The organism is Pseudomonadota bacterium (assembly GCA_041395565.1).
Taxonomy (GTDB): Bacteria; Pseudomonadota; Gammaproteobacteria; order UBA9214; family UBA9214; genus UBA9214.
In genome coordinates this window covers 227481-336608 of record JAWLAI010000004.1, presented here as the reverse complement: position 1 = coordinate 336608, position 109128 = coordinate 227481, and the positions used below count along the sequence as shown (strand labels likewise).

Sequence of the window (109128 nt, the reverse complement as noted above, 5' to 3'; positions counted from 1 at the left end):
GCAGGCCGCGGTAGATCATCCACTTCGACACGAAGCCGTTGATCGGGGGCAGACCCGCCAGTCCGATGATGCCCATCAGCAGCACCAGGAAGGACAGCGGCATGCGCGTGACCAGGCCGCCCAGCTTGTTCAGGTCGGCGGTGCCGGTGCGGTGCATGACGGCGAACACCGTCAGGAACAGCCCGGCCTCGTAGGTGGCGTAGCTGAACAGGTGACTGAGCCCGCCGGCTACCGCCAGCGGCGCACCGCTGAACAGCCCCAGCATCATGTAGCCGCCCTGGCTGATCCCGCTCCAGGCCAGCAGCAGCCGCGCATCGTCCTGGCGCAGCGCCACGTAGGCGCCGACGAGGATGGTGGCCGCAGAGATGAACAACATCACGTCCTGCGGCGTGATCCAGGCAGACGGACCGCCCACCCCGGCCAGGCGCTCGAAGCCGATCAGCCTGACCAGCACCAGCGCCATCGCGAACAGCCCCATGCGCGAGGAGATCGAACCGAGGAAGGCGGCGCCCGCGCCGGGCGCCTCACTGTAGGCCTGCGGCTGCCAGAGATGGAAGGGCACCGCGGCCATCTTCACCCCGAAACCGGCGAACAGCAGCAACAGCAACGTCCACTGCGCGAGCGTGCCCATATCGGCCAGGCGCGCGCCCAGGCCGTCCAGTGCGAGCGTGCCACCGTGCACGTACAGCAGCGCGATCGCCCCGAGCAGCGCCATGGCGCCGGCCATGGCATACGGCAGATAGCGCATGGCCGCGCGCACCGCGGCCGGCCCGTTCTGGATCATCAGCAACAGGCTGGCCCAGCTCATCAGTTCCCAGCCGATGAACAGGCCGAGCAGGTCGGCGCTCGTGACCAGCAGCAGCATGCTGGCGACATTCAGTGCGAGAGTCGTCTGCAGCAGGCGCAGCGAACGCTGCTCGCCATAGCGCGCGCCCCATTCGCCCGCGGCGTACCAGCTGCACAGCAGCCCGGCACCCACGGTCAGCAGCGCGAAGAACCAGGACAGCGGCGTCATTTCCCAGTGCAGCACGAAACCCGGCACCTTCACTGCCAGCGTGGATGCCAGCGTGACGCCGTCGTAGCCGACCGCCGCCATGACGAACAGCAGCGCCAGCATGCCGGCGTAGAGCAGCGTCGCAAGCCAGCCGCTCCAGCGCTGCCCACCGGTGAGCAGAGTCACCAGCACAGTGCCGGCGGCGAGCAGCAGCAACTGGTCGAAGGCATTCACAGCGGTACCCCCGCGGGATAGACCGTTTCGATATAAGCGTCCCTGTCGGCGGCGCGGTCGGCGATGCCCTGCAGGGTGTCGCCCAGCGGCGCCAGCCAGAACACGGCGGCGACCAGCGCCAGGCCCAGACCGGCACTGACGGTCAGCGTCGCGCCGGCATGTCCGGCACCGGCCGTGGCCTCCGGCACGTGCCGGTACAACTGCACGACCACGCGGAACAGGTAACTGGCTTCCACCACCGCGGCCAGCAGGATGACACACACGGCCAGGAGGTAAGCGGGCCCGGGCTGGGCGAGTGCCGTCGTCACCACCAGGAACTTGGCCCAGAACCCCGGCAGTGGCGGGATGCCGATGAGTGACAGCGCCAGCAGCACGAACAGCGCGCAGGCCAGCGGCGCTGCCTGGTAGGAACCGGCCAGCCGGTGCAGCGCCCCGCCCTGGCGCTCGGCCAGCAGAAACAGCGCCGGCTTGACCACCATGTGGTGCAGGGCCACGGCCAGGCCGGCGTACAGACCGGCCGCCCCCGGGATGGAGAAGGCGATGAACATCACGCCCAGTTGCCCGATCGAGGAATAGGCCAGCATGCGGGCGAGGTCACGCGCGTACCAGGCGGCGAGTTCGCCGGTAACCACACCGAGCACGCCCAGCAGCAACATGATCTGCTGCGCCTCGGGCTGGCGGAACACCAGCACCAGGAGACGCACCAGGATCAGCAATGCCAGTTTGGAAACGATCCCGGCCAGCAGGCCGGCGACGCGCCGGGAGGCCGCCGCGTAGACCTCGGGCACCCAGGTGTTGACCGGGAACAGCTCCGCCTTGACGCCGGCACCGATCAGGATGAACACGAACGCGGCCAGGCCGAGCGGCCCGTCCAGCGCGCCGGGCGCGAGCTGCGCCAGCTGCGCGAGGTTGAGCGTACCCGTGGACATGTAGACCAGTGCGATGCCGATCAGCATCAGCGCTGCGCCGAAGCTGCTGATCACGACGTAGCGGATCGCCGCCGCGTAGGCGGGACCGCTGCGGCGTGCCGCGGCCAGGCCGTATGACGCCACCGCGGTCAGTTCGTAGAAGACGTAGATGTTGAACAGGTCGCCGGACAGCGCCAGCCCGGTCGCGGCCGCGGCCAGCACCAGCGTCAGGGTGCGTTCGCGCTGGCCGTCCGCATCCGCGCCGCCGCTCGGCCACAGCAGCAGCACGCCGAGCGACACCGCGATGGCGAACAGCAGCGCCAACCGGTCGACATAGAAGACGACACCGAACGGCGGCGCGAACCCGCCGAGGGCGAAGACCTGGGTCTGTGCGCTCACCGCCTCCCAGGCCTGCAGACCGATCACGCAGTTCACCGCCAGCACCAGCGGCCCGAACAGGCGTCCGGCCGCGCCCGAGGCGCGCGCCACGAGCGGCAGCAGGAAGGCGGCCAGCAGCGGCAGGACGAACATCAGTACCGGCGACATCAGGCATCACCTCCGTGCGGCTGCGCGGTGCCCACGCCCGGCGTCTCCGGCAGGTCGTCGCTGGTGGGCCGGGTGATGCCGGCCTCTGCGGCCAGGTCGCGTTCCAGGCGGCTGCGCAGAACGCGGATGTCGAGCGTCCCGTAGACGTGTCGCAGGCGCAGTACCAGCGTCATCATGAAGGCCTGCACCGCGACGCCGATGACGATCGCGGTCAGCACCAGCGCCTGCGGCACCGGATCGACCATGGCGGCCGGAACCACGCCGTCGATGATGATCGGCGCCGCCGCGCCGGCGCGGTAACCGGACAGCATGAGCAACAGGTTGGCGCCGGTCTCGAGCAGCACGATGGACAGCACGATGCGTACCAGGTGCGCCGAGGTGACGATACCGAGGATGCCGATCAGGACCAGCCCGAAGGCCCCCGTGAACAGAATGCTACCGAGATCCGGAGCCGTCATGGGTCGACCGCCTCGTACTCGGCGATATGCGCCATCAGCCCGGCCAGCTCGGCACCGACCTTGAGGCCGACCGCGGTATACAGCAACGGCAGCGTACCCGCGGACAGCAGGCTGCCCATCTCGCCCAACCCGAGCAGGGGCCGGAGAAAGTCGCCGCCGTAGACCAGGCCGAGCAGGCCGATGACGATGAAGCTCGCACCGGCCAGTCCCTCGACCACGGCGAAGCCCGCGTGCTTGAACTGCGTGCCCGGCCGCGCCAGCAGCGGCACGAAGAAGGCCGCCGCCAGGATCACCCCGCCCTGGAAGCCGCCGCCCGGTGTCAGGTGGCCGTGCAGGATGATGAACAGGCCCACGACCAGCAGCAGCGGAAACAGCAGGTCCGATGCGGTGCGCAGGATGAATCCCGCCTCCGGGTCGTGCGCGGCGCCCGCACGCGGACGCCCCAGCATCAGGCCGCCGGCGGTCGCGGCGGTGAACAGGATCGCCAGTTCGCCGAGGGTGTCGATACCGCGGTAGCCGAGCACCACGGAGGTGACGATGTTGGCGGCGCCCACCGCGGCCGGCGCCGCCTGGTTGATGCCCTGCCCGACCACCATGGGCGCGGTGCCGAAACCGAGCTGGCCGGCGATCACGAACAGCAGGAATGCCAGGCCGGCCACGAACAGCAGCGACACGGTATTGCGCATCACTCACCCTCCTGCACGTCTTCGGGATTGGCCGTATACGGCCGCACATGCCACAGGCCGAGCCGGCGCAGGCACAGTGCCATGATGACGCCGCTCAGGCCGGCGCCGACGGCTGCCTCGGTCAGCGCCACGTCCGGTGCGCGCAGCAGCACGAAGATGACCGCCGCACCGAGCGAGACCACGGAGGTCGCCGCCACGGCCGCCAGCAGATTGCGCAACACCAGTACCGCCACAGCGCCGGCCAGCATCAGCAGCGTGGCCAGCAACGCCACCCAGTTGAGCCAGTCGGCCGTCATTCCCGCTCTCCCTCGCCGGCCGGCAGCCGTTGTGGCGTGCTTACCGGCACATGCCAGGGACGGATCCCGGCGATCAGCGCCGCGCGGGCGATGGAGGCCGATCCGACCGGGTTGGTGAAGAGTACCAGCACGCCGATCATCAGCAGGTTGGACCACCACTGCGGGTGATACAGGCCGATACCGACCAGGATGGCCATGGCACCCAGGGTGACCGACTTGGTGCCGGCCTGCAGGCGGTTGTAGACATCGGGCATGCGGATCAGACCCAGGGCGCCGAGAAACGAGAACGCCGCACCGAGCAGCAGAAACAGGTCGGCGGCCAGGCTCATGAACGGTTGCCCTCGATGGCGCGTGCCAGCGCCACGGTGCCGACAAAGGACAGGGCACCGAACACCAGGGCGATGGAGAGATAGATGCCGCTGTCCAGCAGATGCGCCAGCCACACCAGACTGGCGGTGATCAGGATCGACAGCGTGTCGGCTGCGACGATGCGGTCCGGAGTGGTCGGTCCCAGCACGAAGCGGATGGTACCCAGCACCAGCCCGCCCCCGAGCAGGCACAGCGCGATAATCTGCAGCACGGTCAGGGTCATATGAGAAATCCGGTCAGGTGACGTTCGAAGCCGCTGACGATGGCCGCCGTCTTGCCGTGCAGATCCAGGCCCGGCGGACAATCGACCCAGTGCACGCGCACCAGGTTGCCTTCGACATCGATCGACAGCGTACCCGGCGTCAGTGTTATGGCATTCGTGAGCAGCAGTCGGCCCAGCGGGGACTGCAGCCGCGTCTCGACCTGCACCACGGCCGGACGAATCGGCAGCGCCGGCGAGAGTACACGCCGCGCCATGTCGATGTTCGCGTGCACCAGGGCGCGCAGGAACACGAGCAAAAAGGCAAACAGGTGGATTACGGCGTCCGGGGTGAACCGCACCCCGGCATAGACGGCGAGGTGACGGCCCGACAGCAGGGTGACCAGCAGGGACACCACGGCGCCGGCAATCACCTCTTCGAGTCTGAGGGTACCGGCCAGCAGCAGCCAGGCCAGCCAGCCGAGCAGAAAGACCAGCAGCGTATGTGCCCGCGTGCCGGTGGCGACTGCGTCCGCGCCGCCGCCGCTCATGGACGCTGACCGGACACGTGTTGACCGCTTACGATCATGCTGTGTACGCAGTGCCGCACCAGTGCAACGCAACGCGTCGCTGCTGGCCGTTACTGGCAACCTCCCCCATTGTTACATTTATATGACAACGCCCGTCTGCGGGACGCTGATGCAAGCTCGGCACCGAATTTAGCGCGAAACGCCACAGCGCATTTTGACGTGGATCATTTTCTGCCGCGTCAGCACCGCAGAACCCAACTAATATAGGCCGCGTCGCCGGAGCGACTACAATCACATTTTGTTTGACAACCGTCAATATGGCAGATTGAATGTTATGGCACATACGTCGGATGTATTGCGGGGGGCGCAGTACACCATCCACACCCTACACAAAGAACGAGGTCCACCTCTGATGCAATCCTTTACCTATATCCGCCGGTTCAATGAACTCGGCATCGCTGACGTGCCGCTGGTCGGCGGCAAGAATGCCTCACTGGGTGAAATGTATCGTGCCCTGTCCGGCGAAGGTGTCAAGGTGCCGAACGGTTTTGCGACGACGGCACAGGCCTACCGCGACTACCTCACCCACAACAACCTGGAAGGACGCATCAGCGAGGTGCTGGCGAAGCTCGATGTGGATGATGTGGATGCACTGGCCGCCGCCGGCGCACAGATCCGCGGCTGGCTGGTGGACGGCGAACTGCCGCCGCTGCTGGCCGAGGAAATCCAGGCCGCCTACCAGGAGATGGGTATCGAGTACGGCGACGAACCCGACGTCGCGGTACGCAGTTCCGCCACCGCCGAGGATCTGCCCGATGCGTCCTTCGCCGGCCAGCAGGAAACCTATCTGAACATCCGCGGCATCGAGCACCTGTTGCGCACCTGCAAGCGCGTACTCGCCTCGCTGTTCACCGACCGCGCGATCCACTACCGCGTCGACAAGGGCTTCGACCACATGAGCATCGCGCTGTCGATCGGCGTGCAGAAGATGGTGCGCTCCGACCTGGCCAGCTCGGGCGTGATGTTCACGCTCGATACCGAGAGCGGATTTCGCGACGTGGTCATGATCACGGCGGCCTACGGTCTGGGCGAGAACGTGGTGCAGGGCGCGGTCAACCCGGACGAGTTCCTGGTTTTCAAACCGACGCTCGCGCTCGGCCATCGTCCCGTCATCCGCCGCCATCTCGGTGAAAAGGCCATCAAGATGATCTACACGCGCGACCCGGTCACCGCCGCGGCCACGCGCAACGTCGCGGTGAAAAAAGAGGAACGCGGTCAGTTCGCCATCAGCGACGACGAGGTGCTCACGCTGGCGCGCTATGCCGTCGCCATCGAGAAGCACTACTCGGCCGCGGCCGGCAAGCCGCGCCCCATGGATATCGAATGGGCGAAGGACGGCGAGAGCGGTGAGCTCTACATCGTGCAGGCGCGTCCGGAAACGGTGCATTCCACGCGCAGCGGCGCCGTACAGGACATCTTCACCCTGAAGGCGCGCGGCCCCGTGCTCTCGACCGGCAAGGCGGTCGGCGCCAAGATCGGCACCGGCAAGGCGCGCATCATCCTCGAGGCCGCGCACATGCACGACCTGCAGCCGGGCGAAGTCCTGGTCACCGACATCACCGACCCGGACTGGGAACCGGTCATGAAGATCGCCAGCGCCATCGTCACCAACCGCGGCGGCCGCGTGTGCCACGCCGCCATCGTGGCGCGCGAGCTCGGCATCCCCGCCGTGGTCGGCGCCGGCGACGCGACCCACGAGATCCACGACGGCACCGAGGTCACCGTGTCCTGCGTCGAGGGCGACACCGGCTTCGTGTACGAGGGCATCCTGCCCTACACCAAGGAACAGGTGAACCTCGCCGGCCTGGCACAGCCGAAGACCAAGGTCATGCTGATCGTCGGCAATCCGGTGCAGGCGCTGGAGTTCTCCGCCCTGCCCAACGGCGGCGTGGGACTCGCGCGCCTGGAGTTCATCATCAACAACAGCATCGGCATCCACCCGCGCGCGCTGCTCGAGTACGACACGCTGCCCGACGAGGTGCGCGCCGAGATCGCACCGCGCATCCGCGGCTACGCCAGTCCGCGCGACTACTACGTCGATCGGCTCGCCGAGGGCGTCGGCACCATCGCCGCGGCGTTCTATCCGAAGCCCGTGACGGTGCGCATGAGCGACTTCAAGTCCAACGAATACGCCGCCCTGCTCGGCGGCCGCGCCTTCGAGCCGATCGAGGAGAACCCCATGATCGGCTTCCGCGGCGCCTCGCGTTACCACTCCGAATCGTTCGCGGACTGCTTCGCGCTGGAATGCGCGGCGATGCTGAAGGTGCGCCAGGAGATGGGCCTGGACAACCTCGAGCTGATGATCCCGTTCGCACGCACGGTCGAAGAGGTGCAGCTGGTGCTCGGCCTGATGGCACGTCATGGCCTGCGCCGCGGCGAGAACGGTTTGAAGATCAAGCTGATGTGCGAGATCCCGGCCAACGCCGTACGTGCACGCCAGTTCCTCGAGCATTGCGACGGCTTCTCCATCGGCTCCAACGACCTCACCCAGCTCACCCTGGGCGTGGACCGCGACTCCGGCATCCTGACCGGTTACGACGAGCGCAACCCGGCCGTGCTGGCGCTGATGGAAATGGCCATCCGTGCCTGCCGCGAGACCGGCAAGTACGTCGGCATCTGCGGCCAGGCGCCGTCCGACTTCCCGGAGATCACCCGCTGGCTGGTCGAGCAGGGTATCGAATCGATCTCGCTCAACCCGGACAGCGTGTTGAAGATGACGCAGGTGGTACTGGATATCGAGGGTGAAAAGCAGCGCGAACCGGCCCTGGCGGACTGAGCCATGCAGCCGGTCGAGCACTGCATTCCGCCGCAGGGTGCAGACGGTCAGCTGATCGAGATCCGCATCCACGGCCGAGGCGGCCAGGGCAACGTGGTCGCTGCCTACCTGCTGGCGACAGCGGCCTTCGAGGAAGGCCGCTATGCACAGGCGTTCCCCGCGTTCGGCGCGGAACGCCGCGGCGCGCCGGTCACGGCCTTCGTGCGCATCGCGGATCGTCCGATCCGGCGCCGCTGCCAGGTACGCGAGCCCGCGTTTCTCATCGTCCAGGACGACACCCTGCTGCATCTGCCCGACATCACCGCAGGGCTGCGCGCCGGCGGTGCGGTCCTGGTTAATTCCAACCGCGCCGGTGCCGAGCTGTCCGCACAGCTCGGCTGCGACACAGTGGCGTTGCCGGCCAGCGCCCTGGCCCTGGAGATCCTCGGCCGGCCGGTACCCAACACCGCGCTGCTGTCGGCCTTCCTGGAACTGACCGGCCTGCTGCCGCGCGCAGCCCTGGTCAAGGCGCTCGGCGAACGTTTCCGCGGCGCCGTGCTGGAGCAGAACCAGGCGCTGGTCGAACGCGCCGCCAGCGCGGTCACCGCCGGTGCCTGGCAGGAGGGTCCGCATGCGGTACGCGCTTGAAGGTTCCCAGGCCCTGGCCCGCACGGTCGCGCTGTGCCGGCCGCAGGTGATCGCCGCCTACCCGATCACGCCGCAGACCCATATCGTCGAAAACCTCTCGAAGCTGGTCGCGGACGGCGTGCTCGACTGCGAGCTGGTCAGCGTGGAGAGCGAGTTTTCCGCGGCCTCCGTGGTGCTGGGCGCGGTGGCCGCCGGCGCGCGCGCCTACACCGCCAGTTCCTCGCAGGGTATCCTGCTGATGAACGAGGTGCTCTACAACATCGCCGGCCTGCGTCTGCCGCTGGTCATGACCTGCGCCAACCGCGCGGTGGCCGCGCCGCTGTCGATCTGGAACGACCAGCAGGACTCCATGTCAGTGCGCGATGCCGGCTGGATCCAGCTCTATTGCACCAGCAATCAGGATGCGGTGGACACCACCATCCAGGCCTACCACATCGCCGAGCAGACCGAGCTGCCGGTGATGGTTTGCGTCGACGGCTTCACACTCACCCACACACTGGAAGTGCTGGACATTCCCGACCAGCAGCAGGTCGACCGCTATCTGCCGCCGTTCAACTTCGAGCGCCGGCTCGATCCCGCGCGCCCGATCAGTATCGGCACGCTGGTGTCACCCGATTTCTTCAGCGAGGCGCGCTACGACCATCACCGCGCGCTGATCGATGCCCAGCAGGCCATCGTGGCTGCGGCCGCCGGCTGGGAGGATATGTGCAATCGCCGCCAGAATCCGCTGCTGTGTATCCACGACATGCCTGAGGCACGCATCGGGATCATGGTGCTGGGCTCCATCGCCGGCACCCTGGCAGCCGCACACGATCATTACCGGAACCTCCCGGCGACACGGCTGGTGGCATTGCGCACCTTCCGGCCCTTCCCCGCTGATGCCATCCGCCAGGCCTGCGCGGGACTGACCGATCTCGTGGTGCTGGAACGCGCGCTGTCACCGGGTGCCGGCGGTATCGTCGGCACCGAGGTGCGCGCCGCGCTGACCGAAATGCACGACGCGCCGCGCGTGCACAATTTCAGCCTCGGCCTGGGCGGCCGCGACGTCCCGCTCGACATCTACCCGCGCATTCACGAAGCCGTGCGCGCGGGCAGCGGCATTCCCTACGACATCCTCGACCTGGTGCCGGAGCGGCTGCCGGCAGCAGGCTGAGGGCACGGATACCTGACATGGCAGATGCAAACGATCCCCTGAATCAGCGCGACCTGCGCCAGGGCCAGCCACGCTTCACCGGCCTGGAGCCGGGACACCGCGCCTGCCAGGGCTGCGGCGAGGCCCTGGCCGCGCGCCTGGTGACCGAGGCCGCCGGGCCCGACGTGATCTACGCCAACGCGACCGGCTGCCTCGAGATCTTCACCACCGCCTGGCCGGAATCGGCCTGGCGCGTACCCTGGCTGCACTCCCTGTTCGAGAATGCGCCGGCCGTGGCTGCCGGCATGGAGGCGGCACTGAAAAGCCGCAAGCGCACCACGCGCGTGATCTCCATGGGCGGCGACGGCAGCACCTTCGACATCGGCTTTCAGGCCCTGTCCGGCATGCTGGAGCGCGGTCACAACGTGCTGCACGTGTGTTACGACAACGAGGCCTACATGAACACCGGCATCCAGCGTTCCAGCTCGACGCCGCATGCCGCGGTCACCACCACCTCGCCCTCGGGCAAGGCGCGCATGGGCAAACGCCACCTCAAGAAGGACATCGTGTCGATCGTGGCCGCGCACCACATCCCCTACGCCGCCACCAGCTCGGTGGCCTACCCGTCGGACATCCGCAAGAAGGTACGGCGCGCACTCGCCATCGACGGCCCGACCTTCCTGCACATCCATTCCCCCTGCCCGCTCGGCTGGGGCCACGACGGGGCGCTCAGCATCGAGGTGGCGCGGCTGGCCGTGCAGACCGGGCTGTTCCCGATCATCGAGCTGGAGCGCGGCCGCCTCGCCGGCGCGATGCCGCTGCGCAGCGTGCGCCCGGTCACCGATTACCTGCGGCTGCAGAACCGCTTCCGGCACCTGTTCGCCGACAACGACCGCGCCCGCGAGGAGCTCGAACACCTGCAGGCGCTGGCCGACCACAACATCGAACTGTACAACCTGCGCGGCACGCGGCCGGACGACCGCGACAGCGAGGGTGCCGACACCGTGCGGCGTGGGGGCATGCGATGGGCCTGAAACTGACCCGCGGCGCGTTCGCGCATCCCGCCACGTCGCTGCGCAATCACACCGGCAGCTGGCGCATGGAGCGTCCGGTGCACCTGCATCGCCCGGCGCCCTGTCATGCCGCCTGCCCGGCCGGCGAGGATGGCCAGGCCTGGCTCGCGCTGGTCGCCGAGGAACGCTACCGCGAAGCCTGGGAAACCGTCGTTGCGGTCAATCCGCTGCCCGCAGTGACCGGCCGGGTGTGTCACCACCCCTGCGAACAGGCCTGCAATCGCGGGCACTTCGACGAAGCCATCGCCATCCACCACGTGGAACGCTGGCTGGGCGACCAGGCCAACGCCGGCGGCTGGGATTATCCCGCGCCCGCTAACATGCACCACGAGCAGTCGGTCGCGGTCATCGGCAGCGGGCCGGCCGGCCTGTCCGCAGCCTGGCAGCTGACCCGGCAGGGTTACCAAGTGGACCTGTTCGAGGCCCTGCCGGTGGCCGGCGGGCTGCTGCGCAGCGCCCTGCCGCCCTACCGCCTGCCGCGCAACGTGCTGGACGGCGAGCTCGAACGCCTGCTCGCCTGCGGCATCGCCTTCCGGCCCGGCCAGCGGCTGGGCCGCGATTTCTCGCTCGAGGAACTGCGCGGTAACTATGCCGCGGTCTTCCTGGGCCCGGGTACCCAGCGCGGCCGCGACTGGGATATCGACGGCGCCACACCCCGCGACCTGCACGTCGGTCTCGACCTGCTCAAGCGCTGGGTGGACGTCGGCTCCATCCCCGGCTGGTCGAGCGCCGCCGTCATCGGCGGCGGCAATACCGCCATCGACCTGGCGCGTGTCCTCAAGCACTCGGGGGTGAAGGAAGTACACGTGGTCACGCACCAGTCGCTGCCGCAGGCCGGGACGGAACAGCCGGCCGACGTCATGCCGGCCATCGCGCGCGAGATCGGACAGGCCATGGAGGAAGGCGTGATCTTCCACGAACACCGCGGCGTCCAGCGCCTGGTGCTGCGCGGCGAACAGGTGGTCGGACTGGAGCTGGTGCACCGCAAGGAACTGCGCGAGCGCGACGGCACCCTGCGCTTCGTTTCGTTCGAGGGTACCGAGTCGTTGCTGCACGTGGAGCAGGTCATCCCGGCGATAGGCCAGGTGGTCGCCAGCGACGGCCTGGGCGCCGTACTCGGACAGCATGATTTTCTCAGTGTCAGCGCGGATGGTCGCAGCGCCGGTCATCCGGGGCTGTACGCGGGCGGCGATGCCCGCGGCGGCAGCGGCTCGGTCAGCGCCGCGATCGGGGACGGCCGGCGCGCGGCGCTCGCGATCGCGCGCGACCTGCAGCAGCGGAACGATCCGGACGACCGCAGCGTCGCGCCCATCGACCCCGCCCTGCTTAACCTGAACTATTTCGAACCCCAGGCACGGATACATGCCCCGGTGTTGCCGGTTGCCGAACGCAGCGGCGAGGCCGAGGTCATTGGCGGGCTGGCGCGCCAGCAGGCCACGGGCGAGGCGCACCGCTGCCTGTCCTGCGGCAATTGCCTGGCCTGCGACAACTGCTGGACCCTGTGTCCGGATGTCGCCGTGCTGAAGACACGCACTCCGGTCGAGGACGGTTCGTACTACGTATTCGATTACGATTTCTGCAAGGGCTGCGGCCTGTGCGCGCACGAATGCCCGACGGCTTACATCGTGATGGAAGCCGAACCCTGAAACGCCCCGCCTCCAACTGATCCGACCCGGTGATGCCATGAATAAGAAGACTCGCAAGGGAACCCACTTCAGCGTCGAGATCCAGGCCACCCTGCCCAGGCGTTTCGAGCGGCTTGGCGAGCTGGGTAACGACCTCTACTACAGCTGGAATCGCGGCGTGCGGCGCCTGTTCCGCCACCTCGACCCGGAATGCTGGGATGCCTGCAATCACAACCCGCGGGTGTTCCTGCGCCGGTTGCGCCAGGACCGCATCAACCAGGCCGCGGAAGATCCGATCCTGCTCACCGAGTACCGGCAGACCCTGTCCGGCTACGACACCTACCTGGAGCAGATGCCGAGCACGCGCATCGACCGTTTTCTCGACCCGCAGCACGACCTGGTCGCCTACTTCTCCGCCGAATACGGCTTCCACGAAAGCGTGCCCATCTATGCCGGCGGACTCGGCATCCTGGCCGGCGATTACTGCAAGGCCATGAGCAACCTCTGGGTGCCCTTCATCGGCATCGGCATCCTCTACCGGCAGGGCTATTTCACCCAGCGCCTGGATTGCAACGGCAACCAGATCGCGGACTACAAGCACAGCGATCCCTGCGACCTGCCGGTGGCGCCGGCACGCGACGGCAATGGCGCCGAAGTGCAGGTTCGGATCGACCTGCCGGGACGCAGCCTGGTACTGCGCGTGTGGGAAGCGCGCGTCGGCCATATCCGCCTGCTGCTGCTGGACAGCGATGTCGAGGTTAACACCCCGGCGGACCGCCAGTTGACCGCGCAGCTCTATGGCGGCGACCGCGAAATGCGCATCCAGCAGGAGATCATCCTGGGCATCGGCGGCGTCCGCGCCCTGCGGGCGCTGCAGTACGCGCCGACGGTGTGGCATATCAACGAGGGCCATGCCGCGTTCCAGATCCTCGAGCGCTGCCGCGAACTGATCGTCGGCGGCATGGACTTCGCGGCGGCACTGGAGCAGGTGGCCGCCGCCACGGCCTTCACCACGCACACGCCGGTGCCGGCCGGCCACGACGTCTTCGATCACGGCCAGATGCGCAACTATTTCCGCACCGCCCCGCATGATCTCGGAATCGACGAGGCCCGGTTCCTGGCGCTGGGCGCGAACCCGCGCGACCCGAACGGCTTCAGCACCACCTCGCTGGCCGTGCGCGGCTCGCGTTTCCGCAACGGCGTCAGCCGCATCCACGGCGACGTGGCGGCCGAGATGGAGGCCTATGCCTGGCCCGAGATCGACGTCGCGGAAAATCCCATGGGCTACGTCACCAACGGCGCCGACGTCGACACCTACCTGGCGCGCTCCTGGGTCGCGCTGTTCGAGATGTACATGGGCGGCGGCTGGCGCGCGAAGCTGACCGACATCCAGTTCTGGGACACCTTCATCGACGAGATCCCCGATCACGTCTTCCTGAGCGTGCGCCAGCTGCTCAAGGCCGCCGCCATCGACGACATCCGCACACGCGCACTGCAGCAATACGAGCGCTGCGCGCGCACCCGCTCGCTGGCCAACCGGCTCACCGCGCACCTGAATCCGCGCAACATCAACACGCTGATGATCGGTTTCGCGCGCCGCTTCGCGACCTACAAGCGTGCCGGCCTGATCTTCCGCGACCTGGAACGGCTGGCGCGTCTGGTCAACGATCCGCAACGGCCGGTGACGCTGGTGTTTGCCGGCAAGGCCCACCCCAACGACCAGCCCGGGCAGGCGCTGCTGCGCCGGATCTTCGAGATCAGCCTGCGCCCCGAATTCCTCGGCCGGATCATCCTGCTGGAAAACTACAACCTGTCGATGACACGCGAGCTGCTGCCCGGTGTCGACGTCTGGCTCAACACCCCGGAGTACCCGATGGAGGCCTGCGGCACCTCCGGCATGAAGGCGGCGATCAATGGCGCGATCAACCTCAGCGTCGCCGACGGCTGGTGGGCGGAGGCCTGGAACGGCAACAACGGCTGGACCATCACACCCCACCCCGAATTCGACCGCGAGACCCGCGAGCAGCTCGAGGCGGCCGAACTCATGAACATCCTCGAGTACCAGGTCATCCCCGCCTACTACACCCACAACGGGGAAGGCTATTCCGATGAATGGCTGCGCATCGCACGCGCCTCCATGAAGACCATCCTGCCACGCTTCAACACCATCCGCATGGCCACCGACTACCTGCAACAGTCCTACGCGCCGGCGGCCCGCGAGGGCCGGCGCCTGAGTGCGAACGCGGCAACGGGCGCGCGCGAGCTGGCTGCCTGGAAGCAGACGGTTGCCCGGTCCTGGCCGGCCGTGCACGGACAGCTGGTCACGCCGGTACCGGCATCGATACAGGCCGGTGAGATACTCTCATTCGAAGTGGCGCTGACGCTCGACGGCCTGCAGCCGGAGGATGTGGTGGTCGAATGCGTGCTCGGCCGGAGCGACGAGGACGGAAACTTCGAGATCACCCACCGGCGGCTGTTCTACCTGGCCGGCGACCGTGCCGACGGTACCACGCTGTACCGCTGTGACCTGTTCGATGTCGACAATGGCTGTTCCGCCGGTGGTCTGCAGCAGTTCCGGATACGTTACTACCCCTGCCATCACCTGCTCAGCCACCCGCTCGAATGCGGATTGATGCGCTGGCTCTAGCAACGGTTGCTTCAGCCTGCGCAGGCGTCTGTAATCCGCAAGACTTGGCTCCGGCTGCATCCGCCAGCCGCGGCGCGAGTCGCCTTCGCGCGCGGCGCTGCGCAATGCCGCATCCGCCGCAGGCAGACAGCGCAGCCGGCAGTAATACTGAGTCTGGCAGCCCCCGCTCGCGGGGACGAGTGATTGGCTCTACGCGACGCCGGGGTTATCGGGGAGCCGCGCGATAACCCCTAGTTGCACAGGCGATGGGCGCAGAGATGCGAGTACTCGATCTCCACGGTGCGGGTCAGCGACAGCAACTGACCCAGCGTCTCGATGTGGACGTTGCCATATTCGAGCACCATCAGCTCCAGGCTGTTCCTGGCATTGAGGATGTCATTGGTAGCGACCTGAACGGTCGCGCGCTTCTTGTCGGCCATGGATGCACTCCCCCCCGGTTGGTGCACGCCTGGCTGGCGAGAGTGCCGCCAAGCTACTGCAGTATAGCCTATCCGGTATACCGCAGTCTTGAGATCAGTCAACTTCCGGAGGTCGCCTGCAGCCGGGATTCCGTCACCGCAGGCGTGAACAGCCCGACTCAGACATCCAGGGCAGTCACCTCGAGGCGGGCGATCAGCGGCTCCAGTTCCGCGCTGCTGAACAGTTCGGTCCCGGCATGCGCAGCGGTGGCGCTGCCGCAGGCGACGCCGAGCCTGAGCATGTCCTGGGCATTCGCGCCGCGCGCGGCCGCGCTGACCAGCCCCGCCAGCAGCGCGTCGCCGCAACCCACCGTCGACTGCACGTGCATGCGCGGCGCGGCGCAATGGTAACTGTTGCCGGACTGCACCAGGATGGCGCCGTCGGGACCGAGCGAGATGCAGACCTGCTCGATACCGCGCTGCTGCAGTTCGCGTGCCGCGGCGGCAACCGATTCGATGCTCTCCAGACGCCGCATGGTGGTCATCTCCAGGACGTAGCGGTTCAACCGCAGCAGGTAGGGCTGTGCCTGGAGAACCTCCTGCAGCACCGGGCCATAGGCGTCGACCACCGCCCTGCCGCCCTGCTCCCTGATGCGTTCCGCAAGCCCGCGCCGGTGCGAATCCGGCACCCCGGGCGGATTCGAGCCGGTCAGGACGCCGTAGCCCTGGCCGCAGGCGGCAAGGAAACAGCGGTCGATGTCGTCCAGCACGGCCGCGGGTATCTCGGGCCCGCAGCTGTCCACCTCGTACTGGGTCGGGGGTGACTTCTGCTGGATGGTGGCGTTGACCCGTGTCTCGCCCGCCACCTGGAAAATGGTGTGATGGTCGCCGAGCCGGCCACCGAGCAGGCGCAGCAGCAGGTCGCCGCTCTCGCCGCCGATCACGCTGCAGCAGCTGAACGGGACGGCCAGCTCGGCCAGCGCGCGGGCGACATTGATGCCGTTGCCGCCGGGGTAGTACCGGGTGCGCTCGGCGCGCACCTTGCGATCGGCGACCAGCTGCGCCACCTCGTAGCTGATGTCCAGCGCCGGGTTGTGCGCCAGGACGGCTATGGCGGGGTCGCGGGTGTCGGTCATGACTGCCTCCGGTTCACAACAGTCCGTCTTTCAAAATCAGGCTGCGCCCGGTCATCTCGGGAGGCCGCGGCAGGCCAAGCAGGTCGAGGATGGTGGGTGCGATGTCCGCCAGGCCGCGCCCGGTCCCCAGGCGCACCGGCCCCGCGCCCATGATCAGGAACGGTACGGGATACTCGCTGTGCTGCGTATGGGGCTCGCCGGTATTGGGATTCACCATCTCGTCGCAGTTGCCGTGGTCGGCGGTCAGCAGGATACGCCAGCCGCGCTCGAGTGCGACACGGAAGACGCGGTGGCTCTCGTTGTCGATGGTCTCCACCGCCCTGATCACGGCCTCGCGCCGGGCGGTATGCCCGACCATGTCGGTGTTGGCGAAGTTGGTGACGATAAAATCGTGCTGCCCGCCCGTGATGGCCTCGATGAGCTTGTCCGCGACCTTGGATGCGCTCATTTCCGGCTGCATGTCGTAGGTCGCGACCTTGGGGGACGGCACGATGGTGCGCTCCTCCCCCGGATAGGGCTGCTCCCGGCCGCCGTTGAAGAAATAGGTGACGTGCGGATACTTTTCGGTTTCCGCGCAATGCAGCTGGCGCAGCCCGGCGGCGCTGATCACCTCCGCCAGCACCCATTGCGGCGACTGCGGTTTGAACAGCACGGGGAACGGGTAGCAGGCGTCGTATTCCGTCATGCACACCAGGCGCTGCAGGACGGTGCCGCCGCGCGCGAAGCCATCGAAGTCGGCCAGGCCGAAGGCGGCTGCCAGCTGGCGCATGCGGTCACTGCGGAAATTGAAGCACAGCACCGGTTCATCCGGCGCGATGCCGCGGAAGCCCTGGATGACGGTGGGCTGGATGAACTCGTCGCCCTCGCCGCGGGCGTAGGCCGACTCGATGGCGGCCCGCGGCGAATCGGCGTTCAGCCCGTCGGCCCGCACCAGGCAGCGCCAGGCGCGCTCTGTGCGATCCCAGTGCTTGGCACGGTCCATCGCGCAGTAGCGGCCGCACACGGTGGCGATGCGGCCCTTGCCCAGGCGCATCAGCTTGTCCTCCAGACGTCGCAGATATTCCAGCGCGGCCTGGGGTGCGGTGTCGCGGCCGTCGGTGATCATGTGCAGCACCGGCTCGACACCCCGCTCGTGCAGCAGGTCGAGCAGACCGAACAGGTGCTCGATGTGGGAATGCACGCCGCCGTCGGACACCATGCCGACCAGATGCACGCGCCGGGCATCCCGCAGCAGCTGTTCCCAGACCGGATTGTGCGCCAGCTGGCCGTCGTACAAGGCATTGGCGATACGCACCAGATCCTGTTCCAGGATACGCCCCGAGCCGAGCGTGAGATGACCGACCTCGGAATTGCCGAACTGGCCGTCGGGCAGCCCCACGGCGCGGCCGGATGCCTGCAGCACACTGTGCGGCCAGCTGGCGAAATAGTGGTCGAGATGCGGGGTGCGCGCGAGCGCCCAGGCGTTGTGGGCACGGCTCGGATTGAGGCCGAACCCGTCGAAGATCACCAGTAGTACGGGACCGGGTTTCATCGTCCCGGCGCCGCGGCGGCATGTGTCAGGGTCTGCATGCGCGCATGGTACCGCAGATTCCGGCGTGCGTCCCGTCCCCGTCACGCCCCGCCCCGGGCGGCCGGCAGCGGCGGACCCGACCGGGTGCACGAGCAGTTTCCTGCATGGTGAGGATGAAAAAAATTCATTTTACTGCGGCGGGTGGCGCACCTTAATAATTGCCCTTGCGGGCAGTTGCCCGCATGACGCACAGACCGCATGGTCTGCCAGGAGCAAACATGAAATTCAGCACCATGCTGTTCGCCGCCGCCCTTACCACTGCAGGCGCAAGCCAGGCGGCGGTCGTTCAGGCAACCACCGATCCCCGTGACGTCGACGACAAGGTCGACTGCATCAGCGATTTCATCGCCTCCGAGCTGGATGCCGCGAAACATGATGCCTATATCGAGGAATGCATGCAGGCCAAGGTGGCCAAACGGGCGGGACAGTCCAACAAAAAGGGCTGATCCGGCCGGGGCCGGCAACGCGCCCTACCCTGCCCAGCGGCAGGATGGGACGTTGACCGGCCCACGGGTGTACCCGCCTTCCCACGCAACCCACCCTCGCGCTGCATCCCGGCGCAGCCGCCAACCCCCGCGGGATGCGCTGCCAGACCTCTCTTGAAAACCGCAACGGGATGCGCCGGTTACGCACAGTCGCGTGCGCGAGCCTCGGTACGGAATGACGCCCGGCGGCACAGCCGGGTGAATAAACACACTACGCGCCCCGGGCCCGCACACCGGGCGGATTCCCGGGACCAAGAGCACCACTCCGCAGCGGCCGACCGCGATCCGGAACGCCTCCGGCACGCCTTCTCGAAAGCAATGGGCGCCATTTGCCCGCAACAGGAGCCTGCGGCTCGTTAACCCTGTCGGTGACAGGCCCGGCGCAGTCTACTGCACGCTGCCGAAGCCGCGGTCCACGCTGCCCGCCGGCGGTTGCAGGCCGGCCAGGCGACAGCCCTGTGCCACGGGTCCGCCCGGAAACAGGCGGTAGAGATATTTCATACCGCCCTCACTGTGGAATTTCTCTTCCAGGGCGTCGTGCAGCTCGCGCGGGTTGACCGGTGGTCCTGCATCGTGCCGTGCGAAAAACTCCTGCAGCGCCCGCACCGCCAGCCAGTGGTCATCGTTCAGACGCAGACCTTCGGTGGCTGCCGTCCGCTGCGCCGCCGAAACCGTCCAGTCATGGGGTGCATGCGGAAACCCGGGATTCGCGTCCTTCCGGAAAGTTCTCAGGTCGATCACGTTATGCTCCTTGCGCACGTCCGCGCCGTTTCCGTCAACATACAACATGATTTCACTGTAGTCGGCACTACCGCACCCCGCAAGCCGGATCAGCCGGGCAGGTAACGGCCACCCGCGGCAACCGCCACGACCAGCAGGCCGAGCAGCAGATTGATGCCGACCAGACGGCGTATCTGCGCCAGCTGCCGTCCCCCGGCCGGCCAGTCCGCTGCGGCCACCGCCCGGCGCAGCCGCCGAAACGGCGCGAAGTAGACGTGCAGGAAAATCAGTATCATCGCGTAACCGCTCCAGTGCATCACATGCACATGCAGACCGACGTGGTCAAAGCCGCCGAAGGACAGCAGGATCATGCCGTAACCGGTGGCGAGGAGGACGGCGATCGCGGCGAAGACCCATGGGAAGAAGCGGCGGAAGACCCCCTCCCACAATTGCAGCCGCGCGCGCGCCTCCAGCTGGGCGGCCGCCACCGGCCGCAGCACCATCCACGCGAAAAACATTCCGCCGACCCAGATCACTGCACTCCAGACATGCAGCAACAGCGCGATTCCCGTCATGATTCCACCTCGTGATTGACATTGAAATTCCCAGGCTATCTGTGCATTGTACAGCGCGAGCGCGGCGCAAACCGACAGCCGCCGGACAGCACCATGGCAAACAGCGAGATACCGCAGGTCCTGATCAGCCAGTCCGTCGCCATCCTCGTCGACGGCAACAATATGGAGCGCAGCATCCACGCCGAAACGAACCGGCCGAACACCATGCTCAATTTCGACACGCTGGTCCCCAGGCTGCTGGGCAACCGCGCGCTCAACCGACTGGTGTACTTTCGCGAGGGCAGACAAATCTCGGCCAAGCTGCGCGAGCGCCTGCACGCCAACTACCACGGCTCGGTGCGACCCTGCCACAAGAGCGCGGATATCCCGCTTTCGATCAAGGCCACGCAGCTTGCCAACAAGGTCGACACCATCATCATCATGTCGGGTGACTCGGACTACGTCGAGCTCGTGAGCCACCTGAAATCGGAAGGTGTGCGGGTCGAGATCGCAGCCGTGCCCGCGGCGGCGTCGAAGCTGCTGATCGAGGAAGCCGACTATTTCCACGCCATTACCAGCGACGACTGGTTCACCCTGGAGCCGAAGAAGAAAGTCCTGCGCAGCCGCCCGCCCCATCCCGGCACCGGTGCCGGGGACGCCACCCCGCCGGAGGCGGATCACGGCTGAGCCTTACAGCACGGGCATCCGGCCGGCACCGGCGCTACATGACGCCGCCGCGCGGGTGCGCGGCAGCGCGGCACCTGGCGATCAGCTGCAGCTTGCCGAACCGCGTCAGTTTCTTGATGGCCGCTTCGCGCCGGCTGGCGCTGCGCCGGTCGTGCCCGCTCTCCAGGTAGACGATCCGCAGCGGCCGGCGTCCGCGGAAATATTTCGCGCCGCGCCCGTCGTCATGCTGCCGGAACCGGCGCTGGATATCGTTGGTGATACCGGTATAGAGCGAATCGTCCGTACAAAGAATGATGTAGACCTGCCAGTCCATACCGTCCGTCCCGCCCAATCCCCCGATTTTGATGGCGTTTTCACCCACCTGACAACGGGTTGTGTTAACATGCCGGGATTACGCCGCATTCCCGCCGCAGTCTATTCCTAACAGGAGCCGCACATGCAGATAGCAAACAATCGCGTGGTCAGCATCGCCTACACGCTGAAGGACAACGACGACAACATCATCGACCAGTCGAGCGACGGCAGCTTCTGCTACCTGCACGGTGCCAGCAACATCATACCCGGTCTGGAGGATGCGCTCACGGGCAAGACCGCCGGTGACGAATTCTCCGTGTCCATACCGCCCGAGCAGGGTTACGGCCTGCACGACGCCGAACGGGTCCAGGCCGTCCCGCGCGACATGTTTCCCACCGATACGGATATTCAGCCCGGCATGCAGTTCCATGCCCAGAGCCCCGATGGCAACATGATCGTGGTCTCGATCGCCAAGGTCGAGCAGGACACCATCACGGTGGATGGCAATCATCCGCTCGCCGGCGTGCAGCTCAATTTCGACGTCAAGGTGATGGAGATTCGCGAGGCCACCGCCGAGGAAATGGAGCACGGCCACGTGCATGGCCCGCACGGGCATCACCACGGCTAGGCGCCCGCCCGGTCATGAAGGCGAGCGAGCTGAAGAAAGGCATGGTCATCGACGTCGATGGCCGCAAGATCATCATCAAGGCACTCGACGTGCAGAGTCCGTCGTCGCGCAGCGGCAGCACGCTCTACAAGGCACGCGGTTTCGATATCGTCACCCGGGCCAAGTACGAAAACCGCTTCAAGGGAGACGACATCATCCAGCCGGTCGATTTCAGCCGCCGGCCGGTGCAATACCTGTACCGCGACGCCGACGGCTGCACCTTCATGGATCGCGAGACTTACGATCAGTACACGCTCGCCGCGGACGCCCTCGAGGAAGAGCTGCAATACCTTACCGAGGAGCTCGAAGGTGTGCTCGCCATCATCGCCGATGGACTCATCCTCGGCATCGAGCTGCCGGCCACCGTGGTGCTGCCGATCAGCGAGACCGCGCCGGGCATGAAGGCCGCATCGGCCTCCTCGCGTACCAAGCCCGCCACGCTCAGCACCGGGCTGGTGGTGCAGGTGCCCGAATATCTCACCGCAGGCGAGCTCATCAAGGTCAATACCGGCAGCGGCGAATACATCTCGCGCGCCTGAAGCGCGCACCGTTCAGCCCTCCAGCTCCGCCCAGCGCGCATAACACGCCTCAAGCTCAGCCCCGACGGCCTCCAATCGCGCCAGCGTCGTACCGATCAACGGGCCGTCCTGCCGGTAGAACGCCGGGTCGCTGACCGTCCGCTGCAGCCCGGCCTGCTCGGCCTCCAGCGCCTCGATACGCGCCGGCAAGGCATCGAGCTCACGTTGGTCCTTGAAGGACAGCTTGGCCGGCCGGCCCGGGGCAGCGGGTGTCTCGCGCCGCGGCTGTTCCCGTGCCGGCTGCGCCGCTGGCGTGGCCGGCACCACGGGCTGCGCCTGCCCTGCCGGGGCACGCTGGCGCAGCCAATCCGAATACCCGCCCACGTATTCATTGACCACACCGTCACCCTCGAACACCAGCGTGCTGGTGACTACATTGTCGAGGAAGGCACGGTCGTGGCTGACCAGCAGCAGCGTACCGGGATAGTCCAGCAGCAGTTCCTCGAGCAGTTCCAGCGTCTCCACGTCGAGGTCGTTGGTCGGCTCGTCCATCACCAGCAGGTTGGCGGGCTGCGCGAACAGTCGCGCCAGCAGCAGGCGGTTGCGCTCGCCGCCGGACAGAGAGCGCACCGGTGATTGCAGCCGCTCGGGGGGGAACAGGAAATCACGCAGGTACCCGGCGACGTGCCGGTCACGGCCATTCACCGTGACCCGGCGGCTGCCTTCGGCAACGCTGTCCAGCACCGGCTTGTCCGGATCGAGCTGCGCGCGCTGCTGGTCGAAATAGGCGGCCTGCAGACGCGCGCCGCGCCGCACCCGACCGTGCGTCGGCTGCTGCTCGCCCAGCAACGTGCGGATCAGGGTCGTCTTGCCGGCCCCGTTCGGACCGATGATGCCGACCCGGTCACCGCGCAGGATCGTGGCGGAAAAATCCGCAAGCACGACACGCGCCCCGAAATGCACGCTGACATGCTCCGCCTCGAAGACCAGCCGGCCGGATTTTTCGCCCGCGTCGAGCTGCAGCTCGGCAGTGCCGCCGCGCTCACGCCGCTGCCGGCGCTCCTCGCGCAGCGCGACGAGCGCCCGCACCCGCCCCTCGTTGCGGGTACGGCGCGCCTTGATGCCCTGCCGTATCCAGGCTTCCTCCTGCGCAAGCTTGCGGTCAAACTGGGCGTTATGACGTTCCTCCACCTCCAGCTGCGCGGCCTTCCTGCGCAGGTAGTCGTCGTAGTCGCCGGGCCACGATGCCAGCTGCCCCCGGTCGAGTTCGACGATGCGGGTCGCCAGCCGGCGCACGAACGCGCGGTCATGGCTGATGAACAGCAAGGCGCCGGGAAAATCCACCATGAAATCCTCCAGCCAGGTGATGGCCTCGATGTCGAGGTGGTTGGTCGGCTCGTCCAGCAACAGGATGTCCGGTGCGCATACCAGCGCCCGGGCCAGCAACACGCGCCGCCGCCAGCCGCCGGACAGCGTGTCGAAGGCGGTCTCGCCATCCAGCTGCAGGCGTGACAGCACACTGTTCACACGCTGCTCCAGCAGCCAGCCACCCTGCGCTTCCAGTTCCTGCTGCAGGGCGGCCAGGCGCGTCATGGCGGCCGCATCCCCCTGCTGGCCGAGGGCGTGCGCAGCATGGTGGTAGGCTGAAACCACCCCGGCCAGCGCGCCGAGCCCGGCGGCCACGACGTCGAAGACCGGCGCTTGGCTGTCCAGCGTGACCTCCTGCGCCAGCGCGGCTATCCGCAGCCCCGGGCGCAGCCACACCGTGCCCTCATCGGCGGCCTGCTCGCCGTCGATCACACGCAGCAGCGAGGACTTGCCCTCGCCGTTGCGCCCGACCAGGCACACGCGCTCGCCCCGGCGCAGCTCGAAATCGACCCGGTCGAGCAACGCCCGGTGGCCGAAGGCCAAAGACACCTTGTCGAGTCGCAGTACGGGCATATCGAATCCGTGCACGGGAGGAGCTTTCGGGTTCAGGTGATGCGCTGCCGGACAAGCGCAGCCGGACTGGTGTAGCATAGCGCAATCGAGGCCTGAGAGGCGTGCCGGCACGATGCCGTTCGAATGTTACTCACAGCGCATGCTCAACCCCTTTCGCGGCAGCATGAACTGCGTGCGCTACCGCAGCGCCGATGCCGTCACAGCCGACGGTGAGCACTGGGATATCTATGTCAGCAACGAGGGGCTGCTGGAGGACCAGGCGGGCGATGGCCGGCTGCAGGTCAGCGACATCCGCTTTGGTGCCTGGTCGCAGCAGACCGGCCTGCGGCGCGGACCGATCTACCCGTCCGAGGATTTCCGGCTCATGGAGCAGCTGGGACAGGCGGTCTTCGAACACCTGCTCGAGATCCACGATCAGGTGCCGTTCCCGTTCCGCGATCACTTCGAGCTGTGGCTGCTGGACACACAGGCGCGTCCGCTGGTGCTGCTGGACAGCGCCCTGACGGCGGCCGACCTCGACCGCAGCCAGCCGCTGCGGTGGCTGCCAGGGCAGAACTGCCGGCATACCTTCACCTCCGCGGTCGCCACCCGGCTCGGGCTCGATACCGGGACACCCGGCGCCGTCGCCGATCACCTGGGGAACTACATCAATGCCTGCGCCGGTCCGCAACCGGCCGCCCAGGTGTTCCGGCGCCGGGAGGACGGAAGCGGCAGCGGACTGGATGGCGTCAACCTGCCAGGCGGGCTCGCGCGGCGCGCCCTTGCGGCGGACGCCTTTCCCGTCAACCTGATCGAAACCACCCGTCATGACGCGGCACATCGCCAGCTGCTCGAGGACTTCATCCGCTGGCAGGCCCCGTGGCAGTTGCTGCTGCCGTCACTGGACGCGGATACCCGCGCCGCCTTCGAACAGCATGCGCGTATCCAGCCGCTCAAACTCGCGCAGCAGTTCCGGCTGTATCCGGAAATCATCGACCGCCAGGTCATCGATGCAGCACGCGTGGAGGCCCGCCTGCGCCAGACCCGGCCCGCACGCCGGCAGCAGGAGCAGGTCCTGTCGACGTTCTACATCGAGTTGGAACCGGATCATGCGCAGGACTGATATGCGGCCCGCCGAGCCGGCGCAGCCGTCACGCCCCGCGCGCATGGCACTGGCAACCGCATGAGCGCCGCGTCCGAGCTGGCGGCAGTGGAGCTGCGCATCGACTGGCAGCAGGACGGCATCGCACATCGCAACCGCCAGTACTTCGAGAGAATCAACTTCTGGCGCGACATCCTGCCGGGCACCCTGTCACTGCGACTGCCGGACAGTACCGGCGAATGGGTCGGTGAGGAATTCGCCGGTGGCGAACTCGTGCCGCCGTACTCGGAGCGCAACCTGCACCGTGTCCCCTTGAGTGCACTCAGGCTCGCACGCAGCAGTGGTCCGCAGATCCGTATTCACCGCGGTCGCCACTACCCCCGCTACATCGCGGCCGGCACGGCGGACATCCATGCGGGAAACGTGCAGCCACTGCGCATCGCGGCGCTTGCTGACACTGCGGTCGTACTCGATCTCAACCACCCGCTCGCGGAGTATTCCCTTGCGGTGTCTGCACGTATAGACCGCCGGCTCGGCAGTGCATCCGAACACGGCGGGCGCTGCAACGACCCGCTCATGGACATGCTCGCCGCCGGTGTCGGCCTGGAAACGCTGTACCCGCCCGGCGCGACGGACTGGTTCGCCGGCGCACCGTTCGCGCGCATGGATCCGCGCGACGATGCGCAGTTCTACGCCCGGCCGCGGCTGGTGCACCATCTCGATCGCACCGCGACCGGCATCATCACGGCGCTGTACCAGCGCTTGCTCGCGCCCGGCATGCGGGTGCTCGACCTGATGAGCAGCTGGGTATCGCACCTGCCGGCAGAAATCGGCGACCTGCGGGTCTCGGGACTGGGCATGAACGCGGAGGAACTGGCGCAGAATGCGCAGCTGCGCGAGCGCGTGGTGCACGACCTCAATGCCGCGCCGGTACTGCCATGGCCCGCGCATACCTTCGATGCGGCTGTCTGTACCGCCTCCATCGAATACCTGACCCGGCCGGTGGAGGTGCTGCGCGAGCTGGGACGCGTACTGAAACCGGGGGCGCCGTGCATTTTCACCTTCACCGAACGCTGGTTCCCGACCAAGGCCATTGCCCTGTGGAGCGACCTGCACCCCTTCGAGCGGATGGCCCTGGTACTGGAATTCCTGCGTGCTGCGGACGCCTTCGGCAACCTGGGCACGGAATCGGTGCGTGGCTATCCGCGCCCGGCCGACGACAAATACGCCGACCAGCTCCGGCTGTCGGATCCGGTGTACGCAGTCTGGGGCAGGCGGGGCAAGGATGCCTGAAACCGCATAATTCCCGGTTTCGACGCAGCAGGCACACCCGGTTCAGCGACGGTCTATGCGGACTGCAACGCCGCCTGCACCGTCATCCTGCCGCTGCCAGCCGGAACGACCGCCACCTGACGCCGCATGCGTCCCGCCCCCGTGTGTGCCGTTGCCGGCGGAACGAATAACGGCCACGCCAGGCGCAGCATTTTCACACATCACATGGTGTTGCACTTGCAGGACACGCCGGCCAGACCGCCAGGCGTCACCCGGAAATCCACTTGTGTTCAACAGGGTACAGGCGTCACGGCGCTCGCTTCGGGGCGGACAGCGCCTTGCCCCGACTGCCATGAAACGAGATATATGGCGTCCATGCTATGCTTTCCAGGGTGGTTACCATAATAAGCCTGCAGCAGGACGGTCTGCAGCCGCTGCGGGGGTGTCATATGGGACACGCCCGGCATCCGGACCACGCCTTGCTCCCGGCTCGCGACACAACAAAATGGGAGGAGCCTGACATGAACAAGCTGCAAAATATCGTCACACGCCCCGTCGCGCTGTTGCTTGCAGCACTGAGCACTCCGCTATCAGCTGCGCTACTGGAGTTCCACTTCACCGGACAATACACGCTGCTGGACCCGATCGGCGGCGTAATGGATCAGCAACCGATCGAATCGACACTGACATACGATACCGTTACGGGCCTGGGCGCGTCACCCGATCTCAGCATCAGCAACTTCGATACTTTCGGTTCAACGGCAACGATCTACGACATCACGCTCGCGCATGTCGCCGGCACCAGCTACATCATTGGCAATATGCTTGCGGACTGGAATATCAGTATCGGTGTACCCGTCTCCATGGTGTGGGATGCCAGCGGGCTGATAAACGCAATCGATTTCGGACTGCAGGTCGATGATGTTATCAGCGGTACAGAACTCATACGCAACGGTGGCGTGATCGCGGATGTCAGCAGTGCAATACCGGCTTCGGATGGTCTGCCCTGGAATGCCGCCACCCTTGCCCAGGGACCGGCCCCGCTGGCGGTAACCACCCTCAACGTCACACCGCTCTGCAACCCCGGCATCGACTGCATAGGCAATCCGCTCTCGGGTGGCGCCCCGTTCACCGACGACGGTATCGCCGGTTCGCCGCTGATCGACGGCCCATTCTTAGGCCTGAATGTGAATTTCGACATCGGCAGTGGCAACAGCCTGACCGTTCTGTCCATTACCGCGGTCCCTCTGCCTGCAGCATTCTGGCTGTTCGGTGCCGGCCTGATAGGTCTCGCCGGTTTGTCTGGTTACAACAAAGCCGTCTGACCGAACGACCGGCTGGCAACGCCATAAGAATGCAATGCTAAGGAGGACATCATGCGCAAGAACACCATTGTAGCCGCTGCTGTCGCGGTGGCTTTGGTCGCAACTGCGCCCGCGGCCGGCGCCGCGGTGGTATCCGGCAGCTGGGACGGGTTGTTTACCCTGTACACGGACACGCTGAACGGGGGACAAGTATTCCAGAACACGAGCTATCCCTATTACGGTGATCCAACCTGGGGTTACGGCCTGCGCACCCAGGTGTCCGGCACGCTGAGCTATGACACGACCAGCGGCGTGGGGACCGCCTCGGTGTCGGGATTCGACTGGGGCAACGCCGGATCCTGGCAGATACACGACTTCACCTTGCAGTATGCCGGTGACGGAGCCGGCGGGATCGGCAGCCTGATCGCGGGAACCTTCCTGTACGACTGGAACAACAACATCGACCTGGCGGCCTCGATCGTCTGGGATGCCTCCGGTTTCCTCGCTGCCGTGTCCGGCGCCGGCGGCACCCTCATCAGCGGCACCGGCGCACTCCCGGCGAGCGACAGCCTGGAACTTGTTTCCGGCATCATCCTGCCGATCGGCCCTGCGCCGTTGGCCACCTCTACCATCGACGCCGTGTTCCCGCTCGTCGACGACGGCATCGCCGGCGCGCGCCTGACCTCGGGGCCCTGGACGGGTTTCAGCGTCAACCTGGACATAACCCGTATCGATCCGGCGGTCCCGGTAACCGTCCCACTGCCGGCAGCCGCCTGGTTGTTCGGCGTCGGCCTGCTGGGTCTTGCCATGACAGCCCGCCGCAAACCGGCGCGGTAAACCGCAACGGCGCCGCTGGCGCGCTGCGGTTTACCTCCATCCAACTGATTCAGGTCAGGCGGGCAGCACGGCTCGGTCACGCTTAGCGCCCGCCGCCTGCCGGGGCATGTGCCCACTCTGCGGGTACGTGTTGCACCAGCAACAGCCGCTGCCGCAGCGTTCGGCTGCCTCGAGCGGATGTCCACATGCCTCGGCGCAGCCTCACGCGCAGCCTGCCATGCGGGATGCCGCCGCTGTGCACGGATTTTATTCACACCAGCCGGTCTGCCGGCTGGTGCATTAATTACAGGCGTAGCGGTGCAGCGGATTCATACTTCTATTCAAAAATATAACGTATTTATTTGATTTATTTAAAAAATGTCGAATGGTAAAGAATTTGTCAAATTAATGTAACTTTCTAAAATATCAGGCCTTAGACCGGTATGCGTACATCTTATCCACCGGGTTATCCACAACCTCTGTGGACAAGTTTGTCAGTATATCGCGGTCGCTGTCCGCCCCGTATGTAACAGCGTGGACGACGGTTGTTATCGCACACGATGGCAGTGCGACAGCGGGCTGTCTGGACAGCACGACCCCGTCAAGACAAGAACACCACCGCGATCGCCGTCACCAGCGTCGCCAGCATGCCCGGCAGGAGCGCACGCACCAGCAGCGCTGAGCCCATGCTCAGGACGATGCCGCCCTTGACCAGGGTATTCGAGACCACCGCAAGCACGATGGCGCGCGCCGCCGTCTGCTGCTCGATACTGCCGCCGGCTCGGCTCAACTCGGCCATGGACAGGGTGATGGCATCCACATCGGCCAAGCCGGAGGCGATACTGGACAGGTAGACGCCGGCATCGCCCAGATACAGCCGTGCGGCGTTGGCGGCGAGCAGGATCAACGCGTACAGCAGGCCGAAGCTGAGCGCCGGCCCCAGCTCGAAGGGGTTCGTGAAACTGTCCTCCTCCTCCAGCTTGTCGGCCGACTGGCTGCAGTACAGGTAGACGCAGTAGGCCATGCTCACGACCAGCGCCGCGGTCAGCGGCAGCCACACGCTGTCCAGCAGCGGCCGGTTCAGCGCGGCGACCTCGACCATGACCCGCACGAACATGATGCTCCAGGCCAGCAGGATCGCCAGGGCAAAGGGGCGCGCCATGGCATGCATGCCGCGACTGCGCTGGGCGAAGCTGAGCGTGACCGCGGTGCTCGAGGCCAGGCCGCCGAGCAGACCGGTCAGCCCGACACCGCGGCGCGCGCCGACGATCTTGATCAAGACATAGCCGAGGAAGCTGATGCCCGAGATGAAGATCACCATCAGCCAGATCTTGTAGGGCACCAGCACGTCGAACGGCGCCGGACCGTAGCCCGTGCGCGGCAACACCGGCAGGATCACCAGCGCGATCACCGCAAAGGTCAGCGTGGCATACACGTCTGCCGGGGTGATGTTGCGCACCAGCGTGCGCGTCTGCAGCTTGAGCGCCAGCACCACCGTCGTGGTGACACCCAGCGCCGCCGCCAGCGCCACCTCGCCGTAGCAGCACAGCGCCCCGGCGACGAGCGTGATCACCGCGGCGATCTCCGTGGTCATGCCGATGCTGCCGTGCATGGCCGTCACGGCATAGGAGATCATGACCAGGCCACCGGCGATGCCGATGATCACGAGGAACAGGGGTAGCGAATCCGCACGCGACCCGAGCAAGGCGGCCGTGCACCCGACGAGCGCCAGCAGGGCGAAGGTGCGCACACCGCCGAAGATCTTCTCCGTTTCCTGCTCCGCGAGGTGCGAATACTCGCGCTGCAGGCCGATCAGGAGACCGATCAGCAGTGCCGCGCCGAAGCGGTAGAACAGCTCGCTCTGTGTCAGTTCCCCCGGCATACCCGCACACCGCCCAGCCCTATCCGGCCGTTCAGCGATCCCGCCTGTTCATGCCGGACCAGACCCCGCCTGCTGCAGCACCAGCGCGGCCAATCCCGGCGCCGCCCCCAGGTAGGGCGCAACGGTAATACTGATGCCGGGGTGCTCGGCACGCACGCTGTCGACCGCCTGCGGAATATCCTCCACCACATGCCTGCCGGCCGACAGGAAATACGGGACCACGACCACCTCGCGGGCGCCGGCCGCTATCGCCTGGCGCAAGCCGTCCGGTATGGACGGTTCCGCCAGTTCCAGAAAGGCACAGTTGACGGCATCGAAGCCGTCCTGGACGGCGTCCAGCTGTCGCGCGAGCGAGCGGACCTCGTCATTGGATTGCGCCCGGCGGCTGCCGTGCGCGACCACGAGCAATGTTTTCATGACAATACCCTGATTACCGGCCGGGATTGGCATCCCAGCGCCGGCCGCCTGAACTTTCCGTCCATGATATCCTCAGAACTCATCATGTTCTTCCTGTTTTTTCTCGCAGTCTGGGGCGGCGGCCACGCTTATCTGGCGCACCGTCTGTTGCGCCCCCTGCACGGGCGGCGCTGGTTGCAGCGTGGCGGCCTCGTACTGCTGGGGCTGTCGCTGTGCGTCGTGCCGCTGGTGTTCTTCAGCCGCCGTTTCGGGCTCGATCCGGCATGGACCGACCGCCTGGCCTGGGTGGCTTTCCTCGACATGGGAATCTTCCTGGTGCTGCTCCCGCTGCTGGTTGCGCGCGATCTCGGCTGGTTTACCCTCACCTGCCTGCATGCCCTGCGTCGGCGCTGGCGCGGACAACGCAGCCGTGCCGTCCCGGACGACCCGGCGCGACGGCATTTCCTGGCCAACACCATGAACGCCGGCCTGCTCGGCCTGACCGGCAGTATGGCGATCGCCGGCTACCGCGAGGCGACCCAGCTGGCACGGGTGCGCGAGATCGAGCTGCCTCTCGCCGGCCTGCCCGCCGTCCTGCACGGTTTCCATATCGTGCAACTCAGCGACATACACCTCGGCCCCACCATCAAGGGCGACTACCTCGCGGCCATCGTCGAGCGCAGTAACGCGCTGGCACCGGATCTGGTGGCGATCACCGGCGACCTGGTCGACGGCCTGACCTCGGACCTCATGGCGGACGTGGCCCCGCTGACGCGGCTGCGCGCCCGCCACGGCAGCTGGTTCGTCACCGGCAACCATGAATACTACTGGGGTCCGCGCGAGTGGCTCGCGCTGCTGCCCACGCTGGGTGTCAACGTGCTCGTCAATGCGCACCGCGTCATCGAGCACGACGGGGCGCGGCTGCTGCTGGCGGGCGTGACCGACTACTCGGCCGGTAGGTACCTGCCCGACCACGATTCCGACCCGCGCCGCGCGCGGACCGGCGCAGCCGACGCGGACGTGTCACTGCTGCTGGCGCACCAGCCGCGTAGCGCCTACGCCGGCGCGGCTGCCGGCTTCGACGTACAGCTGAGCGGCCACATCCACGGTGGCCAGTTCTTCCCCTGGAATCTCCTGATCGGACTGGTACAGCCGTTCGGGCTGGGCCTGCACCGGGTGGACGGGCGCATGTGGCTGTACGTCAGTGCCGGCACCGGCTACTGGGGACCACCCTCGCGCCTCGGCGTACCCGCGGAGATCACCTCGCTCAGGCTGGCGCGCGCCTGAACCCACGATACCCGCACACGAAATCCTGTACGCGGACAGGCGGTTCTCCTGTATAATCTGCGCCCTTTAAACCACGCAACCACCCGGTTCCGGGACCGTTCTCCCCCATGATCAGCAAACTCAGGAATATCGCCATCATCGCGCACGTCGATCATGGCAAGACCACGCTCGTGGACCAATTGCTCAGCCAGTCGGGCACACTCGGCGACCGCGCGGCCGTGCCCGAGCGGGTCATGGACTCCAATGCACTCGAGAAGGAACGCGGCATCACCATCCTGTCGAAGAACACCGCCATCCGCTGGGGCGACTACCGCATCAATATCGTCGACACCCCCGGGCATGCCGATTTCGGCGGCGAGGTCGAACGCGTCCTGTCCATGGTCGATTCGGTGCTGCTGCTGGTCGACGCGGTGGACGGCCCCATGCCGCAGACCCGTTTCGTAACCCAGAAGGCGTTCAATCTCGGGCTGCGCCCGATCGTGGTGATCAACAAGATCGACCGCCCCGGTGCGCGCCCGCACTGGGTACTCGACCAGACCTTCGACCTGTTCGACCGCCTCGGCGCCACCGACGAACAACTCGACTTCCCGGTCATCTATGCCTCCGCGCTGCAGGGCTATGCCGGCTACGCCGCCGACGCGCTCGCGGATGACATGACCCCGCTGTTCGAGACCATCGTCGACAAGGTCCCGCCGCCCCAGGTCGACCTCGACGGCCCATTTCAGCTGCAGGTGATCTCGCTCGACTACAGCAGCTACGTGGGCGTGATCGGCATTGGCCGTATCAAGCGCGGCAAGGTGCGCACGAACATGCCGGTCACGATCATCGACCGCAAGGGTAAAACCCGCAACGGGCGCGTCGGCCAGGTGCTCGGCTTCCTCGGCCTGGAACGCATCGAGGTGCCGGAGGCGCAGGCCGGCGACATCATCGCCTTTACCGGCATCGACAAGCTCAACATCTCCGACACGCTGTGCGACCCGGCCGCTGTCGAGGCCCTGCCGCCGCTGACCGTGGACCAACCCACGGTGAGCATGACCTTCCAGGTGAACAACTCGCCGTTCGCCGGCCAGGACGGCAAATACATCACCTCGCGCAACCTGCACGAGCGTTTGCAGCGCGAGCTGCTGCACAACGTTGCGCTGCGCGTGGAGGATACCGGCGACCCGGACAAGTTCCGCGTGTCGGGACGCGGCGAGCTGCATCTGGCGATCCTCATCGAGACCATGCGCCGCGAGGGCTACGAACTGGGCGTCTCGCGCCCGGAGGTCATCCTGCGCGAGGTCGACGGCGCCACGCACGAACCCTTCGAGCAGGTGGCTGTCGACGTGGAGGACGTGCACCAGGGCGCGGTCATGGAAAAACTCGGCGCACGTGGCGGCGAACTCACCGATATGGTGCCGGACGGCAAGGGTCGTGTGCGGCTGGACTATGTCATACCGGCACGCGGGCTGATCGGTTTCCGCACCGAATTCCTGACCGCGACCCAGGGTACCGGCCTGATCTACAGCGTGTTCTCGCACTACGGGCCGATGAAGCCCGGCGAGTACGGCCAGCGCATCAACGGCGTATTGATTTCCAACGGTACCGGCAAGGCACTGGGCTACGCGCTGTTCAACCTGCAGGAACGCGGCCGGTTGTTCATCGGCCCCGGCGAATCGGTCTACGAAGGCGCCATCATCGGCATCCATTCACGCGGCAACGACCTGGTGGTCAATCCGCTCAAGGCCAAGCAGCTGACCAACATCCGCGCCGCCGGCTCGGACGAGAACATCCTGCTCACCCCGCCCATCCGCATGAGCCTGGAACAGGCGCTGGAATTCATCGACGACGATGAACTGGTCGAGGTCACGCCCCGTCACATCCGGCTGCGCAAGAAATTCCTGCTCGAGCACGAGCGCAAGCGCGCCGCGCGCAGCGCCTGATCCCGCATCCAAGGCACGACGCCATCCGGTGGCGGCGCCTGCGGCCGCCGCGGCCGATATTTTTTCACGCTCGAGTCAGCTGCGTGGAGCGGCATGGCGAAAAAGCCGCATAAACAGTAAGGTAAACAATACCCTACATTCCTGGAGGATTAATACATTAATAGCTTATAATACATTAACTTATAAGCTATTTCCATTGACAATGCATGGGTTTTTACTATACCGTGCAACACGCGAACCCAAATGACAGAAACACGCAGCGATGCGGGGCACAACGACAGCACAATTTTATAAATCAACGGAGGAGCACGTCATGCACGTTACTGACATGGTCATGCACATCGACAATACCCTGGGCGAGGACAGCCGGCGGAATATCGAGAAGGCCCTCACGGGCAACCGCGGGGTCATCCATGCACACTTCAACGATAAGCGACCGCACCTGATGCTGGTCTCGTACGATACCGATGCCACGTCCTCGTTCGAGATCCTGGCGCAGATGAGCGGTCAGCAGCTGTGCGCGGAGCGCGTGGGCTGAGGGTTAACTGTTATCTCCAACCGGGGCGGTTGCCGCGGCAGAACAAGCAAGATATCAACGTGTGCTGCAGACCCGTGCCGAGAGGCATGGGTTTTTTTTCGCGGCCGCGGCGCTCACGGCAGCAGCCACTCGAACTCCGCGGGCAGCAGCGGTCTGAGCAGCGCGAGCCGCTGCGCCAGGCCGGCGGGATCGTAGGGACGCGCGGGTACCCTGCCCCACACCGGTGCCGGCCAGGCGGCATCGTCGCGATAACGTGCAATGTGGTGCAGGTGGAGCTGCGGAACGACGTTGCCCAGGGCGGCGATATTCAGCTTGTCCGGCACATAGGCGGCTGTCATGGCGCGGGCGAGCAGCACGGATTCATCCAGCAGCCGGTGCTGGTCGGCGGGCTCGAGCTGGTGGATTTCCTGCACCCCGGCGCGATCCGGCACCAGGATAAACCAGGGGTAGTTCGCATCCTGCAGCAGCAGCAGGTGGCACAGCGGCAAGCGTCCGATGACCAGGCAGTCCGCCCGCAGCTGCGGGTGGATGGCGGCGCGGTTCGGTTCAGGCCGGTTCGGCATCCGCGGTCTCGTGCGCTGGCGCCGTCGCGGCGGCGTCCTGCACACCCTCCGGCAGCGCCTCGCCCCCGAAGGCCGCGATCAGCGCCGGCAGGAATTCCGCCAGTTCCAGCACCAGCAACGAGAAATCGAGATCGAAACGGCTCACCGGATCATCGGCGTCGGTGTCGGCTTCCTGCTCGCGCACGACATCCTCGAACCGCAGCCGCTTGATGGCCAGGTCTTCCTGAATGACGCACGACAGCCGTTCGCGCCACTGGACGGCCAGCCGCACGACCTGCTTGCCGCTGCGGATGTGGTTACGCACCTCGGCCGCGGTCAGGTCCTGGTGCCTGCAGGTCACGATACCGCCGTCGGGATCCGTGTGCTTGAGCACGCACTCGGCACCGGCCACGAAACCGGTCGGCAGCCCCTCGCCGTTGAGCCAGCGTGTCATGACGGCAGCCGGCGCATGCCGGACCTGCAGCGGCGTGGCGGGGAAACGTCCGAGTGTCGAGCGCAGCTGGCTGACCAGCGCTTCCGCGCGCGTCGGCGAGGAACTGTCGACCACCAGCAGTCCGTTGCGGACATCGATGTACGCGAACAGATCGCTGATGCGGGTCAACGCCCGCGGCAGCAGGTCGACGATGATCTCCTCCTTCATGCGCACGCGCTCGCGCCGGTAGATCTCGCGTCCTTCCGCTGCCGCCAGCGCGGCCACCTTGTCCTCCAGCAGCTGCCGCACGACGCCGGCGGGCATGATCTTCTCTTCCCTGCGCAGGCAGACCATGAGGTAACCGTTGGCAGCGTGGACGAGCTGCTGTCCGTCCCGTCCCAGTGGCGGGACCCAGCCGTGCGCGAACAGGTCCATGCGGCCACAGCCGGTGAACGCGGCCTGCTGCATGCGCGTGTCGAGCATGTCGGGCGACAGATCGAATGCCTTGCCCAGTCGATAGACCTGCAGATTCCTGAACCACATAGTGAGATGCCCCGTGAAAAGCGTCACATTATGCGCAATGCACCCGGCGCAGGCCAGCGTTCGCGCATATCAGCGCATGTCAGTTTTTCGACCCGCGCGGTAACTGCCGGGCTGGACAGAAGTATGGTATTCACGACTTGTTATGTTGTATGATCGGGCCGTGATTGGATAAGGGGGGCACGGTTAATTCCTGCCATTTATCGATTCGCAAAACTACAGATATGCACATTCCTCAGGTCATCCCGGAAGTTCCTGCTGCAACTCCAGCTTGTCTGTTTGAAATCTGCATTCTGGAATCTGGTTAATCTTTTTTACAGAGGTGTTATAAATGGCTACAGGTACTGTTAAATGGTTCAACGAATCCAAGGGTTTTGGCTTCATCGCACCCAGCGATGGCGGCGAGGATGTATTCGTGCACTTCTCGGCAATCAAGATGGATGGATTCAAGACACTTGCTGAAGGCCAGACAGTAAACTTCGATATCGAACAGGGACCGAAGGGCCTGCAGGCGGTCAACGTCATGGGATCCTAACGGGATCCATAACCTGACGCAGTATCCGAACCCCGCGCTTGCGCGGGGTTCTTGTTTGAACGCAGCGCAGGATGCCCCGATGGGACGCTATCGCCCGCCGGCACCGAAATCATCCCCCTATATCACCCCGACCGGCCAGCGCCGGCTCACGGCCGAACTGCAGGCCCTCTGGACGCGCCGCGCCGAGGTCACCCGCGCACTGACGGCGGCCGCCGCCGAGGGTGACCGCTCGGAAAACGCCGAATACATCTACCGCAAAAAGGAACTGCGCGAGATCGACCGCCGGATCCGTTACCTGCAGCAGCGTCTGCCTGTGCTCAAGGTCGTACACGATCCGCCGACCGACCGCAGCCGGGTGTTCTTCGGCGTCGAGGTGACATTGGAGAACGATACCGGCGAACAGGTCAGCTACCGCATCGTCGGCGCCGACGAGTTCGATCCCGCATTGGGCTGGATCAGCATCGACTCGCCCATGGCACGCGCCCTGCTCGGCAAGCGCCTGGATGAGGAAGTGCGGGTCGCCGCACCGGGCGGCACGACGAGCTACGTGATCGTGGCGATCGACTATCCCTGAACCCACCTGGGATGCGGGGCGGCGCCGCGCACCGGCCCGGGATGGCACACTGCACCCGCTTCACTCGTCCTGATGCACCCTGCCGCGCAGTTGCTTGGCCTGCCCGCGCCGCGTCTTGGCGTCCAGCCGGCGCAGGCGCGAGGCCGCGGTGGCGCGCGTCGGCAGACGCCGGCGCGGCTCCACGCCCGCGGCACGCACCAACGCCTGCAGGCGCGCGAGGGCATCCTCCCGATTCTGCTCCTGGGTACGGAAGCGCTGCGCCTTGATGATGATCTGGCCATCGGCGGTGATCCGCCGGTCATGCAGCGCGCGCAGGCGCTGCTTGTAGGCAGTCGGTAGCGAGGACGCCTCGATATCGAAGCGCAGGTGAATCGCCGAGGCGACCTTGTTGACGTTCTGCCCGCCCGCGCCCTGGGCACGGATGGCACTCAGCTCGATCTCGTGCTCCGGGATCGCGACCTTGCGCGTGATGACGAGCATCAGCGGCCCGTGGTTTTCACGGCACCGCAGCGCTCACAGCGGTAGCGGGTGACCAACCTGCCCTGCTTGCTGTCGAATGGATTGCCCTGCTCGATGACCCATTTATGGAAACCACGCCGGCACAGCGTCTTGCCCTGCGCCCGCTCGGCGGCAGAGGGCTTCCTGAAGCGCAGGATCTCCGCCATCGTCGCGTGCCCGTCTAGTGGACACGTGCCCGCTTGAAGTGCGATGCAAAGCGTTCCAGCAGGGTCGGCATGCGGTAATTCACCGCATCCGACTGCGATGACTGCATCACGTTGCTGGTGAAGCCGGGCGCTAGTCTGGCCTTACCCAGGTCGACGACACGCTGATCCTGCGAGCAACACGGCGGCCCCAGCGGGTCCGCACCCAGCGTTCCGACCAGTTGCTGCAGGTAGCCCGGATCCTCCATCTCCTGCAGGCGCGAGCGTGCCCGCTGCAGGCGGTCGCGTATTCCGAGGCGTTCCGCTTCATCGGCGAAGATCTCGTCGTCGAGGAATTTCTGCAAGCTGGCGGTATGCCGCCGCCACAGCGCGACGTCACGCCGCTGTTTGATCTCGAGCCGCTCCCGGTACCAGTCCGACGCCAGCAGATGCTCGCGCGTGAACATGGCGCGAAACTCGGGGTGGTGCGCATCAATGCCGGCGTACGTGCCGGTTGCCATCACCAGCAGGAGGGCCTGCAGCGGCGGGCAGGCATCCTCGATACTGCCGTCCTCCAGGTACTGCAACGCCACGCGCTGCTGCGCCTCGGTGATGTTGTTGATACCGTCGACATAAACCTCGAAGTCCTGGATTTCCGGTTTCAGGATCTCGTCGGTGAATACCGCGTCCGGGTTGTCGAAGATCTTGCCGAGAAAGCCGTGCACGAAACGCTGGGTGATGCGGTAGCCGAGCCGGCTTGCCAGCACCGGCTTGCCGGCGTGCTCGAAATCCTCGAGTCGCTCCAGGTAGCCTTTCTCGATCAGCCAGGCCGGCTCACGCTCCTCCGGCGCCAGACGCGACCAGATCTCCGGGATCAGCAGGCTGATGTCGTGGTCGACCCGCACGTACGGTCCGATATAACCGGCCGAGCTGGAAAAACCCGCGTGGCCGGTCAGGATCATCGAAACCAGGGCATTGTTGAGATCCGCGGTCGCCCGCAGCGCATTGAACGGCCCCCTTGGTCAGGGCCCTCGGAACCGGCGCCGGTCGTGGACGGCGACTTGCCGGTCAGGCTGCAGATGAAATCCATGAACAGCTCGGGCAGCTCCTGGTAGTGGATCGGGTTGTACACGGCCAGCGGACGAATGCCCGGCTCCGGCGGATTGTTGCGCCGCCCGGTCAGCACCGCATCCACCGGATGACATACCGGGGCGTGCGCGTCCAGCTTGCGCTGCAGGCGGATGCCCATCTCGGCGATGTACTTGCGTTCCGGCCGCACCAGGTCGGGCCGCACCTGCAGGTAACGCGGATTCTTCGATGGCGCGCCGTCGACCAGGCGCGGGTGCGCGGAGGAAACCGTGAACTCGCCGCCCGATTCGTGCGCCGTGCGCAGCAGCCCCTGCATGGGCGGCGTGAACTTGTAGAAGGTGTGCACATCCTCGACCAGCGCGGCCAGCTGCTCCCGGTTCAGCGGTTCGAAATTGGCCATGAAATTGTCGGGCTGGGACATTTCCAGCTCGGTTTGCCGGTCGAAACCGGGATGAATGGCATCGTCTGGCCGCTGGAACAGGCGATACTCGCAGTTTCGCACCAGCTTGACGCTGTGCCCGCCGGCGTGCTGCCGCGGCCCGCACCCCGCGATGCAGTGGCCCGGCACCACCACGGACGCCGAGATATCATCCTCCATCTGCACCTTCTCGGTGGCGATGTAGTCCTGGCGCAGCTTGAAGGTACGCCACTTGCCGTCCTTGTCGAAGCCGACACGCAGGTAGGAAGCGACGATGTTGCGATCGTCCAGTTTCAGCTCGTGCGCCGGCGCGCCGTCGACCTCGTCCACCGACAGGTGGCTGCGCCAGTCGTCGCCCCACTCCGGACGATAGAAGCGCTTGATGAGATAGACCAGCGCCAGGATGCGCGGCGAGATCGAGGCCAGCCAGGCATTGTATTCGTTGGTGTACATGGAGGTCGGCGTCAGCAGCTTGATGACCGACCCCAGGCTGCGCTCGGAACTCAGCGGCTTGCGCGTGGCATCGCGGTCCTCGGGCTCGAAGCCGGGCCGGAAGCGCGTGGTGTAATCGCGCTCGAAGATCTCCTGGACTTGTGCCAGATCCCGCTCCAGATCGTCGATGAACAGCGGACGATAGATGACGGCATCGTTCAGCGACTTGGATATCTCGGACTTGCCGCCGCCGGAGACCGTGCTCGGCTTGTGACAGAAGGTACCTTCCGCAGCGGTGCCGACCAGGCGCCAGGACGGCGCACCCGGGTGTTTCTCCATCTCGATGCGATAGCCGTTCGGCTGCATGTAGATCTTCTCGGGTTGCAGACGGATGGCATGCACGGCGCCTGCGCGCTCCCAGCTGATGGACTGTGCGTTCAGGTCCATGCGCAGTTTCTGCGGCACGTAGATGATCTGGGGATACCTGCGGTCTATGGCATAGCCTTCCGGCTGCACGTCCATCAGTTCGCCGTAACGGCCAACCATGTCGTCGAAGGAATAGCCGGGTATGGTGTAGGTCCGGCTGTCGACACCGAACTCCTCGCCGTGGTTACGGCGCTGGAACGCCAGCGCGCCGCCCGCGTGCTCCTCTTCGGCAAGGCCGATGAGGTTGGCCGAGTACCCGATCTGTGTCTTGACCTCTTTCTTGCAGTAGCCGAAATAGTTGTCCGCCAGCAGGGTCACCATCACGCCGGACTCGTCGCGCGCGGTCAGCTTGAAGGCCTGGCCGTCGTTGTACAGCTCCGCTTCGTCCTTCCAGCACATGCCGTCACGCTGCTGCCGCGGGGTGGCCTCGCTCCACTTCGGCAGGCCGGCCTCGCGCTTGGTCATGCCGACCAGGTGCGGCGCCAGGAGCACGCAACCCGTCGTCCCGCTCCAGTGATCCGCGTCGAGCGCCGCATCGAATTCGGCCAGCTGCGGGTTGCCGCCGTTGCCGAAGATACTCTCGACGAAATCCAGGTTGCTGACCAGATTTCCCGGCGCGAAGAAGCGTACCTCCATGGTTTTCTCCGGCTGCATGCCGGGGATCTCGGGGCACACCGTCGGCCGCAGCAGCAGCGAAACGAACATGCGCGCGGGTACGGGAAGCTCGGCCGTGAACGGGAGGGTCAGCAGCTCGGGCGGCGGTTGCAGCGCCCGCACCAGCAAGCGGCCGAAGGCGTGCCGGGGGTCGGCCTTCTTGTCCCCGGGAATCTGCAGGCCGCCCTCGGCGATGTTGAACGAACCCTTGGTCGTGCGCCGGTCGCTTGCGGGATTGTGCAACACGCCCTGCGCGACCCGGTAGCTGGACACGATATCGGAATGAAATTCATCGCGGCCCATGGGCAGGGACAGTTCGCGCGCCACGCCGTGCCGGTCGAGTACTAAGGTCTGGGTGGGCAGCAGCGGCACCCGCTCCGGCAGGGTGCCTTCCAGGTAGCGATCGAGAAAATTCTGGATCCGCTTGTCCACCGGGCACTGGTAGCTGGACAGGAGGCGGTTCTTCTCGCGATAGCTGCGCAGCAGGTCGCGCGTGATGCCGAACAGCCGCGCGGATTCCTTCGGGATGCACGTCGGCTGGCCGGAGGACGCCAGCTTGAGATTGATGTACAGCTGAACCTTTTCCCGTTCTGCTGCGGGCGTTTCCGAGACCTTGTTCATCCCGAGTGCCTGGGCAAAATCCATACCGTCCTCCGAATCCTGTGGCACCGGGAGCAGGTGTCCCGATGGTGCGAATGTATAGTAGCCAATCCGCCGTTCAAAATCAGCGCAGCCGGCAACTTTATCTTTTGTGGTTTATGAAAATAGTAATGTTATACATTGTAATTTATTATGTTTTTGAATTTTACCGCGGCATGCCCCTGCCCGCGTACGGCACTCGGTGTCAGTGCAGCGGCTTGAGATCGACAGCGACCTGCCGCCGGTAGGCCTCATCGAACACCAACTCGATGCTGACCTCCCCGGCACTGTCCTCGATGCGTACCTGCTTGAGGTCAGGCAGCCGGATGGCCAGATAGCTGCACATGGCAGCGGCCAGGCTCTCGTCGTCGGTCTGCAGCGCGCGCACCAGATTGGCAGCGGCAAAGTGGGCACGCTGGCCGATGTCGGGGTTGGTGACGGTCTCGTCCCCGATCGGGATCCCGGCATCCATCCTGGCATCCATGCGGTCCAGGTAGGCCAGCTGCTGTTCCGGCAGCAGGCGGTCGCGGTCGTATTCAAGCTGGGCGATCCCGTTGAGCAGCACACCCATGACATTGGCCATAATCCGTACCTCCCCGGCCCGCTCAGTGCCGGCGTCCGCTGCGCCTGGCCAGGATCGCCACCACCAGCAGCAACGGCGCGCCATGCAGGAACAGATCAAAGATATCCAGCGGCCGTACCAGCGCACCGGCGCGCAACATGCGCAGCTTCTCCACCAGGTGCGGTTCGGGCGAAAACGGCGCGAGCGCGAGCAGGACGGCCAGCGGCAACAGCAGGGCCAAGGGCAATTGATCGAGCCATTTCATGTGCGCATTCCCCCGTCTCGCATCAGTATCTGATCAGCAGCGGCTGGTATCCGAACAGGGCGCTCAGATGATGCAGGACGGCGTGCTGTCCCTGCGTGGCCCAGAGATCGCTGATCTCCTGCTCGACGTCGAGGTAACGCTGCTCCAGGTCCGCCTCATCGGCATGCCGGTCGGCCAGCACGCCGACCAGGTCCAGCCACATCCGGCTTGCACCCATGGCGAGCGCGGGCCAGGTCTGCTGCACGACCGGTGGCCAGCCTGCATCGCTGGTGTCCTCGATGTGCGGTCGCAGGAGCCGCACCGGATCGTCGAACTGCACCTTAGTAAGGGTGCCGTCCTGGACCAGCTGCTGCAGCACGGCGTTGCCATCCAGCGCGGTGTAGATGCGCCGGGCACCGGCTGCGGTGCTGTAGAAGATGAAACTGAACACATGCCCGGCCGCATCATGCGCCGCGCGCCGGTGGACGCGCCAGATCATGATATCGGCGTGGTACTGTTCGAACACCGGGGCGACCACTTCCCCGGCAAGCAGGGTGTCGATATGCCACCGGGGCGAGCTGATATCCGGCTCCGCGACGGAGAAGCGGGCATACCACCAGCCGGTTCCGTCCGGCAGGTCGTCATTGGCGTGATCGCCGCCGGACACCGCATCGGCAACCGGCCGCAGCTGGGCACAACCCGCCAGCCCGGACAGCAGCAACACGGCCAGAATGCGCCTGAATGTCAGCAATGAACCACTCCTATCCGTCCTGTTGAGCACACGCCGAACCCTGCGCCGGCAACCGTGGTCTGCGTCCGGCTGAGCACTGCCGCAGCGGTCGTGTTTGCGGCATCCCGGACAGGGTGCAGACCATGCTACATGAGCGGGCCACGACTAGGCCAGCGCGGCGGGTCCGCACTTCCCGGCGATCAGGTCCGCGCAGCAGTTTTCGGAACGGCAACGGTTGCGTCACGGGCCTGCCGCAAGCGCCGCCGCAGGTAATGCAGCACAACGGACAAGCGGCCGTCGTCGACCAGCAGCAGGTGCGGCACACCGCCGAGTTCCGGGTGCGGTATGCGCAACCAGTGGAACATGGCCGCCCGGTCGCCACCGTGCAGTTCGTGCAGCGCCCGGTAGAGACGCAGATAACCCTGCGCCCGCCACCAGGCCATGCTGCCACGCTCCAGGCAGCGCTGCCCGCTCGCAAGCTGTCCGACATCGGCGCATCTGAACCCCAGGATGCGTGCGAGCTCCGCCCGGTAGAGTCCCAGCATGTCGGTCGCCTGCAGCACGGCGCAGCTCAGGCGGCGCGGATCCTCCGGTTCGGCTGCAATTGCCAACGCCTGCTCTCCCATCCTCGCACTTCCTCGCTACGGCAACGGCGGACAAACGCCGGCATGAGCGTCTATACTAGCGCGACATTTCTGAGCCCGCCCGGAGGATATGATGTTTCTGAAGCACAGCAGCAAAGGTGACCTGATCGAAATACTTGCACTCAACGACCTGTTCGACCCCTTCAGCACGACGGTGGTGGGTCGCTATCAGCACGGCGAGGAGGCGCAGGATCCCGAGAAATTCAGTAAGCAAGAACTGGTGTTCCCCTCCGGAGAATCCCTGCCACGCTGCTGGACCAACGCCCACTACCGCGAGAACGCCATCACCCGCTAGCCGCTGCACAGGTTACCGGCAGCCCTGCCGATACAGCATCAGTTGTACGGGGGTTGCCGGTACGCGGCGTTGCCTGGCTGCGGGCAAATACCGCACGTGGCTGAATTGTATAGAAATACTAACAATTCCCTGCAGAAGCCGGCAGCTGTATAATCATTCTCTTATTTTCTAATCTAGCAGGAGAACGCATGATGAAGTCATTCGTCCTTGCCGCAGTTGCTGCTGTATCGGGTCTGGTACTGGCGATCACCGATGCGCAGGCCTGGGGTTTCGGCCCGGGTTACGGGCACAACGGCTATTACGGCGCCGGTCCCTACGATGCCGATGCCGATGGCCACTTCGGGTTCAACGCCTCGTTCAGCGGACGCGGGTATGGAAACGGCGCGCATCGCTATGCCGCCTGGCGCGGTTACCCGGCCTATCCCGCCCTGTTGCCGCCGCAGCCGACCGGTGGCGGCTGGATCCTGCGCGGCGTCAACTTCAAGTACGATTCCGCCGAACTGACGCCGGAATCGAAGCAGATTCTCAATACGGTCGCCGGCACCCTGCGCGCAAACCCGCAACAGGCACTGGAAGTCGGCGGCCACGCCAGCGCGGAGGGTACCGGTCCTTACAATCTCGACCTGTCCACGCGGCGCGCCCGCGCCGTGCGCGATTATCTTGTCGAACAGGGCGTTGCATCGGACCTGCTGACATTCAGGGGGCATGGCGAGAGCCGGCCGCTGGCGCCCAACGCCACCGAGCCCGGCCGCATCCTGAACCGGCGCGTGGAACTCACGCCGATCATGCGTCCGCCGCAGCAGGGACCGGTCCAGCAGGCCGGGGCCTACATCCAGTAACAGGCGCCGCTGTTAAGGCGTGGGATTGGTGCTACTATCTGGCCGGATCTTCCATCCGGCCAGACCGGCATCAACCAACATCAATCGCTGATTGTTTACTGGAGATATGCGCATGACTATCCTGCTTCGTCCCCTTGCCATCCTGTTGTCGCTGTTGCTTGCAATTATGCCCGTCATGTCCGCGCAGGCTGGCATGGTCGGCAATTCAGATCTGCTTGCGAACAGCGCGCACCAGCAGACCCGGGACAGCCTGCAACAGCTGCTTGACCGGCAGGACGCGCAACAGCAGCTGCAGGCACTCGGCGTCAGCCCGGAATGGGCCCGTGATCGCGTAGCGCACCTGTCCGACAGCGAGCTCGCCCGTCTCAACCAGGGCATCGATCAGCTCGAGGCCGGCGGCAGCAGCGTGCTGGGCGTGCTCCTGATCATCTTCATCGTGTTCATCATCACCGACGCCATCGGTGCGACCGACGTCTTCTCGTTCGTTCATCCGGTCAGGTAAACCGGAGTTGCAGCGCATGCCGAACACCCGCCTTGTGGCGGGTGTTTTGCTTTGCGCCCTGCTACTTGGCGGTTGTGCCGGCGCACCGCACAGCGACGCCCTGCGTGCAGCGCCACCACCCGAGCTGCCGGCCGGCAGGAGCTCGAGCAGACGCCGTTCTTCCCGCAGTCCCGTTACCAGTGCGGGCCTGCCGCCCTGGCTACCGTACTGACGGCGCGCGGCGTCGCAGTCACGCCCGCCGCACTGACGGAGCGGGTGTACGTACCGGCGCTGCATGGCAGCCTGCGCGCGGAAATGACGGCCACGGCCCGCCACTTCCACATGCTGGCCTACCCGCTGCGCGCCTCGCTCGCGGACCTGCTCACCGAAATCGCGCACGGCAACCCGGTGCTGGTATTCCAGAATCTGGGCCTGCAGTGGCTGCCGCGCCGGCACTACGCCGTAGCGATCGGCTACGATCTCGAGACAGGTGAAATCATCCTGCGCTCGGGTACGACCCGGCGCTGGCGCACCACGCTGGCCACATTCGAACGCACCTGGGCGCGCGGCGATTACTGGGCGCTCGTCATCCTGCCGGCCGGCGAGATGCCGGCGACGGCGCAGCCGGAGAGTTACCTGCAGGCCGCGCACGATCTCGAAGCGGACGAGCGTAATCTACCGGCGGCACACGCCGCCTATGCCGCCGCCATCCGCCGCTGGCCGCAACTGCCGCTGGCGTGGATGGCATACGGCAACGACCGCTATAGCGCCGGCGACATGGCCGCGGCCGCCCGGTCCTTCCGGCAGGTAACGCAACTTGCTCCGGCGGACGCCAACGGCTGGAACAACCTGGCCTATGCCCTGCAGCAGAGCGGCTGCCCGCAGCAGGCGTTGCGGGCAGCGCGTTGTGCCGTGAGCCTGGCACCGGCGGCAGCCGGCTATCGCGACACGCTGGCCGACATGGTCGCCGGCGCACAGGGCAGCGACGGCGCTCACTGCGCGCCGGTGCGCTGCGACGCGACGACCACCGCGCCCTGAACTGCGGCGGCGGGGCGCTGTCTCAACTTGGCGCAGCCCGGTCAAGCGTCGCCTTGACCGGACGATAGCCGGACATTAGATTGCAACAGCCGTCGCTAGCGGTAACCCGTACCGGGAGAAGGCTCTGATGAAACTGCGGATACCCACTCTGCTGACCGGCCTGCTGTTCCTGACACTGGCCCGGGCAACGGATACGGCGCGTGATCCCGCCGAGTATTTCTTTCAGGAGACCTTCGGCGATTTCCGCGAGGAACTGGAGCTGGCCCGCAGCGAGGGCAAACAGGGTATCCTGCTGTTCTTCGAACAGGAGGAATGTCCATTCTGCCACCGCATGAAGACCACCGTGCTCAACCGCAGCGAGGTGCAGGATTACTTCAGGGAACACTTCCGCATCTTCAGCGTGGACATCGAGGGCGACCTCGAAATCACCGATTTCAGCGGCGCGCACACCACGCAGAAGGATTTTGCCTTCAAGCAGTTCAACGTGCGCGCGACCCCGGTATTCGCCTTCTTCGACCTGGATGGCAAGCTCATCGCGCGGCACACCGGCCCGACCAGCGACGCGCGGGAGTTCCTCTGGCTGGGCGAATACGTCATCGACGGGCACTACCGCACGGAAAGCTTCACCGCTTTCAAGCGCGAGCGCCGCCGCCAAGCCGCAAGCGGATGACCCTGCCACCGGCCAGCATACGCCTGCGGTTTCCGGCAGCGCTGGCACTGCTGACCACGCTGGCGCCGGCACTGGCCGGCGCGGCCCTGCCCGAACCGCTCACGCTCGAGGACGCACTGCTGCTGGCTGGCAAGGAACACCCGGCCCTCGCACTCGCGCACGCACGCCTCGCGCAACGCGTCGCGGCAGCCGACCGGGTCGCTGCCCGCGACGCCATCGACGTCGGCGCCACACTGGAGGCCCGCGTGGTCGACCCGCCGCGCAGCGCGGAAGACCAGGGCCACAACGACTCGCGCGCCACCATTTTCGCCCGCAAGCGGCTGTATGACTTCGGCCATACCCGGGCCCTGGAAGCAGCGGCGGCAACTGCGGTAGCCAGCGGCGAGCTGCGCACCACGGCGGAGACACAGGATCACCGCATCGCCATCATGCAGGCTTTCTTCGATGTGCTGCTGGCCGATCTCGAGTTCGCGCGCGACAACGAGGCCATGGCGGTCGCCTATGTGCAGGCCGACCGCAGTCGCGATCGCAACGAGCTCGGCCAGCTCTCGGATATCGCGCTGCTGGCACAGGAAGCCGAATACCAGGAATACCGCATGCGCCGCAGCCGGGCGCAGGCACGCCAGCGCAGCACCCGCGCCCTGCTCGCCCAGTTGCTCGACCGCCCGGGCGAGCTGCCGTCGACCCTGCAGGAACCGGATCTGACTGCCAACGATCGCCCGCTGCCCGAATTCGACCAGCTGATCGAGCAGCTACAGGCCGCGAACCCCGCCATCCTGGCGCTACGCGCGGACCTGGAAGCCGCCAGGCTGCAGCTAGAGGCGGAACGCACCGGGCGCCGCCCGGTGCTGAGCGGGTCCGTCGCGGCAGCCGCCAACGAACGCGAGGTCGGCTCACGCAACCCGCTGGAAGCCGAACTGCGACTGGAGATCCCGCTCTACGACGGCAGGCGCGTCGACGCCGAGGTGGCGCAGGCCCAGGCCGAGATGTACCGGCTGCGGGCAGAGCTGCGCCAGCTGGAATACGATCTGCGCCAGCGCGCCCTGGAACTCTGGCTGGACATTCAAACCCTGCAGGCGCAGCGCGAGCAGGTCGAGGTCTTTACCCGTTCGCGCGCGCTGAACTTCGATCGTGCCCAGGCGGAGTACGAGCTGGAGCTGAAGACCGATTTCGGGCACGCCCTGGTGGGACAGTCCGAATCGGCCCTGCTGCGCGCGCAGACGGAATACAGCCTGGCGCTGGACTGGGCGCGGCTTGCCGCGCTCACCGGCGAACCCTGGTCACCCTGGATCGATACCACGCCTGCATCAGCTGCCGGAACCACACCCCATGAAACGACATCTCGCTAGCCTTGCCCTCTACACCCTTGCGACTGCCGCCGCTGCCGCGGACCTCCCGGCCGTGCTGGACTGGTCGCAGCGCGCGGTTCTCGGCGTGCCGGTCTCGGGCGTCATCGCGTCCGTGAGCGTCGAGCCCGGCGCGCGCGTCAGCGCGGGCCAGCAGCTGCTGCAGTTGGATCAGCGGCCGTACGAGAGCGCATTGGCAGATGCCAAGGCGCAGCTGCGCAAGCAGGATCTGCTGCACGACGAGGCGCGACGCGAGCTCGAGCGCACCCGCGAACTGTACGACCGCACGGTGATCTCTGCGCACGACCTGCAGCTCGGCGAGATCGCCTACGCCGTTGCCGCGGCCGATCGCGCCAGCGCCCGTGCAGCACTGGCAGGCGCGCAACTGCAGCACGAACACAGCACACTGCAGGCGCCCTTCGCCGGGATCGTGCTGACGGTGAACGTCAGCGCAGGCATGACAGTCATCAACACGCAATCGGCAACCCCGCTCGTCACGCTGGTGCAGGACCGGCCCATGCACGCGCGTGCGCGGCTGCCAGCCGCGGCGCTGACCGGCCTCGCCCCCGGCCAGGCTGCCATGGTCACGGTCGACGGCACGCGCTTCGACGGCAGCATCCGAAACATCGCGGCGGAACCCGACGCCGGCGGGGAATATATCCTGACCGTTGCTTTCGATCCCGGCGACAGGTCGTTGCGCGCGGGAGTGCCCGCCACCATCGCGCTCAGTCGCTGACCCGGCGCAGCGACGCTTCCCAACCCGCAGGATCGCTGCGGCCGAGGTGGATGCAGCGGCCGATCTCGTTCTCGTACCAGCCAGTATCATTGCGCAGTGGCTCGACACTGTAACCCCACCACTGGCCGTTAGCATCCTGAGCGACCCAGGCCACCCAGTCGAGTCGCGGCACGCGCGTAACACCGTCAGCCATCGCGGCGTCCGCGCTCCAGGAAACGCCGCACATACCAGCAGCTCGCCTGCATGGCATACCCCTGCGCGCGCGCCCAGGCTATCCCGGTACGCACCAGCCGTTCTGCAATGCCCTGCCCGCGCAGCTCCTCGGGGACGAACGTCCTGGTGAAATCGACTCCAGTCCCCTGCAGGCGGTATTCCAGCACGGAATCCATGCCCGCCACGCGCACGACAAAGCGCTGCCGCTGTGGTTCGTGTTGTATGTCCATCCGCCCCCCTGCGGGTCAGTTGCTAGTCAGATCCTCGACCAGTTCCAGCATAGGCGCACTGGCAAGGTAATCCACGGGTATGTGCCATTGCGCAGCACCGGAGACGAGCACGAGCGCGGGAAAGCTGTAGATGCGCAGGCGCTCGCACAGTTCCATCTCCGCCTGCAGCTTCGCGCACGTCGCCGCGCTGTCCAGGTCCGCGGCAAAACGCGCCGCATCGAGCCCGAGCTCCCGTGCCAGCTCCACCAGCACGGCGCGGTCGGACGGGTTGCGCGCCTCGAGGTAGTAGGCGTGCTGGACGGCGCTGGTCATGCGCTTGTCATACTCGGCACCCTGGCTACGCGCCGCGATCACCGCGCGGCAGGCGGCCCAGGTCGAACGCCGCGGTACACAGCGGGTCCAGTAGTCGAAATTGAATTGCGTACCCGGGATGGTCTCGGCGATGCGCCGCCAGGTGGACTGGATGCGTGCCTGCATCTGCGGCGCCATGGTCTCCATGGTGTCGGCGGCAAGACCGCCGAGCAGGCGCTGCAGCGAGACGTCCCCCGGCAGTCCCGCCTCGAGCCTGCGCAGGACCGGTGCGAAGCCCCAGCACCAGCTGCACATGGGGTCGTGCGCATAGTACAGAACCGCCTGCAAAACCAGTCACCCTCCCCCGCGTCTGTTGGAAATTTGCTATATTAGCGCCACCTGACACAAGGACCCGGTATGAACCATCCTGTTACCTGCCCCTGCAATTCCGGCCTGGCATACGCGGACTGCTGCGAACCCTATATCAGCGGCGCACGCAAGCCGGTGACGCCGGAAGCGCTGATGCGCTCGCGCTATAGCGCCTATGCGCTCCAGATCATGCCATACCTGGCTGCCACGCTGCATCCCGGACAGCGCCACGACTACGACGAGGCCGGCGCGGCGCGTTGGGCGCGCGAATCGGAGTGGGACAGCCTGGAGATCCTCGATGCCCCCGCGGTCCCCGCGGATGGCGACAACGGCACGGTGGAGTTCAGGGCGACCTACCGGCGCAAGGGCGAGAAGATCGTACACCACGAACGCGCCGAATTTCGCCGGCTCGGCGACACCTGGTATTTCTTCGACGGCAAGATGGTCGGACCGGGCCAGGTACGCCGCGAGACACCCAAGGTCGGCCGCAACGACCCCTGCCCGTGCGGCAGCGGCAGGAAGTTCAAGAAATGCTGCGGTGCCTGATCACCGCGCCATGATCGCGCCCCCCGTGACCCAGGCCGGCGAGGAAATCGGCGCGCGCGGTGCGGAACTGGCCGCCGCGGGACGCGCGCTCTACGCGCGCGGCATGGTGCCGGCCACCAGCGGCAATTTCTCCGCGCGGCTGGCCAACGGTGACATACTGATCACGGTGTCCGGTGCGCACAAGGGCCGGCTCGAACCCGACCAGCTCATGCTGATCGATGCAACCGGCAACTCGCTGGACGGACGCCGCTCCTCGGCCGAAACCGCGTTGCACGTGCAGCTCTACCGGCGCTTCCCCGACTGCCACGCGGTGCTGCATCCGCACTCTCCGGCCGCCACCCTGCTCTCGCGTCTCGACCCCGGGCCGTGCGTACTGCAGGGCTACGAACTGCTCAAGGCACTGCCCGGAATCGACACCCACGACACCACCGTGACGATACCCAACTTCGCCAACGACCAGGATATCGCGCGCCTGGCGCTACTGGTCGACGACTGGATGGATCGTCATGACCCGGTCCCCGCCTACCTGATCGGCGGCCACGGCTTCTATACCTGGGGCGCCAGCGTCGACGCTGCCATGCGCCATGTGGAGGCGTTGGATTTCCTGTTTGAATGCGAACTGCGATTGCTGGGAGTGAAACGGCCATGACGACGCTGACCCTTACGACCGCCGACGGCATGGGCCCGGCGCAAACCTGGACCGACCGCAGCGCCATCGCCGACCAGCTGCGCGCCATCGGCGTCGAGTTCCAGCAGTGGCAGGCCGACCGCGACCTGGCCGACGCTGCCGACCAGGAGACCGTGCTCGAGGCCTACCGCCATTCCATCGCGGCACTGAACGCGCACTACGGTTTCCAGTCAATCGACGTGGTCAGCCTGACGCCGGACCACCCCGACGCGGCCGCGCTGCGCAGCAAGTTTCTCGCCGAACATACGCATGCCGACTTCGAGGTGCGCTTCTTCGTCGACGGCAGCGGCCTGTTCTACCTGCATGTCGGCGACAAGGTCTACATGGTGCTGTGCGAACGCGGCGATCTGATCAGCGTGCCGGCGAACACCACCCACTGGTTCGACATGGGCGCACACCCGCGCTTCAAGTGCATCCGCTTCTTCACCGCGCCGGACGGCTGGGTCGGCGATTTCACCGGCTCCGACATCGCCGGCCGCTTCCCCGACTTCGACAGCTACGTCGCACAGCACACATGATCCGCGCGGTCCTGACCGATATCGAGGGCACCACCTCCTCGCTGCGTTTCGTGCATGACGTACTGTTTCCCTACGCCCGCGCGCGCATCGGGGAATTCGTACGCTGCCATGCCGAGGATGCGCGCGTGGTCCCGCACCTGAACGATGTGCGCCTGCAGACCGATCCTGAGCTGGACCTGGATGGCGTCATCGCGCAGCTCGTCGCCTGGATCGATGCGGATGCGAAGATCACCCCGCTCAAGGCCCTGCAGGGCATGATCTGGGAGGACGGCTATGCCAGGGGCGATTTCACCGGCCATATCTATCCGGACGCGGTCAAGGGCTTGGAGCGCTGGAGCGGCAGCGGCCTGCGCCTGTATGTGTTCTCCTCCGGCTCGGTCCAGGCGCAGCAGCTGTTGTTCCGCCACAGCGATGCCGGCGACCTGACCCCGCTGTTCTCCGGCTACTATGACACCCGCATCGGCAACAAGCGCGAGCCTGCCGCCTACACCGCGATCGCCGCCGATGTCGGCCTGCCGCCGGCCGATTTCCTGTTTCTCTCCGACATACGCGCGGAACTGGACGCCGCAAGCAGCGCCGGCATGCAGACCACCTGGCTGGTCCGCGACGCCCAACCCGACCCCGCCGCAGCGCACCGCCAGGTCAGCAGCTTCGAGGATATCGACCCGACCGCGCTGGACTGAGACAACCGGTCCGGTATAGTGCCTGCGAGGGCCGGCCACTGCCCGGGCCGGACCGGTGCCGAGATCACCATGCGAGACGAACTGAAAGCCGCCATCGTCAGGCAGCGTAGCGCGCTCGAGGAACTGTTGCAGGCCCCGCTGCAGGTACTGGCGGAACAGTGCGCACAGGTCTGGGGCGACCGCGACGAGCTCGACATCGTGCTCACCGACGGCTTCCGCGACGTGCCGCACGCGATGTTCATGTACGTACTGGACAGTGCCGGCATCCAGATCAGCGACAACATCAGCGCCAGCGCCATCATGCCCGAGCATTATGGCCGCGACCGCTCCACCAGGCCCTACATGCGCGAAGGCGTCCCCGGGACCGGCTTCCTGCTGTCCAGCGCCTATCTGAGCCTGCGCGCCAACCGCCCGTCCCTGACCGCGCTACAGGCAGTCACTCGCGGCAACCGGCTGCTCGGCTACCTCGGGGTCGATTTCGACCTGCGCGACCTGCCGGTCACGGCGGCACACTACGATGAATCCGACGCCTGGCGCCAGATCAAGGGCGATCCCGCCATCCGCAGCACGGTGTTCCAGCAGTGCCGCGTGGAAAGCCTCATGGACCGCAACATGGAACCGGCCATGGCCATACTCGAGGAACTGATCACCGAGCGCGGCATGTTCCAGGGCGTCATCCATTTTTCCAGCAGCCGCGCCACGGTCTGGTTCATCGCCGATCCCTTCCGCTATCGCATCCTCGATCACGAGGCGCTCGCCGATCCGGACATCTGCATGCTCTACGAGCGCGTCGTGTACCCGTCGGAGGCGCTGATACCGCAGCACAGGATCGCCGGCATCCTGCGTGGCATGCGCGTACTGCGTACCGCGGACGAGACGCTGTACCTGCGCTCGGCCTCGATCAACATCTTCAACGGCATGATCAGCCTGACCTTCTCCTGCGACGGTTCGCACTACATGTCCTGGCACGAGTTCCTGGACAAGGACATGAGCTTCTGGATCGGCAGCGCGGCGTGATGCGCGGCAACGCCGGGGCAGGTTCGGCGTACGACAACGCAGACCCCGGCACTGCAAACACGGCCAATGACGGACTCATGAGCCTGGACAATGCCATGCTCTGGGCGGATTCGCTGAGCTATTTCGATCCGCTGCGCAGTGTGATCTGGGACGACTGGCGGCTGCCCACCGAATGTCAGACCAGCACGCTGCAGATCGGACCTGCCTGCACCACCGCCGCCGAGCTGAGCCACCTGTTTGACGATTACGGCGTGTCATCCTCCACGCCTGGCCTGTTCACGAATGTCCAGCCCGGCTATTACTGGAGCACTTCGACGATTACATTTTCCATCGGCGTTTTCGATATCCTGTTCAATTTCGAGACCGGCAGCGCATTTTTCGATGACGAGCCCGTTCCCCACCATGCCTGGGCCGTGCGTGACGGTGATGTCGGCGCGGTGCCGATCCCGCCAACCCTGTACACGTTCGGCGCCGGCGTGCTATGGCTGTTCGGCAGCGCCGGGCGCAAGGCCGGCACACGGCGGACACGCACCACGTAACCACGCCCACAACCGCAATACCGGCCGCAGCAGCGGCATCACCGGGCCACAGCCCCACCCCCCGGTACGCTCAGCGCCGCGATCCCGTATAGCGTGACCGCCAGCAGGATCACCGTGGTGAAGCCGCAGTGGATGGCCAGCAGCGTCGCGAGCACGGCGCTGATCACCGAGGCGCAACCGTTCACGCCCCAGGCCCAGGGCAGGTAGCCAGGCGCCGTCGCGGCGAGCCGCGACAACCCGAGCGGGAACGGCATGCCCATGCAGAACGCCAGCGGCGCGATCATGACCAGGACGAGCATGACCTTGGCCGGCAACGGCCAGCCGGTGGCCGCCGCCGGCCAGACCTGCAGCAAGCCGAGATACGCCAGGCTGATCCCGGCGATACCGGCGACCGCGCAGGCGGTACCGCGCGCCTGCCTGCCCTGGCGGGTCCAGCGCTGACTCCAGCGGCTGCCGAGCCCGGCGAACACCAGGAAACCGGTCAGCGTGGTGGCCACGGCGTACAGCGGGTGATGCAGCAGCAGCGTGAAGCGCTGGATGAACGCCATCTCGACGAACAGGAAGGCCAGCCCGATGGCCGTGAAATACACGACCACCCTGCCCCGGCCGGCACGCGTGCGGACATCCGCCGCCGTGGCGTGCCGGCGCAGGGCCAGCAGCGGCACCAGGATCAGCACCACACTCGCCAGCAGTGCCTGCAGCAGCGTCGCGACCAGCACCAGGTAACCCCATTCCAGCAACGGCATGCCGCCCTGCCCGCGCAGTGCCAGCAGCTCCGGCAGCACATGCCACTTGAAGAAGTGGAAGAAGTACGGCCGGTTGTCGGTCGCCGGCGTGAGCGCGTACTTGTAGTCGTCCAGGTAGCGTGCGCGATCGGCGCCGGTCAGCTGCCGCGCCGCGTCGTAGAAATACGGTTCGCGCAGACGGTTGACGCGGTTGGCCTCCGCCGCCGGCATACCGTCATACCACGCCGTATCGAAACCCCGCTGCCGCACGAAGTCACGCAGGCGCGCGAGCTCCGCCGCGGTGAAGGGTTCGTTCTTGATTACCAGGGTCGCGGTCTGCCAGCTCCGTATCAGCACCAGGTGCCGGCCCGCCTGCTTGACGCCGCGATGTTCCAGCGCTGCCAGTGCGGTTACGAACAGTTTGAGCGTGTCGCGCGGCGGCAGGGTCACCCAGCGCGTGATCGACAGGTAACCGCCGGGATTGAGATGGCCGAGATAGTCCTCCAGTGCCTCGACGGTATAGAGATAGCTCTCGTTGAGCGCATACAGACCGGCCGCAGCGGCGCCGAAGGCGTCCAGCAGCGCAATGTTGATCAGGTCGTAACGCGCGCTGCTGCCCGCCACGAAGCCGCGCGCCTCGGCGACGTGCACGGCGACGCGCTGGTACAGGTGACCCGCATAGGCGGCATGCCGGTCCCGCACCAGGGCAACGACCTGGGGATTGAGTTCCACCGCGCTGATCCGCGTGACACCGAGGCTGTCCGCCTGCAGCACGTCAGCGCCGGTACCCGCACCGAGGATCAGGGCCGTGCCGATGTCATGCAGGTGATATGGCAGCGCGGACGTGGTCTGGTCCAGCCAGGTCAGGGCACTGCGGTCGCCGCTGTCCCGCGTGATCGCGGTCATGGCGTCACCGTCCGTGAACACGCCGAGCTGGGGCGGCGGTTCCTGTGTCGCCAGCAGGCTGAGTCCCGGGGCATGGCGCAGCGGCACCTGTGCGCTCTCCACCACGCTCAGCAAGCCGAGCGGACTCGAGTACTGCTCCGTGAGCCGCGTGCCCGGGATCAGCAGGGTCTGGCTCAGACCCTTGTAGGGTGACAGGTGCAGCTCGCTGTTGAGGCCGGCGCCGAGCAGCACCACGGCACCGGCCCCGAGCAGGGCACGCAGCCGGCGGCCGTCGGCAAGTCCGGTTTCACGCACGGCGATGGCGGCGGCCAGCAACCCCAGCAAACCGATCGCGGCCAGCGCCTGCAGCGGCGGGAACAGGAACAGCAGGCCGATAACGACCAGCCCGCCCAGGCCGGCGCCGGCCAGGTCGAAGGCATAGAGCCGGCCGATCTCGTCGCTGTGGCGCATCAGGGCCAGCGCGATCGCCGTTGCGGCAAACAGGAAGGGCGTGGCGAGCAACAGGTAGAGCAGCAGCAGCAGCCATAGTGACTGGCGCGCGTCCCACAGTACCAGCTCGGCATTGAACGGCACCTGTTGCGCCAGCAGAAAGCCGTACACCGCGCTCAAGGCAAAGGCACCGATACAGCCGGTGTACACCGCGGCGAAATGCGCCAGCAGCCGCGCGCGCAGCAGAGTCACCAGCGTGCCGCTGACCCCGTAACCCAGCAGCGCGAGACTGATCACCATGTAGGCGAAATGATGCCACTGGATGATCGAGAACAGCCGCATCAGCAGGATCTCGTAGGCCAGCACGCTGACCGAGAGCAGCGCCACCGACAGCAGCGGAATACGCGCGCCGTGGCGTGCGGCCTGCGCCTGCGTCATTGGCCGAGCGGGTGCGGCACGGGTTCAGTGTCCCCCGGTCAGCGGCACGAAAGCCACGGGCAGCAGCTGCCGGGTCGACACCGCGTCGGCGGCGCTCTTTTCCACCAGCAGCAGCTCCTGCACCAGGAAGCGCGAGCCGACCGGAATGAGCATGCGTCCGCCGGGTTTGAGCTGTCGGATCAGCGGTGGCGGTACGTGACTTGCCGCGGCCGTGACGATGATGGCATCGAATGGCGCATGTGCCTCCCAGCCGTAATACCCGTCGCCGACGCGAACCTCGACATTGTCGTATCCCAGTTGCGCCAGCGTCGCTTGCGCCCGCTCACCCAGCTGCGGCACGATCTCGATGCTGTAGACATGCGCCACCAGCCCGGACAGCACGGCCGCCTGGTAGCCCGAGCCGGTGCCGACCTCCAGCACCGCCGCATCCGGACCGACCCCGAGCAGATCGGTCATGAGCGCGACCATGTAGGGCTGGGAGATGGTCTGGCCGTAACCGATCGACACCGGCCGGTTGTCGTAGGCATGCGCCTGCTCGTCCGCCGGAATGAAGGCGTGTCGCGGCACCGTGCGCATGGCCTCCAGCACCGGCCCGGACAGTCGTTCCTTGCCGAGATACTCCGCCGTCTCCGCCACCATGGTTTCGATCTGCTCCACCATGGCGGCACGCGCCGCCGCCCGTTCCGGCACGGCCGCCGTGGCGGCGCCGGCATACAGCAGCAACAGCAGCAGCATTCGTGTCATCATCTCCCACTCCCCGCGCGCGACGGTGCGGACACCATCCCGGGCGCCGCCGCCGTCATATGATACCCCCCTGCACGCGCATCTCCGCTGACAAGCGTCAGTTAAACCCGCAGCGGGAACGACTATAATCCGCCCCATGTCCCGCATTGACCGGCCACTGCTGGTTTACGATGGCGACTGCGATTTCTGCAGTGGCCAGGTCCGCTACTGGCAACGCCTCACCGGCGCTGCGGTCGATTACGCACCCTACCAGCAGGTCGCGGCGGACCACCCGCAGATTCCGCGCGAGGCATTCGTCCGCAGTATCCAACTGCTGCTGCCGGACGGCACCCGCCACAGCGGCGCCGCGGCCGTCTTCCGGGTGCTGGCTGCGGGCGGGCGGCCGGGCTGGTTGCGCACCTGCCGCCTGGTGCCGGGCTGCGCGGGCCTGGCGGAGATCCTGTACCGTTTCACCGCCCGCCATCGCACGGCTGCCGGGCGCCTGTCACGCCTGCTGTGGGGCCGCGAACGCTATCCGGAGGAGTACGGCGCGGTCAGCTGGCTGTTCCTGCGCCTGCTCGGACTGGTGTATCTGGCGGCCTTCGTCTCGTTCGGGGTTCAGGCACTGGGACTGATCGGCAGCCAGGGCATCCTGCCGCTGGCGGACTACCTGCAGGACACGTCCGCGCAGCAGGGTACCCAGGCCTGGTGGCTGTTCCCCAGCGTGTTCTGGCTCGACGACAGCGATATGGCGATCCGGCTCGCGTGCGGTGCCGGCGTGGCCGGCGCGCTGCTGCTGACCCTCAATATCCTCACCCGCGCGATGCTGCCGCTGCTGTTCCTGCTGTACCTGTCCCTGGTCTACGCCGGCCAGGTGTTCATGAATTTCCAGTGGGATTTCCTGTTACTGGAGACGGGGTTCCTAGCCATCTTCCTGCCCTGGGGATCGTCCATCGTCATCTGGCTGCTGCACTGGGTACTGTTCCGCCTGCGTTTCCTGTCCGGCGCCTACAAGCTGCTGAGCGGCGACGAGTCGTGGTCCGGTTTCACCGCGCTCCGGCATTATTTCGAGACCCAGCCGCTGCCACAGGCAGGTGCCTGGTATGCACACCAGCTGCCGGACGCGGTGCTGCGCGCGGGGGTCGGCTTCACCTTCTTCGCCGAGCTGGTGGTGCCGTTCCTGGTTTTCCTGCCGCGCCGGCCGCGCCTGTTCGCCGCCTGGGTGACCATCCTGATGCAGGTGCTGATCATGCTGACCAGCAACCACAATTTCTTCAACCTGCTCACCATCCTGCTGTGCCTGCTGCTGTTCGACGACCGCGCGCTGCGCGGCCTGCGCCTGCCGCGACTGCAGCTGCGCCCCGGCCGTCTCGCGACGCTGTCCGCAGGCATCCTGGCCACGCTGATCGTGACGTCCACGCTCAGCATGATGTGGTCCACCTTCACGCGGGGTCCACTGCCGGCTTTCAACGAACCGGTGACGCGGCTGCTGGTGCAATGGCACGTGGTCAACAATTACCACGTTTTCCCCAACCTGACGACGAAGCGGCCGGAACTCGTGATCGAGGGTTCGGATGACGGCCGCACCTGGCTGGCCTACGGATTCCGCTACAAACCGGGCGATCTGGCCGCGCGACCGCGCTGCAACATACCGCACCAGCCGCGGCTGGACTGGATGATGTGGTTCGCCGCGATCGGCCGGCCGAACACGCGCACGACCTACTGGCTTCCGGATTTCGTGACACGCCTGCTGGAGGGCTCGCCGGCCGTGCTGGGGCTGCTTGCGCGCAACCCGTTCCCGGACCATCCCCCGCGACTGGTCCGCGCCCGCCTCGAGGACTACCGTTTCACCACACCCGCCGAGCGCGCCGCGACGGGCAACTGGTGGTCCAGCAAGCCGCTCGGCATCTACCTGCCGCCGCTATCGCTGGACATGCTCCGGCCCGCACCGGGATACGGGGATCCGCACTGATAACCGGGCGCGCGCCATGATCAGACACCGCGCTCCTCGATCCGGCGCAGGAATTCGCCCATGATCAGGCGATAGAGCTCGTCACCCAGGTACTTGTCCTCGACCCCGCGATCGACATTGGGATTGTCGTTGACTTCTATGACGTAGCCCTTGCCGTCCTTCTCCTTGACGTCGACACCGTACAGGCTGTCTCCGATAGGCTGCGTCGCAGCAAGCGCCGAGCGCAGCACGTCGCGCGGCACCTCGAAGGTCGGCAGGGTATCGAAACCGCCGCTGGCGGTGCGGTCGGCCCCGTGGCGATAGATTTGCCAGTGCTTCTTCACCATGTAGTAGCGGCAGGCGTACAGCGGCTTGTTGTTCAGGATACCGATGCGCCAGTCGAAGTCGGTATAGAAGAACTCCTGCGCCAGCAGCAGGGCCGACTTCTTGAACAGATCCTTCAGGCTGGCCTTGAGCTCCTCGGCATTCTCGACCTTGACCACCCCGCGCGAGAACGACCCGTCGGGTATCTTCAGCACGATCGGATAGCCGAACTCGGTCTCCAGTTTCTCGACCAGGCCCTCGCTGCCCTTGTGCAGGATACGGCTGCGCGGCGCCGGCACCTTGCGGGTGCGGAACAGGTCGGCGAGATAGACCTTGTTGGTACAACGCAGGATGGACTCGGGATCGTCGATCACCACCAGCCCCTCGGCGGCGGCCTTGCGCGCGAAGCGGTAGCTCGCGTGATCGATCGCGGTGGTCTCGCGGATGAACAGCGCATCGTATTCCGTCAGCCGCGTGTAGTCGCGGTGCTGGATCAGCTCGACGTCTATACCCAGTTCACGCCCGGCGCGGATGAACTGCTTCAGCGCCGGACCGTCGCTGGGAGGCATTTTCTCCTCCGGGTTCACCAGGATCGCCATGTCGTAGCGATAGCGCTTGCGCTTGCGCGTCCCGCGCCAGACCTGGCGGCTGTAATGGTCGAGCGCCTCCGCGAACGCGGTCTGGGCGTCGTCGTCCAGATCGCGCGGCGACACGGCCTTGAGTGAGATCACCTCCCACTGACGCCGGTACTCGAGTTCGGCCTCCAGCACCGGGCAGGGAAACAGGTCGAACAGCTTGCGCGCCAGGTCGCGATAGGCCGGCTCGGGCGTGGTGCCGAAATGACTTCTGAAGCGCAACGGCGCGGTACGGTCGTGGTCGGCGAGGCTGCGATCCAGCGCCGCGCCCAGCTCGCCGAGCTGGAGCTGGTACAGCTCGCGCCTGCCGAGATCGTTGATGACCTGCAGCGACGGGATAACGTGATGGCCACGTGCCTCGGCCAGCAGCGAGCAGTAGTAGCCGTCGCCGAGGTAGCGGTATCCCTTGCACAGGTTGATGATGCGCACCCGCTGCGGGGTATCGAAGCGCCCGCCATCCAGGTAGGCCTTGAAACTCAGGACCTGCTCGCTGGGGTAGAACGGCGCCCAGTCCTCCAGATTATCGACGACGACGAGAGTCTGTGACATCTGCTGCGGCGGGATCTCACTGAAGTTAGCAGGGACTTGCGATTGTGTACGCAGACGGCACACGGCTTCAAGCGCAAATTCGCCCTGCCGCCGCAAATATTTTGCTTGCAACCGCCGTGCCCGGGACTATGCTGCGCGGTGAATTTCCGGTGCAAGCGCATGACCTCGACAACACCTGGCAACGAACTCCCCCTGGCCGTCTTCCCGGACAGCTACCTGCAGGCCTGCCGGTTGTGGGAGGCGCACGTCACCGGCTGCGGACTGCCCGCCAAGCTGCGCACCTGGCCGGTCGCCGGCCATACCCCGGAGGGCACGGCGCTGGCCACGCACAGCGCGTGGCTGGGAACGGCAGACGCGGATCGGGTGCTCGTCCTCATCAGCGGGACCCACGGTATCGAGGGGTTTGCCGGCAGCGCAGTGCTCTGCGACCTGCTGGCCCGCCTGCCCTGGCAATTGCCCGCCGGCCTGGCCATCCTGTGCATACACGCCCTCAATCCCTGGGGCTATGCCTGGCACCGGCGCTGCGACGCCGAGGGCATCGACCTGAACCGCAATTTCATCGACTTCAGCCTGCCGCTGCCGGACAATCCGGGCTACCGCGCGCTGCGCGCGGCATTGTTCGACGACAATCGCGAACGGCGCAGGCGCGCGCTGGATGCCTACCGCGCGGCGCACGGCCAGACCGCGTACGAGATCGCGGTCAGCGGCGGCCAGTACAGTGACCCGCTGGGGCCGTTCTACGGCGGCACACAGCCGGCGCAAGGCCGCCGCACCGTCGAGGCGATCATGGCGGAATACCGCCTGGCGCAGCGCCGGCTCGCCGTGATCGATGTCCATACCGGCCTGGGCGCCTACGGCGTGGGCGAGATCATCTGCGACCACGCGCCCGGCAGCGACGGCGCACGCACCGCTGCCGCCTGGTACGGTCCGGAATGCACCCTGCCCGCACTCGGCACATCCAGCTCGGTACCCAAACTCGGCCTGCTCGACTACGCCTGGCATGCGATAATGCCCCCGGGCAGTTGTTTTATCACGCTGGAATTCGGCACCCAGTCTACCGGCGAGCTGTTCGACGTGCTGCTGGCCGATCACCGCTTCCGTGCCTTGCATGGCAGCGAACCCGCGGCAGACCCGGATTATCTGGCACTGGTGGCCGCACTGCGCGCGCATTTCTGCCCGGAGGATGACGACTGGCGCCGCGCGGTACTTGCGCGCGCCCGTTGGGTGATCGACCGCGCACTGGAGGGATTGCAGTCATGACCGACGACGGAATCACCTTGCGCGAGGCCAAGCCAGACGACCTCGATGCCCTGATTGCACTGGAGACGGCGGCCTTCAGTACCGACCGGCTGAGCCGGCGCAGCTTCCGGCACTGGATCAACAACACCGACAGCCGCGCCTTCCTGGTCGCGTCCGCGGACGGCGCACTGGCCGGCTATATCCTGGTCATCTACCACGCCGGCACCCGTCTCGCGCGGCTGTACTCGATTGCCACCGACCCACGCTTCCGCGGCCGCGGCATCGCGCGCCGCCTGATCGAGGCCGGCGAGCAGGCCGCCAGCGACAACGAGCGTTTCATCATGCGCCTGGAGGTCGGCGCGGAGAACCGCAATGCCATACGGCTGTACGAATCGCTCGGCTATACCCGCTTCGGCGTCTATCACGACTACTATGACGACCACAGCGACGCCCTGCGCATGCAAAAGCGCATCCACCAGTACCGCGTGCGAGAACAGCACATGGAGATGCCGTGGATTCGCCAGAGCACGCCGTTCACCTGCGGCCCGGCGGCGCTGATGATGGCCATGAGCGGCGTCGACGCTGGCTACGTGCCATCGCCGCACGAGGAGTTGCAGATCTGGCGCGAGGCGACCACCATTTTCATGACCTCCGGCCATGGCGGCTGTCATCCGCTGGGACTCGCGCTGGCAGCGCAGCAGCGCGGGTTCAATGCCGAGGTCTGGATCAACACGCGCAAGCCGCTGTTCGTCGACAGTGTGCGCGATCCCAACAAGAAGCACATCATCGAACTGGTGCACAAGGACTACCTGGGGCAGGCGAAGGCCACCGGGCTCCGGATCCACTTCGCCGACATCAAGCAAAACCAGCTGACCGACGCCCTCCATCACAAGGCGATACCGCTGGTCATGATCAGCACCTGGCGCCTGGAAGGCAAGAAGGCGCCGCACTGGGTGACCGTCAGTGGCTACGACAGCGATTGCCTCTATGTGCACGACCCCGATCCGGAGGAAATCAGTCAGAGCGCGCTCGACTGCCAGTACCTGCCGATCGCACGCGAGGATTTCGCACGCATCTCCCTGTTCGGCCAGCAGCGCCTGCGTACCGCTGTCATCATATCGCGCAAGCCCGCCGCCTGATGCCGTAATCTGGTGCACGGCAGCCGGCGCGCTATTCACCCGCGCCAACGCAGCTGCCCGCCAGGTCTTGTCGCCACCCCGCTCCGGGCGGCGCAGCTTCCCTGCCGGCGCGGAAAAGGGTATGGTTTTCGAACCGAATGGCGGGGCCACACCTGCCGCAGGGAACCAGCGGAGAGATACATGTCCAGTGACAAGGCCGAGCTGATCTACGACGGCAAGACGTACGAATTGCCCATCCTCACGGGCACCGAGGGCGAGCGCGCCATCGACATCACCCATCTGCGCAGCAACGCCGGACTGATCGCCTACGACCCGGCCTTCGGCAATACGGCCAGCTGCGCCAGCGATATCACCTATATCGACGGCGACAAGGGCATCCTGCGCTACCGCGGCATCCCGCTGGAAGCCTTCGCGGAACACCCGAACTTCGTCGAGGTCGCCTGGCTGCTGATCTTCGGCCACCTGCCGAACCAGGCCGAGTACGAACGTTTCAGCCGCCAGCTCACCGAGAACGCCAATCTCGACGAGGACATGAAACATCATTTTGCCGGTTTTCCGCGCTCGGCACCGCCGATGGCGATCCTCTCGGCGATGATATCGACCCTGTCCTGCTTCCATCCGCAGCTGCTCGACCTGCACACGCCCGACCAGTTCGAGCAGGCCGCCGCGCGCCTGATCAGCAAGATCCGGACCCTCGCGGCCTACACCTACCGGCGCTCGCACGGCAAGCCGTACATCTACCCCGACCCCAAGCTGCCCTACGTCACCAACTTCCTGCACATGATGTTCTCGGAGATCTACAACCCGTACATGTGCGAGCCGGAGGTGCGCAGCGCGCTCAACCTGGTGCTGATCCTGCACGCCGACCATGAACAGAACTGCAGCACCTCGACCGTGCGCATGGTCGGATCCAGCCGCGCCAACCTGTTCGCCTCCTGCGCCGCCGGCGTGTCCGCGCTGTGGGGCCCGCTGCACGGCGGCGCCAACGTCAAGGTCATCGAGATGCTGGAATCCATCCACCGCGGCAAGCAGACAGCGAAGGAGTACATCGAGGCCGCCAAGGACAAGTCGAGCGATGTCAAGCTGATGGGCTTCGGTCACCGCATCTACAAGAATTTCGATCCGCGCGCCACCATGCTGCGCAAGGTCAGCGAACAGCTGTTCGCCAAGCTCGGCGTGTCCGATCCGCTGCTGGAGATCGCGCGCAACCTGGAAGACATCGCGCTCAACGACGAATACTTCCTGGAACGCAAGCTCTACCCCAACGTCGATTTCTACAGCGGCATCATCCTGCGCGCCATCGGCATCCCGACCAATATGTTCACCGTGCTGTTCGCCATCGGCCGCCTGCCCGGCTGGATCGCGCACTGGCACGAGCAGAACAGCGATCCGAAGATGCGCATCGCGCGGCCGCGCCAGATCTACACCGGCAATACGCTGTTGGACTACGTGCCGATGGAAAACCGCATCTGAGGAAACGCGCCATGAACCAGCAAGATCCCAAACCGGCGAACCTGATGGTCCTGTCCGCGCACGATCCGGAACGCATCCGTCTGGTGCGCGTCCCGGCCGACTACGAACCGCACGAAGCTTACCGTCACGTCACCGCGCTCATTGCCGCCGTCGAGGAGGACGACCCGGATTACGACTGGTCCGATATCGAGGCACTGCTGGAGGACAACGGCTTCAGCAGCGTGGATTTCATACTCGGGCCGGCCCTCGACTGACACGCGCTGCCGGCGCGCCGGCAGCGCAGCTTGCCGCGGCTCACGCCAGGCAGGCAGCCGCATCCCCCAGCAGCGCAGCCGTAGCCGGCTGCCATTGCAGGCACGACACCGAGCGGTACGGCCCCTTGCCGGACAGATATTCCTGCACCGCCTTGCGGGTTCTCCGGTCGACCAGGTGCCAGAGCGGTTGCTCGACCTGCTCCAGCCGGACCAGCGCCGCGATCACCCAGCGATCCCAGACGGGCACCAGTTGCACGGGATCGTCCGGTAGCAGCAGCTTGCGGCACTTGCGGCAACCGCAATCCACCGCCATCGGCGCCTGCAGGTTGAACAAGCCGTAGTCGTCGGTGATTTCCTCGCCCGCCTCGATATCGCGGATGGCGATTTCGAAACCGTAACCCGTGCTGAGGGTGTTGCAATCGCAACGGTGGTTTACGTACTTGGCATGATCCCAGCTGACGATGCGCCGGCCGCGCTGGTCGATATAGGAATACTTGTCGACGATCTGCCGATGCACTGCGTCGAGCCGCTCGAACTGGCGTGGCGTCAACTCGATCTCGAGGTCGTCCTTGACGTAGGTCACCGTGCCGCAGGGTATGAGGCGGGTAGCGAACACGCCATGGCCGATGCCGGCGCTGACCAGACGCAGCTCGGTATGCGGATGGATCACAGCTACTGGCCCGGGCCTGCGCGCCGCCGCAGCACGCTGCGGCAGCTACAGGTCGAACACATCACTCAGCGCCTGTTGCAGTGCGCGGTCCTCGCGCAGCATCTCGATGCGGCGCCGGGCCTCGGACTCGTTGCTGCGGGTTGCCGCGGGCCGACCGAGCAGGCCGTCGATGTCCGGGATCAGGTCGATTTCATCGCCACCCTCCTCCCAGTCGGCCTGATTGCCGTCCTGTTCGGTGTCCTTGCGGGCCTTGTTGTCGGCGCCGGCGGACTCGGCGCCGCGACCGGCGTCGGACTTGGCCCGGCGCCCCGGGGCGGCGGCGCGTGCGGTTGACTTAGTACGTGACATAGGCACCTTCCGACACGGCCCCCGCGGGCTGTTCGAAATCGGTCACGGGATCGTTCAGCTGCGCGTCCGGCAGCAGGCCGCTCTGATCGTCCGGCGGGACGGTTTCCGGCATCGCCTCGACCGGCATCTCCCCGACCGGCATGGCATCCTCAGCGGGAGCGGATTCCAGCGTGCCGCCCCGGGACAGGATGCAGCCGGCGATATACTCCGATGCCTGCTCGGGCGGAATGCCATAATCCTGTACCTCCTGGCGGCATTCTGCCGTAGGATCGGCCAGGGCCACTGCCGCACAGGCCAGCAGCATGCCGGCCAGCAGGCCGCGCGTCGCCCGCAGCGTGCAAACGTCATGATTCATGGGGTGATGTTCTCCAGGCGGCCAGGCGCCCTCCGGTTGTCAAACGGATCACACGGCGCGCGGCAGCGCCGCGCCGGCACCATGCCGGGCCGGTGCGATACGGGTCGGTCGGTTTGCGATTTTCACGCATCATTAGCATTGGCTTATAGAATGCATGGACACACTCAGCAAACGAAAATTTATTGCCATCACGATCAAAATCATTTATCGATAAACCGGTATGGACATCGAACTGCTGCGGACCTTCCTGGAAGTCGCGCGTACCCGCCATTTCGGCAAGGCCGCCGCCGAGCTCTGCGTCACGCAGTCGGCCGTGAGCGCCCGGATCCGGCAACTGGAACACACCATCGGGGTCGCACTGTTCACGCGCAGCCGCAACAACATTCAGCTGACGCCGGAAGGCCGGCAACTGCACAAGCACGCGGAAACCATCGTCCAGGTCTGGGCCCGGGCGCGCCAGGACACCGGCCTCGGCGCGGAATTCAGTCGCGGGCTGGCCGTCGGCGCCTTGCTCGACCTGTGGGAGACACTGCTCGACGGCTGGCTGCAGCGGCTGCGCCTGCACATGCCGGACACGGCCCTGCTGGTGGAGTCGGGTAGCACGGACCTGCTGCTGCGCAAGCTGCTGGACGGGGTGATCGACCTTGCCGTGCTGTTCGAGCCGCCGCAGGCGCCGGAACTGGAAATCCGTGAACTGGGGGTTATCAACCTGGTGCTGGTGGCGACGCGGCGCGGTCTGCGGGTCGATGAAGCCTGCCGTTCCGGCTATATCCTGGTCGACTGGGGTACGGCGTTCGCACGCAACCACGCCCGCCTGTTTCCCGACCTGCCGGCGCCCGCCCTGCACATGAGCCTGGGGATGCTGGCCCGGCGCTTTCTCGACCACAACGAGGGTGCTGCCTACCTTCCCGACCGGATGCTCTCGCCCGCGCATGGCAGCCGGCGGCTGTACCGTGTCAAATCGGCCCCGCAGATCGAGCGCCCGGTGTTCGCCGTCTACCGGACCGCTTCGGACCGCAAGGACACGATCCGCGAGGCGCTGGCGCAGCTATAGGTAGCTGCACTCGGGCCGCGTCCGGATCCCGGCGCGTACAGGGAAGAGAATCGCGGCTCTAGCTGCGCCGGAACAGGATGAAGGCGAGGTCGTCCGGCTTGTGCGGACGCTCGCTGCCGGCGCGCTGCATGCGCTCACGCGCGCTGGCCAGCAGCCGTTGCGCTGCCTGCACGAGCGGGCCGGCGCGGACCAGCTCGATGATCTCGCTGACGAAGAGGTTGTCGAATAGACCGTCGCTGCCGACCACGACGGTATCGTAGCGGGCCAGCTGTACCAATGGCCCGATCTCCAGCCGCATGTCGGTCATGCCCACCATGTTGGATACCAGATGGCGCTCGGCATGGAACATGGCGGCATCCGCGTCCAGCATGCCGGATGCCTCGGCATAGCCAACCGGCGAATGCGGCACCGACTGGTATTTCAGCTTGCCGCGCTGGCCGCAGACCATGATCATGGAATCCCCTGCGTGATAGGCACGCACCGTGTCGTTGGCGATACTCACCACGGCAAGCGTCGTCCCGCCACCCTGCGCCTGCGCGAGCACGGCGGCATTGGCAGCCTCGATGCCGGTCAGCACCGCCTCGCGCTGGGCATCGCCGGACTGGCCGGCAACGCTGTCGGTCAGCTGCTGCAATGCGACGGCCGCCGCCAGGTCGCCCGCGGGCAGACCGCCCAGGCCGTCGGCGACCGCGACGACCGCGCTGTTGGCATCGCCCGGGATCAGGGCCACGCCATCCTCGTTCTCGGTGTCGCGCCCCGGGCGCCGTTCGGTGAACACGCAGACCTGGCCGTCCGCGAGCGGCATCAGCAGTGGCTCGGCCATGTCCTGGCCGAGGAACAGCCTGGGTGCCGTCATGTGCGGCTCCACTGCATGTTTTCCAGGTATTCGCGCAACTGGCCAGCGCTGCGGAATTTCTTCAGGATCAGGCTGCGCTTGAGGCCGCAGCAGATCGCCTTGATCTCGGTCGGCTGCTTGCTGTAGTGCCGCTGCCCGCCGATGGCCTCGTACAGCAGCTTGACCAGGTCCACCACGTCGTCGTGGATGTTCTCGGGCTTGGGTCTGCCCCAGTGGAAGAAATCCAGCAGTTTCAGGTCGAAACCCAGACCGTAGCGTTGCACCATGACGTTGTCACTGTGCAGGTCGCCGTGATATTCCCTCATCTGGTGGATGCACTCGATGCCGGCGGCGAGCGCATGCAGCAGGTGCAGTGCCGGGAAGGCTGACAACCGCTTGCCGGGCTGGCGCGCGAGAAACTCCGAAAGCAGCTCACCCTCGACGAAATCAGACACCAGCAGCGTGATCGGCTGGCGCTGGTACATGATGATCTCGTGGGTGTGGTACTGGATGGCGATCGGGCAGTGACGCAGCTTGTGAAGTTTGCAGGCATAGAAATTAACGATCTTGTCGTCGGGGTTGCGCTGCGGATAGAACAATTTCACCGCGCGATCGATGCTGGTGCGCTGCTCGCGCACCAGGTACACCTCGCCTTCCCAGCCGCGGCCGAGCAGCTTGACGACTTCGTACTTGCGCGCCAGCACCCGCCCGGGCTGGATATCGAACCGATCGATAACCTGTCTGCGCTGTGGTCGCCTCTCCGCCATGCGGCTGGAACCTTTCTCCTGATCCCCACGGCCACGACCGTGTGGCGGTCATGGGTGTGGGCACAATGTACGGGCATCGTCCGCCCCGGCTGCTGGCTAGGATACCCCCGCATGGCATCCGAAGCCAGCGCGACGCACTGGCTTCGGGCATGGCATCAACCGCCCTCGTAGCGCGAGGTATTGAACTTGCGTTCCAGCAGTCGATAGACCTCGGCGACCGTACGCAGACTGCGGTTGCTGCGCTGGAAGATGCCGCGGTTGCGGCGTGCCGGCCCCGGGAAGATTTCACCGGCGATACCGTCCGGGTTGGTGGACAGGGCATCGAGGAAAGACAGGGCACCGCTCATGCCGAAGAAGTGGGTCAGGTACAGATCGGCACGCCTGGGTTCCCGCTCCAGCTTGCCGGATAGCTTGCGCATGCCGTCGCGCACCTTCTCTGCCGTCATCAAGGCGGACAGCCCGGGATTGAACCGCAGGTCGAGCACCTGTTGGCGCAGCGTGGGGTCACTGACTTGCGGCTGCCGCTTGCCGGACTCGTCGACGCTGTATTCCACCAGCCTGGCATAGCGTCCAAGACCATAACTGTCGCCGTGCTGCTTGATCGCCTCCAGCCAGGTTTCCTCCTTGAACTGATACAGCCCGGCGGCGGAGGTCGTGGGGGCCTGGGCGCGCGGATTGAAACTGCTCTCCACCGCCGCGAGCTCCATCAGATAGGGAAACTCCACGCCGGTACGCAGACTGCCGAGCCGGATCGCCGCGGTCACCGCGCTGTCGATGCCGTACTTCTCGGCATCGGCCCGCGCCACGTCGGCGTGATACTGCAGGCTGGCCTCGATCTCCTGCATCGATGCCTCCGCACTCTCCGGCAGATACAGCGTCCGATACCAGCTCAGGGCCTGGCCGGTCCGGGCACCGCGCACGCCGTCGACACCGGCCGGCCCGATATCGAAGCCCAGCACCTGCAGGTTTGCCTGCACCTGCCTGACCTGCGTGCCCGGCATCACGTCGAGCTGAACATGGTCGTCGGATTCCTCCGGCTCGGGTACGGGCGCTGCCTGCGGTGCCGGCTCCTCGACTGTCAGACCATCGACCAGCCGCGTCAGCGTCGTGAGCAGTTCCTCATGCGTGCGGAAATGTGTCTGCATCATGGACTGCAGACCGTCGATACTGGCGCTGACCCGGGCCAGATCCAGCTGCGGCTCACGGCTCTCCCGCAGCACGAGCGCAGTGGCCAGCGCCCCGGACAGGAACAGCAGGCAGGCCAGCAGCACCATCTGCCACAGCGAAGGTCGCGCAACCGTCTGGACCGATTTGACCAGCACCTGGCTGGCATCGCTGAAATTGCGCGTCATCTCGGACTGCATGCTGAGCAGGCTCTGCTGCTCCGATTGCAGGCTGGCAAAGGCCGCCCGTGCCACGGACAATTCCGACTCATGGCGGTCGTGGGTCCGCTCGAGCTGGGACTCGAGCAGTTGCAGGCGCTGCTCGGTTGTCTGCTCGCGTTCCCGCGACTGCCGCAGCTCGGCATCCAGCAGCTGTGCCTGCTGGCGTGCGCTGTTGCGGTCCGCTTCGAGCTGGACCAGCCGCGCCTGCAGCGCATTGATCTGCTCGGTATCCGCGTTGTGACTGCGCGCGAATTCCGCACGCAGCTCCGCCAACGACTGTTCGAGGCCCTGCGCCTGCGCTTGCGCGTTGTCACGGTCCGACTCGATCCGGGTCAGCTGCGACTGCAATGTGGTAATCTGCGCGCTATCCGCGCTGTGGGTGCGCGCAAACTCGGTGCGCAGTTCATCCAACGCCTGCTCGAGTTCCGTCGACTGCGCACGCGCGCTGTCACGGTCCGTCTCGATCTGCACCAGCTGCGACTGCAGCGCGGCGATCTGCTTGTTGTCGCTGTTGTGGGTACGCTCGAATTCGCTGCGCACTTCCTCGAGCGATTGTTCCAGGGTGAGCGCCTGTGCACGAGCGGCGTTGCGGTCGTATTCGATATCGCCGAGCTGGGTCTGCAGCAGCGTAATCTGCTGCAGGTCGGCAGCGTGTGCACGCGTGAGTTCGTCGCGAACCCGCTCCAGCGTGGCGTTCACGCTCGCATGCTCCGCGCGCAGGCGTTCGATTTCCTGTTCCAGTGCGCGTGTGCGCGGCAGCTTGTACTGCCGGAGCGATTGCAGGGCCGTCTTCCAGTCCATCTTGTTATTCTTGCGTTACCGCGTCACTGCCGGACGCGGGGGGGTTACCGTCACTACCCTGATACCGGGACGCAAATATTCTCGTACACCAAGGCCGCCCCGGTCTATCCGACGAAGGTGCTACGGCGGCCAGGATCTTCCAGGCCGTCGAGAAAGTCGCCGCAACATAATGAAATAAAAGGAACACGGCCGAGAGGCCGTGCAGTTCACTGCGCCGGTACGCCCAGCCAGTCGGACCAGGCCGCAAACAGCGGCGCGCTCACGGCAGCCACCGAGGAACGCGGGGTGAGCGCCTGGGTGAACACCGGCTCGCCCTGCAGGGTGCAGGCAGCGCCGCCGGCGCGGGTGAAGATGAACTGCCCGGCGGCATAATCCCAGATGCTGGAGCGACCGTGCAGGTACAGGTGCCCGCGTCCGGCGGCCAGCCAGCACCAGTCCAGCGCCACCGAACCGAAGCTGCGCTGCGAGGCATAGGGCGCAGCCTTGATCAGCCGTTCGCGCAGCGGCAGAGCCAGCCGCTTGAAGTCCACCAGCGCCGTGGCCTGCGCCAGCGGCAGACCGGGATCCGCCACGTGCAGCGCCACACCATTCAGCCGGGCGCCATGCACCGGATCGGCATCGAAGCATTCGTCACGCAGCGGGTCGTAGACCAGGCCCAGCTGCACCGTCCCGCCTTGCAGCAGGGACAGGGACACGCAGAAATAGGGAATGCCGCAGGCGAAATTGCTGGTGCCGTCGAGTGGGTCGAGACACCACACCGGCTGTTGCGAAGCGATCACGACCTGCTGCTCGGCCGGCGTCATCTCCTCCCCGAGAAACACGGTGTCCGGCCAACGCGCCCGCAGCCGTTCGGCCACGCGTGCCTGCAGCGCCAGGTCCGCCTCGGTCAGCACGCTGCCATCGGCCTTGCGTGCGCGCGTCACCGCCGCGAAGCGCGGCAACAGTTCCTCGCGCGCGGCCGTGATGATGATCTCATGCAGTGCGGCGCGTGGATCGTCGGGCATGCCGGACCTCCTCCGGATAATTGCGGACGCTATGATAGCCATACCCGCCCGGCCCTGTAAAAACCGCGCCGGGCCGGCTACCCTGTAGGCATGCTCCGCAACCTGCTGCTGACGGCCCTCTTGTTCTGCTGCTGCAGCGCGGCGGCGGTCACACCCGGTTACCACGACCAGGTGCTGACGGTCCGCGGCGAGGACTGGATCATGCGGTTGCCCGACGGCATGCAACTGGAATTGCTGACCGACCGGCTCGACGCACCGCGCATGCTGACCTTCCTGCCCAACGGCGACCTGCTGGCCGGTTCCCGCAGCGGCAACATCTACCGGCTGCCACCGCCCTACCGCGAACCCGAGGTCCTGCTGCAGCTCGGGGATTATCCGCACAGCGTCGCCTGGCGTGACGGCGAACTGCTCATCGCGCAGACGGACGGCCTGTACCGCGCGCCCTACCGCCCCGGGCAGGCACGCATCGCACCCGGATCGGTGACCCGGCTCATCGCCCTGCCCGGCGGCGGCGGTCACAACAGCCGCACCGTCGCCATCGGCCCGGACGGCCGCGTTTACCTGTCGCTCGGCATCAGCGGCAACTGCTCCGACCAGTACCTGGGCACGGACTATCCGTTCCAGGACCGGCGCGGCGGCGTGCTGGTGCTGGATGAAGGCGGCCCCGCACCCGCCTGGCAGACGTTCGCCTCGGGACTGCGCAATCCGGTCGGGTTCGACTGGCAGCCGCAGACCGGCGCACTGTACGCGAGTAACAACGGGCCGGACCATCTCGGCTTCGAGCAACCGCCGGAGGTGTTCGCCGGACTGAGCGCCGGTTCCTTCCACGGCATGCCGTGGTTCCAGTTTGACGGCCGCAAGCTGCAGCGCGACCGCTGCATCGGGAGCGACCCGCCCCGCGCAGAGTCCGAGGTACGCCTGCCGCGCGCCACCTTCCCCGCCCGCAGCGCACCGCTCGGCGTCGCGTTCGTGCCGGCAGGGGCCCTGGGGGGGAAAGAACACGGCAATGCCCTGGTCGCGCTGCACGGTTCCTGGGCCACGCGCCCCGGCGGCGGCGCCTTCGGCAGCAAGGCCACGCGCCGGCCCCCGGCACTGCAGATGGTGCGGTTCAGCGCGGGCGAGGTAGCGGACGTGGTCGACTTCGTGACCGGGTTCCAGCGTCCGGACGGGACGCGGCTGGCACGACCTGCCGGCCTGGCATTCGGTCCGGATGGCGCACTATATTTCACCAGCGATGCAGAGCTGGAGGGACTGTTCCGCCTGCGACCGCGCACACCGTGACGCCGGCGGCGCACGCCACGGCCGACCGGTCTACCAGGGCATCATCTTGTTCATGAACGACATGGGTCCGGACATCTGCTGCATGCCGCCGCCGATCTGCCGGACATTGCCGGTCAGCCCGTACACCTGGCCGTCGATGACGCCCATGGCGGCGTTGACCTGCTGCAACTCCACGCTCAGGTCCGTAACCGTGCCGGCGATGCCGGACAGCGCGGCCGTGATGCGGACCACCTCCGTTGTCACCGCGCCCATGTCGGTATCGATACCGTCCAGGCTCTGGATGCGTTCCCCGATATGCGCGACCGAGCCGGTCACGCGATTCAGGCTGGTGGTGACCTGGCCGAACCGGTGTGCCATCACGTCCACCATCACCAGGCTCTCGTGCAGACCGGTGGAAAGCTGGTAGAGGTAATAACAGTTGGCCGTCACCACCGCCAGCAGCAGCGCTAGCGTGCCGCGCACGATGCGTGAGGTCATGCGCTGCTTGTCGATCTCGTCGCGATAAACGCATGACAGCTCGCCTTCCATCTCGCCCAGGAAGCGTGTGAGTTCGTCGAGTATCTGCTGGCGCATGCGCAAAACGTTCAGGGCAGAAAGCCGAACATGCCGGCCGGACGGGCCAGCTCGGTGACGGAATGCCCCATGTCGCCGACCGCCACGCCCATCACTCCCATGCTGCGTGTCACGCTGAACAGCTGCGCGTTGATCACGGCCATCTGCCGCCCGATGGCCTCCATCCTGGCATCGAGTCCGTCCATGCCGTCCGCGATCAGCGCAGTCTGTTCATTCATCGTGTGCATGTAGCCGCTGATCGAATCGAAGCGCTGCATGCGGGTATCGATCGCGGCAATGGTCGCCTCGATCTGCACCATATCGCCGGCCACCGTCTGCACGTGCGTCGCGAGCTGCCGGCTGCTGTCGACCGCGTGCTCCACCTGCACCACCAGGGTGATGAGCAGCACGAACAGGGCGATGCCGACTGCGGCAAACACCGCCATCCCGCCACGCACGGTGACACGCACCCGCCGCGAGAGATGCAGATACATCTCGCTGCGATAGGTCATGATCTGCTCGAACGACTCCAGCGCGCGTTGCAGCTGTTCATCGGTGAGCATGCGGCGATTGGCTTCCGCCAGCGCAGCCTGCGCGGCCGCCAGCGGCGAGAGAGGTTTGCGGTGTCCAGCGTCCATGCCGTACCGGGGTGGGCAATCAGCGCGTCATGACAGGCGTGGACCGGTCACGGCAGCACGCGACTAGGGCGCACTGGAACTGACCAGGCTGTCGAGATAGGCCTGCTGCACATGCAGGTCGTGCTCGAGGTCGTCGAGTTCCACGCTCAGGGAGCCGATCTGCTCATCGATCTCGTGAATCTCGTACAGCAGCAGCACCCGCCGCTCCTTGGTGACTCCGTCCTGCACCAGTTCGGTGAGCTTGTGACGCTTGTCATCCTGCAGGTGGTCGATCTGATGCCCGCGACGCTCGATCTGGGCACGGGTATCCTTCACCTGGGAACGCGCCAGGTAAATTGCCCGCCCTTCATCGTAGGCGGGTTGCAGGTCCGCGCGTTCCGCCTCGGGACAGACCGCCGGGTAGGCACTGCCCGCGCGCCCGAGGCGGAAGGCGGTGCTGGCCGTGCAGTATTCGCGCAGCCCCTGGGCACGACCTGCCTGCCAGTCATCCAGATCGGGCACGACACCGTGTTTCGCACAATCCTCCCGATAGGTCCCTATGATGCCGGCCGGTTTACCCTGGACACCGTCCTGGTAGCCGATCAGGCGCCAATCGGCGACCCGGCACTCATCGCGGTCGAGGGTGGCGCAGCCCTGCAGGACCAGCATCAGCAACGTGCCGGCGCAGGTCAACGGCAGCCGCATGCGCAGCGGCAACAGTATCAGTGTCTTCAGCTTCATCTGGGCCCCCGCCAGCCGGTCTGGTTCCGGAATTCCGTTATCTGTCGGGTATTAACGGCAGCCGGCATCGGTTCCTTACCTGTCGCTGCGCGGCAGGCCGTACCCGGACAACCGCGCCCGTGTTATAAATCTGCCATGAAGGCAATGCACATGATCCGGCCCGGACCGGCAAGCGAGGTCCTGCGCTGCGTCGACATTCCGGAACCTGCCCTCGGCTCGGCCACCGCCATCAAGGTGCGGCTCCGGGCGGCCGGCATCAATCCGATCGATACCAAGCTGCGCGCCCGCGGTGTGTTCTACCCGGATGCCTATCCCGCGATTCTCGGCTGCGACGGTGCCGGCACTGTGATCGAATGCGGGCAGGCGGTGACCCGCTTCAGGCCCGGCGACGCGGTCTGGTTCTGTCATGGCGGCCTCGGTGGTGTACCGGGCAATTACGCCGAGGTCACGGTGCTGGAGGAGCACGCAGCCGAACACATGCCCACCGGCCTGGACTTCGCCGCCGCCGCCGCCCTGCCCCTGGCTGCGATCACGGCCTGGGAGGCACTGTTCGATCGCGCCGGCCTCGCGGCAGGACAGACGGTGCTGATCCATGCCGGTGCCGGCGGCGTGGGCCATCTGCCATCCAACTGGCCAGCCAGGTCGGCGCGCGTGTTGCCACCACCGTCAGCAGCACGGAGAAGGCGGCCTTCGTCAGGATGCTAGGCGCCGACCATGTCATTCACTACCCCGAGTGCGATTTCGTGCAGGCCGCACTGGACTGGACCGGCGATCGCGGCGTTGATGTGGTGCTCGACACCCTGGGCGGCGATATCTTCCGCCGCAGCCTCGCCGCCGCGGCTGTCTACGGCCGGGTCGTGACCCTGCTCGAACCGGACAAGGACGTGGACTGGAAGGAGGCGCGCAACCGTAACCTGTCCATCAGTTTCACGTTGATGCTCACGCCCATGCTGCGCGATGATCTCCGCGCAGCACGCCAGCACCAAGGAGAAATCCTGCGTCGCTGCGCGGCCCTGGTCGAAGCCGGGACGCTCAAGCCGCTGGTCTCCAGGGTATTCCCGCTCCAGGAAGCCGCGGCCGCCCATGCGCTGATCGAAACCGGCCACGTGCAGGGCAAGCTCGTGCTGACGATGGACTGAATCGCCCGACCGCACCGCAGGGCCGCCGCGCGCGACGCCGCCGAATCGCGCAGACCCTGACTAGAACCTATCTCAATATTGGAAAATCCTGCGGCGGCCATGTTTCTCGTCATTCCGGCGCAGGCCGGAATCCAGTATTGCGCGGGTTTTCTGGATGTCCGCCTGCGCGGGCATGACAATTCTCGTACTCCCGCGCGTACGCCGTACCGGTTGGCGGCAAGCGCCGCCTGCGGGATTTTGCGCGAACGCTGACTACGATCCGCCCTGGCGGGGCTACCCGCGGGTGCTGAACCAGCCGGTGATGCTCATGCGCGCACGGCGCGCGGGCAGCACCTCGTGCAGGAACCGCGCGCTCAGGAAGGTTGCGAGCGTACCGCCCGTCGGCAGGATATCCACATGCCGGTCGGGCACCTCGGCATCGGTATAGAGTCGCAGCTGACCGCCGTCGTCCGCCTGCCAGTCCGCATTGAGGTAAAGGATGCAGCTGACCCGGCGCGCACCGATGCCGATGAACTGGTCCAGATGCTTGCGGTAGTAGCTGCCCGGCGGATAGACCGCCTGATGGGCCTCGAACTCGAACAGACCCAGGTAGAGCGCGGCGTTGAGTGCCTGCCGCAGCCGCTCCAGTGCTGCCAGGTAGGCGCCCTGGGCCGCGCTGCACGTCTGCGGATCCAGCCAACGGACCCAGTCGGTGCGCACCTCGGGCCGGAACTCGCGCTGCGCGCCCCGACCGACGCCGGCGCGCCGGAAGGCACCGGATGTCCAGGCATCCGTCAGCTCCTGGCGCAGCACTGCGACCAGATCGGGTTCCAGAAAGTCCGGCGTCACGCTCCAGCCCTGCGCGGCGAGCGCCGCCACGGTCCCCGTCACCGGCGCACGATCCGCCGTCGGCCCGGCGCAACCGTCCGGACCGGCCAGAGGGGCTGGAATGGCGTTACTTTCCATCATGAGTGCAAACCGGACGGCACAGGGAAATCTGCGCGCAGGATTATGCAGCCGGATTCCGCCGCGCGCCATCCCCGCGTGCGGCAGGCGGCCCTACATGCCGTTCCTGAAGCGCTCCGTCGCAGTGGCACCGCTCGCGCGCACCTGACGCAGTGCCAGGGCGTACTCGCGCAGGATGCCCAGCGCCCAGGCGAGGCGCGCGCGGAAATACTCGTCGGCACTCGCGTTGTTGCTGGCACTGTCTTCGTTGAGAACCGACTCGACATGCCGGACGATGACCTGCTCCGGCAGGTAGCAGATGCGCGAATTCTTGTAACTGCTCATGCGCAGTTCGGCTACCGGGTAGGCCCCGCCGTCGCCAGCGGAAACGGTCACGATCAATGCCGGTTTGTGCCCCAGTTCCTGCTGACCGAAGAGCAGAAAGAAATTCTTCAGTCCGGCCGGCACCTGGCCGTGCCATTCCGGCGCCAGCACCACGAAACCGTCGCTCGCCGCCAGCTCCGCGCGGATCGGGTCGAGGCGCCGCTGCCATTGCGCGTCGCCGTCCCACACCCCGGTATCCCAGAGCGGCAGCGGATTGTCGGCAAGGTTTACCAGCGCGGTCTCCTCGCAGATTCCCTGTTCCAGCGTACGCTGGATGTGGCGCGCCACCTTGAGCGTTTGCGCCTCGGCGCGATGACTGCCGCTGATCAGCGTGATTTTCATGCCTGCTCCCTATCGTTATCGCTGCACAATGATCGGCAACAGTCTAACCGAACCCGGCCCGCAGGTGGCGGCGCCATGCCGGCGGATCGGTCGCGGGAACTGATGTGATAGGTGCAAGTCCTGCACGGTGTCTGCGGCACACGCTACCGCCCCCGCCCTGCCGAACAGCCTGGCGGCATTGCCGCAGGCGCTGCGCGAGCCAGCCGCGCTGAAACCGCCCGATCCAGCGGACAGACGGTTGCCGGCCGATCCCACCCGGCTAGGGCCAGATACCGCGCAACAGCGTCGCGTGCGTCACGCGCTCGATAGCGATAATCAGGGCCACGGTGCGGAAATCGGGCACCTCGACCGGCGGCTCCGACAGCACCCTGCCTTCCGGCTTCTCCTCGCCGACCACGAACGCCTGCCAGCGCCTGAACACCGTGTCCACGGCCGTCTGCATGTGCTCGCGCAGCTTCTCCATGATCCGGCCGGCGTCCCACTGCTCGTTGACCTGGTTCTGCACCCATTCGTAGTAACTGACCGTGACGCCGCCGGCATTGGCCAGGATATCCGGCAGCACATGTATGCCCCGGTCCCTGAGTATCAGGTCGGCCTGTGGCGTCGTGGGATTGTTGGCGCCCTCCACCACCAGCCGGGCCTTGATGTTGCGTGCATTGCCGGCGGTGATCTGGTTGCCGAGCGCCGCGGGCACCAGGATGTCGCAGTCCAGTTCCAGCAGTTCCGGGTTGGTGATGGTCATGGTGTCCGGCATGCCGACCACCGATCCGTGCTCGGCCTTGAACCGCGCCACCTCCTCCGGATCGAGCCCTGACGCACGGTGGATGCCGCCGCGACTGTCACTGATGGCGATGATGCGCGCGCCCTCGCGGCAGAAGGCGCGCGCCGCCACCGCACCGACATCGCCGCAGCCCTGGATCACCACGCGCGCACCGGCGATCTCCTGCAGGTCGGGCAGGAGGGCCTTGGACAGGAAGCGCTGGGTCGCGAAGACCACGCCGGTACCGGTGGCCTCGGCCCGGCCGCAGGCCCCGCCCATCTCGACCGGTTTGCCGGTCACCACCGGGCGGTTGTTGAAACCCGCGTGCAGAACATCATAGGTATCGAAGATCCAGGCCATGGTCTGTTCGCCGGTGTACAGATCCGGTGCCGGGATGTCCTTGTACGGACCGATCACGTCGAAGAGTTCGGAGGTGAACCGGCGCGTGATGCGGCGCAGCTCGGCCTCGCTCAGCTGCTTGGTGTCGCAGACGACCCCGCCTTTCGCCCCGCCGAACGGCAGGTTGACCAGCGCGCATTTCCAGGTCATCAGTTTGGCCAGCGACACGACCTCCTCCATGGTCACGTCCGGGTGGTAGCGGATACCGCCCTTGGCGGGGCCGAAGACGCGGTTGTGCACCACGCGGTAGCCGCGGAAGCTCTGCACCGAGCCGTCATCCAGCTCGATCGGAAAATTCACCGTGATCACCCGCTTGGGCTTTTTCAGGAAATCGATCAGACCGCGCTTCAAGCCCTTGACGTAGGCGGCCGCGCGGTCGAACTGTTGCTCGCTGATGGCTACGGGATCGAGATTCTCCGCCTCACGGCTGCAGTCGGGTTCGTTGCTGTCCATCGGTCGGGTTCCGGCAGGTGTTGGATACTCGCATTCTAGCGCGCTTCCCGGCGGCGGCTCACTTGCCCTGCAGGTACCAGCGGTCATGGAAGGTTGCCACCCAGGCCGGGCGGTAGGCCACGACCAGCGATAGCGCCGCGCCATTGAGGAAGCCTTCGCCGAACATCAGCATCGGCAGGATCACGAGAAAATTGTCTACCAGGGTGTCGCCGGGATGCACGGCGGCCAGTTGCTGGACCAGGCCGGAAACCAGCCCCGCCAGCAGGATCGACAGCGCCCCCGCCAGGAAGGCGTTGATGAAGACATAGATGAAGTAGTTGTGTGGCAGCCAGCGCTGGGACAGGTACAGCAGCATGCGCGTGAAGGTGATCGGTACCGCGCCCATGACGAGTGCATTCACGCCGAAGGCTTCCCACCCGGCCGCCCCCTGCCAGGTCGTTAGCGCCAGCACCATGCTGACGGCAAACAGCGCGAACTGCCACTCGAACAGGAGGGTCAGGCCGGTGGCACCCAGCAGGTGGTAGTCCAACCCGCGCTGAATCCCGCCATGCATGATCCACAGGAGCAGTACGATCACAATGGCACCGAAATGAACCTGCTGGGCCTCGCTGTCGCGAATCTTCCACCATGGCGCCGTGAGCAGGGCCAGTAACAGCAGCAGGACGTAGAGTACGGCCGCACCAAAGTGATAACTGCCCGGCAACAGACCGGCGGGAATGTCCATAGGCGGCTACTCTAGCGCAATGCAGCACCGGCACAAGCGGGCGGCTAAGCCATGCGCCACCGCGGCATGACCCCGGAAACGATGGGGGAATGCGCACGCAAGTCCGGCCGCCTGCCCGGATTGGTGCAGGCGAGACGTTGCCATAACATGAGGCGAATTCTCTATTTAAATCGCAACATATTGTTTTATCTTAATACTACAGTCATACCTGTCCTTTTGGACTATTTACCTCTATCCCCTTTGCGCCCTAGCCTATGGTCCAGAATGTGACACGACCTGCAGGTGACACGGGTCGGCTAGTGACAAACACCGGCGCGTTGAGTGCGTCAGACCGGAACGAAAAAAATAAATCGGGTACGCGCCATGCACCAGGCATTCAATACCATTCTCCTTACCAGCCGCTACGGTCGTGTCCATAGTCTTACCTACAATCCGCGGCATGCGCTCTTCCTCGGCAGCGCCGTCCTGGTCAGCCTGCTCGGCGCCATACTCTACAGCGGCTTCACCCTCGGCGTGAGACTCGAGGCCCACCGCCAGCTCGGCGCGGTCGAACAACTGCAGCAGTTGACACGGGAACAGCAGCATCAGATCGAGCAGAACCGCCGCAGCGCACGCGATCACCTGGATGCGCTGGCATTGCGGCTCGGCCGCATGCAGGCCCAGTTGATGCGCCTGGACGCGCTGGGCAACCGCCTGGTCTCACAGGCCGACCTCGACGCCAGCGAATTCGATTTCACCATCGCGCCACCGGTCGGCGGCCCGCACGAGGGCTCGACCCTGTCCGCGACCACCGTGCCCGACTTCCTTGGCATGATGGATGAACTCGAGCTGTCCGTTAACGACCGCTCCCAGAAGCTGGGGGTACTCGAGCAACTCATCATGAACCGCAACCTGCACGAACGCGTGATGCCGTCCGGCCACGCCGTCGAACAGGGCCTGCTATCCTCCAAGTTCGGCCAGCGCATCGATCCGTTCACCGGCAAGATGGAACAGCACAAGGGCATCGATATCGCCGGCAAGGAGGGTTCGGACGTCCTGGCTACCGGCGACGGCGTGGTGATGTGGGCCGGCAGCCGGAGCGGTTACGGCAACATGGTCGAGATCGACCACGGCAACGGCATCGTCACGCGCTACGGACACAACAAGGAACTCCTAGTCGCGGTCGGGGATACCGTACGCAAGGGTCAACCGATCGCGCTGATGGGTTCCACCGGGCGCTCCACCGGACCGCACGTGCACATCGAGGTGCTGCGCGACGGCAAGCAGGTCAATCCCGCGCAGTTTCTGAGCAGCAACTAGACCCTATCCCAGCATCCCGCGCGCGGCAGCTTCGTCCCGACCGGACGCTTGCCCTATAATCACGCCCCGTCAATCTAGGGACCGGGATACATGCCTGAGACGCTACAGAACCTGCTGCGAGCCGTACCGCTGTCATCCGACCAGCTCTACCTTCTCCTCGGCGTGGCGGCCGGCATCGCCGCGCTGCTCTACGCCGCGCGCGAACGGCTGTTCAACTGGCGCGAGGAACGACGTCTTAAGCGCGCGCTGCGGCGCCTCGGCGCGCGGGCGCTGCACGATATCGCCCTGAACGACGGGACGGGTGGCGAGGTCGCCATCGATCACCTGCTGCTGACCGCCGAAGGCGTGCTGGTGGTGGGTGTCAAGCGATTCAGCGGCGTCATCTTCGGCGGCCCGCAGACCGACCAGTGGACCCAGGTCATCAACCGCTGCAGCTACAAGTTCCCCAATCCGGACGACTACCTGCAACGCCAGATCGAGGCCATCCGGCTGCTGGCGCCCGGGATCACGGTCAGCGGCATCCACCTGTTCACCCACGGTGCGACCTTCCCCAAAGGCAAACCGCTTAACGTGCTGCTCGCGCGCGAGGTACGCCAGCAGGCGCCGCGTCTGCGCCGGATACCCAAACCCCTGCGCCAGGCCTGGAACCAGCTCGTCAGGGACCTGCCCGGGCACGCGCCGGCCAGCCCCGAACCGCGCTGAGCGCCGGCCGCGCCGGTCGCGCTTACCGGCAAACCCGCGCATCTCAGTTCTGCCAGACGGCGATACCCTGCCGGCGCAACCACACGGCGAGCGCCCGCTCGCGCGCCGCATCGTCGAGCCCTGTCCCGTCGAAACCCTCCAGCAGTTCCTGCGCCAGTTCCACACCATAGCGGTGCGGATACTTGCTGCTACGGTAACCGAGCACGTGCTGCTCGAAACGGACACCGGGCTCATGTACGGTCATGCCGACGTAGACACACGGCATACCCTCGATGTACCCCGGGTTCTCCTGACGGAACTCGCGTATCCAGAGCACTTCCGGATCGAGCGTGATCACATACAGGTTACGCGGCTTGCCGCGTCTGGCGGCCGCCCGCGCCTGTGCCTGCCATACCCGGATCCTGCGGTCGCGCTCGAGGTCGTCCATAGCCGGATGATACGCCCGCTCAGTCACGGCCGTCCGCCGCACCCTTTATTCCGGGCCGCAGTCCCTATATCGTAGGCACCCCGTTAGCTGCCGACCGAGTACCGCCATGCCAGCAAGCCCCGACGAACTCCGCGACCGCTGGATGGCAGAGGGACTGTCACGCGAAACCCTGGAGCCCGATCCGTTCCGGCAGTTCGAGCTGTGGTTCCGCCAGGCGATCGACTCCGGCATCGCCGAACCCAACGCCATGACCATCGCCACGGTGGATGCGCAGGGACAACCCTGGGTGCGCACCGTGCTGCTCAAGCTGTACGACACCGAGGGCTTCGTGTTCTTCACCAACTACGAGAGCGACAAGGCCCGCCAGATCGAGGACAACCCGCGGGTGGCACTGCTGTTCCCGTGGGTGGCGCTCGGCCGGCAGGTCAAGATCGGCGGCATGGCGGCGCGGATACCGACCGCGGAATCGCTGAAATACTTCGCCTCGCGCCCGCGCGGCAGCCAGATCGGCGCCTGGGCCTCGCCGCAGAGCCGGGTTATCTCCTCGCGCTCGCTGCTGGACGCCAAGGTCGACGAGATGAAGCGCAAGTTCGCGCGCGGCGAGATCCCGCTGCCCTCGTTCTGGGGCGGCTACCGGGTCGTGCCGGCGAGCATGGAATTCTGGCAGGGCCGTGAGAACCGCCTGCATGACCGGTTCGTCTACACCCGGCAGGCGGACGGCCATTGGGAGATCGAGCGCCGCGCGCCCTAACCGGTACGCACCGCCCCGGCGCGGATACGCGAACGGCCGCCTACCCGCTGCACTGCGGGCGGTCTAAAATAAGCGGTGGCAGCGACCGACTTCCTGACCAACGCACGCGACATGCCCAGTGCGAGGCCGGCAGATGCAGCACCCGGAATTCACCGTTACCGATCGTACCCGCGCCGGCGCCGTCATCGCCTTCATCGCCGACCGGCTGTCCGGTTATGACCTGGAGCTGCTCGACTGGGTCCGGGTCAGCCCCATGACCGCCACCCAGCACCGTCCGCCGCTCGCCGGCCAGTGCCCGCCGCTCACACTCAGCACCTGCTGGACCCCGCGTGAACCGGGCACCGCAGCCGATCCGCCCCTGCCCCAGCACAAGTACCGGATCAAGGTCTACGTGTGGCAGGGCCCGGATTACCCGGCCGAGGAAATGCACTGGGGTCGCATCCCGCCACGCCCGATCCGGCGGCGCAGCATACCCGACCGCTACACCACGCGCGGGCTGTGCCGCTGGAGTTATCCCGACCGGATGACCGCGACCGTCCACGGGCTGGCCCGCGCACTGTTCCTGTACCTCGCCGGCACCCGCCAGCTGACCCAGAACGCAAGCGAGAGCAATGCCAGCGCCTGGGGTCATCGCTGGGCGGCGGAATGGCTGCGTCAGCAGGGCCAGCACGGCCCCGCCGAGGCCCTGGTCACCCAGTTGATGGAGTGGACCCTGATCCAGAGCAAGGGCCTGTATACGTGAGGCTGCGCCCACTGCACGTGCTGCCGCTGCTGGCCCTGGTCCAGGCAGCGGCCTGGCTGCTGCTGCGCGACAGCGAGCAACAGCGCGTCCTGGAGCGGCTCGAACAGGTGCGCGCCCTCGCCTCGTTCGACGCGCCGGAGAGCGCGCTGGCGCAGCTCAACCGCGCACGCCGGCTCGGCGCGATGTTCACCGCACAGACCCGCTACGACCTGACGACACTGGATTACGGCGTCACCGAAATCGCCAGCCGCGAGGAACTGATCCGCAGGATCGCCGCGGCCCGCAGCCGCCTCAGCGCCCTCGAGCTGACCCTGCTCGCACCCGTCGTGCAGATCGAGGGCGACCGCGCAACCGTCGAGCTCACCGGCACGGCGCTCGGCACGCGCCGTGATGGCGATGGCCGCTTCATGGACGTGCACAGGGTGGAGATCGCACTGGTCCGGCAGGACGGCGCATGGCTGGTGAGCGGCGGCCGCCATCTCCGCGACGAGCGCACCGCCTTCAGTGGCAGCGAATGAACCGGCCGGACCAGGGAACCGGCGTCAGTAACGTCCGCCGGTCTTGGTGATGTAGTTCGAAAGCTGCTGCGATTCCGCATCCATGCGCATGAGATTGGCATGGGTCTGGCGGAACAGCCCGCGCATGAACTTGTAGACGATCCGCGGATGCGAGGCCAGCAGCGACTCGAAGACGTCGGGTTCGAGCGTGAGCACCGTGGCGCTGCCCGTGGCGCGCAGGGTGGCCTGGCGCGGGCTGTTCTCGACAAAGGCACGGGTACCGGCACACTCGCCCGGTTTCATGCTGTACAGCGCCGCTTCCTTGCCCCCGACGGTGCCGAAGACCGTGACCTTGCCCGACATGAGGATGAACAGTGTGCTGCCGGTGTCGCCCGCACGCACGAGATCCTCGCCCTCGCGCAGCGCGCGCCGCCCGGTCAGGCCGAGCAGAACGGCGCACTCGTCCGCATCGAGGTCCTTGCCCAGCAAGGAATTGACCAGGATTTCGCATTCAGTGGTGGTCGCCATGAGATTTGCCCCCGCAAGGTATGGCCCTGTGCTGCAGCAGTATACGCTGCGTACCGGTCGCGGTGCCATGACCGGCTGCGCGCCGGCTGCTGCGGCAGCGTCAACACGTCGTCGCGGCAAGGCCACGGGCGGGCCGGGCTGGCATATAATCGGGCAAGACCGGCGGTCAGCTCCCGCCGGCGTCACCACTCAGTTCACGGTTGCCATGGCATGAGCATCGCGCGGTTTCCGTTCCGGTTCCTGTGGCTGACCCTGCTGCTGTTCAGCCAGGGGCTGGTCGCGGCCGATCTCGCCACCCTGCTGGAGCGGGTCGGCACGGCCTACGGCGGCAGGCAGCAGCTCGCCACGGCGACGGCCTTCGAGCAGTACGGCACGACCGTATCCGCCATGCACCGGCAGCCCGGACGCATCCACCGCGCCTTCCAGTACCCCGACCGGTTGCGTATCGACGTGCGTTACGGCGAGGATGACCGGGAACTGCGGGTGCTGTCCGGTGCCAGTGCCTGGCAGCAGGGTACGCCGGTGACCGGCGCCCGCTACGATGCGATGCTGTTGCAGGCCGCACGCCTCGGCCTGCCCGGCACCCTGCTCGATCACCGTGACCGGGTCAGCGACGGCGGCTTCATCACTGCCCGCGACGGCAGCAGGCTGCGCGCGCTGGAACTGCCGTTTCACGGCGGCCTGCGCCTGATCGCCGGGGTCGACCCCGACACAGGCCGCATCGTGGAGTCGCGCGGCATTATGGCGACGGCGGCGGAACACGACCTGGAGTTCGCCACCGTGTACAGCGATTTCCGTACGGTCGGCGGCCGGCTGTTCGCATTCGAGGAGACGCATTACGCCATGGCGGGTGTCGTGGGGCAGACCCGGCTCGACCACGTCGAGGTCGTGCAGCAACTGCCCGAGGAACTGTTCGACGGCACCCTGCCGGACCGGCCCGGACCCGACCAGCACCTGGCCCGGCGCTGATTGCCACCACCCCGCGCGCGATCCCGCGCTGGCGCAGCTGTCCACGCGCCGGAGCGCCACGTAGCAGCCGCGGGAGGGAGTTATGAGACAGGTTCTAGAACAGCCCGGGCAGCAGGCGCGCGGTGCGCCGCATGTAGTCGGCATAGTCCGGAAACCGCGCCAGCAGCAGGCGTTCCTCGAGCAGCACCTTGCCCGTGACGGCCGCCGCGACCAGCGCCAGTCCGGCGAGATTGAGCCAGTGCGCGTTGTACAGGGCGATCCCGAGCATCGTCAGCAGCAGGCCGAGATACATGGGATGCCGGATGTAACGGTAGGGACCGGCGGTAATCAGCTGCGCCTGCGCCTTCGGTTGCGGATAGATGCCGAAATTACCGGGACGGTTGTAGCCGAGCGTCACGACACCCACACCGAGCCCGAGCACGCAGGCCAGCAGCCAGCAGGGGCTGCCCGCCGGATCGAGGCCCACCGGAAAACAGCTCGCCCCGATACCGGTGAACTGCATAAGGACGAGCATGTGGGCCAGTATCGGCATGGTCGGTAACGTGCACGGCAGGCACGGTTCAGCAGTGACTGTCGGGTATGACCGTGCAGACGATGTTGCGTTCGCTGCGCGGCCCGTCGAACTCGCAGAAGAAGATGTTCTGCCAGCGCGACAAGCCGAGCCTGCCGTCGATCAGCGGAATGGTTTCCGAGGGTCCGACCAGGCCGGACTTGAGGTGGGCGTCGCCGTTGCCGTCCTGCCGGTCGTGCAGCCAGGCCCCGCGCGGGATCAGCTGCGCCAGCAGGTGCACCACGTCGGTCTGGACGCTGTCGTCCCAGTTCTCCTGGATCATCACGGCGGCCGTCGCGCCCTGGGCATACACGCTGACCAGGCCGTCACGCACCCCGCTGCGCTGTACGCAGGCCTGCACCTGGCCAGTGATATCCACCAGTTCCTCGCGCGACCCGGTGCCGATGGTGATGATCTCGCGCACCGGCCTGCCCCGCGTCCGTTCAGGCGCCGACGCCGAAGTTGCGCAGCGCGGTGCGGAAGGAATTGAACGGGCTCATGATCGCATCACCGACGAGAATGGCATAGCCGAACCAGTGAAAGAAGGTCGGCGCCTGGCCCAGCTTGAAATACAGGTAACACAGCAGCGCCGTCGCCACGATCACCCCGGTCACGGCGGTGAGGGTGTCGACGAGGAAGGTCGCCGTGCTGATGTCGCCGGACTTGAAGAATTCCAGGAACAGCACCAGTACGCCCAGGGCGATGAAGACATAGCCGGCCACACCGCCCAGGTCCAGCCGGATCAGGTGCGCCGTCACCAGATAGGCAATGATCAGGAAGGTCCAGGGAATCTTGTTGAATGCACGGGTCTTGGAGCTCTGGATGGTGATGTTGTTGTCAGACATGAATGTCCCCCTGTACTAGGCCGACCGTTGCCGAGGAAACCCCAGGTTAGCGAGGCTGTGGCATGCGATTATCAGCCAAAAACCGCAGCCGGGCCACTCCCGGCCGGCAGCGCCGCCCGCGGACACGCCGGCTCAGTCAGCGGCGCCACCCGCGCGCCACAGGGCGACCGGGCGTTCGAGCTGGTGCCGGAGCTGCTGCAGGCCGAACGCGCGTGCCGCCTCGACCACCATGCTGCCGTCGAGGTACACCTGCAGCACCGGCAGGCTGAAGATGCCGTTCTGGGCACAGAGCGCGGGTGTACGCGCACAATCGACGTAGACGCCGTCGAATTCAGGATATTCGCGCGTCAGCAGCGCATCCAGCTGCGGTCGCAGCACGCCGCAGACCTGGCAGTGTGCCGTACCGTACAGGACGAACACCGCACCCGCGCTCCGCAGGCGTTGCAGCTCGCCGGCATCCGTGACGCTGCGCATCATGCCCCGCTGGCGCGCGCGGCGACCGGCGCGGCGGAGCGCGGCTGCCCCGCGCGCATCAGCGGCTTGAGCGCAGTCAGCAGGGAACGGAACAGCAGCCGGTTCTGCGCCTCCTCCGCCGCGAGCAGGTCCTTCATGTGCTGGCGCTGGGTCGGCTTGGAAAAACAGGCCGGGCACGAGTCGGCGATCACCGGCAAGCCCGCGGCGGCGGCAAAATCCCGCGTCTGCCGCTCGCGCACATAGGCCAGCGGCCGGATGATCCGCAGGTCACCGTCATCGTTGACGTAATGTGCCTTCATCGTCTGCAACCGGCCGCCATGAAACGCCGACATCAGGAAGCTCTCCGCCATGTCGTCAAGATGCTGCGCCAGTGCGATCACGTTGTAGCCATGCACGCGCGCGGTCCGGTACATGAAGCCGCGCTTGAGACGCGAGCAGAACGCGCAATAGGAATCACGCCCCATGTGCGCGCGGGCAAGTTCCATGATCGGTTCGCGCACGTAGTGGTAAGCCACGCCCAGTTCGGCAAGATACGGTATCAATGGCGACGGATCGAAATCCCCGGCCATCGGGTCGACCGTCATCGCGCCCAGTTCGAACGCCAGCGGCGCCCGACGCTGGAAATGGTGCAGCAGGTGCAACAGCGACAGCGAATCCTTGCCGCCTGAAAGTCCCAGCAGGATACGGTCGCCGGCACGGATCATGTCGAAATCGGCGATAGCGCGCCCGGCCTTCGCTGCCAGCGTCCGCGACGGTGTGATGAATTCTGCCATTGGCGTCAATAATGCCAGAAAATCGCGCCACGCGGGCATGTCCGCTCGCGGCTCGGGTATACTGCACCTGCCGCGTCACGACAGGCTGCAGGACCCACAAGGCAAGCGGATGGAATTCATAGACACCGAACTGCACGTCATCCTGGACTACACCCTGCTGGACAACCCGGTGCGGAACTGGCTGATCGCACTGGCGATCACCACTGCCGCGCTGGCCGCGCTGTATCTGATCAAGCGCCTGGGACTGGCACGCCTGAACGCCTTCGCGCGCCGGACGGAGAACGGCTGGGACGACGCCGCCGCGGCGGCGCTCGCGCACACCCGCAACCTGTTCATCCTCAGCGTTGCCCTGTTTCTAGGCTCCCTGTTCCTGAATCTCGCCGTCGACTACCGGCTGCTGGTCTCGCGCGTCGCTGCCATCGCCCTGCTGCTCCAGGGCGGCTTGTGGTTGAACGGCCTGGTCGTGTTCCTGCTCCGGCAGGACCGGGAGCGGCGCCAGCGCAGCGACCCCGCCAGCGTGGCTGCGGTCAACGCCATGGGCTACATCGGCCGCCTCGTCCTCTGGGCGATCGTCCTGCTGCTGGTGCTGGAAAACCTGGGTGTCGACGTGACCGCCCTGGTGGCGGGCCTGGGTGTGGGCGGCATCGCGGTCGCCCTGGCGGTGCAGAATATCCTCGGCGACCTGTTCGCCTCGCTCTCCATCGTGCTCGACAAGCCCTTCACCATCGGCGACTTCCTGATCATCGACGGACACATGGGCAGCGTGGAGAACATCGGCCTGAAAACCACGCGTATGCGCAGTCTGTCGGGGGAGCAGCTGGTGTTTTCCAACGCCGACCTGCTCAAGAGCCGGATCAGGAACTACGGCCGCATGTTCGAGCGGCGCGTGGTCTTCACCATCGGCGTGACCTACCAGACACCGCGCGACAGTCTGGCGCGCATCCCGGACATGATCCGGGCCGCGGTCGAGGCCCAGCAACCGGTGCGCTTCGATCGCTCCCACTTCCAGTCCTTCGGAGATTTCGCCCTACAGTTCGAAACGGTCTACTACGTGCTGAGCCCGGACTACAACCGTTACATGGATATCCAACAGGCGATCAACCTGCGGATCTGCGCCGAATTCGAGCAGGCAGGTATCGAGTTCGCCTATCCCACCCAGACGCTGTACATCACCCAGGCCGCAACGCCGGCGCCGACTAACGGCTGACACTGCCGGCGTGCGCTGACCCAATCGATCACGCCAGCACCAGCACCTTCGCGCCGCGCACCGGTTCCGTCTTCAACTCGTAGAGCGCGCGATTGGCCTCCTCCAGCCGGTAGGTGCGGACCTCGGGACGGATCGGGATGCGTGCGGCAATCGGCAGGAACTCCGCGATATCGTGGTGCGTGACGTTGGCCACCGACTTGATCTCCTTTTCCAGCCACAGGTGCTCGTGGTAGGAGAGCCGCAGCAGGTAGTCCTGATCACCGGCCTCCTTGCGGATGGCGTTGATGACCAGGCGCCCGCCCGGGCGCAGGCTGGCGAGCGCCTCCACGACCGGCTTCCAGGCCGGGGTGGTGTCGATGATGGCCTGCGCCGGCCGCGGTGCGCGCGCCTCGGTCGGGCCGGCCCAGTCCGCGCCCAGTTCCAGCGCGAACGCGCGCGCCGCGGCATCGCGCGCGAACACGTATACCGGCGAGGCCGGGTACAGGTGCCGTGCGAGTTGCAGCACGATGTGCGCGGAACCGCCGAAGCCGGTCAGGCCCAGCGGCGCACCGTTGGTGAGCTGTGCGAGTTTCAATGCCCGGTAACCGACGCTGCCGGCGCACAGCAGCGGCGCGGCCTCGGCATCGCTGAACGTGTCCGGGATCGGGCAGGCGTAGGCCTCGGGCACGGTGAGATACTCCGCGTAACCGCCATCGCGATCGCGGCCGGTGGCCGTGAACGCCGGGCTCAGATTCTCGTCCCGCCCACCGCTGGAGTGGTGGATCCAGCCGACCCCGACGCGGACACCCGGCGCGAAACGCGTGGCCCCGGGCCCGCAGCGGTCGACCCTGCCGATCACTTCATGCCCGGGCACCACCGGCAGCCGGGGTGGCGCGGTGCGTCCTTCGATCTCGTCCAGCTCGGTGTGGCACACCCCGCAGGCGGACACGCGGATGCGCACCTCGCCCGCCGCCGGCTCCGGCACGGGTAGATCCACGAGCCGCAACGGCTCCGGATGCTCGCGCAGCGCGGCGATACGGTCGATGACCATGGCCTTCATCCTGACCCTCCTGCGAACGCACGTGGCGCGCCGCCCGATAGCAAACACGCACTGACGGATAGTCGGTGAATCCGTTCGATGCCGCAATGCCGTCGGCCGATCGTGCCCGGAGGCGCGGAATCCCCGGAATTACGACGCCGGCGCAGACCCATCCTGGCCTGTCTGCCCCGTGCCATCGCGCCCGAGGAACCAGCCGCACAGCAGGCCGGCAGCGGCACCGTAGAGATGGGCATCCACGATCACGTTGCCGCCGGCGGCGGCGGCGCTGCCGGGCAGCGGGCCGAGCGTCTGTTCCCACAACAGCTTGCCGCCCGCCAGTAACAGCAGCACGACCGACATGCGGGTGTGACTGCGCCGCTCGGCCATGGCAGCGGCAGTGAGATATCCGTGCAGTATGCCGGACAGGCCGACATAGCGGCTGATTTCCGGATTCAGCAGCAGCAGCCCCGCACCCACCACAAGCGCACAGACCAGGGTGACGGCCAGCCAGGCCCCATCACCGATGACCGTCCCATAGATTCCCCACAGGAGCAACAGCGCGGCGATGTTCATGAGCGCGTGCGAACTGTTGAGATGGACGAAGGAACCGGTCAGCAGGCGCCACCATTGACCGTTAAGAATCGCGCCGCGCTCATAACACAACAGATCTTGCATACCGGATCCGGCAATGAATACAAGAACGGCAATGATTGCGATTATCAGCGGTAGCAACCCTGTGTGCAGGCCGCTGCCTGCCGCACCCGCCTGGCTGCTGCGCCTGACCATCCTAGCGCCGCGCACCGCGCGCAGGCGCTGCGCCTACACGGCGGGCAACGGCATCCCGCGGGCATGGATAAAGATTTGCCGGATTGATGAACATCATTGCGCCTTTTCTCCGTGCAGTAGCACTATCTTGCCACATCATCCGGTCAGTTCCTGCGACGCATCACATACCAACAGCGCGACCGGTTTGAGGGGCCCACCCATACAACCGATCATCAAGGGATAATAACCATGCATCTTTCAAACACGTGCCGCAGCCTCGCCATCCTGCTCGTTGCAGGTCTTGGCGCCGCAGTCTCGATGCCTGCAGCTGCAAAATCCATGTATGTAATCGCAAACATCAATGCGAATCCAACCCCCCTGCAGACTTACGATATCCAGGCCGCACCCACCTACCTGGTTTTCCAGGCCACCGCCAATGTGCCTGCGCTGGCCGGCGGTGCAGTCGGGCTCGGACTGGATGACGCCAGCGGGAAACTGTTCGTGACCTACGAAGGCAGCAACACCATCCAGCTCGTCGACGCGACCACCTTCAACGTGCTCGGCACGACGACCGCACCCGGCGCGAGCAATCTCGCCGGCATCGTCGTCGACCAGGGTAACGGCAAGGTCTACACCGTGGATCGCGAAACCAATCATCTGTACGTGTATTCCTGGACCGCCGCAACCGACACCCTGACACTCGACGGCGGCACCTTCAAGACACTGACCGGCGTTTCCCGGGCCAATGGCATCGCACTCGACGAAAGCAGGGGGCGTCTCTTCATCGGTGACCGCGACAGCACGACCGTCCAGTATTTCGGCACTTCATCCTTCACCGGGGCGAGCACCCTGACGGCGGCCGGCAGCATCGATCTCTCCTCCGAAGGCCAGACCGTGATGGGCATAGCGATCGACCAGGTACGCAATATCCTGTACACGGGTAACGCCTATCCGCCCTACGGCAGTTTGGGCAAGCTGGTCAAGCATGACCTGGGCTCGGGTGTTACCAGCGCCTATACCCTGCCGGACGCCGCCTCGGGCGACAATATCGTGGGCGTGGCAGTGGATGAGGTCACCGGCAATGTCTATACCACGACCGGCAACCAGGGTGTTGGCGGCACGGACACCGTGATCGTATTCGACTCGAACCTGGCGGTGCTCAAGAATGATGTCGGCGATATCGGGGATCCCACCGGTATTGCCATACCCAAGACCCAGGTCAGTTACAATCCGCTCAGTTTCACCAAAACCGACAGTCCCGATCCGGTTGCCAGCGGCAATGACCTGACCTACACGCTGTGCTACGACAATGCCGCCAATGCCTCGGCTGTCAACAATGTGCTGATCACCGACGACATCCCCGCCGGCACCACCTTCGTGTCCGCGACAGGCCCGTTCTCGACCACGCCCACCACGGTCACCTGGAGTGTCTCCTCCGTGGCCCCGAACGCAGCCCAGGTCTGCTACACACTGGTTGTCAACGTCACCGCGACTGATGGCTCCACCATCCTGAACAACGCGACCATAGACAGCGACGAAACCCCGCCCACCACGCAAAGCGCCAGCACCCTCGTCTCCGGCGAGGGCGGTGGTGGCGGCGACACCGGCGGCATCATCTTCACCGGCAAGGGCGAAGGCGCGGGCAGTGCCGGCCCCGTGGAACTGCTGCTGGGCCTCCTGGCCTTGCCGCTGATACTCGCACGGCGTCTCGGCCACGGCGTCCGCGCATTCCTCCCCGCCCTGCTGGTTGCAGCGCTGGCAGCACCGGTGAGCCATGACGCCATGGCCGGGAGCGGCGATAAGTATGCCGGCGCCGCGATCGGCGCTGCGCACACCAACGCGAGCCGCAGCGACTACGACAGCGATCTGCTGAATCTGGGTTACACGACCTCCTCGAGCATCGATCGGAATACCGCCGCGTGGTCGCTGTTCGCCGGCTACGGACTCAATGACATTTGGGACGTCGAGGCGGCCTACGTCAACCTGGGCGATGTCACCAGCACGACGCTGGTAAGCGCCCCACCGCTGACAACCGCCACGGCACAGCAGCAGTTCGTCGACGCTGCCGCCACGGTACACCCGTATTCGGTCGACGGCGTGTCTCTCACCGGGAAGGCGAACTGGCACGTGAACGACCGGTTTGCGCTGTTCGGCAAGCTGGGGCTGTTTGCGTGGAAGGCGGACATCCTGGTGCGCTGCTCAGGCTGCGCCACGAGCGTCAGCGCCCCCAAGGACAAGGTGGGAGTGGACTGGACCGCGGGACTGGGCGCTGCGTACAAGCTGTCTGACACGCTGGGGCTGCGCGCCGGTTACGACCATTTCGCGACGGATCGTGATGACGTGGATCTCCTCACCGTCGGCCTGCAGTACAACTTCTGACCTGGCGTTTCATGGTACTGGCCGGGCGGTATTCCGCCCGGCCTTTTTCATTCGTAGCGCCGTCACTCAGGGAACATAGCCATCCGTCAGCGTGTTCAGAAACGCGACGAGATCGCTCACCTCGCTCGGCGTAAGGCCGAGGTTCCCGGTCGACAGGGTGTCCATATTCTCCGCGACCTCCGGTTGCGGCCAGCAATCCTGCTGTATGCTGTCCGTGGGACATGCCGGCAGGACGTCCCGGGTGTTGTAGAAATTCACCACCTGATCCAGGGTCTGGAACACCCCGTTATGCATGTATGGCGCTGTCAACGCGACGTTGCGCAGGGTTGGCACCCGGAACTTGCCGTTTTCAGCCGTGGACAGAACGGTCGGGTTGAGCCCCAGCCCCAGGTCGACGAACGCCGTACCCGCCGGATTGAATTCCGGCGGCATCGTGTAGAAGGGGTTGTCGGGATTCTTCGGTACACCGATGTTGCTGTAGGCATGGTTAGTGAACAGGGGCGATTCATGACAGGTAAAACAGAGCCCCTTCCCGTCGAACAGGATGAAGCCCCGCCGTTCCTGCGCCGTAAGCTGCGCCTGGCCGGCGAGGAAATAATCGAATTTCGAGGTGAAGGGACTCAGCGCCGGCGTGCTCTCGAATGCCGCCAGCGCATCGGCCACCCGGTCAAAGGCTGCCTCGGCATCATCCAGGCTGGCGGCACCGTAGACCTGTTCGAACAACGCGGCATAACCAGCCGCGCGGATTTTGTCGATCACGCTTGACTTGTCGGGATTGGCCATCTCCAGCGGATTGAGAAACGGGGCCATGGCCTGCTGTTCCAGCGTAGCCGCCCGGCCGTCGACAAACTGACCGCCGACATACTCGCCTGCCGCAATCGTGCCAAACACCGGCGTCAGGGAAGCATAGGCGACCGTGGGCGCATTGCGGTTGCCGAACCTGCCGGCCACCGCGCCTTCCGAAACCGGACGCGTACTGTCCGTATCCGGATCTGCAAAACCGGCCTGGGCCACATGACAGCTCGCGCAGGCCTGGCCGGCGGGCTCGGACAGGTTCGTGTCAGCAAAGATCCTGCCGCCCAGTTCCGCTTTCAATGCCTGCAGATCCGCGGGATCCGGACCGCCCCCGCCGCCGCCGCACGCGGTCACCGTGCTCAGGGCCGCCAGCAGCGCCATCCCTTTGACCTTCCGGGTCATGCCTCACCTCCGCAAATGTCACTCCCTAACAGCAAGCAGTATTCAAATCCGATCTGGCCATGCCTTGGATGGATGATCCGGACATCAGTCTGGCGCGTGACCTGCCGCTATTTTCCCGTACCATCCCTACCGGCGCATCGATAAACATCAACCGCACATGGCCCGACGTCTGCAGTACAAGTTTCCCTGGCGGGATGGCAACCGCTTCGATCTCCTCGAGGACAGCACCGCGTTTCTGCCGCGCATGCTCGCGGCCATTGCCGCGGCCGAACATTACATCCTGCTGGAGATGTACCTGGTGGCATCGGGCACCGTCGCCAGCCGCATCATCTCCGCCCTGCTGGCAGCGGCCGGTCGCGGGGTTAGGGTGTACCTGCTGCTGGATGACTACGGCGCACTGCAGCTGAACGCCCGGGACCGCGCGCTGCTGGCACACCCCCTGATCGAGGTCGTCTACTACAACCCGCTGCCGTCGCGGAGCACGCTGTACAACCTCTACCGGATCGTGTGGAAGCGGCTCTACCACAGCCTCTACCGCAACCACCGCAAGTTGTTGCTGGTCGACGGCAGCACCGCCTTCACCGGCGGCACCGCCGTCACGGACGAGGTCGATTCGCCGTCCGCGCCCGCCCGGCGCTGGCGCGAGACCATGATCGAGATCCGCGGTCCGGTACTGGCCGACTGGCAGCTGCTGTTCACGGAAAGCTGGAACCGCTTCGCGCGCGTGCAGCTCGAGTTACCGGAGATCGTCCCCCGCGCCACAACCGGTGGCCGGCGCGGCCGGGTCACGGTGAACGCCGCGCGTCACCGCATGGGCGTACAGCGCTCGCTGTTGCGGCACATCGCGCGCGCCCGGCGGCGGATCTGGTTCGCCACCGCCTATTTCATCCCCTCGCGCGCCATCCGCAGCGCGCTGCAGCGGGCCGCCAGGAATGGTGTCGACGTGCGCCTGCTGCTGCCCGGCCCGGTCACCGACCACCCCGGGGCACGCTATGCCAGCCACCGCTACTACGGCCGGCTGCTCAGGCACGGCGTCCGCATCTACGAGTATCAGCCGCGCTTCTTCCATGCCAAGACGGTGCTATGCGACGACTGGCTGACGATCGGCTCCTGCAACTTCGACCGCTGGAACCTGCAGTGGAACCTCGAAGCCAATCAGGAGGTCGCCGACCCGGACACCGCCGCAGCGGCCGCCGCGCTGTTCATGCAGGACTTCGCCGACTGCGTCGAGCACACCGCCGGCAGCTGGGCGCGGCGCGGCTGGCCGGTGCGGATACTGACCTGGTTCTGGCGCGGCGCGGAACGGCTCTCGCTGCGGCTCCGCCAGCGGCGTGGCGGCTAGCATCCGGCGCACCATTTCGCACGCGCCGCACCGCAACCCGGCCTGCGCGCCGGGACCGCAGCCGGCTCAGTCCGCCCTGCCCTGCATGTACTCGTGCCAGCTCCAGTACGGCACGACGGGCCGACCGGAGAGCGGGATCAACTCCACCGCACAGTGCGGCAGACGCAGGATCGCGCAGGCGTGGTTGAAGGCGGAACTGCCCGGATTCACCACCAGCGTGCCACCGAGCTGCACGGCGAATACCTGATGGGTATGGCCGACCACCAGCACGTCGCAAGCGCAGTCCGCCAGCAGACGCTCCCAGTGCGCAGCCCGCTCCGGACGCACGGACCCGTCCGTTGCCAGCAGGCGGATGCCGCCGCCGGTACAGTCATCCGGTGGCTGCGCATGCACCATCCGCACGTGCCGTCCCGCCACGACCGTATCGATGACTGCGGGCAGGCCCTGCAGGTAGGTCGTGACCGGATCGGCGCCCGGACCGTCGTGTGCCGCCAGGTACCTCAGGTCGTGATTGCCGCGTACCGCGCGCACGCCGTGTGCACTCAGCAGCGCCACGGTCTCGGCGAGCTCCGCGTGGTAACCGGCGATATCCCCGGCGCAGAACACCTGCTGCACGCCTGCGCGCGCGAAGATTGCCAGCGCCTCGCGCACCGGCGCCGCGCTGGCATGCACGTCGCTGAGCAGGCCGATGGCGGTCATCCGCGCCCCGCCTCCAGCAACCCGCGCACCAGCACGTCCCATTCCGCGGCGAGACTCAGGTCCGCGGGAAACGTCGAGCCGGCGCGGCGGTGCCAGTAACGCGAATTCCACTCGTCGCCTTCCTTGCGGTGCAGATAGGCATGGACGCGCGCGGCCCGCGCGCCGGCCAGTTCCTGCACGATCGCGTGGGCGCCATCCCAGTCGCCGCGCGCCTCGTACCAGAGCGCGCGCAGGCACGCATCCAGCGCCTCGGGACAGCTGTCCTGCGCCAGACTTGCGAGGAATTCATCATAGTGCATCTGCTCGACCCGTGTGCAGGCGGGGCACCGCCAACCCGGTCATGATACCGGACCGCGATGCCCGCGCTTGGATATTCCGCACGGTGCGGGTAGCACGCGGGCGGCAGTCGTCCGGCTGCGGCGGCGTTCGGGATGCTCGGCGAATAACAGGATTTGCGCACTGCCGTCGCGGCGCGCTGGCACGATCAGGCGCAAGGCAATACCCACGGCTGGCGTGCGCACGCGGATGGCAACGGCGTGATGCTGGCCGCGCCTTGCACGGCGTAAAAAATCGTCGCGGCCGCGGGGAATGATGATTTAGTTATCGCCCCGATCCCGCTGCTCGACGCATCCGGCCTGCAGCCGATGCGGACACTGGCACACGTCAAGCACGTGGCATTCGAGCTCGCCGCATTCGAACTCGCAGTACGACAGCTCTTCCGGCACCTCCGCAACAGGATGCCTCAGCCAGTAGAAAATGCCCCCCAGCATGTCCCCCTCCACGCCGGCCGGGTCCCGCGTTGACGGTCACCGGCCCACTGTTATTGTTTGTGTGCGTGCGTGCAACACAGTATAGCCAATCGGGGCGAAATGTGCCGGAGTCCCGTCGCTTCGATACAAATAACAACAGATAAATAATATAAGTTTCTGTTTATATTATTTCATGAGCAAGCCGATCCGAACGCGGGGTTACCTGTCCAGCCGCGAGCCGGCCGCCGGGACGCCATGCCTGACACAGACGCAGCAAGCGCCGTGGTTGTACGCGAGGGATGCGGTTGCCGTGTTATCTTCTGCCCGTTCACGGCAACACCGAGCCAGCATGACCCACCCGCCACCAAGCCGCTGGATCGCCCATATGGACCTGGATGCGTTCTACGCCAGCTGTGAACAACGCGACCACCCCGAGTACCGGGGCAAGCCGGTCGTGGTGGGTGCACGCCCCGGCGGCCGGGGCGTGGTAGCCGCGGCATCCTATGAAGCCCGACGCTGCGGCATCCACTCGGCCATGCCGATCGCCGAGGCGTGGCGCCGCTGCCCGCGCGCGGTGTATCTGCGCCCGGACATGGCCCGCTACAGCGCCGTCTCGCGCCAGGTGTTCGAGGTGCTCACCACCCTGACACCCAGCGTGGAAGCCGCCTCCATCGATGAAGCCTACCTGGACGTGAGCGGCCTCGAACGTCTGCTGGGCAAGCCGGAAACCATCGGACACACGATCAAGCAGCGCGTCCACGCGGCCACCGGACTGACCGCCTCGGTCGGCATCGGCCCCAACCGGCTCGTCGCCAAGCTCGGCTCGGAATATCGCAAGCCGGACGGCCTGACGGTGGTCCGGCCGGAACAGGTGGCGGATTTCCTGGGACCGATGCCGGTAGGCAACCTGCGCGGACTGGGCCCGAAGGCCAGCCGGGCGCTCGCGCGTCTGGGCATTCGGCACGTTGCGCAGCTGCGCGCCACGCCGCTGTCGGTCCTGGAGCAGCACCTGGGCAGGCACGCTGCAGCGCACTTTCAGCGCCAGGCATTCGGCATTGCGTCTGACACGGTCGAACCCGACCGCGCCCGCAAGCAGATTTCCAAAGAGACGACCTTCGCCAGGGATACGAACGACCCTGCCGTGCTGCGCGACACCCTGCGCTGCCTGGCGGCCGCGGTGGCGGGCACCGCCCGACAGGAAGGCCTGGCCGGCAGCGTCGTCACGCTGAAGGTACGCTACGCCGGCTTCGATACCTACACCCGCCAGCGCCGGCGCAGCACGCCGACCTGCGATGAACGCGAAATCCTGCAGACGGCCTGGGCGTTGTTCCGGAGCGGCCGCCTGCCCGACCGGCCGGTCCGGCTGATCGGCGTCGGCATCAGCGACTGGTTGCCTCCCGGCAGCGCGCAGGCAGACCTGTTCGCACGCCCCGAACGCAGCGCCGCCGACCGGCGCCTGTTGCAGACCATTGACGCCATCAGCGCGAAATTCGGCCACGGCAAGCTGCAGCTCGGCCTGGCACGCAAGGACGGCAGCCGCTGAAGCGCCGCGGCTTAGCTATGCGCCATCACCTGTCACCGAGCAGGAACTGCGCGACCGCCGGCCCTTGCCGGTACCTCGGCAGCGGTGTAACGTGGATTGCGCATTGCCGGGCACCCGCCGCTCCCGGCGCCAGAACGGAGCTAACAATGAAACTCAAATACGAAGAAATCGAAGACAATTACGACGACACGACCAAGATCCGCACCATGACCGAACAGGCCGTGGTAAAAGGCCGCGGCATCCTCCTGCGCACCACCGTTTACAGTCCGCACGACCTGAGCGTGAGCGTCGTGTTCGTACCCAAGGGCAAACGCTTCGACACGCTTGTCAGCTGAGCCGGGCGGACGGACGCGTCGCCACCGCCGGCTCTAGCCGTAAACCCGGTCCAGCCAGCGCCCGAACACGACGTCGGCGATGCGGTGCAGCCGCGCCGTGCGCGCGGCCAGATCCGCGGTGATGACAGCCGCGGACTGCACGCAATCTGAGAGCACCTCGATATCGCCGCGAAAGCGCTGTGTCAGTCCGTGGACGGTACGCGGCATGATCTCGAGATGAAACTGGGTGGCGAGGATATTACCGTGGGCAAACGCCTGCCGCTCGGCACAGCGCCCGCGCAACAGCGCCACGGCGCCGGGCGGGAGGGTGAAGGTGTGCGCATGCCACTGGAACACCTCGAAGCGCGGCGGCAGGCCCGCGAACCATTCCGGCGCCGCGTTGCCCGCCACCTGTTCCACCGTATGCCAGCCCACCTCCAGCGTGTGATTGGGCGCGACACTGCCGCCCAGCGCCCTGGCGATCAGCTGCGCGCCGAGGCAGATGCCCAGCATCGGGATATCGCGCTGCAGCGCCCGCCGGATCAGCGCGAGCTCCTGTTGCATCCAGCCGGTTGGCGCGCTGACATTGCCGGCGCCGCCCATGAACACCAGCGCAGCCACCGCATCCAGGTCCTGCGGTACCGGCACGCCCTCGTCCAGGCAGACGACCTCGAACGGTATGCCGCGCGCCGCCAGCAACGTCCCGAGATAGCCGGGCGGCTCGCACATCACATGTCGAAAACAGCGTATCGGCTTCATTGCGGCAGTTCCGGCCGGGCACAGCGCCCGTGATTCACGCCTCCGGATAGGCGGGTTCTGTCGTCAGTCGTTCATCCTCCACCGCGGCGCCCACGGTGAAGTGATAGATATCCTGGAAGGTGTTGTCCGGCAGGCCCAGCAGGGCGTGCAGCGCATCGTCGAAGTAGCAACCGATGCCGGTGGCGCGCATGCCGGCGGCCTCCGCCTCCAGATACAGCAGCTGGCCGAGCATGCCGGCCTCCCAGTGCAGGCGCGGATAGAACCACGGCCCATACTGCCCCAGTGGCGCGCGGAAATGCGCCAGCATCGCCAGGCTGAAACAGCCATCGCTGGCGATGGCCTGATGGCATGCCAGTGCCCGGGCGGTTGCGCGCAGGTCCGCCTCCTGCAGGCAGTACAAGGGCAGCGCTGCCGGGCATCCCGGCGGCTGGTACCAGCAGGCCGCCTGTGCGATCGCCGCACGCAGCGCGGCGGTCTGCGCCGGATCACGCACCAGAAGGTACAACCCCGGCGCGAGACCGTCCACCCGGTGCACGAACACGACCAGGTGCACCTGCGGCGCCCAGGGCAGGCAGCTCCAGGGCAGCGCACCGGGTGCCGCAAGCGTGCGCTCCAGCATGCGGTAGAACGTGTCGCATGCGATCCGGCTCACCCCGTCCATGGCCACGGCGCTGCGCCGCTGCCGCAGCAGCGGTCGCAGCGGTACGGCGCGTGGCGGCGGTAGGAACGGCCGCGGCAGCATGACCCCACGCGCGTAGTCCGCCACACCGTGCGGCTTGCGTACGCAGGCCGCGATCGCGGCCATTCCCCAGGCGACGTGGGACGGGCTGAGCCGGTTCGGCGCACCCTGCCAGTCCAGTGCCGCAAATTCGTGCAGCAAGCCCGCATCGGGTCGCGGAAGCGCGGCCTGTGCGGCGGACGTTACCGGCAGGCAGGCCAGCAGCATATCCGGTTCCTCCGCCTCGGCAGCGGCGGCCTGGGCCGTGCCGAGCAGCAGACCGAGTTCGGTCGTGGCGACGGCATCGAGCAGCCGGATCCGCCAGCCCAGGCCGGCGGCGGCGATGCCCAGCGCCGCGAGTGCATGCCCCGCATCGAGCATGCAGTAACGGTAGGCGCGTGTGCCGTATTTCCAGGACTCGCGCCAGGGTATCGAGGTGAGCGCGAGAAAGCAGGTACCGTCGGGGAATCCGGCGCTGAGACGCTGCCAGAGCGCCGGCGTGAGGCAGGCCCGCTGCTCCAGGCCATGCGCGCGTGGCGCATAGTGATACACCGCCGGCGCAGCGCACAGCCCCGACACCGGGCCGCACACGAGATAGCCTTCGGTCGGGTGCAGGTTGCCGCTGGAGGCGTTGACGCGCAGTGCCCAGCGGTTCGTGCCGGCGCGTTTCCAGGCCGACAGCGCCAGGCTGTCGAAAAACAGCTGCGACAGGGTACGCAGGTTGACGGGCTGCGGCGCGGGCCCGGCATCCGGCGCGAACACGTCGTCGTAGCGCGGTGTGCCCGCAGGCGGGACGCGCTCGAGCAGGTGCAGGGGCGCCCCGCGATAGCGCCGGAACGGGTCCGGCTGGTTCGCCCAGTCCAGAAATCCCGGCCCCCTGGCATAGGCCCCGTGCGCGTGCTTGGTCGCCTCGTGATAGGCGAAGACCGGCTGCAGTTGCGCCGGCGTGCCGCTGGCATGATTCATGACCGCCTCACTGACATCGCGCTGCGACAGGCGCTACAGCATACGCCAGACCGACCGTGGATGGCACGGGCGCCGCGACGATTCCAGCCGCCCGGCCCGCACTGTCCACGCGCCTGCGCGTACAATGGCGGCATGCACGGGGAACTGCACCACACCGGCAGGTGGCCGGAGGACATCGCCTCGGCCCGTACGATCCAGGAAACCCTGCGGACACGGGTCGAGCGCCGGGACCGGCTCGGGACGGTCGGCACCGTCGCCGGCATCGATGTCGGTTTCGAAGACCGCGGCCGCACCACGCGGGCCGCGGTGGCCGTACTCAGCTTCCCCGGACTGCAACCGCTGGCACAGGCCATCCACCGCGCCCCGACCCGCTTTCCCTATATCCCCGGCTATCTCTCGTTCCGCGAACTGCCTGCCGTCCTGGCGGCACTCGACACACTGGACGCGCCGCCCGATCTCGTCCTGTGCGATGGCCAGGGTCTCGCCCATCCGCGCCGTTTCGGCTTGGCCTGCCACCTCGGCGTGCTGACGGACCTGCCCTGTATCGGGGTGGCCAAGTCGCGACTGATCGGTACCCACGGTACGTTGCCGCCGGAGAAGGGGGCCTGGGTACCGCTGCTGGACCGGGAGGAAACCATCGGTGCCGTGCTGCGCACCCGCGACCGCGTCAGCCCGGTCTACGTCTCCATCGGCCACCGCGTGAGTCTGGCGACGGCGATCGACTACGCCCTGCGCTGCACGACCCGCTACCGCCTGCCCGAGACCACGCGTCACGCCCACCGGCTCGCCTCGGGTTGACAACGCGGCGCAGCCGCTGCGTCGCGCGCAGCAGGCGCACCCTGCCCTTTGGTCCAGTACCGTTGTGCCGCGCCGGGATGTTGTAATGACCCTGTAGCAAGGGGAAACCGGCTACCGGCCCCGGCCGGACCGGTGCAGGAGCATAACAATATGAACAGAGTTTTGACCGGCGCAATGCTTGCGCTGCTGCTCACCCCCCCGCTCCTGGCGGGGGAACGGATCACCGTTCAGCAGATCCAGCAGGTGATGGAGGCCACCGATGCGGCCGCACGGGCGCATGATGCCGCCCACATCGGCATCTACCTGGACGATGCCTTCGTGAAGGAGATCGAGTTCCAGTACAAGGACTGGATGGCGAAGGTAAAGATCGACAAGTACGAATACCTGCAGCTGATCGATACCGGCTGGATGAACGTGGACGACTACGACTACCAGCGTATCAATACGGAAATCCATATCCAGCCGGATGGCAGCAGCGGGCAGTCCTACTCGACCATCATCGAACACATGAACGTGGAGGGCCGGGAAATGACGAGCCGCTTCCGCGAGTACGCCACCTACGTGCTGGTCGAGGGCAAACCCGTCATCAGCGAGATCAGCGGTCACACGCTGCTCGGCGACACCACGCCCTACTGACGGGCGCAGCTGCCGGCCCGGGCGGCACTGAACCGCGGCGCCGGTGACAAGCGGCATCCGCGCACGGCAGGCCCGTACTGCAGAGACCGCTTGCCAGAGCGGGCGGGGGCTACCTGCGCGGCCGCATTTCCATTACAGTGGCGCCGCATCGCACCCCACAGGTCATCCCGCGTTGCGTGACTACCGCGTCCTCGTCATCGGCCCGCGCCGCGCGCTCATCGAGACATTGCGTACGCGCAACATTCCATTCGCGGTGTGGCGGGAACGCGCCACCTTCCCGGTCACGGATGCATGCCAGACACTCACGGCACCCTTGTGGCACACGCGCGCAAAACTCAGGCAGCAGATCAGCACCAGCTTCGGTGCATACGGCTATACGCATGTGATCGCCGGCACCGAGGCCGGCGTATACCCGGCGGCCGTGGCGCGCCGCGTGCTGGGCGCCCGGCGCCAGCCTGCCACCACCGCGCTGCGCTGCCACGACAAGCTCGCGATGAAGCGATACCTGGCGGCGCACGACATCCCGATGACCGCTTTCATCGCCGAGTCCGCCCTGCACTCGGCACAAGAGGCCTTCGCACTCCTGGGTGCCCCGCTCGTACGCAAGCACCGCAGGTCATCCGGTGGCCGCGGCCTGGAATTGTTGCACCGGCCAACGGAACTCGTGCAGCGCCGGGACGGACGCACGCTCCTGGAACGCCACATCACCGCCCCCGAGGCAAGCGTCGAATCGTTCGTGAACCGCGGCCGCATTCATTTCGTCAATACCACGCGCTACCTGGAAAAGGGACATGTGAATTTCGTGCCTGCGGGGTTCGATGCCGACCTGCTCGAGACGCTGCATGCCTTCAACCGCCGCGTGATCGCGGCGTTGAAGATCGACTGGGGCATGACCCATCTCGAGGTCTATCTGACCCCCAAGGGACCGTTGTTCGGCGAGATCGCAGTGCGCCCCCCGGGCGGCTACATCATGAACGCCCTGCGGCATGCCTGGGGTTTTGACCCCTGGGCGGCGCTGGTCGCCATGGAACTGGATGAACCCTTCGATTTTCCGGCAGCGGCGGCCACCTGGGCCGGCGTGGACATCCTGCACCCCGGGTCCGGGCAGGTCGCGGACGTTCGCGGCGCGACTGCGATACGGACACATCCCGCCCTGCGCGAGTTCCGCCTCAAGCTGCGGCCGGGGGATACCGTCGACCGGCGGGAGGGTGCCGGTCAGGATACCGGTTACCTGCTCTATACCGCCGCCTCGCCGACGTCGCGGCTTGAATTATTCGGTTATTTCCGCGAGCATTTTGCCATCCGGATGCGCTGAGGTACGGGGGCGCGCAGCCGGGCGATACGCGCATGGGGCCGGTACGAATCGCGCCTGAGCGCAAGACAGACAACCTGACAGACGCCGCACATGAACGCCATCGTCAGCTATAGCTTCAAACTGGCACACATGCTGGTGGGCCCGCTGCTGCTGCTGGGCGATCGCCTGACCGCACCGCGTCGCGTCCAGCGCGACCCAACCGCCCAGGCGCGCATCGACGCAGAGACCCGCGAACTCGTCCTGTACCAGTTCCGCAGCTGTCCGTTCTGCATCAAGACCCGCCGCGCCATCCGGCGCCTGGCGCTGAACATAGAGACCCGCGACGCCCAGCACCATCAGCCCAGTCGCCAGCAACTGCTGAAATGCGGCGGCAAGCTCATGGTCCCCTGCCTGCGGATCGCCAAGCCGGACGGCAGCATGCAGTGGATGTACGAATCGAACGACATCATCCGCTATCTGGAATCCCGCTTCACCGGGGAGTGATCGGCGGCTACCCCTCACGCACCACGAACCGCGTCAGCTGCCGCCGCAGCGTACGACTCAGAGATCGCGAATCACCTTGAGCATGTCCAGCGCCGTGACAATACCGCTGAGCTTGCCCTGGCTGGTCACGAACACGCGGTGTATCCTGCCCCTGAGCATGGTGTCCGCGACCTCCTGCACCCCGGTGTCCTCACTCACGCTGAATATCATGGGTGTCATGATGTCCTGCACGCGCACCGGCGACTCGATCTGAATATGCATCTCGCGCAGTTCCTCGCGACCCATGCGTCGCTCCAGGTCGAACAGGTAGACATCGTGGGCATCCTCGCGCCCGGCGGCCGGCTCCTGCATCCGGTTCTGGCGCACGATATCGGTCAGTGACACCACCCCGACCAGCTTGTCGTTGGCCGCTACCACCGGGGCACCCGAGATTCCGTTGTCGACCAGAAAGTCCGCCAGCTGCTCCAGAGACCAGTCCCCCTCCGCGGCGAGCACCTCGCGCTGCATGACAGCGCTGACAGTCATTTGCCTGACGGATTCCCGACTTGCATTCATCATCTGCTCCCGATCCCGTGGTTGTCCGATCCTGCCGTCGCGCCGCATCCGGCGCCAAGCAGTTGATCACGAATTGAATTGGCCGCGCGTGCAGCTGATTCAGGCAGTCGCGCGTGCTGTGCCGTGGCGCCGCGCGACGGTGCGCGCCTTAACCGCTGACATACGCTGTAACGGTGGCCCATCCGCAGAGGCACCGCCATGACACATATCAATGCCGGCCGCACTTCCTTCCCTGCCGCACGGACATGCCGCGTAACCCTGCCCTGCCGGGAACACGTCCCGCCACGGTTGCGACAGTGCGGGATGATAAGACAGGTTCATGATATTGTGTTCCGGCAAGGGTCGCCGCATGGCACCGGCTCAGTCCGGGACGGTATTGCATTTCCGCCCGAGACAGCGCGAACCGGGGAACAACAGGGAACAAATAACATGCAATCAGGAGGCATCCGGGAACGGGCACGCGCACGCCATCTGCTGGCCCTGCTCCTCGCCTGCCTGACAGGTCTCTGCACACCGCTGCACGCGCAGCCCGGCGCGCACGCGCTCAACGCAGCCGAGCGCGCGGACCTGGCCCGCCTGATCGACGAGGTCATCATCACCCAGCTGTACCTGTACGACATTCCCGGTGCCGCCGTCGCGCTCGTCGGCAACGGCCGCATCCTGCATCTTGGCGGCTACGGTTATGCCGATCGCGACTCGGGCAGGCCGGTGGATGCCGACCGGACCGTGTTCGGGGCAGGATCGGTAGCAAAGGTCTTCACGGCAACGGCGGTGATGCAGCTCGTCGGCACGGGCAAGCTGTCACTCGGACGCGACGTCAACGACTACCTCACCGGTCTGCAGCTTCCCGCCACCTGGCCCAGGCCGGTGACGCTAGCGGACTTGCTGACGCAGTCGGCAGGCTTCGAGGAGCGGGCATTCGGCTTCTATGCTCGCAGCCCGGCCGAGCTCACCTCGCTGCAGATGTTCCTTGCCACGCATATGCCCGCGCGGGTCTATCCGCCCGGCAAGGTGACGGCGTATTCCAACTACGGCATCGCGCTCGCCGGCCAGATCGTGGCACAGGCTGCGGGCATGCCCTTCGAGCGCTATATCGACAACGCCGTCTTCGCGCCGCTGGGCATGCAGCACAGCAGCTTCCGCCAGCCGCTGCCGGCCGCGCTGGAAGCGGATCTGGCCACGGGTTACCGCGGCGCGCAGGGGCGCAGCGGCCGCAGCTGGTACCAGGCACGCCCGTCCGGCGCCCTGCACACCACCGCAGCGGACATGGCGCGCTTCATGCTCGCCCTGTTGCAGCAGGGCCGCTACGGCAAGGGCCGGATCCTGGCGCCACCCGAAAACGCGGCCATGCTGCAGCGGCAGTTCAGCAACAATCCCGCAGTCAACGGCCTGACCTACGGCTTCCAGGAACTGACCCGCGCCGGCGAACGCATCCTCTGGCATCCGGGAGATACCCGCTACTTCACCGCGGCCGTCTTCCTGCTGCCGGAACGCGGGCTGGGCCTGTTCATCGCACACAACCGCGCCGGGACCCGCGCGGCGCAACTGGATCTGCTGGATGCCGTCCTCTCTCGCTTGCAGCCATTGCCGCAATGGCCGCAGCCGGCCGCGGCCGGCGACAGCCTCCCGCCCGGCACCCGCCTCGACGGCAGTTATCGCAGCACCCGCAGCGGCGTGTTCGATCTGGAGCGGCTGTTCGCGCCGCTGCGGCCGGTGACCGTGCGTACGGTCGCGCCCGGCGCATTGCATATCACGGGCCTGTCGATGGTGCCGGACGGGACGTGGATCGAACGCGCGCCGGGGGTATACCAGGACAGCGGCAGCGAGGAAACCGTGGTGTTCAGCAGGGATGCCGCCAGCGGCGAGACCTGGCTGTTCGAGCGCAACGTCCCCGCCTACGGCTATCACCGCCTGCCCTGGTACGCCAGCCCCGCTGCCCAGGGCACACTGCTGGCCGGCTGCGCGCTGGTGTTCTTCCTGGTCGTGCTCCTGCGCCCGCCGCGCAGCAGGACTGCCCGGCCGGTGGTACCGCAACCCGTACCCTGGACCGCGCGCGTCGCCCGGCCGCTGGCCGGCCTGCTCGGCGCCACCAATCTCACCATCCTGGCCGGCACCGCCCTGATCCTGAGCCAGGGTTCCCGGCTGCTCTACGGCATCCCGCCCTACGCCCGGGCCATCCTGCTGCTGCCCCTGGCTTCCGCGGCACTGGCCGCCATGACCGTCGTCCTCACGGCGATTGCCTGGAGCCGGGGCTACTGGAACCGCGGGGCGCGCTGGCAGCTCACGCTGGTCGCGCTCGCCGGGCTGGCGTTTCTCGGCGTACTCCGTTACCAGCTGCTGCTGTAGCGTGTGCTGCGGAATTATTTAGCCAGGTTCTAGCCGGACACGCGCAATGCCCGGCCCGTGAGCACGCGAAAGATGAATTCGATCGCGAATGCCAGCGCCGTCATCCCGACCAGTATCCAGAGCCGCCCCGGCGCCGTGCGCAGGGTCTGCCACAGCAGTGCCGCAAGCGCACACAGGCATAGCACCACGCCGAGCCATGCCAGCCAGCGCCGGCTGTGCGCACGTCGCGCCA

Annotated in this window: 118 protein-coding genes and 2 pseudogenes (2 of these 120 running past the window's edge); 57 read left to right on the top strand and 63 right to left on the bottom strand. The window is 66.3% G+C overall.

Annotation, left to right across the window (positions count from 1 at the left end):
- The 8 genes in view from R3F42_07525 to R3F42_07490 are tightly spaced (each overlapping or abutting the next) and all read right to left on the bottom strand, a layout consistent with a single transcriptional unit that may run on beyond the window.
- Positions 1–1228, bottom strand: partial view of a proton-conducting transporter membrane subunit gene (locus R3F42_07525; protein MEZ5541877.1) — the 5' portion only. Its footprint begins 644 nt before the window's first position; 1228 of the gene's 1872 nt are visible here — the first part of the coding sequence; its start codon is at positions 1226–1228; the stop codon falls past the left edge of the window.
- On the bottom strand, positions 1225–2682 hold the full coding sequence (locus R3F42_07520; GenBank protein ID MEZ5541876.1) for a proton-conducting transporter membrane subunit: 1458 nt from the start codon (positions 2680–2682) through the stop codon (positions 1225–1227). Before R3F42_07520 ends, R3F42_07525 begins: the two co-directional genes overlap by 4 nt.
- Complete coding sequence (locus tag R3F42_07515) at positions 2682–3140, bottom strand: cation:proton antiporter subunit C (GenBank protein ID MEZ5541875.1); 459 nt, start codon at positions 3138–3140, stop codon at positions 2682–2684. The genes R3F42_07520 and R3F42_07515 overlap by 1 nt, the downstream gene beginning before the upstream one ends.
- Entirely contained in the window at positions 3137–3826 is a 690-nt protein-coding gene (locus R3F42_07510) for an MnhB domain-containing protein (protein MEZ5541874.1), read from the bottom strand. Before R3F42_07510 ends, R3F42_07515 begins: the two co-directional genes overlap by 4 nt.
- Positions 3826–4122 carry a DUF4040 domain-containing protein gene (locus tag R3F42_07505; GenBank protein ID MEZ5541873.1) on the bottom strand — a complete coding sequence of 99 codons (297 nt, stop codon included), beginning with the start codon at positions 4120–4122 and terminating at the stop codon, positions 3826–3828. The genes R3F42_07510 and R3F42_07505 overlap by 1 nt, the downstream gene beginning before the upstream one ends.
- The gene (gene mnhG, locus R3F42_07500; GenBank protein ID MEZ5541872.1) at positions 4119–4451 is read right to left on the bottom strand and encodes a monovalent cation/H(+) antiporter subunit G; all 333 of its coding nucleotides are present in this window, start codon (positions 4449–4451) and stop codon (positions 4119–4121) included. Before mnhG ends, R3F42_07505 begins: the two co-directional genes overlap by 4 nt.
- Positions 4448–4714, bottom strand: coding sequence for a monovalent cation/H+ antiporter complex subunit F (locus R3F42_07495; protein MEZ5541871.1), 267 nt, complete (start codon positions 4712–4714; stop codon positions 4448–4450). The genes mnhG and R3F42_07495 overlap by 4 nt, the downstream gene beginning before the upstream one ends.
- Positions 4711–5241, bottom strand: coding sequence for a Na+/H+ antiporter subunit E (locus R3F42_07490; GenBank protein ID MEZ5541870.1), 531 nt, complete (start codon positions 5239–5241; stop codon positions 4711–4713). Before R3F42_07490 ends, R3F42_07495 begins: the two co-directional genes overlap by 4 nt.
- Before the next feature lie 391 nt (positions 5242–5632).
- On the opposite strand from R3F42_07490, the gene ppsA reads away from it, so the two are divergent.
- The 6 genes from ppsA to glgP are packed head-to-tail and all read left to right on the top strand — an operon-like array spanning position 5633 to position 15160.
- Positions 5633–8056, top strand: a complete 2424-nt coding sequence (gene ppsA, locus R3F42_07485) for a phosphoenolpyruvate synthase (protein ID MEZ5541869.1) — start codon at positions 5633–5635, stop codon at positions 8054–8056.
- A gap of 3 nt (positions 8057–8059) precedes the next feature.
- Positions 8060–8683 (top strand): 2-oxoacid:acceptor oxidoreductase family protein, encoded by a 624-nt coding sequence (locus R3F42_07480; GenBank protein MEZ5541868.1) that lies wholly within the window; start codon positions 8060–8062, stop codon positions 8681–8683.
- Complete coding sequence (porA, locus tag R3F42_07475; protein MEZ5541867.1) at positions 8667–9836, top strand: pyruvate ferredoxin oxidoreductase; 1170 nt, start codon at positions 8667–8669, stop codon at positions 9834–9836. Before R3F42_07480 ends, porA begins: the two co-directional genes overlap by 17 nt.
- A 17-nt stretch (positions 9837–9853) precedes the next feature.
- A complete protein-coding gene (locus R3F42_07470) occupies positions 9854–10849 on the top strand; it encodes a thiamine pyrophosphate-dependent enzyme (GenBank protein MEZ5541866.1) in 996 nt (331 codons plus the stop codon).
- Positions 10840–12534 (top strand): FAD-dependent oxidoreductase, encoded by a 1695-nt coding sequence (locus R3F42_07465; protein MEZ5541865.1) that lies wholly within the window; start codon positions 10840–10842, stop codon positions 12532–12534. Before R3F42_07470 ends, R3F42_07465 begins: the two co-directional genes overlap by 10 nt.
- Positions 12535–12571: 37 nt before the next feature.
- Positions 12572–15160, top strand: a complete 2589-nt coding sequence (glgP, locus tag R3F42_07460) for an alpha-glucan family phosphorylase (protein MEZ5541864.1) — start codon at positions 12572–12574, stop codon at positions 15158–15160.
- Positions 15161–15390: 230 nt separating this feature from the next.
- Here the strand turns inward: glgP and R3F42_07455 are convergent, their stop codons facing one another.
- From R3F42_07455 to gpmI, 3 genes are all read right to left on the bottom strand, one after another.
- Positions 15391–15579 (bottom strand): hypothetical protein, encoded by a 189-nt coding sequence (locus R3F42_07455; GenBank protein ID MEZ5541863.1) that lies wholly within the window; start codon positions 15577–15579, stop codon positions 15391–15393.
- Between the two features lie 158 nt (positions 15580–15737).
- Positions 15738–16694 (bottom strand): hexose kinase, encoded by a 957-nt coding sequence (locus R3F42_07450; GenBank protein MEZ5541862.1) that lies wholly within the window; start codon positions 16692–16694, stop codon positions 15738–15740.
- Positions 16695–16707: 13 nt separating this feature from the next.
- Positions 16708–18225: a 2,3-bisphosphoglycerate-independent phosphoglycerate mutase gene (gene gpmI, locus R3F42_07445; protein ID MEZ5541861.1), complete on the bottom strand. Its 1518-nt coding sequence runs from the start codon at positions 18223–18225 to the stop codon at positions 16708–16710.
- Positions 18226–18482: 257 nt separating this feature from the next.
- Between gpmI and R3F42_07440 the strand changes: the two genes are divergently transcribed.
- Positions 18483–18710, top strand: coding sequence for a hypothetical protein (locus tag R3F42_07440; protein ID MEZ5541860.1), 228 nt, complete (start codon positions 18483–18485; stop codon positions 18708–18710).
- A gap of 426 nt (positions 18711–19136) precedes the next feature.
- Here the strand turns inward: R3F42_07440 and R3F42_07435 are convergent, their stop codons facing one another.
- Entirely contained in the window at positions 19137–19490 is a 354-nt protein-coding gene (locus R3F42_07435) for a TusE/DsrC/DsvC family sulfur relay protein (protein MEZ5541859.1), read from the bottom strand.
- 89 nt (positions 19491–19579) lie between these two features.
- A complete protein-coding gene (locus tag R3F42_07430; GenBank protein MEZ5541858.1) occupies positions 19580–20044 on the bottom strand; it encodes a CopD family protein in 465 nt (154 codons plus the stop codon).
- Positions 20045–20137: 93 nt separating this feature from the next.
- Between R3F42_07430 and R3F42_07425 the strand changes: the two genes are divergently transcribed.
- Positions 20138–20710, top strand: coding sequence for an NYN domain-containing protein (locus tag R3F42_07425; protein ID MEZ5541857.1), 573 nt, complete (start codon positions 20138–20140; stop codon positions 20708–20710).
- A 34-nt stretch (positions 20711–20744) separates the two neighbouring features.
- Here R3F42_07425 and R3F42_07420 read toward each other — a convergent pair whose 3' ends face one another.
- Positions 20745–21023: a GIY-YIG nuclease family protein gene (locus R3F42_07420; GenBank protein ID MEZ5541856.1), complete on the bottom strand. Its 279-nt coding sequence runs from the start codon at positions 21021–21023 to the stop codon at positions 20745–20747.
- 123 nt (positions 21024–21146) lie between these two features.
- On the opposite strand from R3F42_07420, the gene R3F42_07415 reads away from it, so the two are divergent.
- Both R3F42_07415 and yeiP read left to right on the top strand, forming a co-directional pair.
- Positions 21147–21632, top strand: a complete 486-nt coding sequence (locus R3F42_07415) for a peptidylprolyl isomerase (protein MEZ5541855.1) — start codon at positions 21147–21149, stop codon at positions 21630–21632.
- Between the two features lie 14 nt (positions 21633–21646).
- The gene (yeiP, locus tag R3F42_07410) at positions 21647–22210 is read left to right on the top strand and encodes an elongation factor P-like protein YeiP (GenBank protein ID MEZ5541854.1); all 564 of its coding nucleotides are present in this window, start codon (positions 21647–21649) and stop codon (positions 22208–22210) included.
- A 12-nt stretch (positions 22211–22222) separates the two neighbouring features.
- On the opposite strand, the gene R3F42_07405 is transcribed toward yeiP, so the two are convergent.
- A complete protein-coding gene (locus tag R3F42_07405) occupies positions 22223–24130 on the bottom strand; it encodes an ATP-binding cassette domain-containing protein (GenBank protein ID MEZ5541853.1) in 1908 nt (635 codons plus the stop codon).
- Positions 24131–24242: 112 nt separating this feature from the next.
- Between R3F42_07405 and R3F42_07400 the strand changes: the two genes are divergently transcribed.
- The 4 genes from R3F42_07400 to R3F42_07385 all read left to right on the top strand — a co-directional run bounded on the left by R3F42_07400 (position 24243) and on the right by R3F42_07385 (position 28624).
- On the top strand, positions 24243–25232 hold the full coding sequence (locus R3F42_07400) for a hypothetical protein (protein MEZ5541852.1): 990 nt from the start codon (positions 24243–24245) through the stop codon (positions 25230–25232).
- Positions 25233–25292: 60 nt separating this feature from the next.
- A complete protein-coding gene (locus R3F42_07395) occupies positions 25293–26504 on the top strand; it encodes a class I SAM-dependent methyltransferase (GenBank protein ID MEZ5541851.1) in 1212 nt (403 codons plus the stop codon).
- Positions 26505–27004: 500 nt separating this feature from the next.
- Entirely contained in the window at positions 27005–27808 is an 804-nt protein-coding gene (locus R3F42_07390) for a VPLPA-CTERM sorting domain-containing protein (GenBank protein ID MEZ5541850.1), read from the top strand.
- Between the two features lie 51 nt (positions 27809–27859).
- Positions 27860–28624, top strand: coding sequence for a VPLPA-CTERM sorting domain-containing protein (locus tag R3F42_07385; protein MEZ5541849.1), 765 nt, complete (start codon positions 27860–27862; stop codon positions 28622–28624).
- A 580-nt stretch (positions 28625–29204) separates the two neighbouring features.
- Here R3F42_07385 and R3F42_07380 read toward each other — a convergent pair.
- Both R3F42_07380 and R3F42_07375 read right to left on the bottom strand, forming a co-directional pair.
- Positions 29205–30485, bottom strand: coding sequence for an MgtC/SapB family protein (locus R3F42_07380; GenBank protein MEZ5541848.1), 1281 nt, complete (start codon positions 30483–30485; stop codon positions 29205–29207).
- A 48-nt stretch (positions 30486–30533) separates the two neighbouring features.
- On the bottom strand, positions 30534–30902 hold the full coding sequence (locus tag R3F42_07375; protein ID MEZ5541847.1) for a CbiX/SirB N-terminal domain-containing protein: 369 nt from the start codon (positions 30900–30902) through the stop codon (positions 30534–30536).
- A 63-nt stretch (positions 30903–30965) separates the two neighbouring features.
- Here R3F42_07375 and R3F42_07370 point away from each other — a divergent pair, with 63 nt between their 5' ends.
- The 3 genes from R3F42_07370 (at position 30966) to R3F42_07360 (ending at position 34628) form a co-directional block, all read left to right on the top strand.
- Positions 30966–32168 carry a metallophosphoesterase gene (locus tag R3F42_07370; GenBank protein MEZ5541846.1) on the top strand — a complete coding sequence of 401 codons (1203 nt, stop codon included), beginning with the start codon at positions 30966–30968 and terminating at the stop codon, positions 32166–32168.
- Between the two features lie 107 nt (positions 32169–32275).
- Complete coding sequence (gene typA / locus R3F42_07365; protein MEZ5541845.1) at positions 32276–34090, top strand: translational GTPase TypA; 1815 nt, start codon at positions 32276–32278, stop codon at positions 34088–34090.
- A gap of 313 nt (positions 34091–34403) precedes the next feature.
- Positions 34404–34628 (top strand): ATP-binding protein, encoded by a 225-nt coding sequence (locus tag R3F42_07360; protein ID MEZ5541844.1) that lies wholly within the window; start codon positions 34404–34406, stop codon positions 34626–34628.
- Between the two features lie 113 nt (positions 34629–34741).
- Here the strand turns inward: R3F42_07360 and R3F42_07355 are convergent, their stop codons facing one another.
- Together R3F42_07355 and rdgC are read right to left on the bottom strand one after the other, a co-directional pair.
- Entirely contained in the window at positions 34742–35191 is a 450-nt protein-coding gene (locus R3F42_07355) for an HIT family protein (protein ID MEZ5541843.1), read from the bottom strand.
- The gene (rdgC, locus tag R3F42_07350; protein MEZ5541842.1) at positions 35175–36146 is read right to left on the bottom strand and encodes a recombination-associated protein RdgC; all 972 of its coding nucleotides are present in this window, start codon (positions 36144–36146) and stop codon (positions 35175–35177) included. Before rdgC ends, R3F42_07355 begins: the two co-directional genes overlap by 17 nt.
- A 328-nt stretch (positions 36147–36474) precedes the next feature.
- Between rdgC and R3F42_07345 the strand changes: the two genes are divergently transcribed.
- Together R3F42_07345 and greB are read left to right on the top strand one after the other, a co-directional pair.
- On the top strand, positions 36475–36678 hold the full coding sequence (locus R3F42_07345; protein ID MEZ5541841.1) for a cold-shock protein: 204 nt from the start codon (positions 36475–36477) through the stop codon (positions 36676–36678).
- A 79-nt stretch (positions 36679–36757) separates the two neighbouring features.
- Positions 36758–37252, top strand: coding sequence for a transcription elongation factor GreB (gene greB / locus R3F42_07340; GenBank protein MEZ5541840.1), 495 nt, complete (start codon positions 36758–36760; stop codon positions 37250–37252).
- A 60-nt stretch (positions 37253–37312) separates the two neighbouring features.
- On the opposite strand, the gene arfB is transcribed toward greB, so the two are convergent.
- From arfB to R3F42_07305, 7 genes and pseudogenes are all read right to left on the bottom strand, one after another.
- The gene (gene arfB, locus R3F42_07335) at positions 37313–37732 is read right to left on the bottom strand and encodes an alternative ribosome rescue aminoacyl-tRNA hydrolase ArfB (GenBank protein ID MEZ5541839.1); all 420 of its coding nucleotides are present in this window, start codon (positions 37730–37732) and stop codon (positions 37313–37315) included.
- Positions 37732–37917 (bottom strand): hypothetical protein, encoded by a 186-nt coding sequence (locus R3F42_07330; GenBank protein MEZ5541838.1) that lies wholly within the window; start codon positions 37915–37917, stop codon positions 37732–37734. The genes arfB and R3F42_07330 overlap by 1 nt, the downstream gene beginning before the upstream one ends.
- 182 nt (positions 37918–38099) lie before the next feature.
- Positions 38100–41557 (bottom strand): annotated as a pseudogene (locus tag R3F42_07325) (hypothetical protein).
- Positions 41558–41756: 199 nt separating this feature from the next.
- On the bottom strand, positions 41757–42134 hold the full coding sequence (locus R3F42_07320; protein ID MEZ5541837.1) for a hypothetical protein: 378 nt from the start codon (positions 42132–42134) through the stop codon (positions 41757–41759).
- A 22-nt stretch (positions 42135–42156) separates the two neighbouring features.
- Complete coding sequence (locus R3F42_07315) at positions 42157–42378, bottom strand: RND transporter (GenBank protein ID MEZ5541836.1); 222 nt, start codon at positions 42376–42378, stop codon at positions 42157–42159.
- Positions 42379–42400: 22 nt separating this feature from the next.
- The gene (locus R3F42_07310; GenBank protein ID MEZ5541835.1) at positions 42401–43108 is read right to left on the bottom strand and encodes a hypothetical protein; all 708 of its coding nucleotides are present in this window, start codon (positions 43106–43108) and stop codon (positions 42401–42403) included.
- 179 nt (positions 43109–43287) lie between these two features.
- Entirely contained in the window at positions 43288–43713 is a 426-nt protein-coding gene (locus R3F42_07305; protein ID MEZ5541834.1) for an antitoxin Xre/MbcA/ParS toxin-binding domain-containing protein, read from the bottom strand.
- A gap of 91 nt (positions 43714–43804) precedes the next feature.
- Between R3F42_07305 and R3F42_07300 the strand changes: the two genes are divergently transcribed.
- The 7 genes from R3F42_07300 to R3F42_07270 all read left to right on the top strand — a co-directional run bounded on the left by R3F42_07300 (position 43805) and on the right by R3F42_07270 (position 49136).
- Positions 43805–44026, top strand: a complete 222-nt coding sequence (locus tag R3F42_07300; GenBank protein ID MEZ5541833.1) for an acetyltransferase — start codon at positions 43805–43807, stop codon at positions 44024–44026.
- Positions 44027–44214: 188 nt separating this feature from the next.
- Positions 44215–44865 (top strand): OmpA family protein, encoded by a 651-nt coding sequence (locus tag R3F42_07295; GenBank protein MEZ5541832.1) that lies wholly within the window; start codon positions 44215–44217, stop codon positions 44863–44865.
- A gap of 112 nt (positions 44866–44977) precedes the next feature.
- Positions 44978–45367, top strand: a complete 390-nt coding sequence (locus R3F42_07290; GenBank protein ID MEZ5541831.1) for a PA2779 family protein — start codon at positions 44978–44980, stop codon at positions 45365–45367.
- A gap of 51 nt (positions 45368–45418) precedes the next feature.
- Positions 45419–46384 (top strand): PA2778 family cysteine peptidase, encoded by a 966-nt coding sequence (locus tag R3F42_07285; protein ID MEZ5541830.1) that lies wholly within the window; start codon positions 45419–45421, stop codon positions 46382–46384.
- A gap of 127 nt (positions 46385–46511) precedes the next feature.
- Positions 46512–47054, top strand: a complete 543-nt coding sequence (locus R3F42_07280; GenBank protein MEZ5541829.1) for a thioredoxin family protein — start codon at positions 46512–46514, stop codon at positions 47052–47054.
- Entirely contained in the window at positions 47051–48403 is a 1353-nt protein-coding gene (locus R3F42_07275; GenBank protein MEZ5541828.1) for a TolC family protein, read from the top strand. The genes R3F42_07280 and R3F42_07275 overlap by 4 nt, the downstream gene beginning before the upstream one ends.
- Complete coding sequence (locus R3F42_07270; GenBank protein ID MEZ5541827.1) at positions 48384–49136, top strand: efflux RND transporter periplasmic adaptor subunit; 753 nt, start codon at positions 48384–48386, stop codon at positions 49134–49136. Before R3F42_07275 ends, R3F42_07270 begins: the two co-directional genes overlap by 20 nt.
- Here R3F42_07270 and R3F42_07265 read toward each other — a convergent pair.
- From R3F42_07265 to R3F42_07255, 3 genes are read right to left on the bottom strand one after another with little or no spacing between them, the layout of a single operon-like run.
- The gene (locus tag R3F42_07265) at positions 49126–49329 is read right to left on the bottom strand and encodes a hypothetical protein (GenBank protein MEZ5541826.1); all 204 of its coding nucleotides are present in this window, start codon (positions 49327–49329) and stop codon (positions 49126–49128) included. The genes R3F42_07270 and R3F42_07265 overlap by 11 nt on opposite strands.
- A complete protein-coding gene (locus tag R3F42_07260; protein MEZ5541825.1) occupies positions 49322–49579 on the bottom strand; it encodes a GNAT family N-acetyltransferase in 258 nt (85 codons plus the stop codon). The genes R3F42_07265 and R3F42_07260 overlap by 8 nt, the downstream gene beginning before the upstream one ends.
- Before the next feature lie 15 nt (positions 49580–49594).
- Complete coding sequence (locus R3F42_07255; protein MEZ5541824.1) at positions 49595–50218, bottom strand: DsbA family protein; 624 nt, start codon at positions 50216–50218, stop codon at positions 49595–49597.
- 69 nt (positions 50219–50287) lie between these two features.
- Here R3F42_07255 and R3F42_07250 point away from each other — a divergent pair, with 69 nt between their 5' ends.
- The 6 genes from R3F42_07250 to R3F42_07225 all read left to right on the top strand — a co-directional run bounded on the left by R3F42_07250 (position 50288) and on the right by R3F42_07225 (position 54230).
- Positions 50288–50785 carry a YchJ family protein gene (locus R3F42_07250; protein ID MEZ5541823.1) on the top strand — a complete coding sequence of 166 codons (498 nt, stop codon included), beginning with the start codon at positions 50288–50290 and terminating at the stop codon, positions 50783–50785.
- Between the two features lie 10 nt (positions 50786–50795).
- The gene (locus R3F42_07245) at positions 50796–51434 is read left to right on the top strand and encodes a methylthioribulose 1-phosphate dehydratase (GenBank protein MEZ5541822.1); all 639 of its coding nucleotides are present in this window, start codon (positions 50796–50798) and stop codon (positions 51432–51434) included.
- Positions 51431–51991 carry a cupin gene (locus R3F42_07240; protein MEZ5541821.1) on the top strand — a complete coding sequence of 187 codons (561 nt, stop codon included), beginning with the start codon at positions 51431–51433 and terminating at the stop codon, positions 51989–51991. The genes R3F42_07245 and R3F42_07240 overlap by 4 nt, the downstream gene beginning before the upstream one ends.
- Positions 51988–52674 (top strand): acireductone synthase, encoded by a 687-nt coding sequence (gene mtnC, locus R3F42_07235; GenBank protein ID MEZ5541820.1) that lies wholly within the window; start codon positions 51988–51990, stop codon positions 52672–52674. The genes R3F42_07240 and mtnC overlap by 4 nt, the downstream gene beginning before the upstream one ends.
- Positions 52675–52743: 69 nt before the next feature.
- Complete coding sequence (locus R3F42_07230) at positions 52744–53691, top strand: PDC sensor domain-containing protein (GenBank protein ID MEZ5541819.1); 948 nt, start codon at positions 52744–52746, stop codon at positions 53689–53691.
- 77 nt (positions 53692–53768) lie between these two features.
- Positions 53769–54230: a hypothetical protein gene (locus R3F42_07225; protein MEZ5541818.1), complete on the top strand. Its 462-nt coding sequence runs from the start codon at positions 53769–53771 to the stop codon at positions 54228–54230.
- Between the two features lie 38 nt (positions 54231–54268).
- Here R3F42_07225 and R3F42_07220 read toward each other — a convergent pair whose 3' ends face one another.
- Entirely contained in the window at positions 54269–56728 is a 2460-nt protein-coding gene (locus R3F42_07220) for an SAM-dependent methyltransferase (GenBank protein ID MEZ5541817.1), read from the bottom strand.
- 24 nt (positions 56729–56752) lie between these two features.
- Positions 56753–57475 (bottom strand): protein-L-isoaspartate(D-aspartate) O-methyltransferase, encoded by a 723-nt coding sequence (locus R3F42_07215; GenBank protein ID MEZ5541816.1) that lies wholly within the window; start codon positions 57473–57475, stop codon positions 56753–56755.
- A 133-nt stretch (positions 57476–57608) separates the two neighbouring features.
- Here R3F42_07215 and R3F42_07210 point away from each other — a divergent pair, with 133 nt between their 5' ends.
- Positions 57609–59423 carry a lipase maturation factor family protein gene (locus R3F42_07210; GenBank protein MEZ5541815.1) on the top strand — a complete coding sequence of 605 codons (1815 nt, stop codon included), beginning with the start codon at positions 57609–57611 and terminating at the stop codon, positions 59421–59423.
- Positions 59424–59443: 20 nt separating this feature from the next.
- Here R3F42_07210 and R3F42_07205 read toward each other — a convergent pair whose 3' ends face one another.
- On the bottom strand, positions 59444–60910 hold the full coding sequence (locus R3F42_07205; protein ID MEZ5541814.1) for a RimK family protein: 1467 nt from the start codon (positions 60908–60910) through the stop codon (positions 59444–59446).
- Between the two features lie 159 nt (positions 60911–61069).
- Between R3F42_07205 and R3F42_07200 the strand changes: the two genes are divergently transcribed.
- From R3F42_07200 to R3F42_07185, 4 genes are all read left to right on the top strand, one after another.
- Positions 61070–62170 (top strand): DUF2817 domain-containing protein, encoded by a 1101-nt coding sequence (locus R3F42_07200; GenBank protein MEZ5541813.1) that lies wholly within the window; start codon positions 61070–61072, stop codon positions 62168–62170.
- A complete protein-coding gene (locus R3F42_07195; protein ID MEZ5541812.1) occupies positions 62167–63288 on the top strand; it encodes a GNAT family N-acetyltransferase/peptidase C39 family protein in 1122 nt (373 codons plus the stop codon). Before R3F42_07200 ends, R3F42_07195 begins: the two co-directional genes overlap by 4 nt.
- 180 nt (positions 63289–63468) lie before the next feature.
- On the top strand, positions 63469–64761 hold the full coding sequence (locus tag R3F42_07190) for a citrate synthase (GenBank protein MEZ5541811.1): 1293 nt from the start codon (positions 63469–63471) through the stop codon (positions 64759–64761).
- A gap of 11 nt (positions 64762–64772) precedes the next feature.
- Entirely contained in the window at positions 64773–65015 is a 243-nt protein-coding gene (locus tag R3F42_07185; protein ID MEZ5541810.1) for a hypothetical protein, read from the top strand.
- 40 nt (positions 65016–65055) lie between these two features.
- Here the strand turns inward: R3F42_07185 and R3F42_07180 are convergent, their stop codons facing one another.
- The 3 genes from R3F42_07180 to R3F42_07170 are packed head-to-tail and all read right to left on the bottom strand — an operon-like array spanning position 65056 to position 66388.
- Positions 65056–65685, bottom strand: a complete 630-nt coding sequence (locus tag R3F42_07180; GenBank protein ID MEZ5541809.1) for an SET domain-containing protein — start codon at positions 65683–65685, stop codon at positions 65056–65058.
- Between the two features lie 45 nt (positions 65686–65730).
- Positions 65731–66033: a hypothetical protein gene (locus tag R3F42_07175; protein ID MEZ5541808.1), complete on the bottom strand. Its 303-nt coding sequence runs from the start codon at positions 66031–66033 to the stop codon at positions 65731–65733.
- Entirely contained in the window at positions 66020–66388 is a 369-nt protein-coding gene (locus R3F42_07170) for a hypothetical protein (protein MEZ5541807.1), read from the bottom strand. Before R3F42_07170 ends, R3F42_07175 begins: the two co-directional genes overlap by 14 nt.
- 220 nt (positions 66389–66608) lie before the next feature.
- Here R3F42_07170 and R3F42_07165 point away from each other — a divergent pair, with 220 nt between their 5' ends.
- Positions 66609–67442, top strand: coding sequence for a LysR family transcriptional regulator (locus tag R3F42_07165; GenBank protein ID MEZ5541806.1), 834 nt, complete (start codon positions 66609–66611; stop codon positions 67440–67442).
- 58 nt (positions 67443–67500) lie between these two features.
- On the opposite strand, the gene R3F42_07160 is transcribed toward R3F42_07165, so the two are convergent.
- The 4 genes from R3F42_07160 to R3F42_07145 form a co-directional block, all read right to left on the bottom strand.
- The gene (locus R3F42_07160; GenBank protein MEZ5541805.1) at positions 67501–68298 is read right to left on the bottom strand and encodes a protein phosphatase 2C domain-containing protein; all 798 of its coding nucleotides are present in this window, start codon (positions 68296–68298) and stop codon (positions 67501–67503) included.
- Positions 68295–69044, bottom strand: coding sequence for a protein kinase (locus R3F42_07155; GenBank protein MEZ5541804.1), 750 nt, complete (start codon positions 69042–69044; stop codon positions 68295–68297). The genes R3F42_07160 and R3F42_07155 overlap by 4 nt, the downstream gene beginning before the upstream one ends.
- A 155-nt stretch (positions 69045–69199) precedes the next feature.
- Positions 69200–71230 (bottom strand): transglycosylase SLT domain-containing protein, encoded by a 2031-nt coding sequence (locus R3F42_07150; GenBank protein MEZ5541803.1) that lies wholly within the window; start codon positions 71228–71230, stop codon positions 69200–69202.
- Positions 71231–71436: 206 nt separating this feature from the next.
- Entirely contained in the window at positions 71437–72234 is a 798-nt protein-coding gene (locus R3F42_07145; GenBank protein ID MEZ5541802.1) for an inositol monophosphatase family protein, read from the bottom strand.
- Between the two features lie 90 nt (positions 72235–72324).
- On the opposite strand from R3F42_07145, the gene R3F42_07140 reads away from it, so the two are divergent.
- Positions 72325–73515 (top strand): sugar dehydrogenase, encoded by a 1191-nt coding sequence (locus R3F42_07140; GenBank protein MEZ5541801.1) that lies wholly within the window; start codon positions 72325–72327, stop codon positions 73513–73515.
- Between the two features lie 30 nt (positions 73516–73545).
- Here the strand turns inward: R3F42_07140 and R3F42_07135 are convergent, their stop codons facing one another.
- The 3 genes from R3F42_07135 to R3F42_07125 all read right to left on the bottom strand — a co-directional run bounded on the left by R3F42_07135 (position 73546) and on the right by R3F42_07125 (position 75425).
- A complete protein-coding gene (locus tag R3F42_07135; protein ID MEZ5541800.1) occupies positions 73546–74088 on the bottom strand; it encodes a hypothetical protein in 543 nt (180 codons plus the stop codon).
- A gap of 11 nt (positions 74089–74099) precedes the next feature.
- Positions 74100–74705, bottom strand: a complete 606-nt coding sequence (locus R3F42_07130; GenBank protein MEZ5541799.1) for a hypothetical protein — start codon at positions 74703–74705, stop codon at positions 74100–74102.
- Between the two features lie 63 nt (positions 74706–74768).
- Positions 74769–75425 (bottom strand): DUF2799 domain-containing protein, encoded by a 657-nt coding sequence (locus R3F42_07125; protein MEZ5541798.1) that lies wholly within the window; start codon positions 75423–75425, stop codon positions 74769–74771.
- Between the two features lie 135 nt (positions 75426–75560).
- Here R3F42_07125 and R3F42_07120 point away from each other — a divergent pair.
- Together R3F42_07120 and R3F42_07115 are read left to right on the top strand one after the other, a co-directional pair.
- Positions 75561–76564 (top strand): annotated as a pseudogene (locus tag R3F42_07120) (zinc-binding dehydrogenase).
- Between the two features lie 99 nt (positions 76565–76663).
- The gene (locus tag R3F42_07115) at positions 76664–76816 is read left to right on the top strand and encodes a hypothetical protein (GenBank protein MEZ5541797.1); all 153 of its coding nucleotides are present in this window, start codon (positions 76664–76666) and stop codon (positions 76814–76816) included.
- A gap of 21 nt (positions 76817–76837) precedes the next feature.
- On the opposite strand, the gene R3F42_07110 is transcribed toward R3F42_07115, so the two are convergent.
- From R3F42_07110 to R3F42_07095, 4 genes are all read right to left on the bottom strand, one after another.
- The gene (locus R3F42_07110) at positions 76838–77512 is read right to left on the bottom strand and encodes a 2OG-Fe(II) oxygenase family protein (GenBank protein ID MEZ5541796.1); all 675 of its coding nucleotides are present in this window, start codon (positions 77510–77512) and stop codon (positions 76838–76840) included.
- Between the two features lie 90 nt (positions 77513–77602).
- Positions 77603–78214, bottom strand: a complete 612-nt coding sequence (locus R3F42_07105) for an NAD(P)H-dependent oxidoreductase (GenBank protein ID MEZ5541795.1) — start codon at positions 78212–78214, stop codon at positions 77603–77605.
- A gap of 259 nt (positions 78215–78473) precedes the next feature.
- Positions 78474–79826: a Glu/Leu/Phe/Val dehydrogenase gene (locus R3F42_07100; GenBank protein ID MEZ5541794.1), complete on the bottom strand. Its 1353-nt coding sequence runs from the start codon at positions 79824–79826 to the stop codon at positions 78474–78476.
- A 58-nt stretch (positions 79827–79884) separates the two neighbouring features.
- Positions 79885–80550, bottom strand: coding sequence for an energy-coupling factor ABC transporter permease (locus R3F42_07095; protein MEZ5541793.1), 666 nt, complete (start codon positions 80548–80550; stop codon positions 79885–79887).
- A gap of 363 nt (positions 80551–80913) precedes the next feature.
- On the opposite strand from R3F42_07095, the gene R3F42_07090 reads away from it, so the two are divergent.
- Together R3F42_07090 and R3F42_07085 are read left to right on the top strand one after the other, a co-directional pair.
- On the top strand, positions 80914–81849 hold the full coding sequence (locus tag R3F42_07090; GenBank protein ID MEZ5541792.1) for a M23 family metallopeptidase: 936 nt from the start codon (positions 80914–80916) through the stop codon (positions 81847–81849).
- A 90-nt stretch (positions 81850–81939) separates the two neighbouring features.
- On the top strand, positions 81940–82551 hold the full coding sequence (locus R3F42_07085; protein MEZ5541791.1) for a nuclease-related domain-containing protein: 612 nt from the start codon (positions 81940–81942) through the stop codon (positions 82549–82551).
- Between the two features lie 43 nt (positions 82552–82594).
- Here the strand turns inward: R3F42_07085 and R3F42_07080 are convergent, their stop codons facing one another.
- Positions 82595–83005 carry a hypothetical protein gene (locus R3F42_07080; protein MEZ5541790.1) on the bottom strand — a complete coding sequence of 137 codons (411 nt, stop codon included), beginning with the start codon at positions 83003–83005 and terminating at the stop codon, positions 82595–82597.
- A 79-nt stretch (positions 83006–83084) separates the two neighbouring features.
- Here R3F42_07080 and pdxH point away from each other — a divergent pair, with 79 nt between their 5' ends.
- From pdxH to R3F42_07065, 3 genes are all read left to right on the top strand, one after another.
- Entirely contained in the window at positions 83085–83729 is a 645-nt protein-coding gene (pdxH, locus tag R3F42_07075) for a pyridoxamine 5'-phosphate oxidase (protein MEZ5541789.1), read from the top strand.
- 133 nt (positions 83730–83862) lie between these two features.
- A complete protein-coding gene (locus R3F42_07070; protein MEZ5541788.1) occupies positions 83863–84471 on the top strand; it encodes a hypothetical protein in 609 nt (202 codons plus the stop codon).
- The gene (locus R3F42_07065; protein ID MEZ5541787.1) at positions 84468–84989 is read left to right on the top strand and encodes a nuclear transport factor 2 family protein; all 522 of its coding nucleotides are present in this window, start codon (positions 84468–84470) and stop codon (positions 84987–84989) included. The genes R3F42_07070 and R3F42_07065 overlap by 4 nt, the downstream gene beginning before the upstream one ends.
- A 24-nt stretch (positions 84990–85013) precedes the next feature.
- On the opposite strand, the gene R3F42_07060 is transcribed toward R3F42_07065, so the two are convergent.
- Complete coding sequence (locus tag R3F42_07060; protein MEZ5541786.1) at positions 85014–85496, bottom strand: cyclic nucleotide-binding domain-containing protein; 483 nt, start codon at positions 85494–85496, stop codon at positions 85014–85016.
- Positions 85497–85706: 210 nt separating this feature from the next.
- On the opposite strand from R3F42_07060, the gene R3F42_07055 reads away from it, so the two are divergent.
- Positions 85707–86465 carry a hypothetical protein gene (locus tag R3F42_07055; GenBank protein MEZ5541785.1) on the top strand — a complete coding sequence of 253 codons (759 nt, stop codon included), beginning with the start codon at positions 85707–85709 and terminating at the stop codon, positions 86463–86465.
- 94 nt (positions 86466–86559) lie between these two features.
- On the opposite strand, the gene R3F42_07050 is transcribed toward R3F42_07055, so the two are convergent.
- The 5 genes from R3F42_07050 to R3F42_07030 all read right to left on the bottom strand — a co-directional run bounded on the left by R3F42_07050 (position 86560) and on the right by R3F42_07030 (position 89107).
- On the bottom strand, positions 86560–86997 hold the full coding sequence (locus R3F42_07050) for a methyltransferase (protein ID MEZ5541784.1): 438 nt from the start codon (positions 86995–86997) through the stop codon (positions 86560–86562).
- Between the two features lie 28 nt (positions 86998–87025).
- Entirely contained in the window at positions 87026–87439 is a 414-nt protein-coding gene (locus R3F42_07045; GenBank protein ID MEZ5541783.1) for a secondary thiamine-phosphate synthase enzyme YjbQ, read from the bottom strand.
- Between the two features lie 19 nt (positions 87440–87458).
- On the bottom strand, positions 87459–87860 hold the full coding sequence (locus tag R3F42_07040; GenBank protein ID MEZ5541782.1) for a hypothetical protein: 402 nt from the start codon (positions 87858–87860) through the stop codon (positions 87459–87461).
- Positions 87861–87992: 132 nt separating this feature from the next.
- Positions 87993–88337: a thioredoxin family protein gene (locus tag R3F42_07035; protein MEZ5541781.1), complete on the bottom strand. Its 345-nt coding sequence runs from the start codon at positions 88335–88337 to the stop codon at positions 87993–87995.
- On the bottom strand, positions 88334–89107 hold the full coding sequence (locus R3F42_07030) for an ATP-binding protein (GenBank protein MEZ5541780.1): 774 nt from the start codon (positions 89105–89107) through the stop codon (positions 88334–88336). The genes R3F42_07035 and R3F42_07030 overlap by 4 nt, the downstream gene beginning before the upstream one ends.
- A 109-nt stretch (positions 89108–89216) precedes the next feature.
- Between R3F42_07030 and R3F42_07025 the strand changes: the two genes are divergently transcribed.
- On the top strand, positions 89217–90314 hold the full coding sequence (locus R3F42_07025) for a mechanosensitive ion channel family protein (protein ID MEZ5541779.1): 1098 nt from the start codon (positions 89217–89219) through the stop codon (positions 90312–90314).
- A gap of 28 nt (positions 90315–90342) precedes the next feature.
- Here the strand turns inward: R3F42_07025 and R3F42_07020 are convergent, their stop codons facing one another.
- Together R3F42_07020 and rrtA are read right to left on the bottom strand one after the other, a co-directional pair.
- Positions 90343–91353: an alcohol dehydrogenase catalytic domain-containing protein gene (locus R3F42_07020; protein MEZ5541778.1), complete on the bottom strand. Its 1011-nt coding sequence runs from the start codon at positions 91351–91353 to the stop codon at positions 90343–90345.
- A gap of 129 nt (positions 91354–91482) precedes the next feature.
- The gene (rrtA, locus tag R3F42_07015) at positions 91483–92007 is read right to left on the bottom strand and encodes a rhombosortase (protein MEZ5541777.1); all 525 of its coding nucleotides are present in this window, start codon (positions 92005–92007) and stop codon (positions 91483–91485) included.
- Positions 92008–92436: 429 nt separating this feature from the next.
- On the opposite strand from rrtA, the gene R3F42_07010 reads away from it, so the two are divergent.
- Positions 92437–94476 (top strand): outer membrane beta-barrel protein, encoded by a 2040-nt coding sequence (locus R3F42_07010; GenBank protein MEZ5541776.1) that lies wholly within the window; start codon positions 92437–92439, stop codon positions 94474–94476.
- A 66-nt stretch (positions 94477–94542) separates the two neighbouring features.
- On the opposite strand, the gene R3F42_07005 is transcribed toward R3F42_07010, so the two are convergent.
- Positions 94543–95673: a cytochrome c peroxidase gene (locus R3F42_07005; GenBank protein ID MEZ5541775.1), complete on the bottom strand. Its 1131-nt coding sequence runs from the start codon at positions 95671–95673 to the stop codon at positions 94543–94545.
- Positions 95674–95830: 157 nt separating this feature from the next.
- On the opposite strand from R3F42_07005, the gene R3F42_07000 reads away from it, so the two are divergent.
- On the top strand, positions 95831–97015 hold the full coding sequence (locus tag R3F42_07000) for a phospholipase D-like domain-containing protein (GenBank protein ID MEZ5541774.1): 1185 nt from the start codon (positions 95831–95833) through the stop codon (positions 97013–97015).
- Between the two features lie 66 nt (positions 97016–97081).
- Here R3F42_07000 and R3F42_06995 read toward each other — a convergent pair whose 3' ends face one another.
- From R3F42_06995 to R3F42_06985, 3 genes are all read right to left on the bottom strand, one after another.
- Positions 97082–97714, bottom strand: a complete 633-nt coding sequence (locus tag R3F42_06995; protein MEZ5541773.1) for a metallophosphoesterase family protein — start codon at positions 97712–97714, stop codon at positions 97082–97084.
- Positions 97711–98013: a hypothetical protein gene (locus R3F42_06990; protein ID MEZ5541772.1), complete on the bottom strand. Its 303-nt coding sequence runs from the start codon at positions 98011–98013 to the stop codon at positions 97711–97713. Before R3F42_06990 ends, R3F42_06995 begins: the two co-directional genes overlap by 4 nt.
- 297 nt (positions 98014–98310) lie before the next feature.
- A complete protein-coding gene (locus R3F42_06985) occupies positions 98311–98484 on the bottom strand; it encodes a hypothetical protein (protein MEZ5541771.1) in 174 nt (57 codons plus the stop codon).
- Positions 98485–98812: 328 nt separating this feature from the next.
- Between R3F42_06985 and dinB the strand changes: the two genes are divergently transcribed.
- Positions 98813–100006, top strand: a complete 1194-nt coding sequence (gene dinB, locus R3F42_06980) for a DNA polymerase IV (protein ID MEZ5541770.1) — start codon at positions 98813–98815, stop codon at positions 100004–100006.
- 146 nt (positions 100007–100152) lie between these two features.
- Positions 100153–100341: a hypothetical protein gene (locus R3F42_06975; protein ID MEZ5541769.1), complete on the top strand. Its 189-nt coding sequence runs from the start codon at positions 100153–100155 to the stop codon at positions 100339–100341.
- A gap of 33 nt (positions 100342–100374) precedes the next feature.
- Here the strand turns inward: R3F42_06975 and R3F42_06970 are convergent, their stop codons facing one another.
- Positions 100375–101079, bottom strand: coding sequence for a type 1 glutamine amidotransferase (locus R3F42_06970; GenBank protein ID MEZ5541768.1), 705 nt, complete (start codon positions 101077–101079; stop codon positions 100375–100377).
- A gap of 34 nt (positions 101080–101113) precedes the next feature.
- Positions 101114–102763, bottom strand: coding sequence for a SagB/ThcOx family dehydrogenase (locus R3F42_06965; protein ID MEZ5541767.1), 1650 nt, complete (start codon positions 102761–102763; stop codon positions 101114–101116).
- Between the two features lie 132 nt (positions 102764–102895).
- Between R3F42_06965 and nfi the strand changes: the two genes are divergently transcribed.
- The 4 genes from nfi (at position 102896) to R3F42_06945 (ending at position 105995) form a co-directional block, all read left to right on the top strand.
- Positions 102896–103561, top strand: a complete 666-nt coding sequence (nfi, locus tag R3F42_06960; protein MEZ5541766.1) for a deoxyribonuclease V — start codon at positions 102896–102898, stop codon at positions 103559–103561.
- Between the two features lie 150 nt (positions 103562–103711).
- A complete protein-coding gene (locus tag R3F42_06955) occupies positions 103712–104197 on the top strand; it encodes a hypothetical protein (GenBank protein MEZ5541765.1) in 486 nt (161 codons plus the stop codon).
- 172 nt (positions 104198–104369) lie between these two features.
- Positions 104370–105512, top strand: coding sequence for a hypothetical protein (locus R3F42_06950; protein ID MEZ5541764.1), 1143 nt, complete (start codon positions 104370–104372; stop codon positions 105510–105512).
- Positions 105513–105602: 90 nt separating this feature from the next.
- Positions 105603–105995, top strand: coding sequence for a glutathione S-transferase N-terminal domain-containing protein (locus R3F42_06945; protein MEZ5541763.1), 393 nt, complete (start codon positions 105603–105605; stop codon positions 105993–105995).
- A 57-nt stretch (positions 105996–106052) separates the two neighbouring features.
- Here the strand turns inward: R3F42_06945 and R3F42_06940 are convergent, their stop codons facing one another.
- Positions 106053–106520: a CBS domain-containing protein gene (locus tag R3F42_06940; protein ID MEZ5541762.1), complete on the bottom strand. Its 468-nt coding sequence runs from the start codon at positions 106518–106520 to the stop codon at positions 106053–106055.
- 459 nt (positions 106521–106979) lie between these two features.
- On the opposite strand from R3F42_06940, the gene R3F42_06935 reads away from it, so the two are divergent.
- Positions 106980–108896: a serine hydrolase domain-containing protein gene (locus R3F42_06935; GenBank protein MEZ5541761.1), complete on the top strand. Its 1917-nt coding sequence runs from the start codon at positions 106980–106982 to the stop codon at positions 108894–108896.
- A 29-nt stretch (positions 108897–108925) separates the two neighbouring features.
- Here R3F42_06935 and R3F42_06930 read toward each other — a convergent pair whose 3' ends face one another.
- Positions 108926–109128, bottom strand: partial view of an APC family permease gene (locus tag R3F42_06930; protein ID MEZ5541760.1) — the end only. 1090 nt of this gene lie beyond the right edge of the window; the window shows 203 of its 1293 coding nt (coding positions 1091–1293); the start codon falls outside the window, past its right edge; its stop codon occupies positions 108926–108928.

What these genes read in the sequence shown, in the direction of transcription:
- nfi (MEZ5541766.1), top strand. Translation starts at nt 102,896, where the DNA reads ATGCACGGGGAACTGCACCACACCGGCAGGTGGCCGGAGGACATCGCC.
- R3F42_06985 (MEZ5541771.1), bottom strand. Translation starts at nt 98,484, where the DNA reads ATGCTGGGGGGCATTTTCTACTGGCTGAGGCATCCTGTTGCGGAGGTG.
- R3F42_07070 (MEZ5541788.1), top strand. Translation starts at nt 83,863, where the DNA reads ATGCAGCACCCGGAATTCACCGTTACCGATCGTACCCGCGCCGGCGCC.
- R3F42_07170 (MEZ5541807.1), bottom strand. Translation starts at nt 66,388, where the DNA reads ATGAATCATGACGTTTGCACGCTGCGGGCGACGCGCGGCCTGCTGGCC.
- dinB (MEZ5541770.1), top strand. Translation starts at nt 98,813, where the DNA reads ATGACCCACCCGCCACCAAGCCGCTGGATCGCCCATATGGACCTGGAT.
- R3F42_07245 (MEZ5541822.1), top strand. Translation starts at nt 50,796, where the DNA reads ATGATCGCGCCCCCCGTGACCCAGGCCGGCGAGGAAATCGGCGCGCGC.
- R3F42_07130 (MEZ5541799.1), bottom strand. Translation starts at nt 74,705, where the DNA reads ATGGACGCTGGACACCGCAAACCTCTCTCGCCGCTGGCGGCCGCGCAG.
- R3F42_07305 (MEZ5541834.1), bottom strand. Translation starts at nt 43,713, where the DNA reads ATGGGAGAGCAGGCGTTGGCAATTGCAGCCGAACCGGAGGATCCGCGC.
- R3F42_07420 (MEZ5541856.1), bottom strand. Translation starts at nt 21,023, where the DNA reads ATGGACTGGCAGGTCTACATCATTCTTTGTACGGACGATTCGCTCTAT.
- R3F42_07400 (MEZ5541852.1), top strand. Translation starts at nt 24,243, where the DNA reads ATGCCGTTCGAATGTTACTCACAGCGCATGCTCAACCCCTTTCGCGGC.
- R3F42_07145 (MEZ5541802.1), bottom strand. Translation starts at nt 72,234, where the DNA reads ATGCCCGACGATCCACGCGCCGCACTGCATGAGATCATCATCACGGCC.
- R3F42_07510 (MEZ5541874.1), bottom strand. Translation starts at nt 3,826, where the DNA reads ATGCGCAATACCGTGTCGCTGCTGTTCGTGGCCGGCCTGGCATTCCTG.
- R3F42_07085 (MEZ5541791.1), top strand. Translation starts at nt 81,940, where the DNA reads ATGCCTGAGACGCTACAGAACCTGCTGCGAGCCGTACCGCTGTCATCC.
- R3F42_07465 (MEZ5541865.1), top strand. Translation starts at nt 10,840, where the DNA reads ATGGGCCTGAAACTGACCCGCGGCGCGTTCGCGCATCCCGCCACGTCG.
- R3F42_06970 (MEZ5541768.1), bottom strand. Translation starts at nt 101,079, where the DNA reads ATGAAGCCGATACGCTGTTTTCGACATGTGATGTGCGAGCCGCCCGGC.
- mtnC (MEZ5541820.1), top strand. Translation starts at nt 51,988, where the DNA reads ATGATCCGCGCGGTCCTGACCGATATCGAGGGCACCACCTCCTCGCTG.
- R3F42_07375 (MEZ5541847.1), bottom strand. Translation starts at nt 30,902, where the DNA reads ATGAAAACATTGCTCGTGGTCGCGCACGGCAGCCGCCGGGCGCAATCC.
- R3F42_07010 (MEZ5541776.1), top strand. Translation starts at nt 92,437, where the DNA reads ATGTATGTAATCGCAAACATCAATGCGAATCCAACCCCCCTGCAGACT.
- R3F42_07250 (MEZ5541823.1), top strand. Translation starts at nt 50,288, where the DNA reads ATGAACCATCCTGTTACCTGCCCCTGCAATTCCGGCCTGGCATACGCG.
- R3F42_07005 (MEZ5541775.1), bottom strand. Translation starts at nt 95,673, where the DNA reads ATGACCCGGAAGGTCAAAGGGATGGCGCTGCTGGCGGCCCTGAGCACG.
- R3F42_07355 (MEZ5541843.1), bottom strand. Translation starts at nt 35,191, where the DNA reads ATGCCGAACCGGCCTGAACCGAACCGCGCCGCCATCCACCCGCAGCTG.
- R3F42_06965 (MEZ5541767.1), bottom strand. Translation starts at nt 102,763, where the DNA reads ATGAATCATGCCAGCGGCACGCCGGCGCAACTGCAGCCGGTCTTCGCC.
- R3F42_07115 (MEZ5541797.1), top strand. Translation starts at nt 76,664, where the DNA reads ATGTTTCTCGTCATTCCGGCGCAGGCCGGAATCCAGTATTGCGCGGGT.
- R3F42_07205 (MEZ5541814.1), bottom strand. Translation starts at nt 60,910, where the DNA reads ATGTCACAGACTCTCGTCGTCGTCGATAATCTGGAGGACTGGGCGCCG.
- R3F42_06975 (MEZ5541769.1), top strand. Translation starts at nt 100,153, where the DNA reads ATGAAACTCAAATACGAAGAAATCGAAGACAATTACGACGACACGACC.
- R3F42_07415 (MEZ5541855.1), top strand. Translation starts at nt 21,147, where the DNA reads ATGCAGATAGCAAACAATCGCGTGGTCAGCATCGCCTACACGCTGAAG.
- R3F42_07390 (MEZ5541850.1), top strand. Translation starts at nt 27,005, where the DNA reads ATGAACAAGCTGCAAAATATCGTCACACGCCCCGTCGCGCTGTTGCTT.
- R3F42_07160 (MEZ5541805.1), bottom strand. Translation starts at nt 68,298, where the DNA reads ATGACGGCACCCAGGCTGTTCCTCGGCCAGGACATGGCCGAGCCACTG.
- R3F42_06995 (MEZ5541773.1), bottom strand. Translation starts at nt 97,714, where the DNA reads ATGACCGCCATCGGCCTGCTCAGCGACGTGCATGCCAGCGCGGCGCCG.
- R3F42_07060 (MEZ5541786.1), bottom strand. Translation starts at nt 85,496, where the DNA reads ATGGCGACCACCACTGAATGCGAAATCCTGGTCAATTCCTTGCTGGGC.
- R3F42_07505 (MEZ5541873.1), bottom strand. Translation starts at nt 4,122, where the DNA reads ATGACGGCCGACTGGCTCAACTGGGTGGCGTTGCTGGCCACGCTGCTG.
- R3F42_07280 (MEZ5541829.1), top strand. Translation starts at nt 46,512, where the DNA reads ATGAAACTGCGGATACCCACTCTGCTGACCGGCCTGCTGTTCCTGACA.
- R3F42_07270 (MEZ5541827.1), top strand. Translation starts at nt 48,384, where the DNA reads ATGAAACGACATCTCGCTAGCCTTGCCCTCTACACCCTTGCGACTGCC.
- R3F42_07095 (MEZ5541793.1), bottom strand. Translation starts at nt 80,550, where the DNA reads ATGGACATTCCCGCCGGTCTGTTGCCGGGCAGTTATCACTTTGGTGCG.
- pdxH (MEZ5541789.1), top strand. Translation starts at nt 83,085, where the DNA reads ATGCCAGCAAGCCCCGACGAACTCCGCGACCGCTGGATGGCAGAGGGA.
- R3F42_07000 (MEZ5541774.1), top strand. Translation starts at nt 95,831, where the DNA reads ATGGCCCGACGTCTGCAGTACAAGTTTCCCTGGCGGGATGGCAACCGC.
- R3F42_06940 (MEZ5541762.1), bottom strand. Translation starts at nt 106,520, where the DNA reads ATGACTGTCAGCGCTGTCATGCAGCGCGAGGTGCTCGCCGCGGAGGGG.
- R3F42_07345 (MEZ5541841.1), top strand. Translation starts at nt 36,475, where the DNA reads ATGGCTACAGGTACTGTTAAATGGTTCAACGAATCCAAGGGTTTTGGC.
- R3F42_07190 (MEZ5541811.1), top strand. Translation starts at nt 63,469, where the DNA reads ATGTCCAGTGACAAGGCCGAGCTGATCTACGACGGCAAGACGTACGAA.
- yeiP (MEZ5541854.1), top strand. Translation starts at nt 21,647, where the DNA reads ATGAAGGCGAGCGAGCTGAAGAAAGGCATGGTCATCGACGTCGATGGC.
- R3F42_07175 (MEZ5541808.1), bottom strand. Translation starts at nt 66,033, where the DNA reads ATGTCACGTACTAAGTCAACCGCACGCGCCGCCGCCCCGGGGCGCCGG.
- R3F42_07020 (MEZ5541778.1), bottom strand. Translation starts at nt 91,353, where the DNA reads ATGAAGGCCATGGTCATCGACCGTATCGCCGCGCTGCGCGAGCATCCG.
- R3F42_07260 (MEZ5541825.1), bottom strand. Translation starts at nt 49,579, where the DNA reads ATGGACATACAACACGAACCACAGCGGCAGCGCTTTGTCGTGCGCGTG.
- R3F42_07125 (MEZ5541798.1), bottom strand. Translation starts at nt 75,425, where the DNA reads ATGAAGCTGAAGACACTGATACTGTTGCCGCTGCGCATGCGGCTGCCG.
- R3F42_07105 (MEZ5541795.1), bottom strand. Translation starts at nt 78,214, where the DNA reads ATGAAAATCACGCTGATCAGCGGCAGTCATCGCGCCGAGGCGCAAACG.
- R3F42_07360 (MEZ5541844.1), top strand. Translation starts at nt 34,404, where the DNA reads ATGCACGTTACTGACATGGTCATGCACATCGACAATACCCTGGGCGAG.
- R3F42_07230 (MEZ5541819.1), top strand. Translation starts at nt 52,744, where the DNA reads ATGCGAGACGAACTGAAAGCCGCCATCGTCAGGCAGCGTAGCGCGCTC.
- arfB (MEZ5541839.1), bottom strand. Translation starts at nt 37,732, where the DNA reads ATGCTCGTCATCACGCGCAAGGTCGCGATCCCGGAGCACGAGATCGAG.
- R3F42_07055 (MEZ5541785.1), top strand. Translation starts at nt 85,707, where the DNA reads ATGAGCATCGCGCGGTTTCCGTTCCGGTTCCTGTGGCTGACCCTGCTG.
- R3F42_06990 (MEZ5541772.1), bottom strand. Translation starts at nt 98,013, where the DNA reads ATGCACTATGATGAATTCCTCGCAAGTCTGGCGCAGGACAGCTGTCCC.
- R3F42_07395 (MEZ5541851.1), top strand. Translation starts at nt 25,293, where the DNA reads ATGAGCGCCGCGTCCGAGCTGGCGGCAGTGGAGCTGCGCATCGACTGG.
- rrtA (MEZ5541777.1), bottom strand. Translation starts at nt 92,007, where the DNA reads ATGCAAGATCTGTTGTGTTATGAGCGCGGCGCGATTCTTAACGGTCAA.
- greB (MEZ5541840.1), top strand. Translation starts at nt 36,758, where the DNA reads ATGGGACGCTATCGCCCGCCGGCACCGAAATCATCCCCCTATATCACC.
- typA (MEZ5541845.1), top strand. Translation starts at nt 32,276, where the DNA reads ATGATCAGCAAACTCAGGAATATCGCCATCATCGCGCACGTCGATCAT.
- R3F42_07520 (MEZ5541876.1), bottom strand. Translation starts at nt 2,682, where the DNA reads ATGTCGCCGGTACTGATGTTCGTCCTGCCGCTGCTGGCCGCCTTCCTG.
- R3F42_07090 (MEZ5541792.1), top strand. Translation starts at nt 80,914, where the DNA reads ATGCACCAGGCATTCAATACCATTCTCCTTACCAGCCGCTACGGTCGT.
- R3F42_07035 (MEZ5541781.1), bottom strand. Translation starts at nt 88,337, where the DNA reads ATGATGCGCAGCGTCACGGATGCCGGCGAGCTGCAACGCCTGCGGAGC.
- R3F42_07215 (MEZ5541816.1), bottom strand. Translation starts at nt 57,475, where the DNA reads ATGATGACACGAATGCTGCTGCTGTTGCTGCTGTATGCCGGCGCCGCC.
- R3F42_07240 (MEZ5541821.1), top strand. Translation starts at nt 51,431, where the DNA reads ATGACGACGCTGACCCTTACGACCGCCGACGGCATGGGCCCGGCGCAA.
- R3F42_07290 (MEZ5541831.1), top strand. Translation starts at nt 44,978, where the DNA reads ATGACTATCCTGCTTCGTCCCCTTGCCATCCTGTTGTCGCTGTTGCTT.
- R3F42_07210 (MEZ5541815.1), top strand. Translation starts at nt 57,609, where the DNA reads ATGTCCCGCATTGACCGGCCACTGCTGGTTTACGATGGCGACTGCGAT.
- R3F42_07370 (MEZ5541846.1), top strand. Translation starts at nt 30,966, where the DNA reads ATGATATCCTCAGAACTCATCATGTTCTTCCTGTTTTTTCTCGCAGTC.
- R3F42_07275 (MEZ5541828.1), top strand. Translation starts at nt 47,051, where the DNA reads ATGACCCTGCCACCGGCCAGCATACGCCTGCGGTTTCCGGCAGCGCTG.
- R3F42_07265 (MEZ5541826.1), bottom strand. Translation starts at nt 49,329, where the DNA reads ATGGCTGACGGTGTTACGCGCGTGCCGCGACTCGACTGGGTGGCCTGG.
- R3F42_07040 (MEZ5541782.1), bottom strand. Translation starts at nt 87,860, where the DNA reads ATGTCTGACAACAACATCACCATCCAGAGCTCCAAGACCCGTGCATTC.
- gpmI (MEZ5541861.1), bottom strand. Translation starts at nt 18,225, where the DNA reads ATGAAACCCGGTCCCGTACTACTGGTGATCTTCGACGGGTTCGGCCTC.
- R3F42_07140 (MEZ5541801.1), top strand. Translation starts at nt 72,325, where the DNA reads ATGCTCCGCAACCTGCTGCTGACGGCCCTCTTGTTCTGCTGCTGCAGC.
- R3F42_07110 (MEZ5541796.1), bottom strand. Translation starts at nt 77,512, where the DNA reads ATGATGGAAAGTAACGCCATTCCAGCCCCTCTGGCCGGTCCGGACGGT.
- R3F42_07295 (MEZ5541832.1), top strand. Translation starts at nt 44,215, where the DNA reads ATGATGAAGTCATTCGTCCTTGCCGCAGTTGCTGCTGTATCGGGTCTG.
- R3F42_06955 (MEZ5541765.1), top strand. Translation starts at nt 103,712, where the DNA reads ATGAACAGAGTTTTGACCGGCGCAATGCTTGCGCTGCTGCTCACCCCC.
- R3F42_07300 (MEZ5541833.1), top strand. Translation starts at nt 43,805, where the DNA reads ATGTTTCTGAAGCACAGCAGCAAAGGTGACCTGATCGAAATACTTGCA.
- R3F42_07050 (MEZ5541784.1), bottom strand. Translation starts at nt 86,997, where the DNA reads ATGCCGATACTGGCCCACATGCTCGTCCTTATGCAGTTCACCGGTATC.
- R3F42_07150 (MEZ5541803.1), bottom strand. Translation starts at nt 71,230, where the DNA reads ATGGACTGGAAGACGGCCCTGCAATCGCTCCGGCAGTACAAGCTGCCG.
- R3F42_07185 (MEZ5541810.1), top strand. Translation starts at nt 64,773, where the DNA reads ATGAACCAGCAAGATCCCAAACCGGCGAACCTGATGGTCCTGTCCGCG.
- R3F42_07220 (MEZ5541817.1), bottom strand. Translation starts at nt 56,728, where the DNA reads ATGACGCAGGCGCAGGCCGCACGCCACGGCGCGCGTATTCCGCTGCTG.
- R3F42_07405 (MEZ5541853.1), bottom strand. Translation starts at nt 24,130, where the DNA reads ATGCCCGTACTGCGACTCGACAAGGTGTCTTTGGCCTTCGGCCACCGG.
- R3F42_07200 (MEZ5541813.1), top strand. Translation starts at nt 61,070, where the DNA reads ATGACCTCGACAACACCTGGCAACGAACTCCCCCTGGCCGTCTTCCCG.
- R3F42_07320 (MEZ5541837.1), bottom strand. Translation starts at nt 42,134, where the DNA reads ATGGCCAATGTCATGGGTGTGCTGCTCAACGGGATCGCCCAGCTTGAA.
- porA (MEZ5541867.1), top strand. Translation starts at nt 8,667, where the DNA reads ATGCGGTACGCGCTTGAAGGTTCCCAGGCCCTGGCCCGCACGGTCGCG.
- R3F42_07155 (MEZ5541804.1), bottom strand. Translation starts at nt 69,044, where the DNA reads ATGGCGGAGAGGCGACCACAGCGCAGACAGGTTATCGATCGGTTCGAT.
- R3F42_06945 (MEZ5541763.1), top strand. Translation starts at nt 105,603, where the DNA reads ATGAACGCCATCGTCAGCTATAGCTTCAAACTGGCACACATGCTGGTG.
- R3F42_07385 (MEZ5541849.1), top strand. Translation starts at nt 27,860, where the DNA reads ATGCGCAAGAACACCATTGTAGCCGCTGCTGTCGCGGTGGCTTTGGTC.
- R3F42_07425 (MEZ5541857.1), top strand. Translation starts at nt 20,138, where the DNA reads ATGGCAAACAGCGAGATACCGCAGGTCCTGATCAGCCAGTCCGTCGCC.
- R3F42_07495 (MEZ5541871.1), bottom strand. Translation starts at nt 4,714, where the DNA reads ATGACCCTGACCGTGCTGCAGATTATCGCGCTGTGCCTGCTCGGGGGC.
- R3F42_07380 (MEZ5541848.1), bottom strand. Translation starts at nt 30,485, where the DNA reads ATGCCGGGGGAACTGACACAGAGCGAGCTGTTCTACCGCTTCGGCGCG.
- R3F42_07135 (MEZ5541800.1), bottom strand. Translation starts at nt 74,088, where the DNA reads ATGCGCCAGCAGATACTCGACGAACTCACACGCTTCCTGGGCGAGATG.
- R3F42_07195 (MEZ5541812.1), top strand. Translation starts at nt 62,167, where the DNA reads ATGACCGACGACGGAATCACCTTGCGCGAGGCCAAGCCAGACGACCTC.
- R3F42_07515 (MEZ5541875.1), bottom strand. Translation starts at nt 3,140, where the DNA reads ATGACGGCTCCGGATCTCGGTAGCATTCTGTTCACGGGGGCCTTCGGG.
- R3F42_07100 (MEZ5541794.1), bottom strand. Translation starts at nt 79,826, where the DNA reads ATGGACAGCAACGAACCCGACTGCAGCCGTGAGGCGGAGAATCTCGAT.
- R3F42_07165 (MEZ5541806.1), top strand. Translation starts at nt 66,609, where the DNA reads ATGGACATCGAACTGCTGCGGACCTTCCTGGAAGTCGCGCGTACCCGC.
- R3F42_07490 (MEZ5541870.1), bottom strand. Translation starts at nt 5,241, where the DNA reads ATGAGCGGCGGCGGCGCGGACGCAGTCGCCACCGGCACGCGGGCACAT.
- ppsA (MEZ5541869.1), top strand. Translation starts at nt 5,633, where the DNA reads ATGCAATCCTTTACCTATATCCGCCGGTTCAATGAACTCGGCATCGCT.
- R3F42_07330 (MEZ5541838.1), bottom strand. Translation starts at nt 37,917, where the DNA reads ATGGCGGAGATCCTGCGCTTCAGGAAGCCCTCTGCCGCCGAGCGGGCG.
- R3F42_07025 (MEZ5541779.1), top strand. Translation starts at nt 89,217, where the DNA reads ATGGAATTCATAGACACCGAACTGCACGTCATCCTGGACTACACCCTG.
- R3F42_07315 (MEZ5541836.1), bottom strand. Translation starts at nt 42,378, where the DNA reads ATGAAATGGCTCGATCAATTGCCCTTGGCCCTGCTGTTGCCGCTGGCC.
- R3F42_07225 (MEZ5541818.1), top strand. Translation starts at nt 53,769, where the DNA reads ATGAGCCTGGACAATGCCATGCTCTGGGCGGATTCGCTGAGCTATTTC.
- rdgC (MEZ5541842.1), bottom strand. Translation starts at nt 36,146, where the DNA reads ATGTGGTTCAGGAATCTGCAGGTCTATCGACTGGGCAAGGCATTCGAT.
- glgP (MEZ5541864.1), top strand. Translation starts at nt 12,572, where the DNA reads ATGAATAAGAAGACTCGCAAGGGAACCCACTTCAGCGTCGAGATCCAG.
- R3F42_07030 (MEZ5541780.1), bottom strand. Translation starts at nt 89,107, where the DNA reads ATGGCAGAATTCATCACACCGTCGCGGACGCTGGCAGCGAAGGCCGGG.
- R3F42_07470 (MEZ5541866.1), top strand. Translation starts at nt 9,854, where the DNA reads ATGGCAGATGCAAACGATCCCCTGAATCAGCGCGACCTGCGCCAGGGC.
- mnhG (MEZ5541872.1), bottom strand. Translation starts at nt 4,451, where the DNA reads ATGAGCCTGGCCGCCGACCTGTTTCTGCTGCTCGGTGCGGCGTTCTCG.
- R3F42_06935 (MEZ5541761.1), top strand. Translation starts at nt 106,980, where the DNA reads ATGCAATCAGGAGGCATCCGGGAACGGGCACGCGCACGCCATCTGCTG.
- R3F42_07450 (MEZ5541862.1), bottom strand. Translation starts at nt 16,694, where the DNA reads ATGACCGACACCCGCGACCCCGCCATAGCCGTCCTGGCGCACAACCCG.
- R3F42_07480 (MEZ5541868.1), top strand. Translation starts at nt 8,060, where the DNA reads ATGCAGCCGGTCGAGCACTGCATTCCGCCGCAGGGTGCAGACGGTCAG.
- R3F42_07440 (MEZ5541860.1), top strand. Translation starts at nt 18,483, where the DNA reads ATGAAATTCAGCACCATGCTGTTCGCCGCCGCCCTTACCACTGCAGGC.
- R3F42_07430 (MEZ5541858.1), bottom strand. Translation starts at nt 20,044, where the DNA reads ATGACGGGAATCGCGCTGTTGCTGCATGTCTGGAGTGCAGTGATCTGG.
- R3F42_07455 (MEZ5541863.1), bottom strand. Translation starts at nt 15,579, where the DNA reads ATGGCCGACAAGAAGCGCGCGACCGTTCAGGTCGCTACCAATGACATC.